The 115,343-nt window shown below is 51.7% G+C and carries 94 protein-coding genes, 11 tRNA genes and 1 rRNA gene (1 of these 106 running past the window's edge); 16 read left to right on the top strand and 90 right to left on the bottom strand.

Features of this window, described 5'->3' with window-relative positions:
* Nucleotides 1-169, top strand: the 3' portion of a protein-coding gene (locus tag BN3277_RS03030) for an aldo-keto reductase family protein (protein ID WP_059040830.1). The gene continues 134 nt to the left of window position 1, outside the view; 169 of the gene's 303 nt are visible here — the last part of the coding sequence; the start codon falls outside the window, past its left edge; its stop codon occupies nt 167-169.
* Nucleotides 170-225: 56 nt separating this feature from the next.
* Here the strand turns inward: BN3277_RS03030 and BN3277_RS03025 are convergent, their stop codons facing one another.
* A complete protein-coding gene (locus BN3277_RS03025; protein WP_232436309.1) occupies nt 226-1,680 on the bottom strand; it encodes a SulP family inorganic anion transporter in 1,455 nt (484 codons plus the stop codon).
* A 249-nt stretch (nt 1,681-1,929) separates the two neighbouring features.
* Complete coding sequence (locus tag BN3277_RS03020) at nt 1,930-2,862, bottom strand: manganese-dependent inorganic pyrophosphatase (RefSeq protein WP_059040829.1); 933 nt, start codon at nt 2,860-2,862, stop codon at nt 1,930-1,932.
* Nucleotides 2,863-3,133: 271 nt separating this feature from the next.
* Here BN3277_RS03020 and BN3277_RS03015 point away from each other — a divergent pair, with 271 nt between their 5' ends.
* On the top strand, nt 3,134-3,820 hold the full coding sequence (locus BN3277_RS03015) for a response regulator transcription factor (protein ID WP_059040828.1): 687 nt from the start codon (nt 3,134-3,136) through the stop codon (nt 3,818-3,820).
* Complete coding sequence (locus BN3277_RS03010) at nt 3,817-5,442, top strand: sensor histidine kinase (protein WP_082691286.1); 1,626 nt, start codon at nt 3,817-3,819, stop codon at nt 5,440-5,442. Before BN3277_RS03015 ends, BN3277_RS03010 begins: the two co-directional genes overlap by 4 nt.
* Nucleotides 5,443-5,744: 302 nt before the next feature.
* On the opposite strand, the gene BN3277_RS03005 is transcribed toward BN3277_RS03010, so the two are convergent.
* The 5 genes from BN3277_RS03005 to BN3277_RS02985 all read right to left on the bottom strand — a co-directional run bounded on the left by BN3277_RS03005 (nt 5,745) and on the right by BN3277_RS02985 (nt 11,004).
* Nucleotides 5,745-6,215, bottom strand: a complete 471-nt coding sequence (locus BN3277_RS03005; protein ID WP_059040827.1) for a GNAT family N-acetyltransferase — start codon at nt 6,213-6,215, stop codon at nt 5,745-5,747.
* A 130-nt stretch (nt 6,216-6,345) separates the two neighbouring features.
* Nucleotides 6,346-7,632 carry a GTPase HflX gene (gene hflX / locus BN3277_RS03000; protein WP_059040826.1) on the bottom strand — a complete coding sequence of 429 codons (1,287 nt, stop codon included), beginning with the start codon at nt 7,630-7,632 and terminating at the stop codon, nt 6,346-6,348.
* A 305-nt stretch (nt 7,633-7,937) separates the two neighbouring features.
* Nucleotides 7,938-8,651: an ABC transporter ATP-binding protein gene (locus BN3277_RS02995; RefSeq protein ID WP_059040825.1), complete on the bottom strand. Its 714-nt coding sequence runs from the start codon at nt 8,649-8,651 to the stop codon at nt 7,938-7,940.
* Nucleotides 8,651-9,913, bottom strand: coding sequence for an FtsX-like permease family protein (locus BN3277_RS02990; protein ID WP_059040824.1), 1,263 nt, complete (start codon nt 9,911-9,913; stop codon nt 8,651-8,653). The genes BN3277_RS02995 and BN3277_RS02990 overlap by 1 nt, the downstream gene beginning before the upstream one ends.
* A 5-nt stretch (nt 9,914-9,918) precedes the next feature.
* Complete coding sequence (locus BN3277_RS02985; protein WP_059040823.1) at nt 9,919-11,004, bottom strand: FtsX-like permease family protein; 1,086 nt, start codon at nt 11,002-11,004, stop codon at nt 9,919-9,921.
* A 666-nt stretch (nt 11,005-11,670) separates the two neighbouring features.
* On the opposite strand from BN3277_RS02985, the gene BN3277_RS02980 reads away from it, so the two are divergent.
* A complete protein-coding gene (locus BN3277_RS02980; RefSeq protein ID WP_059040822.1) occupies nt 11,671-12,111 on the top strand; it encodes a DUF2500 domain-containing protein in 441 nt (146 codons plus the stop codon).
* 74 nt (nt 12,112-12,185) lie between these two features.
* Here the strand turns inward: BN3277_RS02980 and BN3277_RS02975 are convergent, their stop codons facing one another.
* On the bottom strand, nt 12,186-13,049 hold the full coding sequence (locus BN3277_RS02975) for a helix-turn-helix domain-containing protein (RefSeq protein ID WP_059040821.1): 864 nt from the start codon (nt 13,047-13,049) through the stop codon (nt 12,186-12,188).
* 125 nt (nt 13,050-13,174) lie between these two features.
* Here BN3277_RS02975 and BN3277_RS02970 point away from each other — a divergent pair, with 125 nt between their 5' ends.
* The gene (locus BN3277_RS02970) at nt 13,175-15,514 is read left to right on the top strand and encodes a beta-galactosidase (protein ID WP_059040820.1); all 2,340 of its coding nucleotides are present in this window, start codon (nt 13,175-13,177) and stop codon (nt 15,512-15,514) included.
* A gap of 95 nt (nt 15,515-15,609) precedes the next feature.
* On the opposite strand, the gene BN3277_RS02965 is transcribed toward BN3277_RS02970, so the two are convergent.
* The gene (locus BN3277_RS02965) at nt 15,610-16,494 is read right to left on the bottom strand and encodes an SDR family oxidoreductase (protein ID WP_059040819.1); all 885 of its coding nucleotides are present in this window, start codon (nt 16,492-16,494) and stop codon (nt 15,610-15,612) included.
* Between the two features lie 131 nt (nt 16,495-16,625).
* Between BN3277_RS02965 and BN3277_RS02960 the strand changes: the two genes are divergently transcribed.
* Nucleotides 16,626-17,588 (top strand): helix-turn-helix transcriptional regulator, encoded by a 963-nt coding sequence (locus tag BN3277_RS02960; RefSeq protein ID WP_059040818.1) that lies wholly within the window; start codon nt 16,626-16,628, stop codon nt 17,586-17,588.
* Nucleotides 17,589-17,882: 294 nt separating this feature from the next.
* Here the strand turns inward: BN3277_RS02960 and BN3277_RS02955 are convergent, their stop codons facing one another.
* The 22 genes from BN3277_RS02955 to BN3277_RS02850 all read right to left on the bottom strand — a co-directional run bounded on the left by BN3277_RS02955 (nt 17,883) and on the right by BN3277_RS02850 (nt 39,084).
* Nucleotides 17,883-18,743: an MBL fold metallo-hydrolase gene (locus BN3277_RS02955; RefSeq protein ID WP_059040817.1), complete on the bottom strand. Its 861-nt coding sequence runs from the start codon at nt 18,741-18,743 to the stop codon at nt 17,883-17,885.
* Nucleotides 18,744-18,766: 23 nt separating this feature from the next.
* A complete protein-coding gene (locus tag BN3277_RS02950) occupies nt 18,767-20,521 on the bottom strand; it encodes a glycoside hydrolase family 2 protein (RefSeq protein ID WP_059040816.1) in 1,755 nt (584 codons plus the stop codon).
* A gap of 221 nt (nt 20,522-20,742) precedes the next feature.
* Nucleotides 20,743-21,693, bottom strand: coding sequence for an ArsR/SmtB family transcription factor (locus BN3277_RS02945; protein ID WP_059040815.1), 951 nt, complete (start codon nt 21,691-21,693; stop codon nt 20,743-20,745).
* A gap of 91 nt (nt 21,694-21,784) precedes the next feature.
* Nucleotides 21,785-23,200, bottom strand: coding sequence for a family 43 glycosylhydrolase (locus tag BN3277_RS02940; RefSeq protein ID WP_059040814.1), 1,416 nt, complete (start codon nt 23,198-23,200; stop codon nt 21,785-21,787).
* 7 nt (nt 23,201-23,207) lie between these two features.
* Nucleotides 23,208-24,140: a carbohydrate ABC transporter permease gene (locus tag BN3277_RS02935; RefSeq protein ID WP_059040813.1), complete on the bottom strand. Its 933-nt coding sequence runs from the start codon at nt 24,138-24,140 to the stop codon at nt 23,208-23,210.
* Nucleotides 24,141-24,154: 14 nt separating this feature from the next.
* Nucleotides 24,155-25,126, bottom strand: coding sequence for an ABC transporter permease (locus BN3277_RS02930; protein WP_059040812.1), 972 nt, complete (start codon nt 25,124-25,126; stop codon nt 24,155-24,157).
* Nucleotides 25,127-25,239: 113 nt separating this feature from the next.
* On the bottom strand, nt 25,240-26,988 hold the full coding sequence (locus tag BN3277_RS02925; protein WP_059040811.1) for an extracellular solute-binding protein: 1,749 nt from the start codon (nt 26,986-26,988) through the stop codon (nt 25,240-25,242).
* A gap of 282 nt (nt 26,989-27,270) precedes the next feature.
* Nucleotides 27,271-28,248, bottom strand: a complete 978-nt coding sequence (locus BN3277_RS02920; protein ID WP_059040810.1) for a glycoside hydrolase family 43 protein — start codon at nt 28,246-28,248, stop codon at nt 27,271-27,273.
* A gap of 188 nt (nt 28,249-28,436) precedes the next feature.
* On the bottom strand, nt 28,437-28,652 hold the full coding sequence (locus tag BN3277_RS02915; protein ID WP_059040809.1) for a hypothetical protein: 216 nt from the start codon (nt 28,650-28,652) through the stop codon (nt 28,437-28,439).
* Complete coding sequence (locus BN3277_RS02910) at nt 28,642-29,082, bottom strand: hypothetical protein (protein ID WP_059040808.1); 441 nt, start codon at nt 29,080-29,082, stop codon at nt 28,642-28,644. The genes BN3277_RS02915 and BN3277_RS02910 overlap by 11 nt, the downstream gene beginning before the upstream one ends.
* Nucleotides 29,075-30,118 carry a discoidin/SUN/FTP domain-containing protein gene (locus BN3277_RS02905; RefSeq protein WP_059040807.1) on the bottom strand — a complete coding sequence of 348 codons (1,044 nt, stop codon included), beginning with the start codon at nt 30,116-30,118 and terminating at the stop codon, nt 29,075-29,077. The genes BN3277_RS02910 and BN3277_RS02905 overlap by 8 nt, the downstream gene beginning before the upstream one ends.
* A 24-nt stretch (nt 30,119-30,142) precedes the next feature.
* Nucleotides 30,143-30,763 (bottom strand): putative phage tail protein, encoded by a 621-nt coding sequence (locus tag BN3277_RS02900; protein ID WP_232436308.1) that lies wholly within the window; start codon nt 30,761-30,763, stop codon nt 30,143-30,145.
* On the bottom strand, nt 30,756-31,817 hold the full coding sequence (locus BN3277_RS02895) for a baseplate J/gp47 family protein (protein WP_059040805.1): 1,062 nt from the start codon (nt 31,815-31,817) through the stop codon (nt 30,756-30,758). Before BN3277_RS02895 ends, BN3277_RS02900 begins: the two co-directional genes overlap by 8 nt.
* A 2-nt stretch (nt 31,818-31,819) precedes the next feature.
* Nucleotides 31,820-32,233 carry a DUF2634 domain-containing protein gene (locus tag BN3277_RS02890; protein ID WP_059040804.1) on the bottom strand — a complete coding sequence of 138 codons (414 nt, stop codon included), beginning with the start codon at nt 32,231-32,233 and terminating at the stop codon, nt 31,820-31,822.
* The gene (locus BN3277_RS02885) at nt 32,233-32,685 is read right to left on the bottom strand and encodes a DUF2577 family protein (protein WP_059040803.1); all 453 of its coding nucleotides are present in this window, start codon (nt 32,683-32,685) and stop codon (nt 32,233-32,235) included. Before BN3277_RS02885 ends, BN3277_RS02890 begins: the two co-directional genes overlap by 1 nt.
* The gene (locus BN3277_RS02880; protein ID WP_059040802.1) at nt 32,685-33,698 is read right to left on the bottom strand and encodes an XkdQ/YqbQ family protein; all 1,014 of its coding nucleotides are present in this window, start codon (nt 33,696-33,698) and stop codon (nt 32,685-32,687) included. The genes BN3277_RS02885 and BN3277_RS02880 overlap by 1 nt, the downstream gene beginning before the upstream one ends.
* Nucleotides 33,695-34,354: a LysM peptidoglycan-binding domain-containing protein gene (locus BN3277_RS02875; protein ID WP_059040801.1), complete on the bottom strand. Its 660-nt coding sequence runs from the start codon at nt 34,352-34,354 to the stop codon at nt 33,695-33,697. Before BN3277_RS02875 ends, BN3277_RS02880 begins: the two co-directional genes overlap by 4 nt.
* Nucleotides 34,355-36,349 (bottom strand): phage tail tape measure protein, encoded by a 1,995-nt coding sequence (locus tag BN3277_RS02870; protein ID WP_059040800.1) that lies wholly within the window; start codon nt 36,347-36,349, stop codon nt 34,355-34,357.
* Nucleotides 36,350-36,562: 213 nt separating this feature from the next.
* Nucleotides 36,563-36,961, bottom strand: coding sequence for a phage tail assembly chaperone (locus BN3277_RS02865; RefSeq protein ID WP_059040799.1), 399 nt, complete (start codon nt 36,959-36,961; stop codon nt 36,563-36,565).
* Between the two features lie 121 nt (nt 36,962-37,082).
* On the bottom strand, nt 37,083-37,517 hold the full coding sequence (locus BN3277_RS02860) for a phage tail tube protein (protein ID WP_059040798.1): 435 nt from the start codon (nt 37,515-37,517) through the stop codon (nt 37,083-37,085).
* Nucleotides 37,518-37,553: 36 nt separating this feature from the next.
* On the bottom strand, nt 37,554-38,612 hold the full coding sequence (locus tag BN3277_RS02855) for a phage tail sheath subtilisin-like domain-containing protein (RefSeq protein WP_059040797.1): 1,059 nt from the start codon (nt 38,610-38,612) through the stop codon (nt 37,554-37,556).
* 16 nt (nt 38,613-38,628) lie between these two features.
* Nucleotides 38,629-39,084: a hypothetical protein gene (locus BN3277_RS02850; protein WP_059040796.1), complete on the bottom strand. Its 456-nt coding sequence runs from the start codon at nt 39,082-39,084 to the stop codon at nt 38,629-38,631.
* 263 nt (nt 39,085-39,347) lie between these two features.
* Between BN3277_RS02850 and BN3277_RS02845 the strand changes: the two genes are divergently transcribed.
* Nucleotides 39,348-39,935, top strand: coding sequence for a response regulator transcription factor (locus BN3277_RS02845; protein ID WP_059040795.1), 588 nt, complete (start codon nt 39,348-39,350; stop codon nt 39,933-39,935).
* Here BN3277_RS02845 and BN3277_RS02840 read toward each other — a convergent pair.
* The 15 genes from BN3277_RS02840 to BN3277_RS02775 all read right to left on the bottom strand — a co-directional run bounded on the left by BN3277_RS02840 (nt 39,922) and on the right by BN3277_RS02775 (nt 59,557).
* Entirely contained in the window at nt 39,922-41,391 is a 1,470-nt protein-coding gene (locus BN3277_RS02840; protein ID WP_059040794.1) for a sensor histidine kinase, read from the bottom strand. The two genes, BN3277_RS02845 and BN3277_RS02840, sit on opposite strands and share 14 nt — an antisense overlap.
* 230 nt (nt 41,392-41,621) lie before the next feature.
* On the bottom strand, nt 41,622-43,706 hold the full coding sequence (locus BN3277_RS02835; protein WP_059040793.1) for a beta-galactosidase: 2,085 nt from the start codon (nt 43,704-43,706) through the stop codon (nt 41,622-41,624).
* 518 nt (nt 43,707-44,224) lie between these two features.
* Nucleotides 44,225-45,817, bottom strand: a complete 1,593-nt coding sequence (locus BN3277_RS02830; RefSeq protein ID WP_059040792.1) for an ABC transporter substrate-binding protein — start codon at nt 45,815-45,817, stop codon at nt 44,225-44,227.
* Between the two features lie 121 nt (nt 45,818-45,938).
* Nucleotides 45,939-46,853: a carbohydrate ABC transporter permease gene (locus tag BN3277_RS02825; RefSeq protein ID WP_059040887.1), complete on the bottom strand. Its 915-nt coding sequence runs from the start codon at nt 46,851-46,853 to the stop codon at nt 45,939-45,941.
* An 81-nt stretch (nt 46,854-46,934) separates the two neighbouring features.
* Nucleotides 46,935-47,855: an ABC transporter permease gene (locus BN3277_RS02820; RefSeq protein ID WP_059040791.1), complete on the bottom strand. Its 921-nt coding sequence runs from the start codon at nt 47,853-47,855 to the stop codon at nt 46,935-46,937.
* 532 nt (nt 47,856-48,387) lie between these two features.
* Nucleotides 48,388-49,962, bottom strand: coding sequence for a response regulator (locus tag BN3277_RS02815; protein ID WP_059040790.1), 1,575 nt, complete (start codon nt 49,960-49,962; stop codon nt 48,388-48,390).
* 136 nt (nt 49,963-50,098) lie between these two features.
* Nucleotides 50,099-51,814: a sensor histidine kinase gene (locus BN3277_RS02810; protein WP_059040789.1), complete on the bottom strand. Its 1,716-nt coding sequence runs from the start codon at nt 51,812-51,814 to the stop codon at nt 50,099-50,101.
* 157 nt (nt 51,815-51,971) lie between these two features.
* A complete protein-coding gene (locus BN3277_RS25695) occupies nt 51,972-52,145 on the bottom strand; it encodes a hypothetical protein (RefSeq protein ID WP_178018730.1) in 174 nt (57 codons plus the stop codon).
* Nucleotides 52,146-52,241: 96 nt separating this feature from the next.
* Nucleotides 52,242-52,883 (bottom strand): glycerol-3-phosphate acyltransferase, encoded by a 642-nt coding sequence (locus tag BN3277_RS02805; protein WP_059040788.1) that lies wholly within the window; start codon nt 52,881-52,883, stop codon nt 52,242-52,244.
* The gene (locus tag BN3277_RS02800) at nt 52,880-53,974 is read right to left on the bottom strand and encodes a glycosyltransferase (protein ID WP_059040787.1); all 1,095 of its coding nucleotides are present in this window, start codon (nt 53,972-53,974) and stop codon (nt 52,880-52,882) included. The genes BN3277_RS02805 and BN3277_RS02800 overlap by 4 nt, the downstream gene beginning before the upstream one ends.
* A gap of 182 nt (nt 53,975-54,156) precedes the next feature.
* On the bottom strand, nt 54,157-55,107 hold the full coding sequence (locus tag BN3277_RS02795) for an MTP-1 family protein (RefSeq protein WP_059040786.1): 951 nt from the start codon (nt 55,105-55,107) through the stop codon (nt 54,157-54,159).
* A 16-nt stretch (nt 55,108-55,123) separates the two neighbouring features.
* Nucleotides 55,124-56,218 carry a glycoside hydrolase family 130 protein gene (locus BN3277_RS02790; protein ID WP_059040785.1) on the bottom strand — a complete coding sequence of 365 codons (1,095 nt, stop codon included), beginning with the start codon at nt 56,216-56,218 and terminating at the stop codon, nt 55,124-55,126.
* 33 nt (nt 56,219-56,251) lie between these two features.
* Complete coding sequence (locus BN3277_RS02785; RefSeq protein WP_059040784.1) at nt 56,252-57,130, bottom strand: carbohydrate ABC transporter permease; 879 nt, start codon at nt 57,128-57,130, stop codon at nt 56,252-56,254.
* A 15-nt stretch (nt 57,131-57,145) separates the two neighbouring features.
* Nucleotides 57,146-58,132 (bottom strand): carbohydrate ABC transporter permease, encoded by a 987-nt coding sequence (locus tag BN3277_RS02780; protein ID WP_059040783.1) that lies wholly within the window; start codon nt 58,130-58,132, stop codon nt 57,146-57,148.
* Between the two features lie 96 nt (nt 58,133-58,228).
* Entirely contained in the window at nt 58,229-59,557 is a 1,329-nt protein-coding gene (locus BN3277_RS02775; protein WP_059040782.1) for an ABC transporter substrate-binding protein, read from the bottom strand.
* 243 nt (nt 59,558-59,800) lie between these two features.
* Here BN3277_RS02775 and BN3277_RS02770 point away from each other — a divergent pair, with 243 nt between their 5' ends.
* Nucleotides 59,801-60,823 (top strand): LacI family DNA-binding transcriptional regulator, encoded by a 1,023-nt coding sequence (locus BN3277_RS02770; RefSeq protein ID WP_059040781.1) that lies wholly within the window; start codon nt 59,801-59,803, stop codon nt 60,821-60,823.
* Nucleotides 60,824-60,868: 45 nt separating this feature from the next.
* Here BN3277_RS02770 and BN3277_RS02765 read toward each other — a convergent pair whose 3' ends face one another.
* A complete protein-coding gene (locus tag BN3277_RS02765; RefSeq protein ID WP_059040780.1) occupies nt 60,869-61,552 on the bottom strand; it encodes a DUF554 domain-containing protein in 684 nt (227 codons plus the stop codon).
* Between the two features lie 67 nt (nt 61,553-61,619).
* Nucleotides 61,620-62,513: a putative RNA methyltransferase gene (locus BN3277_RS24830; protein ID WP_157688675.1), complete on the bottom strand. Its 894-nt coding sequence runs from the start codon at nt 62,511-62,513 to the stop codon at nt 61,620-61,622.
* Between the two features lie 49 nt (nt 62,514-62,562).
* On the opposite strand from BN3277_RS24830, the gene BN3277_RS25435 reads away from it, so the two are divergent.
* The 4 genes from BN3277_RS25435 (at nt 62,563) to BN3277_RS02740 (ending at nt 65,316) form a co-directional block, all read left to right on the top strand.
* Nucleotides 62,563-62,796, top strand: coding sequence for a hypothetical protein (locus BN3277_RS25435; RefSeq protein WP_157688673.1), 234 nt, complete (start codon nt 62,563-62,565; stop codon nt 62,794-62,796).
* Between the two features lie 152 nt (nt 62,797-62,948).
* Nucleotides 62,949-63,278, top strand: a complete 330-nt coding sequence (locus BN3277_RS02750; protein ID WP_059040777.1) for an ArsR/SmtB family transcription factor — start codon at nt 62,949-62,951, stop codon at nt 63,276-63,278.
* Nucleotides 63,279-63,377: 99 nt separating this feature from the next.
* Nucleotides 63,378-64,490 carry an NADH:flavin oxidoreductase gene (locus tag BN3277_RS02745; RefSeq protein WP_059040776.1) on the top strand — a complete coding sequence of 371 codons (1,113 nt, stop codon included), beginning with the start codon at nt 63,378-63,380 and terminating at the stop codon, nt 64,488-64,490.
* Between the two features lie 247 nt (nt 64,491-64,737).
* Nucleotides 64,738-65,316: a TetR/AcrR family transcriptional regulator gene (locus BN3277_RS02740; protein ID WP_059040775.1), complete on the top strand. Its 579-nt coding sequence runs from the start codon at nt 64,738-64,740 to the stop codon at nt 65,314-65,316.
* A 75-nt stretch (nt 65,317-65,391) separates the two neighbouring features.
* On the opposite strand, the gene BN3277_RS02735 is transcribed toward BN3277_RS02740, so the two are convergent.
* The 13 genes from BN3277_RS02735 to BN3277_RS02675 all read right to left on the bottom strand — a co-directional run bounded on the left by BN3277_RS02735 (nt 65,392) and on the right by BN3277_RS02675 (nt 87,042).
* Nucleotides 65,392-66,474: a Gfo/Idh/MocA family protein gene (locus BN3277_RS02735; RefSeq protein ID WP_059040774.1), complete on the bottom strand. Its 1,083-nt coding sequence runs from the start codon at nt 66,472-66,474 to the stop codon at nt 65,392-65,394.
* A gap of 21 nt (nt 66,475-66,495) precedes the next feature.
* Nucleotides 66,496-67,647 carry a Gfo/Idh/MocA family protein gene (locus tag BN3277_RS02730; protein ID WP_059040773.1) on the bottom strand — a complete coding sequence of 384 codons (1,152 nt, stop codon included), beginning with the start codon at nt 67,645-67,647 and terminating at the stop codon, nt 66,496-66,498.
* A 15-nt stretch (nt 67,648-67,662) separates the two neighbouring features.
* On the bottom strand, nt 67,663-69,285 hold the full coding sequence (locus tag BN3277_RS02725) for an extracellular solute-binding protein (RefSeq protein ID WP_059040772.1): 1,623 nt from the start codon (nt 69,283-69,285) through the stop codon (nt 67,663-67,665).
* Between the two features lie 114 nt (nt 69,286-69,399).
* Complete coding sequence (locus BN3277_RS02720) at nt 69,400-70,272, bottom strand: carbohydrate ABC transporter permease (protein ID WP_059040771.1); 873 nt, start codon at nt 70,270-70,272, stop codon at nt 69,400-69,402.
* 17 nt (nt 70,273-70,289) lie between these two features.
* Nucleotides 70,290-71,237: an ABC transporter permease gene (locus BN3277_RS02715; RefSeq protein WP_059040770.1), complete on the bottom strand. Its 948-nt coding sequence runs from the start codon at nt 71,235-71,237 to the stop codon at nt 70,290-70,292.
* A gap of 301 nt (nt 71,238-71,538) precedes the next feature.
* A complete protein-coding gene (locus BN3277_RS02710) occupies nt 71,539-72,144 on the bottom strand; it encodes an SGNH/GDSL hydrolase family protein (protein WP_059040769.1) in 606 nt (201 codons plus the stop codon).
* Nucleotides 72,145-72,273: 129 nt separating this feature from the next.
* A complete protein-coding gene (locus BN3277_RS02705; protein WP_187380025.1) occupies nt 72,274-78,540 on the bottom strand; it encodes an S-layer homology domain-containing protein in 6,267 nt (2,088 codons plus the stop codon).
* Nucleotides 78,541-78,874: 334 nt separating this feature from the next.
* The gene (locus tag BN3277_RS02700; protein WP_059040767.1) at nt 78,875-80,221 is read right to left on the bottom strand and encodes an ABC transporter substrate-binding protein; all 1,347 of its coding nucleotides are present in this window, start codon (nt 80,219-80,221) and stop codon (nt 78,875-78,877) included.
* Nucleotides 80,222-80,391: 170 nt separating this feature from the next.
* On the bottom strand, nt 80,392-81,747 hold the full coding sequence (locus tag BN3277_RS02695; RefSeq protein ID WP_059040766.1) for an FAD-dependent oxidoreductase: 1,356 nt from the start codon (nt 81,745-81,747) through the stop codon (nt 80,392-80,394).
* Between the two features lie 12 nt (nt 81,748-81,759).
* Nucleotides 81,760-83,367 carry a helix-turn-helix domain-containing protein gene (locus tag BN3277_RS02690; RefSeq protein WP_059040765.1) on the bottom strand — a complete coding sequence of 536 codons (1,608 nt, stop codon included), beginning with the start codon at nt 83,365-83,367 and terminating at the stop codon, nt 81,760-81,762.
* 50 nt (nt 83,368-83,417) lie between these two features.
* Nucleotides 83,418-84,869 carry a cache domain-containing sensor histidine kinase gene (locus BN3277_RS02685; RefSeq protein WP_187380024.1) on the bottom strand — a complete coding sequence of 484 codons (1,452 nt, stop codon included), beginning with the start codon at nt 84,867-84,869 and terminating at the stop codon, nt 83,418-83,420.
* Nucleotides 84,870-85,242: 373 nt separating this feature from the next.
* Entirely contained in the window at nt 85,243-86,076 is an 834-nt protein-coding gene (locus BN3277_RS02680) for a carbohydrate ABC transporter permease (protein WP_059040763.1), read from the bottom strand.
* A gap of 21 nt (nt 86,077-86,097) precedes the next feature.
* Nucleotides 86,098-87,042, bottom strand: coding sequence for a carbohydrate ABC transporter permease (locus BN3277_RS02675; protein ID WP_232436307.1), 945 nt, complete (start codon nt 87,040-87,042; stop codon nt 86,098-86,100).
* 197 nt (nt 87,043-87,239) lie between these two features.
* Between BN3277_RS02675 and BN3277_RS02670 the strand changes: the two genes are divergently transcribed.
* Both BN3277_RS02670 and BN3277_RS02665 read left to right on the top strand, forming a co-directional pair.
* Complete coding sequence (locus BN3277_RS02670; protein WP_059040762.1) at nt 87,240-88,271, top strand: LacI family DNA-binding transcriptional regulator; 1,032 nt, start codon at nt 87,240-87,242, stop codon at nt 88,269-88,271.
* An 81-nt stretch (nt 88,272-88,352) separates the two neighbouring features.
* Nucleotides 88,353-90,662 carry a GH36-type glycosyl hydrolase domain-containing protein gene (locus BN3277_RS02665; RefSeq protein WP_059040761.1) on the top strand — a complete coding sequence of 770 codons (2,310 nt, stop codon included), beginning with the start codon at nt 88,353-88,355 and terminating at the stop codon, nt 90,660-90,662.
* 260 nt (nt 90,663-90,922) lie between these two features.
* Here BN3277_RS02665 and BN3277_RS02660 read toward each other — a convergent pair whose 3' ends face one another.
* The 7 genes from BN3277_RS02660 to BN3277_RS02630 form a co-directional block, all read right to left on the bottom strand.
* Complete coding sequence (locus tag BN3277_RS02660; protein ID WP_059040760.1) at nt 90,923-92,521, bottom strand: extracellular solute-binding protein; 1,599 nt, start codon at nt 92,519-92,521, stop codon at nt 90,923-90,925.
* Between the two features lie 35 nt (nt 92,522-92,556).
* Nucleotides 92,557-94,791: a helix-turn-helix domain-containing protein gene (locus tag BN3277_RS02655; protein ID WP_059040759.1), complete on the bottom strand. Its 2,235-nt coding sequence runs from the start codon at nt 94,789-94,791 to the stop codon at nt 92,557-92,559.
* 192 nt (nt 94,792-94,983) lie between these two features.
* On the bottom strand, nt 94,984-95,697 hold the full coding sequence (locus tag BN3277_RS02650; RefSeq protein WP_059040758.1) for an ABC transporter permease: 714 nt from the start codon (nt 95,695-95,697) through the stop codon (nt 94,984-94,986).
* Nucleotides 95,694-96,623, bottom strand: coding sequence for an ABC transporter ATP-binding protein (locus BN3277_RS02645; protein ID WP_059040757.1), 930 nt, complete (start codon nt 96,621-96,623; stop codon nt 95,694-95,696). The genes BN3277_RS02650 and BN3277_RS02645 overlap by 4 nt, the downstream gene beginning before the upstream one ends.
* A 73-nt stretch (nt 96,624-96,696) precedes the next feature.
* Nucleotides 96,697-97,329 carry a TetR/AcrR family transcriptional regulator gene (locus BN3277_RS02640; protein WP_059040756.1) on the bottom strand — a complete coding sequence of 211 codons (633 nt, stop codon included), beginning with the start codon at nt 97,327-97,329 and terminating at the stop codon, nt 96,697-96,699.
* Nucleotides 97,330-97,467: 138 nt separating this feature from the next.
* Nucleotides 97,468-97,863, bottom strand: a complete 396-nt coding sequence (locus BN3277_RS02635; RefSeq protein ID WP_059040755.1) for a VOC family protein — start codon at nt 97,861-97,863, stop codon at nt 97,468-97,470.
* Nucleotides 97,864-97,962: 99 nt separating this feature from the next.
* Nucleotides 97,963-98,421 (bottom strand): MerR family transcriptional regulator, encoded by a 459-nt coding sequence (locus tag BN3277_RS02630; protein ID WP_059040754.1) that lies wholly within the window; start codon nt 98,419-98,421, stop codon nt 97,963-97,965.
* Between the two features lie 176 nt (nt 98,422-98,597).
* Between BN3277_RS02630 and BN3277_RS02625 the strand changes: the two genes are divergently transcribed.
* The gene (locus BN3277_RS02625) at nt 98,598-99,452 is read left to right on the top strand and encodes an aldo/keto reductase (RefSeq protein WP_059040753.1); all 855 of its coding nucleotides are present in this window, start codon (nt 98,598-98,600) and stop codon (nt 99,450-99,452) included.
* A 63-nt stretch (nt 99,453-99,515) separates the two neighbouring features.
* On the opposite strand, the gene BN3277_RS02620 is transcribed toward BN3277_RS02625, so the two are convergent.
* Entirely contained in the window at nt 99,516-99,884 is a 369-nt protein-coding gene (locus BN3277_RS02620) for a helix-turn-helix domain-containing protein (RefSeq protein ID WP_059040752.1), read from the bottom strand.
* Nucleotides 99,885-100,011: 127 nt separating this feature from the next.
* On the opposite strand from BN3277_RS02620, the gene BN3277_RS02615 reads away from it, so the two are divergent.
* Nucleotides 100,012-100,668: a nitroreductase family protein gene (locus BN3277_RS02615; RefSeq protein WP_059040751.1), complete on the top strand. Its 657-nt coding sequence runs from the start codon at nt 100,012-100,014 to the stop codon at nt 100,666-100,668.
* A gap of 267 nt (nt 100,669-100,935) precedes the next feature.
* Here the strand turns inward: BN3277_RS02615 and BN3277_RS25690 are convergent, their stop codons facing one another.
* From BN3277_RS25690 to rrf, 21 genes are all read right to left on the bottom strand, one after another.
* Entirely contained in the window at nt 100,936-102,291 is a 1,356-nt protein-coding gene (locus BN3277_RS25690; RefSeq protein WP_059040750.1) for a PIN-like domain-containing protein, read from the bottom strand.
* A 463-nt stretch (nt 102,292-102,754) separates the two neighbouring features.
* The gene (glmS, locus tag BN3277_RS02605) at nt 102,755-104,587 is read right to left on the bottom strand and encodes a glutamine--fructose-6-phosphate transaminase (isomerizing) (protein ID WP_059040749.1); all 1,833 of its coding nucleotides are present in this window, start codon (nt 104,585-104,587) and stop codon (nt 102,755-102,757) included.
* Nucleotides 104,588-104,768: 181 nt separating this feature from the next.
* Nucleotides 104,769-104,984 carry a hypothetical protein gene (locus BN3277_RS02600; RefSeq protein ID WP_148500958.1) on the bottom strand — a complete coding sequence of 72 codons (216 nt, stop codon included), beginning with the start codon at nt 104,982-104,984 and terminating at the stop codon, nt 104,769-104,771.
* Between the two features lie 521 nt (nt 104,985-105,505).
* A complete protein-coding gene (glmM, locus tag BN3277_RS02595; protein ID WP_059040747.1) occupies nt 105,506-106,846 on the bottom strand; it encodes a phosphoglucosamine mutase in 1,341 nt (446 codons plus the stop codon).
* A 101-nt stretch (nt 106,847-106,947) separates the two neighbouring features.
* On the bottom strand, nt 106,948-108,318 hold the full coding sequence (locus tag BN3277_RS02590) for a CdaR family protein (protein ID WP_059040746.1): 1,371 nt from the start codon (nt 108,316-108,318) through the stop codon (nt 106,948-106,950).
* Entirely contained in the window at nt 108,311-109,141 is an 831-nt protein-coding gene (gene cdaA / locus BN3277_RS02585; protein WP_059040745.1) for a diadenylate cyclase CdaA, read from the bottom strand. Before cdaA ends, BN3277_RS02590 begins: the two co-directional genes overlap by 8 nt.
* A 250-nt stretch (nt 109,142-109,391) precedes the next feature.
* Nucleotides 109,392-110,012, bottom strand: coding sequence for a zf-HC2 domain-containing protein (locus BN3277_RS02580; protein ID WP_059040744.1), 621 nt, complete (start codon nt 110,010-110,012; stop codon nt 109,392-109,394).
* 133 nt (nt 110,013-110,145) lie between these two features.
* Nucleotides 110,146-110,721: an RNA polymerase sigma factor SigW gene (gene sigW / locus BN3277_RS02575; protein ID WP_187380023.1), complete on the bottom strand. Its 576-nt coding sequence runs from the start codon at nt 110,719-110,721 to the stop codon at nt 110,146-110,148.
* 249 nt (nt 110,722-110,970) lie between these two features.
* Nucleotides 110,971-113,766 carry a phosphoenolpyruvate carboxylase gene (gene ppc / locus BN3277_RS02570; protein ID WP_059040743.1) on the bottom strand — a complete coding sequence of 932 codons (2,796 nt, stop codon included), beginning with the start codon at nt 113,764-113,766 and terminating at the stop codon, nt 110,971-110,973.
* Nucleotides 113,767-114,102: 336 nt separating this feature from the next.
* Nucleotides 114,103-114,176, bottom strand: a tRNA-Gly gene (locus BN3277_RS02565).
* Between the two features lie 12 nt (nt 114,177-114,188).
* Nucleotides 114,189-114,265 (bottom strand) — tRNA-Pro (locus BN3277_RS02560).
* Between the two features lie 30 nt (nt 114,266-114,295).
* Nucleotides 114,296-114,372: transfer RNA gene (locus tag BN3277_RS02555), tRNA-Arg, on the bottom strand.
* 11 nt (nt 114,373-114,383) lie between these two features.
* Nucleotides 114,384-114,458: transfer RNA gene (locus BN3277_RS02550), tRNA-Gly, on the bottom strand.
* A gap of 5 nt (nt 114,459-114,463) precedes the next feature.
* Nucleotides 114,464-114,547 (bottom strand) — tRNA-Leu (locus BN3277_RS02545).
* Between the two features lie 10 nt (nt 114,548-114,557).
* A tRNA-Lys gene (locus BN3277_RS02540) sits at nt 114,558-114,633 on the bottom strand.
* Between the two features lie 14 nt (nt 114,634-114,647).
* Nucleotides 114,648-114,722 (bottom strand) — tRNA-Gln (locus tag BN3277_RS02535).
* 6 nt (nt 114,723-114,728) lie between these two features.
* Nucleotides 114,729-114,804 (bottom strand) — tRNA-Val (locus BN3277_RS02530).
* Nucleotides 114,805-114,832: 28 nt separating this feature from the next.
* Nucleotides 114,833-114,907, bottom strand: a tRNA-Glu gene (locus BN3277_RS02525).
* An 11-nt stretch (nt 114,908-114,918) separates the two neighbouring features.
* Nucleotides 114,919-114,991, bottom strand: a tRNA-Thr gene (locus tag BN3277_RS02520).
* 3 nt (nt 114,992-114,994) lie between these two features.
* Nucleotides 114,995-115,070, bottom strand: a tRNA-Asn gene (locus BN3277_RS02515).
* Between the two features lie 5 nt (nt 115,071-115,075).
* Nucleotides 115,076-115,192: ribosomal RNA gene (gene rrf / locus BN3277_RS02510) — 5S ribosomal RNA — on the bottom strand.
* Between the last annotated feature and the right edge of the window lie 151 nt (nt 115,193-115,343).

Below are 115,343 nucleotides of genomic sequence, written 5' to 3'. Positions count from 1 at the left end.
CTCCGATTTGGAGCGGCTCAAAGCCTGGTGCGAGGCCCACGGCCTTCCTGCCCGATATATTCATAACCGCTCGCCGTTCCCCCATTTCGACCTGATTGGGCCGAAGCAGCGGGAAGTGCTTCAGGAGGAGGGGCTCTGGGAGCAGTTAGAGCGATTCCACCTCCTATAATAAAAGGCTGTTCACCGGGTTCATTCCCGGCGAACAGCCTTTTTGATTTAGATCGATTAATGCCCTGCGGGGGTCGACACGCCCACCCTTTCGATCAGGGTCGAGCTTTCCTCGTTTAATCCAACGATGCGAATCTCCTTCCCAAGCTGACGATACTTGAGCAGCAGCTTCGAGATGGCATTTACCGCCGATTGATCCCACACATGGGACTTCGAGAAATCAACCGCCACCTTCTCCGGATCACCAGTTGCATCAAACTCCTGCAAAAAATGACTCACCGTCCCGAAGAACAACTGACCGGTGACGATATAGGTTTTGATGCCCGCCTCCTCGCGGATCGAGGTCCGGATGCGGGCCATTTTCCAGGCAAAAGAAAGCGCGCTGAGTAAAACGCCGATGCCAACGCCGATGGACAGGTTATCCGTCGCTACGACGGCCACCACCGTCACCACCATGACAAGGGCGTCCGCCACGGGGACCTTACGCAGCGATTTCAAGGAACCCCAATCAAAGGTGCCGATCGATACCATAAACATGACGCCAACCAGCGCCGCCATCGGGATCCGCTGCACTACATCCCCCAGCACGATCACCAGGAACAGGAGGCCGACGCCGGAGACCAACGTCGACAGCCTTGTGCGTCCCCCGGACTTCATGTTGATCATCGACTGGCCGATCATAGCGCAACCCGCCATCCCCCCAAAAAATCCGGTCACGATGTTGGCTAATCCCTGGCCTTTCATCTCCCGATTTTTGTCGCTTGGCGTATCCGTGATCTCATCGATTAGCGTGGCCGTCATCAGCGATTCCAGCAGTCCAACAAAGGCCAGCGATAACGACACCGGGAAGATCGTCTTCAGCATGTCCCAGGACACTGCCACCTCCGGCAGGTGGAACTTCGGCAGCGCGGACGTGATCGCGCCCATGTCGCCGACCGTTCTCACGTCCAGCTTCAACGTGATCGTCAGGATCGAGACTGCAATAATGGCAACCAGCGCGGAAGGTACGACCTTGGTTAAGCGCGGGAACAGGTAGATGATCGCCAGCGTTAACGCTACCAACGCGTACATCAGCCAGCCTTGCCCATCGAAATGGGTGAGCTGCGCCATAAAGATCAGAATCGCCAACGCGTTCACAAACCCGGTCATCACCGGGTGCGGCAAAAAGGTGATAAACCGGCCCAGCTTCAAGTATCCCATGAGGATTTGCAGAAGCCCGGCCAACAAAGTGGCTGCAAACAGGTACTCGATTCCGTTGTCGCGGACCAGCCCGCCCATCAGCAAAGCCATGGCACCGGTAGCCGCCGAGATCATGCCCGGCCGTCCGCCAGCGAACGCGATCACCACGGCGATGCAAAATGAGGCATACAAGCCCACCATCGGGCTCACGCCGGCGAGAATTGAAAACGCGATGGCCTCGGGGATCAACGCGAAGGCTACCGTTAATCCGGACAACACGTCGCTCCGGGTATGGGAAAACCAAGTTTCCCGGATATTTATCTGATTACGCAAGTCGTTATCCTCCTTGTTGTAGGTGTTTTTTTTCATATAAACCAAGGCCGGTGCAGCGCTCAACGTTCTCGATTATATTAAAGACCGGTAGGGGGCTCAAACCCCCAAACCTTGATTTAAGCGCTTAAACAGGAGGTATGCTCGGCCACTCTGCCCGCAGCCCGGGAATACTTTAAATTTAAAAAAGCCTTGCCGAAGCAAGCGGCCATATACCGCTTCCCTCAGACAAGGCTCCTGGGAATTCAGAATTTATCTTTTATTAAAGATGTCCGTCAATACGGGTACGATTTGCGATTTACGGGAGACGACACCTTTCAGCACCGCTTTGTTGTCGGCCAGCTTCACGTTGTAGGCTTGCTCGACGGCATCGGCAGCTTTACCCAGCGCCAAACCAACAGAATCGTTGTTCAGGATGTCAGTCACAACGAACAGGAACAAATCGAGGCCTTTGCTGGCGATAATGCCGTTCAACGCAGCTTCGATTTCCGCTTGACGGGACAGAACGTCGTTAACGTCTACAGCGTTTACTTGAGCGATTTCCACCTTCGAGCCGCCCATGTCAAATTCTTTGGCGTCAAGGGTAATCAACTGCTCGATCGTCTTATCGCTGAGGTCCGCTCCGGCTTTCAGCATGTCCAACCCGTATTCCTCGGCATTGACGCCGGCGATTTCGGCCAACTCCCGTGCCGCGGCCACGTCTTGCTCGGTGCAGGTCGGCGATTTGAAGAGCAGCGAATCGGAAATAATGGCGGATAACATTAACCCGGCGATGTTGGCCGGTACGGAGATGCCGTTTTCTTTGTACATTTTATTTAGGATCGTGGCGGTGCAGCCTACCGGCTCTGCCCGGTAATACAGCGGCCCGCTCGTTTCGAAGTTGGCGATCCGGTGATGGTCGATGACCTCAGCCACGCGCACTTGATCGATATCGTTGGCGCTTTGTTGACGCTCGTTATGGTCGACCAGGATCACTTCTTTAGCTTCGCCGGCTACCGTTTCAACGAGGCGAGGCGCTTCGAAGCCAAACCGTTCCAACGCAAACGCCGTTTCCCCGTTGACGCTGCCCAACCGCACGGCCTCAACGTTCCAGCCCAGCTTGGACTTCAGGTCCGCGTAAGCGATCGCCGAACAAATCGTATCCGTATCGGGATTTTTATGACCGAAAATCAATACTTTTTCCATCTCATTACTCCCCTTTAACATGACTTCTGTCAAAAGTATAGCTTATTAGCGGAGGAGCAATCAAGAGCCGCCGTGCTGGGGGGCGATTCCTCGATTTACTTCCCCGGACAAACCGGGTACGATCAAAACAGAACTGCAAGGCCCCAGCCCCTTCCCGGTTTGGTGCTCAGTTGGCCTTCAGTCGGCATTCAGCCAATATTCAGCATCATCACGCATAATGGAAGCATTACAGCTAAGACATGCATATAGATCGGCGCAAGGGGGATTTGGGATGAAGCAAGTCAAAGGGGCCAAAGTACTACTGGTGGATGATGAACCGCATATCGTGCAATTCCTTGAGCTCGGGCTGCAGAATGAAGGATTTGAGGTCCGCACGGCCGGTGACGGAATGACGGCAGTCGCCATCGCGGCTGAGTTTCAGCCGCACGTCATCGTGCTGGACGTAATGATGCCGGGGATGGACGGCTGGGAAGTCTGCCGGTTGCTGCGAAAAAGCGGCGAGAACGTAGCCATTATCATGCTGACGGCAAAGGACGAGGTCGAAGACCGGGTCAAGGGGCTGACGATCGGCGCGGACGATTACGTTGTGAAGCCGTTTAGCTTCGAGGAACTGCTGGCCCGAATCGGCGCCCGCCTGCGCAATCAGTTTCCGGCTCTATTCGGCGAGGTGGTGATCGGCCCGTTTCGCCTGGACGACCGTCGCAAGGAAATCTCCTATTCGGATCAGGCGCTGGAATTGTCCCCTACCGAATATGAGCTGTTAAAATACTTGATTCTGAACCATGGGATCGTCCTGAGCAAAACGACGATTTTGGATAAAGTCTGGGGGTACGACTTCGGCGGCGAGGAGAATATCGTAGAGGTTTACATCCGCTCGCTGCGCGAAAAATTAAATGACCGGGAGCACCGGTTAATCCGGACGCTGCGCGGCGCGGGCTACCGCGTCGACTTGCCATGAAGCCCGCTGCCGGCGGAAGCCGGACCAAAGCGGGCGAGAAGCGGATCGCGGCCGCCGGGAAGCGGGTGATCGGAGGACTGCGAAGCCTGCTCTCCCCGAGCTCACTGCGCTTTCAACTGCTCTCCCGGTCCCTCCTGATGCTGGCTGTACTCTTGATCCTAATCGGCGTGTTCCAGTACGTCATTATGAAGGACTTCTTATATAAGAACCAAGCCGAAACGATGATCTCGCAAATGCGCGGCCCGCTTCGCGACGTGTTCAACCGGGCTGGTCAGCCAGCTGAACGCTGGGGCCTGCCGAAGCCGGAGCCAGATGCCGCTGCTGATGAGGGCACCGCGATGAACGGGAGCGGACTCGGCGGTGGGGACGCGGGCGGAGAACCAACTGCCGGACGCCCCCCGCAATTGTTTATCCCCGGCGCCTCGCTGGCGATTGTCAACGATAACGGGTTCATCGATTTGAACGCCGAATCCGGTGCGCCTGCACCGCGGCTGTCTAATGCGGAATACGCGGATTTAATCCAGGAGGACCAGCCGATGCACCCGGGACCGGACGGTTACCGCGTGATTGAGGATGAGAATGGGGATGAACAGCTGGTCGTGTTCCGTTCGGTTGGATTGCCGGGCGAACAAGGCGAACGCGCTTGGCTCGTGCAGATGGGCACCTATACGGCCCCGCTGCGCGAGGTGGTCATGCGCCAGTTGCTGACCTTCGTAGGCCTCTCTCTTCTAGCGCTAGCCGGCAGTTTGGCGTTGTATCTGCCGATTTTGCGCCGGGCGTTAACGCCGCTCAATCAAATGGTGAGCACGGTGGAGGATACGAATGCCGGTAATCTCGGCAACCGGTTCACGGCCGCGTCCGGCCAGTCGGAGATCGACCGGCTGGGCGTATCTTTTAACGGAATGATGGAGCGGCTGGAGGAATCGTTTGAAGCCGAGCGCGAAGCCAAGGAGCAGATGCGCCGGTTCGTGGCCGATGCGTCCCATGAGCTGCGGACGCCGCTCACCTCGATTCACGGCTTCTTGGAGGTGCTGCTGCGGGGCGCCGCCAACCGGCCGGAGCAGCTGCACACCGCGCTGAACAGCATGCTGGGCGAATCGCAGCGGATGAAGAAGCTGGTCGAAGACCTGCTGACACTGGCCAAGCTTGACCGCACCCCGGTCGTGCAGCGGACCCTGGTGCGCCTGGACGAAGTGATCGCGGAGATGGAGCCGCATCTGCGGATGCTGGCCGGAGAGCGCGAGGTCCGGTTCGACCTGCAGCCTGGGCTGGCCGCGATGTGCGACTGCGACAAGATCAAACAGGTGGTGCTGAACCTGTTCCACAACGCGGTGCAGCACACCGACCCGCAGCGGGGGACGATCGCCGTGCGCTTGTCCGCTCAGCTGGGCCGGGCTGAGCTGGAGGTTCGGGACAACGGCCCGGGGATCGCTCCCGAGCATTTGCCGCATGTGTTCGAGCGGTTTTACCGCATCGATGCCTCCCGCACGCGCAAACAAGGCGGAGCCGGGCTCGGCCTGTCGATCTCGCAATCGATCGTCGAAGCCCACGGCGGCAGCATCGAGGTCCACAGCAAGCCGGGCCAAGGCGCGGCCTTTCTGGTGACGCTGCCGGCGATCTAGCCGGCGCGGGTGCGGTCCCGGTGCGGTCCAGAGCCCCGCACCGGGAAACGGAGCAGGGCGAGGGCTTGCACCGAACAACTGCGGGAGAACCTACGCTAACGGACCGTAATGACGCTATTGGTCCATTTCCCGGGTATTTCCCAGAGTAACGGACTCCAGAGCCCTTATTGGCCTTTAAAAGGGGGCCGACCACCGCCATGGGCCAAAATAAGGTCATCTGAGTCCGTTACCTTGGGCTCAGCGTGTTAATAATGCCTATAACGTCGCTGGAGTCCGTTACAATATACAAAAGGGATGCTGCATTATCGCAGCATCCCTTTGTATATTCCGGGCACCGAGCCCTCGATCACAACCGCGCCGGTCGCCTTGGCATAGAAGTCCTTCGGGCCCGCTCCGCCGATCACGCCATAGCCGTAGCCGTCCATCCGCATCAGGTAGAGCGTATACAGCAGCAGCTGTTTGCCGATCCCCCGACCGCGTTCCTGCTCATCCACGCCGGTGGGTCCGAAGAACCCTTTCATCGTCGTATCATAGCAGGCAAACCCCACTAGCTTGTCGTTTTCTGTGGCGATGATACAGGTAATCGGCGCGCGGGCGAACCCCACTTCGCATTCGCTTACCCAGCGCATATCAAAGTGCTCGCCCACCCATTTCGAGACCACGTGCTTCTCCGGGGCAAGGGCCCGGCGGATCGTAATCCCGGTACGCGCCTCGTACTGCTCAAGCGGTTCAAACGGGGGCAGATCGTATAATTTCACTAACATATCGGACATGCGGATCGCTCTCCTTTGTTAGAAAGACGTGTTTTGAGGGCTATTATACGTCTTCCTATCCTATCCGACAACCGTTTTTCGATCGAACCCTCACCAAGCCGTCGAATCAGACTTACCGCCTCATCTCCCATCACTCTGCCGCTTCGATCACATACTCCTGGTATCTACCGTAATCGCTCTGCCGGCACTCCAGAACAAGCTTTGTTCCCTCTTCCTCATAATGCGTCTCCAACACGTTAGCGTGCTCGTTCAGGTAGGAGACCAGCGATCCTTTATCATACGGAATCAACATCGAACATTTGACGTAGTCCTTAAAAACCCGCCGGCGAATTTCATCCACCAGCTCGGTCAGGCCGATGCGGGGTTTCGCCGCGAGGTAGATGATATCCCCCTGTACGTCCGGGATCGACTGTTCCGTCCGATCGGATTTGTTATAGGCATAGATCGCTGGGATATCGGTAATGCCGATTTCTTTGAGCGTTTGGTGCGTGATTTCGATCATTCGTGCGAATTCCGGATTGGAATAATCCACGACATGGATCAGCAAATCGGCTTCCGAGACCTCTTCCAAGGTGGATCGGAACGCCTTGACCAGATGATGCGGCAGCTTGCTCACGAAACCCACCGTATCCGTCAGGAGGAACGACTTGTTATCCTCCAGCGGGATATTGCGGACAGACGTCTCCAGTGTGGCGAACAGCATATCCTTCTCCAGCACCTGCTTCTCCTGCCCAGGGCTATACGTCTCGAGCAGCGCGTTCATGATCGTCGATTTACCTGCGTTGGTGTAGCCGACGAGCGAAACGACAGGCACGTCGTTCTTCTTCCGTTGCTTGCGTTGGGTTTGACGGTGGGCGACCAGCGTTTCCAGCTCGCGGCTGAGCGCGGTGATCTTCTCCTCGATCCGCCGGCGGTCAAGCTCCAGCTTCGTTTCCCCGGCACCGCGGTTTTTCGTGCCGACCCCGCCGCTTTGGCGGCCCAGCGATTCCCGCAACCCGATCAGACGCGGCAGCATGTACTTCAGCCGGGCCACCTCCACTTGGAGCTGGGCCTCGCGGGTTTTCGCCCGTTCCGCGAAAATATCCAGAATCAGCAACGTCCGGTCAATGACCTTACAGTCCAGATCGGACTCCAGGTTGCGCAACTGCGACGGGGACAACTCATCATTAAAGATCACGAGGTTGCCGCCGTGAGCCTCCATGAGGGCTCGGACCTCAGTAATTTTTCCGGTCCCGATATAATGCGACGGGGTAACCTTCGGCAGGTTTTGCGTGAGTACGCCTACGACTTCAATATCGCACGCCTCCGCCAAATTCGCTAACTCTTCCATCGAATACTCGAAATCCGTCTGATGATTCAAATTTACGCCAACCAAGATGGCTTTTTGCTCTACTTGCTGTTGCAGTTGTTCTGTCATACCGAGTTCCTCCCTTATAGGAAAAAAATAAACACAGGCACGGCACCTGTGTTTACGCAAACGGTTCCCAAACAGCCCGAAAACCGCAAACAAGGATGACGATCCCCGTCGCGTGTCCCGGCCAAATCAGGCATATTCTATTCTAAAGTTCCATGTGATTCCCTTTATCATAGCACACCTATCCCGTTCGCCCTGCACAGGTGCAGAGCCTTTGGCAGTATTCAATTAGCCGCGCAAAGTGGTAAAACGGAATTTGATATTAATCACAGGGAACCCTCCGTTCTTTTCATAGTGATTCCAGTTTATCACAATTCGTATTCGTTCACAATCGAAGAGGCAAGATTAGGCCGGTCCGTATGGATGATCCCGTCCACGAGTTCAATGATACGGTGGCATTTTTTTGCAAGCTCCATATCGTGAGTGACGATGATCACCGTCTTGCCTTCTCTGTTGATTTCCTGTAATAACTCCATAATATCTTCTCCAGTTTTTCGGTCTAAATTACCGGTAGGCTCATCAGCTAATATCAATGCGGGCTCTGCTGCCAAAGCTCTTGCAATGGCAACCCTTTGTTGCTGTCCCCCGGATAATTCATCGGGCTTTTTATGCACATGCTCCGCTAATCCCACTTTTTGCAGATAATATTTGGCCTTCGCCACTCTCTCGTTATTTCTTAACTTACGGTAGGTGAGTGGAAGCAACACATTATCCTGTGCCGTGTAATCCTTCAGTAAGGCAAAATTTTGAAAGACGAAACCGATCATCTGATTTCTTGTAATGTGAGCCTTATGCTTTCTAATCTGATGCACGGATTGACCATTTAGATAATATTCACCTGAGGAGGGAGAATCCATCAACCCCAGAATATTTAACAGGGTGCTCTTACCCGAACCTGACGGCCCCATGATGGCCACCAATTCACCTTGACGGATTGTCAGGTTAATACCGCTTAAGGCTGGAGTCTCATTGGATTTATGACGATACGCTTTCTTGAGTTCACGTAATTTGATCACCTCCATTATTCCATCCCCCCAATTAGTGATTTTATTTCTTGTTTTCGAATAAATGGATAAATGACAAAGCTAGATATTACGATTATGATCATTAAAACGATAAAAATCAGCAAAAAAATCGGAGCGTTGAAACGAAAACTCAATACGCTAGCCATATCATATTGGCTTGATCGTTGCAGCAACCGCTGAAACTTTAGAACAAAATAAAACAACGATAAACCCGTGCCGACAAGAGCGATGATGGTATTTTCAAGAACGATTTGCCCCCAAATCCCTCGCACGCTCTCGCCTACGGCCAACTTGATTCCAAACTCTCTTTTTCGAATTAGGATCGAGATGATTGTCGCGAGCGCTATACTTATTACAGAGAATAAGATAAAACAACCGGCTAAGATGAGTTGAGGAATCTGGGCATAAATACTTGACCTAATATTTGTTCTAACGTCCTCTTCCAGGCTATGAAGACTTATATCTATTTTACTATTTGGTAATCGTAGGATTTCAATCAACTGATCAAGATTTGCATCCTCCCGCAACTTCAATACCGTTCCGAGGAATAGCCTGGAATACATGTAGTCGAACTCGCTATATTGATCTATAGGCATTGGGATCAACATGGCCTTATCTAAATTCAAATACACGTTGGTTGTATTGTTATTTACGATATAACGATCAGGCAAAAAGCCGTTTATTCTGTATTGATCGTTAATGAGATCGCCTATTTTATAATACTTTTTGAAATAAGACCCCACGAGTACATTCACTTGTTGCTGACCTGTTCTCTCGAAGTCTTGCGGCAACAAGCCTTGTCCTTCTCCAAGCCTCAAGTCCATAAGAGAATAATAATTCTTGTCGATAACAATTGACTGAATATAAGGATCGTCGAGTCCACTATTCCTCTTCGACATTCCTTCCAATAACCGAGTGTCTATCAAACTACTTTGATCATCAAGTAAAACAATACTTTCATAGTAAGTACCATATGCGAGAACATCTGGGCTCTGGTCAAGCTTTCGATACAATGCCTCTATTTGTTCCTTATCGTATTTACTTCTTTCGGACTCAGCTATCCCGAAATTCTTACCAGGAACAACTAGATAAGTGCTATCCAGATCTAACAGGGAGTCATGGAGCAGATAGTAGAAGTTATAAAATATATTTCCTGAACTTGTTACTGTAGATAAACCATATGTGAATTGAATCAATAGAAGCAGGGACAGGAACCATCTATTTCGCAACGCTCTAACAGCAGCTTTTAGTCTGATCATATTCGTTACTCCTTTAAAGCCTTAGCAGGTTCAATTCTTAATATATGCAGAACCGGTATAATCGAAGTTATTAACGCAATTGTAATGATAATCAGGCTCGCAAGGATAAAATTACTTGAATTAATGCTCACGATATAACTTGTATAATGAAAAATCCCGGCACTTGATTTCCTCAAAAACCACTGAATGAAGAGCGAACAAAGTATTGCGATAATCGCACAAACGAATAACTGAGTGATAATATACACAAATAAATTAAAGTCGCTTGCTCCTAAAGCTTTCCTCAAAGCAATGTCTTTTCTTTTTAGATAAATCCACAGATAGCTTACAATGATACAATTAATTAGAGCGATAACACAAAGCTGATAGGGGTAACTTAATACTTCCTTCACCATGCCCCTTGTTTTTTTGGCTTGTTCATAAGCACTGGATTCATCTTTGATGTTTGCCTTTGCTTCATTATCAAGTTTTTTAATCTTAGAAATAAATGAATTTATTTCTTCTGTTGGAGTTTGATTTGATCTTACAAACAACTGTAAAGATTTGCTCCTTTCAATGTTACTTTTAATTGGAGCTGGTAATTTGTTGAAATTAATATATGCTTTTAAATTGTATGCATCGCTTGAGCCTCTTCCTGCAATTCCTACGACATTATATTCATTACCCAATAAATTGATTGTCCCGGCATGATTGGATACTATTTTTCCAACGATTATCTCATTGGATTCCGACTCCATCATCGTCCCATTAAATATTGGGGGGGACCATAACTTATTATTTAAGAGCCCTGTAATTATCATCAAGCCATGTTCCGGATCATTAACCGTGAAATCATTGGTAATTACACTTGAGTTACGAAAATTCACTTTTGCGATTTTCTGTAGTTTATCGAGATTTATCTCATTTAGGTTCGTTAATTCCAAAGAATAATAATATCGAAAATGACCATTTAAGGAATCATAAAAGATTTCATCGAAAAAGGACTGGGTTGAAAGAGCAATTTGTATCGGTAATATCGTGAAGAGAAATCCAACAAAAAGCATAATGAATATTTTTCTGCTAATAAAAATATCTTGTATGATCTGTCGCATTTTTCCTCCAAAATAACCAAAACATGAATAGGGCAGATTTTGCCCTATTCACATTCTGGGTTTTATTATTTCTAAGATGTTTTATCTTTCAAAAATGGTCTTACTGAAATCGAATGCTTTTAGTAATTGGGGTACCACTATCTGTCGTGATCCATTCGTGATATGAAGTACCACTGCTCACTGGACTACTAGAAGTGAAAGAAAGACTAACTCTATCCGTCGAAGCTGCTGGATTCCTGGGTACAAATCTGTAGTCGCCGTTACTAAGACTAGCTGCAACAGTAATTTGGTAATTATAAGGCTCATTTGCTTGAGCAGTGTATGCATGTACATCTGCAATTGCCCCAACTCCTGTCCAATCTGCCCAAGAGTCCCAGGTGATTGAAGCGGATGCCACCGAAGAAATAGCACCTACTACACAAGCCTTTTCATTTTTTGTGGCCACACCCATATCTTACCTTCTACTCTAATTACATTCCATATATTTACTTAAAATTTACATATTTTACAAACCACTTACACGCTAAGATGATTCACAAGAACACACGGCAATCCGCTCTTCAGAGTAACTGAAACAATATTTCCCTTTTCGCGTATATAAGAAAGAACAACGGACGGCAACCAGCCAAACTTGCGTTGGGAGTCAGAACAAAGGAGGCGGAACCCATGGGAGGCTTCGATCCCTCTCCGTTTGGCGGAGGCGGTTTCGGGGGCGGCGGTGACATCATGTTTACGATCGTTCCCGTTTTTATGGTCATCTTTATTGTTATTTTCATCGTACTGATGATTTCCAGTGGGGCCCGTTACGCCAAAAACGCCCGTGCCCCGCGGGACACGAGATATGCGCGAATCGTATCGAAACGGATGGACGTGCGGCACAGTTCCAATCACATGAATGAGAACAACGCGATGCATAGCTCGTCCTCCCGGACGTATTATTACATCACGTTAGAGTTCGATAACGGCAGCCGTCAGGAATATTTGGACGTAAAAAATCTGTACGGCCTTGTCGCCGAAGGGGACGTTGGCTATGCAGCGGTCCAGGGCGACTGGATCGTGGCGTTCGAGCGCGATACGGCGCAGCGTCCAAGTAGCGATACGTATTAATTGAAGGCAAAAAAAGGTGTCCCAAGTGTGATCTTGGGGCACCTTCTTTTTACCTTATTTCGCATCACGCTAGTTCAACCCTCAGCTTCATCCTGAAATCCGTCCCGCTTGCGCTTGCGGTATTTGGACGGGGTCTCTCCGTAAACCTGGCAGAACATTCGCGTAAAATGATCGGGGCTGTCAAAGCCGACGTCACCGGCAATCTCCGCCACCTGCCGCGTGGTGAAAGCCAGCAGTTGGGCCGCCTTTTCCAGGCGGATCTTGTTGACGGTGCCGATGATCGTGTCCCCGACCTGCTCTTTAAACAAATGCGACAGCCGGGAAGGCGACATGCAGCAGCGTTTGGCTAGCTCCGGAATGCTGACCCGCTCGCGGAAGGATTCCCGTAAATATCCGACGACATCAGCGATTCTTGGATCCAGTGCGGCTTCGCCCCGGTCCTTGACAACCTCCGTACGGAGCAGCAGCAACGCTTCCTCTAACGCCAACTCCGCCAAGCGGTGGTGGAGCTCGGAGCTCCCGCCGGAACTGCTGTACTGCTCCATCCGCTGAAGCGCTTCGGCGAAGCCGTTGCGACCAGGGCCGTTGTCAACATGGAAGCGGATGAACCCTTCGGATTGTTGCGGAAAGTTCAGCCATGGCCGAAAAGAAGGGTCCGGGATAAAATGAACCCAAATAAACTCCCACTCCGCTCCTGCCGTACCATATTGGTGAGGCAATCCGGGCAACAGGATCACGGCGTCCCCCGGCCGGCAAGGCATCGCTTCTCCGGCGGCTTGAACTCGTCCCTCCCCGGTCAGCGTATACATCAACAGCCAGCCGACCGGATCGGGCGGCCGGTGAATGGTATACCCCGCGGTTTCCGCATAATGTCCGGCAATCAAAATTCCGTAGGGGCGCTCCTCGTTGATAGCATAATCCATCGGTTTTTTAGCCATATCCTCTCTTCCTTCATCCAGCAATAAACATCTAAAATGAATATAACCGATAAGGACATCCACATCTAGATACAACACGATCCATCGGATCTAATATTCATATCCTTCAGGAGGCATGTCTCCCTATGAACAATGAAACCACGGTCTTAAAACTCAACATCGCCCAAGCTAATAAAACGATCCGTCCCGGCAAGCTTGCCTCGCACGCGGGAAGCAACCCAAAAGGAGAATCCTTCGGATTTACCAACTTCTACATGACCCGCAACGGGGAGCCTTTGATTCCGGTCGTCGGCGAGTTTCATTTCTCCCGCTTCTCTTATTTGCATTGGGAGGAAGAACTGCTGAAGATGAAAGCCGGCGGCGTTCATCTTGTTGCAACTTACGTGTTTTGGAATTTTCACGAAGAGGAGGAGGGCGTGTTCGATTGGAGCGGCAATCGCAATCTCCGGCATTTCATTGACCTTTGTGCGAAACACGAGCTGCCGCTGATTTTACGGATCGGCCCGTTCTGCCACGGTGAAGTCCGCAACGGCGGCATCCCCGATTGGGTGTTCCGTTATCCGCTGGAGGTTCGCTCCAATGATGCGCGCTATTTGTCGCTGGCCCGACGTTTGTATCGGGAGATCGCCCGGCAAATTCAAGGCACCTATCATCAGGAAGGTGGCCCGGTAATCGCCGTACAGTTGGAAAACGAGTATATGCACGCTGGCGCACCGCTGGATGCTTGGGGATACGGCCCCGGTCAATTCGTAACTGCCGGAATCGACGGCTCCGCACACTTGGACGAGTTGCGCCGGATTGCCGAGGAGGTTGGCATTCGTCCGCTGTTTTTTACCGCAACCGCTTGGGGCGGTGCGGCTGTGCCTGAGGAGGGCACGTTACCGATGCTGGCCGGATACGCTTATACGCCGTGGATTCCCAACCAGCCGCCAAGCCGCGAGTTCGTGTTCCAGGATCTGCACGTTACGCCTGCCGAGCCGGTCAATCACGACAGCTTAGAGTATCCGGTAGCTTATTGCGAAATCGCCGGTGGCATGCAGGTCAGCTACAAGGCCCGGCCTTACGTGCCAGCGGAGAGCATCGAGGCGATGACGCTGGTGAAGCTGGGCAGCGGCAGCAATCTGCTGGGCTATTACATGTACCACGGCGGCTCCAATCCGATCGGTCAAAAATCGTTCCTAAACGAATCCGGTTTGCCCAAAGTCACCTATGATTACCAATCGCCCTTAGGCGAGTTTGGCCGGGTTGGCGATTCGTACGACCGCATTCGGGCGATCTCGCTGTTCCTCCAATCGTTTGGCAAGCTTCTGGCTCCGATGGGCACCGTGCTGCCCACAGGTCAGGAGCAGATCGCGCCTGAGGATCCCCACAGCGTTCGTTGGTGTGTTCGGCAAAAAGACGGCTCCGGGTTTGTATTCCTGAACAATTTTCAGGATCATATCGACCTGCCGGATCGCCGCCTGCGCATTGAACTGGATACGCCTCAGGGAAAGGTTTCCTTCCCGCAGCGCGGTGAAATCACGCTTCAGAGCGGGCTAAGCGCAATCCTGCCGTTTAATCTGGAGCTGGACGGGTTGTGGATTGCGAGCGCCACCGCGCAGCTATTCACCCGCCTTGAAGCTGGGGGCGAAACGCTGCTGGTGTTCTATGCCCATGACGGAATGGACCCCGAGATCGTGCTTCGCAAAACCTCGGTCTCTGCAGTAGAAGCGGACGGCAACAACGGCTCCGTTGAGGAAAACGAAGCGAACTGGATCGTTCGCCCGGCGGCCGGCCAGCAGCATCAGATTCTCGTTAAAACGGCGAAGGGGAGAACGGTGCGTCTCGTCACCCTAACTCGAGCCGAGGCATTACACACGTATCGGTTCGACGGGTTGTGGGGCCAAGATACGCTGGTCCTAAGCTCAAGCCATTTAGCGATGAAGGACGGGCAGCTCATCTGCACTTCGCCAGGCCAAAACCGTGTGACCTTGTCACTCTTCCCAAGCCCATCGGCCAAATTGCGGAGCAGCATAGGGGTGCTGCAAGACACAGCGGAACGCAACGAGGGTGTGTTCCAGACGTATACTCTTGATTTTGCTGCTTTTTCGCCCGAGCTGACACTCACCTCTCCCTCGGACCGTTCCGCATTGGTAACCGTCCCCGCCGACTGGCCGGAATCCGTGTCGGACGTCTGGCTGCGGATCGAGTATGACGGCGATGTAGCCGCCGCTTACCTCGGCGACCGGCTTCTGACGGATCATATTCATTACGGACAACCTTGGGAAATCGGGTTAAAGCAGGTGCGGCACGAGTTGGAGAACCATCCGCTGCACCTCTCGATTACGCCGCTGCGCCAAGGCACGGTGCATAGTTTCGTGAACCAGGCCTATGTGGAGCGATTTGAAGGGGTGGAAATCGCCAAAATCCACGATATCCAGGTCATTCCCCATTACTGCGCGCGTTTGTGGCCTCAGGTAGATTAAAGCAAACCCCAAGAAGCGCTTGTGCAGGAGAAATCCCTTTGCACAAGCGCTCCTTGGCGTTGGATCGACTCCAATAAGTGCATCCAGCCGAAGGTTTAGTTCACCGGGAGTCCCCGTTCACGTGCAAAATTCCCCCAGTGCGGCTTACGTCCGTCGATATCGATAAACCCGTATTCGTCGGACAAATCCCAACTGGTCAACGCGCGGCCGGCTTTGTCGCGAACGTTTGGGTCGGCGGCCAGAGCAGCCACCGCTTGCCCAACGAAATACGGCGTTTCGGATTCGGCGTATAACGGTTCCTTCTTGATCGCGTCCTGCCAATTGGCTTCCTGGACGCCAAAGTAATCCAGCATCTGCTCGGAGCGCAAAAATCCCGGTGTCACGGCCAATGCCGTCACATTGTACGCCTTTAATTCCTCGGCCATCGCAGCGGCCAGGTGGATCGGCGATATTTTGGCTAAACTGTAATAGACATTGCCCCGGTAATTATAGGTTGAACCGTCGGTAATTTCGATGACCAGGCCTTCCTTCCGCTTGATCATCATCGGTACCCCGTAGTAGCTCGTAATGAGATGGGTCCGGACAGCGCGCTCTTGCATGAGTAACCCATCGGCCAACGGCTGCTCCCAGAAGGGCGTGTCCCAATGGGTGAGGTTCTCACCGCCCCAAATATCGTTCACCAGAATATCCAGGCGTCCGTTCTGTTCCTGCTCTACCCGCTCGAACAAGGCTTTAACCTGCTCCGGCGACGTATGATCCGTGCGAACAGCGATCCCAACTCCGCCGCGGGCGGTCACTATCTCGGCCGTCTCGTCAATCGTCTCCGTCCGGCCGATATCCGACGCTCCTCCCCGAACGCTCCGTCCAGTGCAATAAACGGTCGCCCCCGCCGCCCCCAGCATTACGGCGATCCCCCGGCCCGCTCCACGCGTTGCTCCGGCGACGACAGCCACTTTTCCCTTTAATGGTTTCTTGTCCATGGTTTGTTCGCTTCCTTTCCAACTCGAATTTGCACGTGCTCCTGTAGAATATCAAAGTATATATGACATCTATTGTCTTATATTCATGATATAATCATTCCACGAAAACCAAAAAGGTAAAGGGGCTTCTTATGCGTGCGGACCGTTTGCTAAATCTGCTGTTATTGCTGCAAAACCGGGGAAAAATGAGCTCTCGCCAGCTGGCGGAGTTGCTGGAGGTGTCGGAGCGGACGATCTCCCGGGACATCGAAGCGTTAAGCGCTGCGGGCATCCCTGTGTATGCGGAGCGCGGCTCCCGCGGCGGTTGGGTGCTGGCGGACAGCTACCGGACGAACCTGACCGGCATGCGGCCGGAGGAAGTTATCTCCCTGCTGTTGACGAACCATAACGAGTTACTGAAGGATCTTGGGATTCAAGGGGATTTTCAGGCCGCTTATCAGAAACTGTTGGCTGCGGCTCCCGCATCAATCCGGCAGGACGCCGAGCTGATCCGCGAACGGATTCATATCGACGGGGCCAGTTGGCATGCTTCGGAGGAGGCATTTCCTTGGCTGTCCACCGTGCAGGAGGCGGTATGGGCCCAGCGGAAGCTGCGCATCCGCTACCGTAAGGAAGAAGACGTCGTCGAGCGGATCGTACGGCCCTTGGGGCTCATCGCCAAGCGCAACGTATGGTACGTAGCGGCGGAGCAGGAGCCGGACGGCGAGCTTCGTACGTTCCGCATCTCCCGGCTGGAAGAAGCCAGCCTATTAGAGGAGACGTTCGTGCGACCGGTCGGATTTGACTTGGCAGCGTATTGGGAGCAATCGACCTCCCGCTTCAAATCCGAGCTGCCCCGTTATCTCGCCCGGGTGCGGACGACCGAAGCCGGGCTGAACCGTCTGCGCAGAGAGCGATTCACCAAGGTGCTTCATGCGGAAGGGCCGGACACTCAAGGGCAGTTTCTAGCCGAGGTCGATCTACAGACGTTGGACTGGGCATGCGGCGTAATCCTGGGAGGCGGCCGGGAGGTGGAGGTGCTGGAGCCGCTGGAGCTCCGGGTGCGAGTGATGGCTGAGGTCCAGGCAGTTCTCACGTTGTACAAGCGCCGTTAGGGGAGCCCCCGCTGTCGGGCGCTTTGCAGGATTATCCCGTTTGATCAGATCGGCCCAGAACCAGGTTCGGGTTTGGCACCGGGTCCTCGTGCAGAGATCCAATCCAGCTCCGGGGTTCGGTCCGGGTTCGCGCTTGTCACCTTAACGAAAGGGATAATGGTGCAAAGAGGCCACGTGGAGGACACCATGTAGGGGGGAAGGCCACATACAGGGAGCCAAAGCAGAGGGCCTAGCCACATCAACCCCAAATAAAAAAGCCGGCCAGAACAAAAAATTTCTGGTCGGCTTTTTTGATTAATCCCGCAGGAACGCACGCGGAGAAACATATACGAATCGCTCGCCCCTGGCCATGACGTGGGCTTTTTGCTCGGGAAATTGCTCATACACATAATCCACGAAATGACCCGGCTTCTCAGCATTCACTGCAAACAGGTCGTAATGCAGCGGGATCACCGTGTCCACGCCAATCTCGCGGGCGAAGTGCGCCGCTTCCCGGTAATCCATGTTGCCCACGATTCCGCGTTGCTGTCGGAAATAGTCTCTCCCGTTAATCGGCAGCAACGCGATGTCCGGCTTCAGGGCGCTAACCTGCTCCATCAATTCCGGAAAAACAACCGTATCTCCGGCATGATAAAGCGTTACGCCGTTTAACTCCAGGACGTACCCGACATACCGAGGGCAGCCGTCCGCATCCCGTTCCAGCTGTTCGTGGGCCGCCGCAATCGGCGTCAACCGCAGCTTGGCGAAGAGCTCCAGCGGCCGACGGTCGTCCGCGGTGATCCGCACGGACTCCGGTATGCCCATCTCCTGCAAGGCCGGCTGGCAGCTAGCCGGCGCGAGGATCGGGGCCCCCGGGCAACTCCGATGTAACCAAGGCAGCGTCCGCGCATCCATATGGTCATCGTGTTCATGCGTAATTAGGCAGAGCTGAACGCCTTGAATCTCTTCCGGCAAGATCGGCGCCGGAAATGTACGCCGCCAATCGCCATCGTCCAGGTCGCCTGATAGATAGGGATCTACGTAAATGGTAATCCCGTCCCCTTTTACAACTACGCTTTCCTGGCCGAGATACCAAAGAGCCAAGGTACCGTAAGGGACTTCCGTCCGGGCGATCTCGCGGATCAATTCAGCGCTTGTTCGACTTGGTTCTGTCATTGGGTTAGGGCACTCCTTGATCTTTAGGATCCCGCTACAATCGCACGTATGGTTTCCAGCGGCAGCTTCGGCTTACGGTCATAGGTCAGCAGGCCGTTGATTTCCTGTTCCACGTCCGTAAGTTGGGTATAGCAGAAGCCCTGAACCACTGGAGATTGCAGCATCGGTACGATAACATTCTTCAACCGCAGCGCAAAATCCTCCTCATTCTCCGCACCCGAGTACCCCCAGCCTTCCCATTCATTCACCTTAAAGGAAATCCCGCCGAATTCCGTGACTAGAATCGGCTGTCCCTCGTAAGGGAATCCAGGCACGAGGATCATCCGGTTGCCGGGCTTCACCGTCAAAGCGGATTCGACCGCGGCATACCGCTCCTCCAACGCTTCCTTCCGCCACTCGTAATCATGGATGGTGACCAAATCGGTGGTAACCAGCTCCCATCCGTCATTGGAAATCACCGGCCGCGTCGGGTCCAACGATTTGGTGAGGTGATACAGCGATAACGCGTGGTATTGCTGCTGCTTGTCGACGATAATATTGGTCACGCCCCAGCTTTCGTTAAGCGGAACCCAAGCCACGATACAAGGATGGTTGAAATCCCGTTCCACGGCCTGCATCCATTCGCGCGTCATCCGGCCAACGTAAGACTCGGTAAACTCATAGGCATTGGCCATTTCTCCCCATACCAGCAGGCCCAGCTTGTCGGCCCAGTACAAATAGCGAGGGTCTTCAATTTTTTGATGCTTACGTACGCCGTTAAAGCCCATTTCTTTCGTAAGCTCCACATCGCGGCGCAAATCGTCATCGCTAGGTGCCGTTAACAGCCCTTCCGGAAAATAACCCTGGTCCAGCACCAGCTTCATATAATAGGAACGATTATTAAAGTGCAGTTTACCGGCTTCCACTGAGATTTTACGCATTCCGAAATAACTTTGGACCGTATCCACCGCCGTACCGTCGACCAGCAGCGTAAGCTCCAGGTCGTACAGGTTCGGTCGCTCCGGCGTCCACCAACGCCCCAGGCCATGATCGTTAAAGTCATCCAGGTGAATCACCCGGCGTCCCGATGCTTGACTCAAGGAGTAGCAATCCTCGGTAACGAACTCGCCATGAAAAGTGATGACGGCTTTCAGGCTGACTTCGGCGGAAGCATGATGCCCGGACAAGAACACTTCAAGTCCGATGTCATTCTTATCGATATCCGGGATCAGTCGAATCCGATCGATCCGCGTCTCAGGCACCGGCTCAAGCCAAACGCTTTGCCAAATTCCGGTTGTTCGTGTATAGAAGATCCCTGCCGACTGGTCTTCCCAGTACTGCTTGCCCCGCGGCACGGAGACATCGCGACTGTAATCCGTCGCCTTCACGACAACGGTGTTCTCGCCTTCGGCAAGCACATCCGTAATGTCTGCCGTAAACGGGGTATGCCCGCCTTCATGCATCGCCACCAGCCGGCCGTTCACCCAAACCTTGGCCTCGTAATCGACGGCTCCGAAATGCAGCAGCAAGCGTCCGGACGGGCCCGTTTCCGGGACATCAAAGGTTCTTCGATACCAGACCTGGTCATGCGCCGCCGGGTCACCAATGCCGCTGAGTTGGCTCTGATAACAGAACGGAACGTTGATTTTCCAGCTGAACTCATGCCCTGCGTACCAAGCCTCCTTTTCCCCGATGCCTTGGTCATCAAATTCAAACTCCCATTCTCCATTCAGGCTCATCCACGCGTCGCGGACAAACTGAGGACGAGGGTATTCATTACGCAAATGTGGGTTTGTCATTGTTCCGCTCCTTTTCGATCCATAATAGATATTTTTGTTTTAATACATAATTCTTGTATCATTTAAGCTAAATATATCCTCATAGCCCCATTTTGTCAACGCTTTCAACTCATTTTATCAGGAATATTCAATGTTTTTGTTTTCCGAACTTTTTGTAATGAAACTTCCGGAAAATACAAAAAACCACCGATCCCTAGAGAATCGATGGTTTAGGAAACAACTTATGAATTGGATTGCGTATCGTCATCCAACGTGTAAGCGACCTGGAGGACCAGATCCTGGTCGTAATCGCCAAACTGCTTCCCGAATAGATTAACGCCACCCTTATGAATCGCATCCGGCTTGACGCCAATCCGCACTCGCAAGCTTGGCCTTTGGTCGAGCTGCAGGTTTTTGATGGTGATGTCAGAGACCTTCTGCATATCCAATGTCGTGCGTTCGTGGTCAACTCGCCACGTTTTTAACAAGCCGTATTGCGTCGTCCAGTCTTCCCACCAGGATGGATTTAAAGCGCCGCGCCGATCCCCGAAATCCCCGGGACTCGTCCACATGCCAATCTCGACGCCGTTCACCCAAACAGAGATGTCCGAAGGCCAATCATTGTCGTAATTCGGCGCTTCCGAGCACATTTCCATCGACAGCTCCAGCGACTGGATTCGCGCATTCTGCGGAACTTCCAGCGGAAACTGGTACTCCACATACCCTTTGCGAAACCACAAAAGCTGCGCCGCGACATGCTTAGGATGGTAGAAGCTGGCTGGCTCGTCCTCCCGAACCAGCATCCCTTCGCTGGATGCCATCCCGCACGTCGGATGAACCTCACAATCACTGTAATGGCCGATCGGCATTTCAACCTCATAAAACTTCATCCCGTCCTTGGACGTCCGGATGCTTGTATTCAGCGAGATGAGGATATCATCATAATTACGGCTGCATACCTTCATCGCTCCGCGAACGGCCGGTAGCAATTCCGTATTGATCAGCTTAGCCGCTTCCAGCACCTTGACGTTGTTCGCCACCGTCGACACCGGCAGCTCCAAGGTCTCGGCCAGTTCAATGATATTCATACTCCGCGTGTTAAGCAGGCGAAGAATGTCCACGCGCGAACGCGTAGAGAGAGCATGAGCCACCTGAACCAGCTTATCCGGTTCGTGTATACCAACTTCCAGCATAGGAACCTCCGTATCCGTATTCCCAAAAAAAGATCTTACTTTCTTGACTGTACTACAATAAGCTGTAATAAATCAATATTCATAAGTTTTATCATTGCTGCAGGGCTCTCAACGGCAGGAGGTCAAAGAAATCCAGCCCAAATTTCCCGCGATCCCGGGCAAACCGCAGCTTGTTCTCCCCGTCCTTCAGCTGAATTCGGGCGGTGGACAACCCCCAGTTATCCCACCCCTTAGGCAGGACGGAGAGCGTTACGGACGATTCCGAGTTGACGCTTAACTCAACGTAAGAGACTTCTCCGGCAGCGCTCCCGTTCGCAGTTCTAGCCAACAGAATATATTCTCCCGCTGCAGCTTGAATGGAAAACTCGGCATAGCTTTCCTCCTGTTCAAACCGCCCTGCGTATTTCCCTCCGGAACTTGAAGTGTTCGCCAACACGGACACGCCAGCCCCAAACATCCCCTTCTCCGCTTCATAACGAGAGCGGCTCGCTTCCCCAGAAGGCAAGGCCAGCGGGAGGTTCGGGTCCGCAGGCACACCAAGGTTCGGGGTATTATCCTCATTCCACGTAAAAGATTGAGCCCGCACTTCCCGATTCCAGCCGGCATCCTTGTATTTCGCCACATGATAAACAATCCAATCCTCCGTCCCGTCGGGAGACGTGGTGAAGGAATGATGCCCCGGTCCATACAGTCCATTGCCGGAGGCGAAGATCGGCTCCGCCCTCTTTTGCCATGAAGCCGGATTCAGCAGGTCGCTGGTCACATCCGCCGTTATCAATCCCAAGCAATAATCGTTGGTCCAGCTGCCGCTCGCCGAATAGACCAGGTTAATGGTTCCGTTTCGAACCGCCACCTGCGGACCTTCGTTCACATGCGGCGAGTGGTTGGTTTCCCAGGCATAGGTCGGCCGGGCAATTTCCACGCGCTCTGAATCGATCGTCCAAGGATTGCTCATTCGGGCAATGTATAAATTTTGACTGACATTCACGTCCCCTTCCCAGCCGGACCAAATGAAATACAGCTGATCGTCCAACGGCAGTACGGTGCCGTCAATCGCCCATCGGTTGGTTGAATCGGTGATTTGCCCTTTTTGCTTCCACACGCCTTGAGTAGGATCGGCCGAGGTATTCTCCATCACGTACATGCGATGGTTCACGTTGTCTCCGTCATCCATGGCGTAGTAGATATACCAAGCCCCATGGATATAATGAAGCTCCGGAGCCCAGATACCATGGCCGCCTGTCGGGATAACCCTCCGGGGAGCCGCATCCACGCCCGTCAGGCTGGCGGATTTCCAAACCGTAACGTCGACGCCGGTCGTTTTCGTGAAGTAATAATACCCGTCGGTATGCTTATACACCCATGGGTCAGCCCCGTCTTGCATCAGGATATTATAAAAATCCTTCCTTTCCTCGCCTCCGGCACCGGAATCGGTACATCCCATCTGTGAAATCAGCAATAAGCAAATGGCGGGCAGCAGCATTTTTCCAAATCTCTTCCTCTCCATCTTAGGGTCACCCTTTGATTGATCCGACGTAAACGCCTTTAACAAAATATTTCTGCAAGAACGGATACACGACTAAGATCGGTACCGTGGATACAACAATCGCGCAATACTTCACGAGTTCCCGGAAAGCGGTTGAGCTCTGAGCACTGTCGATAACGACGCCACCCGCACTGCCGATCGTTGTGGCCGTGGAATCATTGGCAACTAGGATTTCCTTCATTAAAAGCTGCAGCGGGAACAGCTCCCGATCCTTCAGCAGCACCATCGCGTTAAACCAGGAGTTCCAGTTTCCCACCAAATAGTACAGGAAAATAACCGCCAACGTCGCCTTGGACAACGGCAGGATCACCCGAATCAATATCGCCGCCTGACTAGCGCCATCAATTGTAGCTGCTTCCTCCAGCTCGGCCGGCAGCGCCTGAAAGCTTGTTCTTAGAATGATGATATTCCAGGTGCTTAAAGCCGTTGGCAGAATCATCGCCCACAGGTTGTTGTATAAATGGATATCTTTCATCAGGAGGAACCACGGAATCAACCCGCCGCCAAAAAACATCGTAATCGTGATCAGGATCATGATGAAATTTTTAAAGTAGAGATCTTTCCGCGAGAGAACAAACGCCCCCATAATCGTCATGACCATATTCACCAACGTGCCTAGTCCTACGTAAATGATCGTATTTTTGTACCCAACCAACAAGCTGTTGTCCTTAAAGACCAACTTATATCCATCAAGCGTAAATCCAAGCGGTTTCAGCAAAATCCCGCTATGTGCCATCAGGGCTGTCGGGTTGCTAACGGAAGCGAGCAAAATATGCAGCAAAGGATAAAAGCAGATTAACGTGATGGCGGTCAGCAAAATATAGTTCATGGCGTCAAACACGCGATCCCCGGTTGTCTTGGGCTTCCAGTGCCGGCGCTTCAGCTTTCTGCGGCTGGACATGGCCATTCCCCTTTCTACCATAAGCTCACTTCCGAAGTACGCCGAGCGACTCGGTTCGTCGCCCATAGCAGCGCAAAGTTAATTACGGCGCTAAACAAGCCAACCGCCGTCGAGAAGCTGAGGCTGGCTTCCCTCAAGCCCCTGCGGTAGACGTAAGAAGCGATAACATCCGCCGTATCGTAAGTAAGCGGGTTGTAGAGCAAAATAATCTTCTCGTATCCGGATGCCATCAGTCCGCCAATCGCAAAAATAAACAGAATGACGATAATCGGAGTGATTTGCGGCAGTGTGATATACCACATTTTTTTGATCCTGCCGATGCCGTCAATCTCTGCAGCCTCATACAAAGCGGGATCGATCCCACTCATCGCGGCCAGATAGATAATGCTGTCCCAGCCGATGTTCTGCCAGATGCCGGAGAAGGTATAAATCGGCCTGAAAAAGGCGGAATACCCGAGAAGCGAGGTGTAGTCCTTGCCGGTGATCCACTGGACAACCTGCGTGACGACTCCTTCGTCCGCCGTGAAGATATGAATAATCCCGCAGACGACCACCAAGGAAATAAAGTGAGGCATATAGGTGATCGTTTGAACGGACTTTTTGAATTTCCCGTCTCGTATTTCATTTAGCATTAACGCCAGAATAATCGGCGCAGTAAAACCAAACACGATGCCCCAAACATTAAGGAGAAGCGTATTCTTGATCACTCTCCAAAAGTATGGTCCCTGAAAGAAATCCACGAAATGCTTGAAGCCCACCCAATCGCTTTCAGCAAATCCGAGCAGCGGCTTATAATCCTTAAAGGCGATAAGAACCCCCCACATCGGACCGTAACAAAAGACGAGAAACCATGCGACGACCGGAATCGCCAGCAAGTAGACGAACCAGTTCTTCTTCAGATCTTTTTTGATCGTCTTTCTCGTATTGTTGAGTTTTGGGGCCTTAGCGGCCGGATCAATGCTTCTTGATGTACGGACGACTTCCATGAACGAATCACCTACTCTTCTTCTGAATTCTCTGAAACAATAACGAGGGGCCCAAGCTTCCCAGCCCGGTCACCCTCGTTATGTTCCAATCTCTATCTCAGGCCATCCTGCGATTATCTGCTGTTATAGCGATCCAATGCCGCCTGATGAATGCTCAGAAATTCGTCCAGCCCCATCTTCTTGGCTTCTTCCAGGAACTTGTCGTACGCGTCTACCTGCAGCTCGCCTTTGATGATTTTAGCGAAATATTCCCCGCGCAACGTGGACAATTGGTTGCCCAGCTCCGCTTCCCGCGAGGCTTCCTCTTTCGTGAACGAAATCGGAGGCACCGCCGCGCTCGTATCCATGTTCTCGGTCCATTCTTCCCGAATATCCCCGGAGTAGCTTCCTTTCGCTACGATCAACGGGTTGGAGTTATGCTCGTCACGGATATCCGGCCAGATGTGTCTGCGATATTTATCCAGCGCAACCGCAACCGGCTGTCCATCCGGATCGTTGTAAATGTAGCTGTTTTCCGGGTAATACGGCTTGCCGTTTTCATCGATGAGGTGGACCGTGCCGTATTCGCCGTAGTTATAGATCTCCCAGCCTTTCTTCGTATAAGCAAAATCGAGCCAAGCCATCGCCGCTTCCACATTCTTGGCCTGGGTCGTAATGGCCGCTTCGGTCCCCGTCCGCTTGAAGTTCTTGTACGTCGTGGCGGCTTTATCCCCTTTGTTCAGGACCGGGTTCAGCGCCCCTACGAAGTCGATATTGTTCTGTTCCTTCCAGTAGCTCCACATCGTATCGGGCGAATCCATCATCACGGCGGTCTTCTCGGAAATGGCGCTGGCCATTCGTTGGTTAAAGTCAGCCGTCGCCCAATCCTTGTTCAGCAGCCCTTCCTTGTTCCATTGCTGCATCGTCGCCAGGTATTCCTTCGCTTTGGGTTGAGCCGGTCCCCAGGCTACCTTGCCGTTGCTGTCCAAGAAAGTCCAATCCCATACGCCATAGGCTCCGTTTAGGATCCCGGTAAAAATCTGACCGTAGTTCGATCCATAGTTCAGAGGTTCGCTGTACCCCACTTCCTTGGCTTTGGTCAGGAAGGCATGCCACTCATCAATTGTTTCAGGAACCGGAAGCCCCGTTTTATCCAGCGCCTCCTGCTTGATCAGCATCCCGAACCACATCCACTCCGAATAGGGAGCAATTCCGTAAAAACCAAGCAGCTTGCCGCTATCGGTGACCGTTGTTTTTCTTCGGGTCTCATCGGAATTCCGCCAAGCGGTATAGTTCGGCGCATTCTTCTCCATCAAATCGGTGAGATCCAAATACGCTCCATCGTTCACACCCGCCTCGAAGCCCCCGGGATACCGGCCAGGCTCGATGATGATGTCCGGCAAATCGCCGGAAGAGATCATCAAGGTGAACGCATCCGCTTCTTGCCCCACCGGCGGGGTGATGAAGTTGACCTTAATTCCCGTCAGCTTCTCCACTTGCTTCTGGATCGCGTGATTGTTCATATCCGGGATGTTGCGGTTGGCGGGCATCCAGACGTCCAGCGTCACATCCCCTTTGAACGGATAAGCGGAGTAGTCGTTCGGAATTTTTTCGTCAAAAATATCGCCCAGATAAGTATCGTTTAAGGTCGCATTCACCTCATTGATCTGCTCCGGGGTTGGCGCCGTATTACCGCGAATGTCCGTACTGATGTCTGTAAACGAGGTTTCATGGTTTGGCTGCTCGTCGGAAACATTCTCCTGCTTGTTGCTATTATTTGGGGACGCGTTGTTTGAACCGCCCCCGCTGCACGCCGTAATCATCGAGACCGCAAGAATAAAAACGAAAACAAAACCAAAAATACGTTTCGATTTGTTGTTCATAGAATCCTCCCGTATATTAATCTCAAACCTCAACAACCCCCGACATCACCGTTCATCCCCGTTTCAACACATCGCCCCTTTCGGATCGGCCTAACCCCCTCCATCATCCAGCCCGTTATCACGAAGTAATATTATTGTTTTGTTACAGTTTTTTTGTATCTTTGCGTTGATTATAATCTTCGTTCGACGCGATGTCAACGCTTTCATTTGCGTATTTATCGATTTTATTAAAGAAGTAAACTGATGGTTCGAATCAAAGCTTTTGTTTCAAAAAAACTGTAATTAATCGCATTCCCTCTCTTCCCCAGCAGGTAGCGAAATCGGCACGCCAATGCCGGTGGGTATCCCGAAGTCCGGCATCCCGTTCGCTTGCCAGCCAAAGCTTTGGATTCTTGTACTGCGGGGTGAACCCGTCGAGCGTTGTTGATCCGCTTCGGGATAATCATAAGCATGGTAAACGATCCAGTCCTCAGAGCCGTCTGGAGAAACGGTAAAGCTGTTGTGCCCCGGCGCGTAGACCCCATTTGCTGGATGCTTGGCAAAGACGGGCCCGTCCTCTTTGATCCATGCCTTTGCATCAAGCAAGTCCGCGGTGTCCGGGATCCTCGTCATTCCGAGACAGTAATCGTCCGACCAAGTGGCACTTGCCGAAAACACGAGAAAGATCCAGCCGTTGCGCCGCAACAACACAGGCCCTTCGTTAATCGCCATTCCGCCCTGCTTCTCCCACGATTCCGTCGGAGCCGTAATCAGAACATTTGGACCTGTCAGCGTCCATGGATTGGTCATGCGGACGGCGTAAACCGCAGAACCATAGTCGGGAAAATAGCCGTAACCGGAATAAAAGAAATACAGCTCCCCCTGATGCTGGAGTACCGTTCCGTCCAGTCCCGGAAATTCCGTATTCATCACGCCTTTAAACCGCCACTCGCCGTTTATCGGATCCTCGCCCTCAAGTTCAAGCACGCAGACGCGTCTTGTCTCGTCCCCGCCGCCGTCGTTGGCTGTGTAGTAGATGTACCAGGATCCATCGATGCAATGTAGTTCCGGCGCCCACAGGTTGTGGGAAAAAGGGCCATTCGGCTCGGGGATCCATACCGTCTTTGGCGTTACGCTCCCTAGTCCGGTCAGCGTTTGGCTGTGCCAAAGGGCGATGCGGTCTCCCAACGTAACCGACATATAGTAGCTTCCATCGGGATGCCGAACAATCCACGGATCGGCACCATTTGACAAAATCGGATTCAAAAACGTGTTATTCACTTGATTTCCCCTCCTAAATTCGTACTACATCTGAAGGACTACTAAAATATTTGTTTTATTACAAACATCTTATTTAGTTTTCATCACCATAATCTCTTATCTAGCGAATGTCAACGTTTTCATTTTGGGTAGGGGGGGAGAACATAGAAAGCCATCCGCTCCCCATTGGGGTAGAGATGGCTTAATGATTACTTTTGGGACCGCTGGATTGCCGTCAGCAGCAACGCCTGCTGCTCCAGGACATCGTTTAACATTTCGTACAGGGTGTCCAGGGTGACTTCCGTTGATTTGAGGTTTTGCTGCTTGCGAGAAGCGAATTGATGTTGGAGCTCCTCCACCTTTACGCGAAGCGGATCGGCCGGAATATGGAAATGCGGCTTGGCAGCCGGCTTCTTAGTTGCCATCTACGACCACCACCTTTAAATCACCATTGCGGTCGAGACCCGCTGTTTTCAAGGCATAAACCCCTGGCTCCTCGCTGCTGATCGTCACTTCCGCAACGCCTTTCGCCGTCTTCACCGTTTGCCGTATTCCGTTTAATTCAACGGCCACTTCCTCGTTAAACTCCTTTTGCACCTGTCCCTGACAATCGATTACAGTGATTTTTACCGTCACCGTATCTTCACCGTCCGCCTGAATTTGGGTCTTATCCGCCTCCATACGGACGAAATTCCCCGTAAATCGGCCTTCTGCGTATCGTGTGAACAGTAAGTTCCCCCCCTGATATTGCTCCTGGCTAATCGGGATGAGGTCCGGGGATTCGATTTCTCCGGCTAATTCGCTCACCGCGAACACCCGACCCTCTTCGTCAATCTGCGCATAATAATTAGGCAAACTCAATCACCTCCCAGGAAATCTCCGCGTAGGCCTCGTAAAATCCCTCATAAAAGTTAAAACGCAATTTATTCCCGTCGATCAGCCTCGCGCAAACCGAACCGTCCATCAAAGGGGAAGATTGAAACCAATGAGATAACCCGGAGGTGGTGATGTTGACGAATGTCTTTTGCGGATTTACCGCGGAGATCGTCACCTCTCTCACTGTGGACCCCGTTCCATTCGGATAAAAATAGGAAATGCTCGCCGAACCTCGCTGAACATTTTTGATCCCCACGTCTTTCCACCCCCATCCCTCAGAATATTGCAGCGATCCTTTATAGATTCGAAAGTCAGGACTCTCATGAACTTCTCGACTATAGACACCGAACCCCGAGACGTGGACGATATCCGTCTGAGCCCCGGGATCCGTCAGCGTCAGCCGTATATACGATCCCGTAAATAACTGATCGAACGGATGGTATCGGGGAGGCTCATCCGTGCCGCTATGGGAATACGTGTATATTCTAGTCCAATTTGTAATGTCATTGCCGATTTCAACGAAGAAGTTTCGCGGCGGGGCAACCCAGTTGTTTTCGAAGCTGATTCCTTCGATCTCGGGATACCCGGTCGTAAGATTCACGGTCATAGATTGAGGAAAAGAAACGGATCTCCGGTCGACCATCCAATAATTGTCGCCGTATTGTCGATAAGGTGCATTGGGAACCCCAACGACTACTCCACCCGTAACGGAAAACGGCTTGTATTTGGCGACGTTCCCGCTGAGCCGACCGGACTTCAAATGCCTGCGGCAAAGCGTCGCACGCGCAACCCGATCCCCGGTTACGGCGGATAAAGCGATCCGGTCCGACGTAATCGCCCCGACAGCAATCCCTTCGGTACCGATTTGCGGCGCATCCCCGGCTTTACCGGTATGCCGATGGCCACCGGTCGCGCGAAATAAGGCATCAATCGCTTCGATATTCTCGTTCTGAGCCGTCCTCCTGACGGTATCAGAAGGCTCAAATGTAGTTAAACCGCTAGGCAGTTTTGGCATAAATACTCCCCTTTCATCGTAACCTCATGTTCGTGTAGCTCCAGGCTTCCAGATTTCCAACTCATCCCAGGACATATCAAGCGCATCGAGTTCCTCCCAGGATAAACCGGCAGAATCCAGCTCTTCCCATCGTAAATAGGTAAATTGGAAGACCAATTGAAGATGGGCGGGGACGATTTCACGAAGCGCGTTTTGCATATCCGGCAAATTCGGCGGAACCCCACGCTTGCCGATAAACGTAATCACCACTTCGTAATGGTTGAAATTTTCCTGTACCTGGATTTCTCCGTTCTCAAACGAATCCGCCACCTCTTTGATCACGGCCAGCGTTACGGTCCCGGCTCCCCGAATCTTCGACTTAATCACCGAACGTCGCTGCTCCAGAGGTTTATCTTCGTCACTTGGAATGCCGCAAATGCCTTCCCAAGCGGATAACCCCCAAGTCGCCCGATCGATAAAAAACTGATCCAACACCTCCCGAATCTCGGCGTTCAGATCCATCAACTCCCGGGCTTCGCGCGTCATCAAATTCCCGACGATGCCCAGCTTTCCGCTGGCTTCCTTCGGCATATAGTAATCAGGTAAATAATCCATCATATCATTCTGGATATTTCGAGCCATGACGACTTTGCTTGGACTAGACAACGAAATTCACCGTCCCCGCCACAGCAACCTGCTCTTCGCCGATATTCAGGTTCTGATTGGCTACCCCGTTAAGGGTCAGGTTCTTGAAATCCGTCACAGCTTCGATATCGAGAAGCAAGCCGAATATCCGATTATACGGGACGACCGGGCTTTGGAAGGCCAAGTCGGCCAGGAATGCTTTTAACTTCTCACTGAACAACGCCTTGACGTTCGCCAATACCGCTCCTGAAGCCAGCGTCACATTCGCCGTAACATTGATCTTCAACTCCTGGGCAGGCGTTACGGTGACGGAAGCTCCTACCGGCCGCCGTTCCTCTACAGCCTGTCTGACGGCCTCCACGATGGAAGGAACCGGGGCGATTTTATCTTCCGACAGCACGGATAACTTAACGGTTCCGCCGCCGTTCCAAACGGGGAATACCTTCACGTCGCCAACCCCTCGCACTTCGAGCGCCCATTGGCGGTAATGCCAGGCATTACCGCTGGTCGCAGGCCGGCGCACCCGGTCGTAATAACGAACCAACAGCGATTCATCGGATTCGGTCTCTGCGCCGTTCACAAATTCCTCGGGGTTGGTTACCGATACGATCCCGGATAGATTTCCCAGCACCAGCTTAATTCGGCCTTTATCGACATTCCCCCGTTTCCCTCCGGCAGCCGCCACGGCTTTTACCGTCGCTTTCTTCTGCTTGATGATCCCTGGTCCCGTCGTGAAAAAAGTAACCGCCTCTTCTTCATCCGTCGATACGGCGGTTTCCTCCCGGGTGACTGTGTCATCATCCCCCCTAAACACCAGCCTCCCTTCTGCCTTCACGCTTGGACGCCGGGTCAAGCCAAGTTCTCCGGCGCGGAGGTCTAGGTACTCGGAAGGCTGTTCTGGGCCGGCAAAGCCAAACTTCAGCACATGGTCCAACTCAATGTAGGCATGCGCCAATTCGATCGCAGCAGGGGACAGCAAATCGAAAGTGATAGAGCCCTGCCGGGTATCGATCTCCTTCGGCGAGGCGTCCCGCATCCGCTGCAAAATCGCTTCTTTGGTCTGATGTTCAAACACGTTTATATCCGCACCTCCTGCTGTACTGTCCCTTCTGTGGTATGAACCGTAAAGGTCACGAACAGCTTATCGTTCTCCCGTACGATGAGAAATTGGTCGACCGCAGTAACCCGATCATCTTCTCGAAGCGCTTCGGTAATAACCCTCGTGATTTCACTTTTGAGCAACTGCTGGGAAATATCTTGGCCCAGCAAGCTTTCGATTTCACAGCCGTATTGACTGTTATAGATCAGATACCGGTACCGCGCCGTTTGGATCGCCTTGCGGATAAATTGACGTACGGCTTCCGTTCCGTCTATGATCCGCTCGACTACCAGGCCCGTTTCGAAATCGAGTGCATAAGTCCGGGATGGGAGCGTTGCCGGTTTGGCTTCTGCATAACGCTCCTCTCTTCTTTGCAGCGGAGACAACGCCATCAGTACATCACCGCCCGATCCAAAATAAGATAGGTTTGCCCCTGATGAATGCCGGCTACGATCACGCGATCATCTTTCTTCAGTTCATCTGTGAATTCAAGTTCGGCTTCCTGTACCGTCAAATTTGCGGAGGACATGCCGAAGGAAGTGAATTCTGTGATCTCACCACTCCCGCTTGGGGTTGTCAAAATAGCTACCCACGAGAGGGATGTGGAAGACACTTCCGTCTTTCCCTCGCTCTTTAAATTTACTTTCCGCGTATATTTCGTTAACGACTGAGCCACGATCAGATCGTCCTTCTCCAGCTCCACATTCATATGATCCACTTTAATCTTCAACTCAGGCGGCGGCGCTGTCACTGTCGCCAACTCCAAGGTGATGTCCGAGTTGTAGCCGATGGCTCGGATTAATTGCACAAGCTGGCTCGCTCCCGAGCCTTCGATGCGTTCCATTATCCGGCCCCCTTCTTCTCTTCCTTGTATTCCAGTTTGGGAATGTCGTCCGTCGCCGACAAGGTTAACGACATGGTATGGCGGCCGAGCTCAAACCGATGTTCGTCGGCCGACACGTAATAACCGCCAAGAATGCCCGTCACCGATTCCTTAACGTACACGCACGAACCGGAAATCACGTCGGCGATCCCCAAGCAATCGATACGCGCTTGATCCTCGATGGTCGCCAAATCTTGAAGCAGCTGCTTCGCACGTTGCTCCATCTGGGAGGAGGTCATCGCCTGATCCGGCTTCTCCAAATGCTGCATCACGCCAAATTTCCGAATCAATTCCGAATCCTTGGCGCTGGCTGACAGCTCCTTCTTTTTCCCGTCCTCGCCGATAACCTTGATTTGGGTACGCGTTTCTTCGATGGATTGTGAGTAGCTGGCTCCAAGCAGGTTAACGCCGTTCTCCAGCACCCACTTCCCCTTTTGCTCTTTGCGTGCCAACAGCTGCAGCTTACCTTCCCTCGAGGTGATCCAGAACCGCTGGCCGGTTTGCTTTTCACTTTCAGTCAAGGCCATGACCATCATTTCGAACAAGGTCTTGTCGCGCAAGACCAGCTTCGGGATGACATAACCCGTATCCTGAATTTCCCCTATCGGGATGGAGAACTCGTTACATAAGCGTTTCACCACCGCAGAGGCCGTTTGCCCGCGAAAGATTTTTGTATCCTTGCTCTTGGTCAGGTAAATGTTTTCATCGTAAGCCGTTAAAGACATCTGGCCCTTGGAGTCGATCTCATCCGCAAATAGGACGCCTCGAAACAGCTCTTGATCGTCCAGGAGAAGTCGCAGTTCTCCGCCTTTCTGGAGGTTCATCAACAATTCGCGAAGATCGCCGGTGTTGGACAACTCAACGACCAGCTTGCGTGCGGCTTGTTTGATATCGCCGGACCAGTTGACGGACTTGACGATCGGATCCAAAAAAACGTCTTTCTCCTCATCCTTATAGGTCACGCTCCAGCTCATGAAGGAATCACCAGCTTCTGACCGGGGATGATCCGATTCGGATCCTTGCCGATTACCGCTTGATTCGCCGTGTATACTTCCCTCCACCGGTCGCCGTTGCCGAGCGTTCGCTGTGCGATTTTCCACAACGTATCCCCGGGGATGACGATGTAGGCGGCCGGAGGTGTCTTCGTGTCAGGGCGATATTCTCCCGTAATCACCATCGCTTTCCCTGACCCGGTCGTCTCCACTTGACGGAACTGCATTTCCTTATACTCCTTCAACTCCAGCTCGAAAAAAACGTCACCCGGGTTCCCCGCGCGTTCGCTGTATTGGAAAGAACGGAGAGTCACCAGCCCTTTGAGCTTCGTGCCTGTAATGTCGAGTCGAATGGGACGTCGGCTTCGCATCCAAGACTCGATCTTCTCCACGGTTGCCCAGGGATCCGGCAGATTCTCATATTCGCAATATCCGGGATGATAGTCACGCGGAAAAAAAGAAGCAAACGAGTACTCCTTTAACGCCGCCTCTCCGATGACCGTGTATTCTCCTAACTGCGTAACCTGGATGTCCTCATAACCATGCGAGCTTTTTACCGATACCTGTTCCGGATTCACCGGTAACCACAACCATTCCTTCTCATCGATGGTCTTTAACCAAAATTCAAGTGATGCCATTTACGCCATCAACCCTCCCGCCGCTTTGATCTCGCGGGCCAGCGCTCTAGCGATCGCGTCGATATCGGATTCCTGGCGGACGTGAAACGTATTGCCTGTAATCGATATGGCGGCTCCCCCGCCTGCCCCGTTTGAGAATTCCCGGTTCTCGGCAGCCGTCATAATGCGCTCTCCCTTGTGTAGCCGGGCCATCATTCCGTCATAGGGCACATAAGACATGCCATGATAGCGGCTCGTCGGAGGACCTCCGTTTGATGTTGCTGCATTACCACCGGCCCCCTCATTCTCGTCACCGCTGAAAATATCGAACACGCTGAGGAAGGAGCTGATTTTATCCTTCACTTTGTTAACCTGCTCCACGATCCAATCCATGTGGTACTTGAAGGCGTATGCCAACCCAGCAACGGCCACCCCTACCAGCAGGACGGCGGCAATAATCGGAAGGAATGGTGCAACAGCCGCCCATCCCGCTACCGCAGAAGCCCATAAGGCCGGCGCAAAAACGCCAAGCAGCAAAGCGGCTATGGAGCCGATCGTAGCCAGTACGATATCCCCGTCCCGGGTTAAGACTTCAACGACGGAGGCTAGGGCTTCACCAAGGGGCAGCAAGGCTTCCCCTAACGGGGCTAACGCCACGGTGATCCGATTCTGCAGCATACTCCACTTGTCACCGAAGCTTTGGACCTCGCCCGCCTGGTTTCGAATCGCGTTTCCTGCCGTATTCATCGCCGCAACTACGCCGCCAAATTCAACCTGCCCGTTCTTCAGGGCGGATACCAGATCGCCGCTGACGCTGTGACCAAAGTACTGAGCAGCCACAGCTGCGGCCTCCGACTCGGTCGCCGCCGCTTTAATCTTAGCGGTAATAGCGGCAAGGCCTTCCCCTTTTATGTCCTTTCGGAGCGCATCCTGGATTGGGGTTAATCCGGAAGATTGCCATTTGGCCATCAAGGCCATCGACTGCTCAAAACTAAGCCCCATTTGCTGCAAGGGGATGCCAAGCGAGCCCATATTTTTGAGTAAATCCCCCATACCTGCCCCACTAACACGGCTTGCAGCGAAAAATTGGTCCATCATCAAAGTTCCTTCGCCGGCCTTCTTGCCCCAAACACTCATGACCGAAGCCGCTGCGTTGGCCGCTTCGGCACTGTTCGCTCCACTTAATCGCGAAGCATCCAACACCGTTTTGGACATTTCGGTTAACGTCGTTCCCGTAAGCTTGGCTTTGCCGCTCAATGTCCCCATCACACCAGCGATCTCATTTAGGTTTTGCGGCACCTGTCCGCCAAGCTCTCGCAGAGACGCGACCATCCCTTTCATTTGGCCAGGGCCGGCCATTGAAGCGGCACGCAGGGTCCCCACTGCCGTGCTGAATTCCTTGGCAGCCGCAAGCGACCGATCCTGCAGTTGACCGAGTAGGCTGCCTGCCGTGCTAGCCGCGGATGAGAGCATCTTCTTCCGGTCTTCCGGCAGGTTCTGAATCGCGGTGTTGCCTGCGATATTTTGCAGCCGTTTGATTCCTTTTAACTTCGGCGGAGTGTTGGGTCCAACCGGGAACCCGAGCTGCGCAGCCAGAGCATCGTCCGCCTTCTTCTTGGCCGAAGCGGCTCTCTTGTCCTGAACCTTCTGCCACACCCCGGCAATTGGCTTGCCCAGCGCCTTCGCCCCTTTGGATACACTTTCCGCCTTGGCCTTAACTGCCCAAGACAAATCCAGCATAAAGTTGTCGACGGCCGGCTTCATCGCGGCCAGCTTTTTCCGCATAACCCCAGCGGTTGCACCCGCTGCGAGTTGTAATGAAACGAATTGTTTGGCCACTTTAGCCCCGGTGCTCTGCGTCGCTTCCAGCTCTTTCCCGATGCGGGCAAACCCGCTGACCTGCTCAAGCTGGGACGTTGTTTTTTGCAGCTGGCTCATCATTTTGTTGAGCTTATTCAAGTCATTTAACATCGCCTTCGAAAAGTCGGGAATACTCCCGCCTGCCGATGAGCTCAACCTCCTCGCCTCCCCTGTTCAGCCTTTACGGCTTCAGCCTGCGGGCGGCTCTCTCCTGCTCCTTGCGCGCCTTCTCCTCCTCTTCCAATTGCAGCATCATCGAGGCGTACATAAACCTCTTTACGTTCTCGTCTTTGTTGTACACCTCATCCGGCGGCAAGTGATGGCGTTGGAAGATCAGATGCAGCAGGAAGGCTTCTCCGCCCGCTTTGATCAGTTTTTTATTTCATCTTCATCACTGTCGAAGCCGCTGATTTCCAAAATTTCTGCGGACAGCTTGGCGATCTCACCGGCCAACAACAACCCGAGGATCGCTTCGGTTGGGGTCCCGTATTTCTCAACCAGCTCCTTGGCCGACCAATCCGGGATCAGGCATGCCTTCTGGATAACCAGGGCACCGAACTGTTCATCGTCCAGCACCTTTTCCCGCTTAGGCCCTTTTCCGGTGAAGTGGGTGCACTGCTCCTGGATTCGGTGTATCGTTTTGCCGTCCAACGCCTGAATTTGAAAATCCACGCCAAGCCGTTTCATCGGAACGTCCCTTTTCGGTTTACTGTCCGCCCCAAGCAAAGCCTGGAGTACGTGATTTTGTCGGTTATCCGTAATCGCCATCGATCTTCATCTCCTTAAAAAATGGTGTATTCCCCAATGGATGGGGGGCAAGTACGTAAAAGGTTCCTACGATTGCCCTCGCCTGCATCGCATTCATGTTTTCAACTGATCACCTCGCCCGTTATTCCGCAACGAGTTTATCCAACAATTCGTAGCCGGTAAAATTAAAGGGAAGCTCTTCCTCCACGATGGAGCCCACTTCGAAATGCATCAACGGGATTTTATCGAAAGTAACGCCCTTCAATCGAACTCTGTACGCTCCATAGGACTCCGGATCCTCCAGCTTCAAGATCAACTCCGTCGTAAAGGCACCTTGTTTGTCATCGGCGATTTGTCCGATAAGCTCGACGAACTCGGAGGTCACTTTATACCCGGTAATCGTCCCGGAGCCGCTGAGTCCGGTTACTTTATGCGCCGTCCAGCGCGTACCGGAACGTTTGATTTCCTCCTTGGTAATTTCCACGTTGGCTTCCGCTGATTTGACGTTGGTCAGCCAGCGACCATCGTAATACACATATCCGAAAGTTCCATTGATCACTCGGGTTGAATCCAGCACTGATACCCCTCCTAATGAGATTTATTCCTCTTCTTCCTACACCTTAATGGTTAGGAAAATCCGCTCCATGCTGTCGATCTCCGTAAAGGCGATCCGTAAATACACGGTGTCGCCTTCCGATTGCCGATCCGGGTCCAGCGTAACTGCGATATCCGTCAACACATTGTTCAGCTCCAGCCGCTCCAAATAAGCTTTGACGGCCGAAATGAGCGCGGCCTGCCCGTCAGCATTGTTATCCAGCTTGCCGATATACGCATCGGCGGCTGCCTTCGTAATATCGGTGGAAATCGCTTGACGCGCCCGCATGGCTCGAACCTTCTTCCCACTCGTGACCAGGCCTTGTTCCACCTTAACCTTCTCCCCGTCATGAACCAGAACAAGCGAGCCCTTCTGCAGGGCGGTATTGATCTCCGTATTCCGCAGCCGTTTGGCCACGTCGCTTGCATACACCGGAGCATACGTAATCGATTTGTTGATTCCGGTTCCCGCAATTAATCCGGCGATGTAAGGAGCGTAAAGCGCGGAGCTGTATACCGTCCCTTCGATGTTGACGCCGCTGATTAAATTCACCGCGTAATCGTCAGCCAGATCCACGCTGCGTTGGTTGCCCTTCACAGGATCCAGATCGTCTTCGGCCTTGCCGCCGAACACCGTCAGGAAGTGCTTGCCTTCATCGTCGCGGCTGTCCGCGCACCATTTTAACGTGGCCTTTTGTTCGCTGGCTGGGACTTCTCCCGGAAAAACAAACACGTTAAAATGCCGGGTGCTAAATACGTCGCGAATCGCGGCATAATCAGCAGCGACTGGATCCCCTCCGCCGCTCGGTACTGGCACCGTATAAACAAGCACCTCTTTCGCTCCTCCCAAAAGAGCAAGGCGGATTGGCTCCACAAACGCGTCGCCGAACCATTTGGCGGCCTCGGATTCTTTTTCCACGGTAAAAAATTGACCGGCACCCGCTCCCTCATACTGAAACAACGGCAATGCCACGGTTCCCCGAGCTCCCCCTTTGATTTGCGCCGCGGCCGCCTCCACGAAATTAATGTATAAACCAGGCCGTACCGGCAAGCTGGTTGTATCCCATGTTCCACCCATGACTTCATGCCACCTTTCAGTTGTTTGTCGTGCGAAATTCCATATGTTTGATTTTGTCCTGCGATCGGAACATCACCGGTTCGCGCGATTGTAGCTGCAGTGTACTCTGGCATTTGTGCAAACCGTTCTCTATCCGTTCAGCGGAGGTGATCGTAAACGACTCCACCCGGATCGGCTTCATGCCGGCACCTGCTCCTTCATCCGAGCCTGTACTTTCGTTCATCACATATCGGCTGAGCGACTCCATATCGTATAACGCGGCTTCCACTGCGCCTGCATAGTAACCGATCGTATATTGGCGCTCGAGCAGCGTATGGCTTCTCGAATCGCTCCTTCGGACTTCCTGCTTCAGCATGACCACAAAATCCCCGGCGACTGGTTCAACAGGCTCCTGGAACCAATGAACCATAGAATCGGGGAACCTTTTCGTGATCAACTCCGTTAAACCGCCTACCTCCTCGGCCAATAACACGTTAAAGTCCCTCCCTTAGGCCGAAGCCCTCTTACCTTTTCCAGCGAATTGTTATTGTTATAAACCCCATCCCCCGTTTCTTCGCGAAGTGATCCATTCAACGAACCATTCCGGCCGCATTTCGGATTATAGGGGGTTCCCAGACACGCCGAATAGGATGAAATTTCTTCACCTGGGGGTGAAGAGAAATCATCCTATTGCGGGCATCGGATCGTTTGTTATACTGGACTTACTTGTAAACTTCTGTAAGAGGAGGCTGGGAAATGGAGCCGATCCGTGTCATGCTGGTGGAAGACGATCCGTTCTGGAGGGATCATATCAGTGCGGATTTAAGCGATGAGCCAGACATTGAGGTGGTTGCCGTGACGGCCACGAAGGAAGAAGCGCTCGAAGCCGCGAGTCGGCGGAAGATCGACGTGGTGCTGATGGACATCAACTTGACAGGCAACCAGCTGGATGGCCTTGAAGCGGCGGAGCGAATATTGTGGCTTCCCTTGCAGGATTCGGTAAAGGTCATTATGTTAACTTCAATCACCGAAGCGGAAGTGATCCTAAAATCGTTTCGTCTCGGTGCCATCAATTACATTAACAAAGCGAGTTATCAGGATATTTTGCAGGCGATTCGCGAAGCCCAAACCGGGCGGTCCTCGATCCATTCAGACGCCGCAGGGATTATGCGCAGCGAAATGCAACTGATGGAGCTAACGCCAACGGAACGCGAGGTGTTCGACCTGCGCAAGACCGGTCTCAGTAAACGGGAGATTTCCGAGCGTCTGCATAAATCGACGAATACGATCAAATCCCAGCTGCGCAGCATCAAAAATAAATTAACGCAATTTAAGATGGATTAGCCCGATCGGCCCAGGCCCTCAATTTGCTGGCCGCCTTCAGTCTGCGGGACGGATTTGTTGGCCGATAGCGAACCAACGGGAAGTGAAGAATGAACGTGGTCCCCTTTCCGGGTTCGCTGGTAACGGTCAGCTTGCCTCCATGCTTGCTGAGAACACTGGAGCAATAGGATAAGCCCAGCCCATAGTTTAAGGCGTTCTTCTTCGTCGTAAAAAAGGGCTCAAAGATCTTGGACATGTACTCATGCGGGATCCCGTTCCCCGTATCGCTAACCTCAATCCGGAAATCCCGGCGCGTTACAGCGGAACGGAGAGTGATCGCACCGCCGGAGGGCATGGCATCCAAGGCGTTGCGAATCAGATTCGATAACGTCTCGCTGACGTGTACCGCATCGCAGATCAACCGTCCATCGGCTTCATACTCGGAGGACAGGGTTACCGGACGATTCTCCACCAGCGTTGCTGCTGAGCGGATCACGGAGTCGATCAGCGACCCCACCTCGAGTTCCCCCTCATCTAGGACAATATCCTCCGCTTTATCTTTTATGCGATTCACCATGTGCAGCAAATGACGGGTTAATCCATGAACCTGCTCAATCGTATGGGCGGCTTTCCCGGTATGTCCCGATTGCAGCAACGCGCTGCATTTTTCCGCCAAGTAGTCGATTTTCTGGATCTCATTTTTGATCGTATGGTTCAGAATCGATACCCCCATCGTCAGCGTGCGGATGGAATAGTCCAAACGCTCCCGTTCGATGCGCAGCTTAATACCCAGAAACCCGTATCGCACCGTGTAGAACAGAATAACTGCCACCGCGCCTAAGATCACGATCACATTGCCATGCCACATGCCATTGCTATCGAGTTCAAGACTCCACCACCCCAGCTTCAGGGATTCGAATCCAAGGTAATCACTGGTATATGCCCAACACATAATGAGCGGAAACACCAGAGTTCTTCTCCGGACCCGCCGCAGCTGCGGATCCCTTTCACGGGCATATGCACGGTAATAGAAGTAGCAGCCCAGAAGAACGTAGATCCCGTCCCAATATCGAAAACGCTCCACCTCGAACGAATTCCATGGTTCAAGTCGCAAATGCGTGACAAGCAAGGCCATCGCGCCGACAAAACCCAGGAAAGACAGCCCCTGTTTTAACCGGGTTCTCATCGATTCGTTTAGCCATAGGCCGCCCATAAAGAACGCAAAGGGAAGGAGATAGAAATGGATGTTCATGGCCACCACAGTGGACAAGTAAAGCATGCGACTGACACTTTCAGGCAGCCACTCGGCCCCCTTAAACACGGGCATAATGGTGAGGTGCATTGCAAAAGCGTAACTGGCGGCTCCGCCAAGCAGCATCGTTAAGGCAATCCAAAGATTACTTCTTCTGCGGTGAAACAGAAAAATGAGGCCCAATGACCAAAGCGACACAAACATCAGAATATACAAAAATTTCATGCACCCAAAACTCCTTCACCCCGAATACAAATTTACTATTATTTTATATTCTTCTACGGATTCCCTATGAAATTAATTAATTCCTGCTATCCTTTGGGTTATTTTTTGTTGGCGTAGAGCATGTCCATAAGGCAAAAAAAAGACTCACTTCTACTCTACAAACAAGCAGAAGTGAATCTCTTCATTCCAGAAACTACACATCCATGCCATGGATAAAGGGCTTCATCGGTTTATGCCTCACGTTTCAAAATCGCGATCCCGTTGACCGGCAGCTCGATCGTGCTGCCCACCGCCCGGCCGGTTTCAGCATCGGTGTAGCTGCGGCGGTCGAGCTCGACGCGAGCGGCGCGGCCGGAGAAGTTCTGCACGAAGACGAATTCGTGCTGACCGTCCGTCCGCAGCTGTGCGGTGACGCCGGCCGGTAAGTCGGCCTCCAACGCGCGGCGAACGCCGGCTTCCTGCACTAGCTTACCGTAGAGCGTTTCGTAGAAGGCCGGATCGCTGACCCGGGCGGCCAAATAATACGCTTTGCCTTGGCCCAGCTCGTTTACCGTCAAGGCCGGCTTCCCTGCGTAAAAATCGTCACGGTAAACGCCTATCACCTTGGAGCCTTCGGCATGAATATGCTCGCACAGCTCATGAATCTCATACGTCCCGCTGAAGCCCAGCGGATTCCCGTCTTCCAGAATCAACGCGTTGCGGTCATGGTCATGCAGGCCGTCGATTTCCTCGGCCCAAACGCCCACCGCCTTGCGCAGCGGTCCCGGGAAACCGGTGAGGTGGCACAGATCGTTCTCGTCGACGATGCCCGACCAATACGTGACGAACAGGGTACCGCCGTCCTTCACGAACTGCTCCATCTTGGCTCCGGTTTCCTCGCGTAACAGGTAAGCCATCGGTACGACCAGCAGCTTGTAGCCGTTAAAATCGTCAAATGAGCCGATAATGTCCGTCGGTACGCCCAGCTCCCACAACGCGTGGTATTGCTGCATGACGGTCTCTTCGTAATGGATGCCTTTGTTGCGCGGCCCCTGCGCATCATTGATCGCCCAACGGTTATCCCAATCAAACAGGATCGCCGCTTCGGCCGGAACGGTCGTCCCCACAACCTCCGTCAAGCCGGACAACGTGCGGCCAAGCGCGGCAACATCCTCGAACACGCGCGTATGCTCATGCCCGACATGGTCGATGACCGCGCCGTGGAATTTTTCGCTGGAGCCGCGGCTTTTGCGCCATTGGAAATATTGTACCGTGTCGGAGCCGTGGGCCACCGCCTGCAGCGAGGACAGCTTGTGCATGCCCGGGCGCTTCAGCTTGCTGACCGGCTGCCAGTTGGTGAGCGACGGCGTACTTTCCATCAGCATAAACGGTTTTTGCTTCAGCGAGCGGAACAAATCATGGTTAAAGGCAAACCAGGACCCCACGCCGGCGTCGGAATCCGCCTCATGCCACATCGGGTAGGCATCCCAGGAAATGACGTCCACGACCTTGGCAAACTCGCGGTAATCCAGCCCGTAGAACAAGTCCATCATGTTCACCGTACACGGCAGTTCTGGGTTGATTTGCTTAAGCGGCTGGATCTCATGCTTGTAGAAATCAATCGTCTGGTCGGACACGAACCGGCGCCAGTCCAAATTCTGTCCATGCACCATCATCTCGCCGTGTGGCGCCGGAGATTCCACCTGCGACCAGGACGTGTACGTGTGGCTCCAGAAGTTGGTCCACCAGGCGCGGTTCAGCGCATCCAGTGATCCGTACTTCCGCTTCAGCCAGGCGCGGAAGGCGTCCTGGCAGTAGTCGCAATGGCACTCTCCGCCGTATTCGTTGGACACATGCCAGCCGATCACTGCCGGATGGCTGGAGTAGCGCTCCGCCAGTTGGGTGTTCATTTGCGTTACTTTTTCCCGATAGACCGGGGAGGTAAAGCAGTGATTATGACGCATGCCGTGCAGGTTGCGCACCCGGTTCTTCTCAACGCGCAGCACCTCCGGATACTTCTCCGACATCCAGGCCGGCCGAGCTCCGCTTGGCGTTGCTAACCAGGCGTAAATGCCGTTCACGGCAAACGTGTCTAGCACGCGGTCCAGCCACTCGAAGCGGTAAACTCCCTCTTCTGGCTCCAGCGAAGCCCAGGAGAAGATGCCGATCGCCATCACATTGCAGTGGGCCAGCTTCATCAGCCGAATATCTTCGGCCAGCACCTGCGGATCGTGTAGCCATTGGTCGGGATTATAGTCGGCACCGTGCATGAAGACTGGCAATTTGTCGCTGATAGGCGGGTATTTCATCGGTTTTGGTGTTGAGTTTCTACTCATCAGAATATCTCCTCTCCGTTTCTGATCTGTATGACTTTAGTGGAACTACGTCTTTCGGGGGGCACTGCATCTCCCAGGGGAACTGCATCTCACAGGGGAACTACATCTCCCAAGGGAACTATACCTCCTGAGCGGAACTGTATTTCTCGGGCTGAAGGTCTCTCCCGGGCCGAACCTTATCTCCCGAAATGCAAAAGTGCAGTTGATATCGAGCAAGTGCCCTACTTACATCCGCTTAACTGCAAAAGTGCAGTTGATTTCCGGTCAAATGCCCCAATTGCGGCTGCTCAACTGCAAAAGTGCAGTTTATTTCCGGGCAAACAGCCCTTTTAACCTCAAACGTCACCTACCAGCTGTACAATTGCATTTCACACGCTGATATCAGGGGATTTTCTCAAATTCAAATGTACTTTTACAGTTCGACACTCTCCCCAACGGTCCTTCCTCCAAACATCCTTCGACGTTGCCATGAATGAAAAAGAGGGGACCGGCGTCCCCTCCTTTCACCCCCCGCCTGCTTATTGGGCTTGTGCGGCAAGGAATGCGTCGATTTGGCTCTGCAGCTCTTGTTGAATTTTATCCAGACCGGCCGCTTGCAGCTGTTTGTTCAGGTCGGCTTGACCTTTCTCCAGGTCTTTAATCAGGCCGTATTCCAGCGGAATTGCGTAACGCAGCATGACGTTGCCAACGTTCGCCACTTCGTTCTTCACTTTGGAATCGTCAAACACGAAGGTTTCCAACGGGAAGTGGTACACTTTCGACTGCCAGTCGGCCAGCATTTGGTTGCCTTCTTCCGGATAGGAAGAGTCGGTACGGTTCAGCAGCGAGTTCCAGCCCCATACGGAGTAGCCCGACAGGTTGTAGTTGTTGAAGCTTGGGCCTGGGCTGTACTTGTCGTCGCCAATCGGCTCATAGTGCTTGCCGGCGATGCCGTACATCGTCAAGTCGTGGATTTCCTTGTCGTTTTGCAGCAAGTCGATCAGCATCAGCGAACGTTCCACGTTTTTGGAAGTCGCATGAATCGCCATCCCGTTTTGTGTGGAAATGGCCCCGATTTTCTTCTTATCCGGCGTCAAGTCAGCTACGGTGACTTCCATTTCCGGCTTGTCGCGGCGGATTTCGCCAACGTTGCTCGAGATCGTCCCCAGGTTTTGCGCATAAGAGGAGGTTTTCCCGGCTTTGATGTCTTGGAAGACGTCGTTTTTGTTGCTTACGATGTTCTTGGACCAGCCATTGTTGTCGGCCAAATCCTTATAATACTTAACCAGTTCGGTGAATTCCGGCGTATCGTAGACGTTAAACACTTTCCCCGATGCATCGTCCAATTTGTAGGCCAGCGGGAAGTTGTAATCCACCAGGTTCCATTCGTTTTGCTGCTCCAGCAAAATTTGATCCAGCTCATGCCATTTCCAGCCATCGGCCGGTTTCGCTCCAAAAGGATTGATCCCTTTCTCACCCGCCCCAATCGCTTTCAAATAAGCGGCATAGGTTTCCGGGCTGTTGACCGGCTCGAGGTTATATTTCTTGCGCAGGTCTTCGCGAACCAAGACAACCTTGTCGGTCACTTCCTGGTTGTTGTTTGGCACCATATACTGCTTGCCGTTCACCTTGGATTGATCCCAAGAGGCTTGCGGCATGGCTTCCCAAGTCATTGGAGCGTATTTCTGCAGCATCTCGTCGGTCAGCTCCAGGAACCCTCCTTTGAGCACCTGGTCATTGTAAAAAGCCCAGTTCGCGGTGTAAGCGATGTCAAAGTCCTCATTGGCGGCAAATTTCAGCGGATATTTCTGGGTCCAGTCGGCCCAATCCAGAAACTCGGTTTCAACTGTTGCGTTGATTTTCTCTTTCAACAGCTTGTTGAGCTCGCCGTATACTTCATCATAATCCGCCGGTTTGCTGCCGATCATCAGCAGCTTCAGCGTCACTTCCTGGGACGTATCGACGGTCCCTTCCGTTGCTGCGGTATTGGTCTCCGCATTGGTAGGAGCCGCCGTGTTCGGAGTGTTGCTGCTGCTCGCGTTATTGTTCCCGCCGCCGCCGCAAGCGGACAGCAAGGTCGTTAACGCCAGTACCATAACCACAAGAAACGTTGCTTTCTTTTTCAGTTTCATGACGGATGTTCCCCCTAAAATTATGATAGATGAAAGCTTTGAATGAATGAGAGGTCAAAAGGTTCAGGTTATGATGATCCTTTTTAAACCTCCTCTATGTGATAACCGGGTTGCCCCGAGGTCATCCTTTCACAGCCCCAATCGTTAAGCCTTGCACAAAGTAACGTTGGATGAATGGATACGCGATCATGATCGGGCCGGTGGCCACGACCGTCATGGCCATCTTCAGGCTCTCCGTCGGGATATCCGAGGAGACAACGGCTCCCGCCGCCATCATCGCCTTACGCATGCCGTCCATGTTGCCAAGCAGGCGGTACAGGTAGTACTGCAGCGGCATCAGGTCGGAATTGGAGATAAACAACAGCGCGTTATACCAGTCGTTCCAGTAGCCTAGGGCGATAAATAACCCGATGGTGGCGAGCGCCGGCTTCGATAGCGGAATGACGAAACGCAGATAGATTTGGAAGTCGCCTGCCCCGTCGATTTTGGCCGACTCGATGATCGCTTCCGGGATGCTGCTCATAAATGATTTCATCACGATGATGTAAAACACGTTCATCAGCATCGGCAAAATCAGCACGATCAGCGTATCCTTCAGATCGAGATAGTTCACGATCAGCAGGTACCAAGGTACAAGCCCTCCGCTGAACAGCGTGGTGAAGAAGAAGAAGAACGAGAAGTGGCTGCGCCATTTAAAATCCTTACGCGCCAGCACATAAGCTGTCATCGAGGTGAGGAACAACCCGAACAGCGTGCCCAGCAAAGTGACGGAAATCGTAATGCCGTACGCCTTCAGCATTTCCTGCGGATACTTGAACAGGATGCCGTAGGCTTCCATGGAGAAAGCCGTCGGGATGAGCTGGAACCCGTTTTCAATAATTTTGCTCTCCTCCGTTAAGGAGGAGGAAATCACCAGGATAAAGGGGAAGAGACAAAAGACCGCCAGCAAAGTCAAAGCAATGTAGCCGATGATCTGCAGCAGCAGACGGTCGATCGATTTGTGTTTTAAGGCTTCCGGCTTCGCAGCCGGTTGCATGTTGGGAGCCATCATACTCATAAGCGTTAACCTCCACTCGTTTCAATCGTGTTGATTCCTCCGGATGCCGTTGCACGCCACTTAGAACAAAGCCCGGTCCTTGTCGTATTTGCGTACGGCATAGTTCGCCAGCATAATGGTCGCGAAACCCAGAATGGACTGGTAGAATCCCGCCGCGGCGGACATCCCGATCTCGTTCGAGGTCGTGAGCATCCGGAACACGAAGGTGTCGATGACATCGGTCGAGGAGAATAGCAAGCCGTTATTGCCAACCATGTTATAGAACATTCCGAAATCCCCGCGGAAAATATTCCCGATGGCCAGCAGCACTAAAATGATGACCGTCGGATAGAGGTTCGGAATCGTGATTTTGCGAATCCGTTGGAAAACATTGGCGCCGTCGATTTCGGCGGCTTCATACATCTCGGTATCAATGCTGGTGATGGCTGCCAGGTACATGATCGTCCCGTAGCCCAGCGTTTTCCACGCCGACACCACGATGAGGATGACTGGCCAATAGGCGGCCGTATTGTAAATATCAAGAGATTCCAAGCCGATCGCGTTCAGAAGCACGTTGATCGTACCGTAATCATAATTAAACAGGTTATAGGCGATCGCGCCAACGACAACCCAGGATATGAAGTAAGGTAAGAACATCACCGTTTGCGTAATTTTACGGAACCATTTGCCGGCGACCTCAAATAGCAGGATTGCTGCAAAAATCTGCACCGCATTGTTCACCACGATAAACGCAATGTTATACAAAGCCGTATTGCGAGTCACCCGCCAGGCGTCCCCGGAGTCGAAGAAAAACCGGAAATTGTCCAGCCCGTTCCAGGGGCTTCCGAACACCCCGCCCGTGTAGTTGTATTGTTTGAATGCCAGGACGATCCCCGCCATCGGCACGTAGGCAAATAGCAGGAAGAACAAGACGGCCGGCGTCAGCATCAGCAGCAGGACTTTATACTTCTTCACGTCGTTCCAAAATCCGCTACGTTTCATGTTTCGAACTCCCCTCTTGGTTGTCTCTATATCCCTCAGTATAGAGGAGAGCGCTTACTTGCGGGATTCAGCGAAACAACAAAAACTAATACAAATTCCACGATGACCCAAGATTAGACGCTGGTAATAGAAAGGACCCCGCCTACCGCTAAACAACGGAGAGACGAGGTCGGTGAAGTTGGGAGGACCCTCCCTGATTACTGGTCGCTGGATACTGGACACTGGTCACTAGACACCGGATAATAGTCAATGATTACTGGAACTGCTCACCGGACACCGGACAATGCTAACTTGCCACTGTTTGCTGGTAACCCCGAGCTGTAACGGACCTCAGCGACCTTATTTGCTCATTTCCCGTCCATTTCCCGAGCTAACGGACCCCAGAGTCCCTATTCGGCCCCCAAGCCAGCATTTGATAAAGAAAACCCGGAATAAGGCCTCCTCGGTCCGTTAAAAGTAGAGCGCGACCTGATCCAGGTCCGTAACGCCTCTCCTGTCCGTTAGCCCGCCGAGAATGCAATGACAACGCGGTTCAGATTTTGTGGGTTTTCCGGTACTCCCCGGGCGTCATCCCGGTCGCCAGCTTGAACTGCCGATTGAAGTAAATAATGTTCTTGTAGCCCATCCGCTCGGCGATCTCGTAGATTTTCAGCGTAGGGTCGGTCAGCAGCTCGCAGACGCGTTTGGTCTTGAGCTCGTTTAGGAAGTCGGTGAAATGACGGCCCGTTTCTTCTTTAAACAAATAGCCGAGATAGTTTGGCGTAAAATCGAAGTGAGCGGCGACATCCTTTAACGTCATTTTTTGCTCGAGATTGTTTTCGACATACACCATGATCTCCTGAATCAACTTGCGTTTCTGCTTCTGCTTCTTCACGTACAACAGCTCGGACAATTCGAAGAACCGCTTCCGCAGCCAGGACGTAATATCATGGATCGTCTCGAATTGGAACAGCAGCACGGGTTGGTGTGAATCCCATTTCAGCAGCTCGTACAGGTTCTCGTTAATTTCGCGCAGATCGGCATGCAGTTGGGTGGTGATGCGGATGATTAAATCGTAAACATCGTTTTTTTGCGCCAGCGGGGAACCTTGGTAGAACAGCTCCAGCAAGCAGTCGTCGATCGTGACGAGGTCATATTGCAAAATCGCCTTCAGCATCCGTTCAAGGATCTCGTCCGTCCGGGCCCCGGCAAACCGACTCTCGCCCGGGTGTACACGGCTCTCGCGGATCAGCCGGTCCTTCCCGACCAGCCACTTGGCGCTGAGCGCCGCCTGAGCTTGACGATAAGAGGCCCGCAGCTCCTCTTCATCCCGCGCGAAGCCTCCGACCCCCACCGTCACGGAGAACGGGGAGATGCCCCGCACCGCCCGAATTAACTCCTCCAGCAGTTCTAGAAACGCCGTTTCCGGTACGGACGCCAGCAGAACAAACCGCGTCGGTTGACTGACGATAAACGTACCGAGCTTCATTTCCGCCGCAAAGTGCCGAATGAACGCCATCACCTTCTGAATTTGCTTGCGCCGCTCCTCCTCCGGCATATCGCCGGTCTTCCACTCCAGGTCGTCGATCTCGATGAGCGCCGCCGCCGTTCCCGTTTTGAAGAGCGCCTGTAAAAAGCCGCGGATATGCCCCTCCACCTGCTCCGGAGAGATCTCGTTTAGCCAGCGCAGCAGCAACTCCTCGTTCACGAGCGTAAGCGCCTCCGTAAACGTACGGTCCTGATCCCGCTCCCGTTCAATTGCGGCGCACAGCTCGCCGAGCATTTTATATAGCTCCTGATCTTCCACGGGCTTCAGCAAATAAGCCGAAGCGCTGAGTTTAATCGCCTCTTTGGCGTACTCAAAATCCTCGTGCCCGCTGATGAACGCGATTTTTACATTGGGATGAATCTCCTTGGCCTTGCGGGCAAACTCGATTCCCGACATAATCGGCATGCGGATATCGGACAGGATCAGGTCGATCCGCTCCTGCTCCATCGCTTTGAGCGCGTTAAAGCCGTTATTGGCGGTCGCCGCCACCCGGAGGTTCAGCCCGCTTCCCAGCACCCTGCGGCGCAGCCACTCGAGATCGACCGCCTCGTCATCGACAAGTAATACGTTGATATTCATGGCCGTCATTCCTTCTGGTTAGTTTTGCTCCTTAATTCGAGCATACTTGTCGTTCTTTGCCCTGAACATAGCGGTTTGCAATGAAAACCTATACAAAATCACCGATCGGATCTCTCGAATCCACCGAATCCTCCGATTATTCCAGGGACGGAAGCTCACCGGGGTTCGCCGGAAGGACGATTTGGACCGTCGTCCCGCCGCCGTAAATGCTGGCGATGCGAATCCCGTACTTGTCGCCGTAGCGGAGCTTGATCCGCTCATTGACGTTCTTCACCCCGTACCCGCCGGATGGGGTTGGACCGATCAGCAGCCGCTGCACCGTCTCCGACCGCATTCCGATGCCGTTATCGATCACTTTCAACTCCATGTTATCGCCCTGCCGTTTCCCGGTAATAACGATCGCAATCGATTCGCCAAACCAGGCATGCTTAAATGTATTTTCCACAAAAGGCTGTAAAATCAGCTTCATCACCTGCACCTGCAGCAGCTCGGGATCCACATCCATGTAGACGGAAAAAGCGCCGGCGTACTTCACCCGCTGGATGTCCAGGTAAGTCTCCACCTGCATCAGCTCGTTCTCTAGCGGCGTAAATACGTTGCCTTGATTCAGGGTCAATCGGTAAAACCGCGATAACCCCTGGACCATATCCGTCACCTTAGCCGTTTCGCCGAGGTTGGCCAGGCTGCTGATCGTCGACAGCGTATTGTATAAGAAATGCGGGTTGATCTGCGCCTGAAGCGCCTCCAGCTCCGCTTGTTTCTTCTGGATCCCCTGCACATACACGCTATTGATCAGCCCCTGAATATTCGCGGCCATCACGTTAAAGGCATCGGCGATATGCACAAATTCGTCGTTGCCCGAGAAGCGAATCCGCTTCTGGAAGTTCCCTTCCTGAAACGAGCGGACGAGCCAGACGATCCGTTTCATCTTGCGGCCGGACAATCGGGCCACGATGTAGCCGATAAACGCCATGCCGATGAAGCTGATCCCGCATACGGTAAAAATTACACGCTGCAGCCTCCCGGCATCCTTGGTCAGGTACGCTTCAGGAACCAGCGCTTCAATGACGAAATCAGAGCCGGGAATCGGTTCATGCAAGCTCAAATAGTCGTCATGCTGGGCCCCCATTTCGGCGTTGCCCCGCTGATAGAGCAAGGCACCGTCCGAAGCCGTGTCAATCAGGCGCACCGTAATTCCTTGTTCAACGGGGAAGGTGGAGAAGTCGCCGAATAAATCGTCCAGGGAAGCGGTAATGCGGACGTACCCGATCACGGTCATGTTGCCGCTGTACGACACCAGACGGCGGATGTGCGAAATATTTCCGAGCCGCTGGTCGGTATCGATCTGCAGCCAGATGTTGTCCCGTTCCGAATCCTTGAACTCCTTATACCAGGCGCTGTCCTTAATGTCTTCGAACGGCAGGATGTAATAATCGCTGTCCATGATCGGCTCTTCCAAATTATCGCCCGACACGATGTTCAGCTCGCTGTTCAGCGTGTACAACATCAGCCGGATATCGTTGCCGAACAGCTTGAGCGGCGCGGTGATTTCCGGGACGATCTCGTCAAGCATCACTAAATAAATGTCATAGGGCTCACCCTTGGCCTGCAGTGCCCGCTGAAACGCCAGGTCGCTGAATAGGGTGTCTGACATGCGCTGGACTTCGTCCATCTGATAGCGGATATTGTTCCGGGCCTGCTCCATGCCGGTGCGGATGTTGGTTTCGGCCATCTCTGTCCGGGACTGAATCAGCATCGTATACGAGACATAGCCGATGATCGCGTCCGTTAGCAGAACCAGCAGCAGATAGGGAACCAGCATTTTGTAGGTGAAGGGAATGTATTTTTTCATCGGTCCCAGGCTTCCTCATGAATGAAATTAAATCGCTTACACGATTTCACATCTCCATCATATCGGCCCTTGTCCGGAAAATAAACAGCAAAAAAAGAAAACCAACCCGGTCGACGGCCTCCTCTTGGCCAACCCGAATTGGTTTATGGGGTGTTTCTTACAATACTTCCGCGTTCTTTACGGCATGTTCCCAGCTGGGAAAATAAAACAAAGCGTTGCGCATCAACTCCGGATCGTTCTGCTTAACCTGCTTCTTGCTAAGCGAAACGCCTTCACTCTGCAACCGTTTGATGCGGCGGACAACTTCATCCGCTCCAAGAGTAGCATCCATACAGCTTTGCTCCTTCCGTATCAAGTTGCTACTAGGTTTTCTATGTTTTATCCAATATATACCCTAATTTCTAATTAATTTCCATTCACTTCACAATCACAACGTAACGCCATCGCCGGAACGGGGGAGCTTACCACTCTTTCCCGTCAGGAAGACTCGAATCGCCTGCCGATTGGCATACGCCAAGACCATCAGGTTCACCAGCCACACGCCCCATATGGCGGGAGGATCGCCGGCAGCCAGAAGGTAAATCGATAACAACACCATGCCAATCACGACCTGAAAGCCGTCGGCCTCCCGAGACGCGTATTTCCCCTTCTTATAAAAGGTAAATCCGGCGAGTAATGCCGCTAAGATTACCGCATAAACCAAAGCCGCCTCAAATCGGGTTAACGCGCTCCAAACGCCGAAAGTTACCGCAATGGCCTTACCTCCCTTGAATTTCAGGAAAGGCGAAAAGGCGTGGCCCAGAATCGGCGCGGCGGCGACGATCGTCATCCCGTAATCCCGTCCCAGCGTTCCCGATTCGATCAAAATTGCCAGCGGCACATATCCCTTCAGGAAATCCAATGCGATGCCTGCCAGCCCCCAGCGGTAACCGGCGGCGCGCCACAAATTAAATGCCCCCGGATTGCCGTCCCCGACGCGTTTCAAATCTTTCCGGGCCAACTTGCCCAGCCAATAGGAAAACATCAACGCCCCGCAGAGAAACTCCGCAACCGCCAGCCATAGAATCATCGGTCTCCCCTGCTTCCTACCTGCACATCCCGGCCTTTCCAGGTGACCGATCCGCGGAACGCCACCTGATAGGCCGAGTATAGCAGCACCAGCAGAAAGAATAGCGTAGACACCACGTGAAGCAAGGGCATGAATTTACCGAATTTCCCGACATATCGCACGAGAAAATAAAGCTGCGCCGCAAATGCCAAATAACCAAGCAGGAGCGGATAGGCCCAAGGCGTGCCCCAAAGGAACAGCGCCCCTTCGGAGACGATCAGCCCGATCAGCCAGGCGGCCACGAATAGCGTGGTTGCCGGTCGCAGCTTGGCCGTGCTCAGCACCGCGCCTTTGCCGAACCCCTCCAGCTCGCTGCGAATCCCGTTCGGATACATGCGGAAGGAGACGAGGCCGCTGCCGAGGAAATTGCTAACGGGGATCCCCGCCGCCCGGAACTTGGCGCCAAGGTTCAAATCGTCCAGCAGCTCCGAACGGATGCTGTCATGCCCTTGGACCGCCTCGTAATCGCGGCGCGTCGTCACGATGCAGGAGCCGTATAACCCCTTGTGCGGGCTGTTTTGCTCAAACGGCGATGTAAATGCGAATACGCCCAGGACGTTGGTAATCAACGCCAGGCGTTCATAGAACTTCTCCGTGACATGAAAAGGCACCGCCGACACGACGCCGCCCGCTTTGGCCCGGGCCTGCAGCAGCGACTCCAGTGCCCGGGGGGCCAAGCGGATGTCGGCATCCAGGAAGGCGATCACATCGCCGTTTGATTGCTGGTATCCGTTCCAAACCGCCCACGTTTTCCCCGTCCAGCCGGGAGGCAGGGCTTCATTCCGAATCACTTTAACCCCGTAACTCGCAGCAACCTCATAGGTCTCATCCTCGGAAAAATCGTCCACCACGATAATCTCATAGGGTGGATAGGTTTGCTCCTGCAGTGAACCCAGCAGCTGCGGCAGATTGCCCGCTTCGTTCCTCGCCGGAATGATCACCGACACCTTCTCGCCTCGGGGAGAAGGCGTTACTCGTTCGGGAAGCACAACCCTGCGAAACAATATCCATCCCGCAATCCATCCGATTGCCAATACGATCCAAACTCCCATCGCTGCCCCACCTCTCCGCTTACCGCAAATAAAGTGAAATCACGTATATGAGTATTCTATGTTCGTAATAGCGTAGATGTACAAGAAAGTAGAAGAGACTACCGCTAGTGTAGTCGACAATTCCGGATTTTTCAACGGGAAAACCAAAGCCCCTCTCATCTCTGAGAGGGGCTTTGAATCCATCAATCCTCAAGCTTCGCAAATGGATCATCAATGTTCAAAACCTGCGCTTCGGCATCGCTGATACCCGCATACAGCTTGGCTTTGCCGCCGCCTTGGCGGACAAGCCCGCCGCTGAACACGACGTCGGCAAGATCCGGCCGCTTGGACGGGCCCGGCAGAAAATCGGAGCGCTCAGCGATAATCTCCATATCGGAGTATTGACCGGTCGCCGGATCGTAACCGAAGGCCATCGGATAATAATGGCGATCGCCCTGAGCATCGAAACGGGCGATATGACCCAGTACACCCAGCTTCCCGTTGGCCAACAGGTGGATTTCGTTGCAACCGCCCCATTCCTCGTCCAGGAATTGATCCAGCAGTGGCGCTTCCTGCACAGCCTCGATTGAAAGCTCCTCAAGCCGACTGACTTGGGCGAACCCGATTTTCCCCCGGCCGCCTTTACCCCCCTGGGGGCGAGTGAAAATCCCCACACTGCCGTCGGACAATTCAACGAGCCGCAAATCCTTCATTTGATCCGGGCCTTGAAAAAACGGCGTTAACCCGTTTAAACTCGTCCCCTTATAGAACACCGTTCGCCAGTTGAGATCCCCTACTCTTTGCGGATGAGGAAACGTCTGAACTCCGCCAAACACCAGCTCTCCGCCAATTCTTGTGAAGAACGGGTCCTGCAGCGCAAACACCGGCGCCTTCTCACGGCGCACCCAACGGTCGCCCCGGTGGACGAAAAACCAAATTTCCGATTCCTCACTGTCCCGGCGCTCGACACGACCGGCAATTACCGGTTCTCCGTCATCCTCGAAGGGAGCTGAAATATTATAAACATCCCGCTCACCCACACCCTCAAACACCAGCTTGACGGCTTCGCTGGCTTTGTTTGATTTTGGCTTGCTGCGATAGTTTTCTACCAGCTTCTCGCACGACAGGACGCCGTTATTCTGCAATTCTGCCATCGTGATCTCCCTTCCGTTAGGCGATTGGCTTCAAGGCTTCCAACAGCTGCGGGAGGCGGAAACTCGCGCAGGCTATCGAGTCGTCCGACGCCCCGTAATACATCATCACTTGCTCTCCTCTTAAGACCGCTCCGCAGGCAAAGATCACACTGTGGAAAAATCCGCTCGTCTCATATTCGGCTTCTGGCACGATGAGCGGCTCCTCCATGCGGGCGAGGATGCGCCCCGGATCCTGCAGGTCCAGCAGAGCGGCCCCCATGCAATAGCGATGCGACCGGTCCGCGCCATGATACAGAATCAGCCAACCGGCCTCGGTTTGAATCGGCACGCAGCCGGCGCCGATACGGGCCCCGTCCCATTTGCCTTCGCGCAGCCCCATCAGGAAGCGATGATTTCCCCAGTGCTCCAGGTCCGGCGATTCCGCCAGCCAGATTTCCGGCTGGCCAATACCCTCCGGCACAGGGCGGTGAAGCATATAATATTTCCCGTCAATCTCCGCAGGAAATAATGCGACATCTTTATTGGTCGGGGCTAGAATCAACCCTTCCCGGCGGAACGAAGCGAAGTCGGCAGTCGTCAATCGACCGACGGCCACGCCCTTCTCCGAAACCGCACTATAAGCAATATGATAACGATCCCCCAATCGGGTGATCCGCGGATCTTCAATTCCCCAGCGCTCGAGCGGGTCGGTCGGCCAGATGCTTGGCTTCTCCTCGACTGTAAATGTGAGTCCGTCCTGACTGCGCGCCACCCGGAAATGGGAAATCGTGGTTAAATAGACGGTCCCTCCCTCCCGATCCCGAATGACCCGGGGATCGGAGAAGTCGAGATTCGGGTCGTCCTTGTCGACCTTCTCGATTTGTACGGCCGGCTCCGAAACTGAATTTGGTACCTTCACGTCTAGCACCGGAACTAGCACATGGCGTGGATCGTTCTGGCGAGGGCATTCCGCCACCCGCAGCAGCAGGATCACTTCCCCTTGGTATTCGGCTACGCCAGCGTTAAATACGCCGAGCACCTCCCAGTCCGGGAAAGATGGCTTAACGTCCTTCGGTGTAATTAACGGATTGTTCACGGCGCGTTCGATCTCTATTTTCTGCAACATCGTCATCTAGTAGTTCCTCCTATCCAAAGTTCGGACTGATTAGTCTTTGATGCCCGTAAACGTAATCCCTTCGATGAAATAGCGCTGGGCCATAAAAAACAGCAGGATGACCGGGAGCGCCACCAGCGTGGACATCGCCATCAGGTAATTCCACTGCGGGGCTTCGTTCACGCCTCCCATAAAGAAGTACATCCCAACGTTGAGGGTATACAGCTTCATATCCGACAGGTAAATCAGCGGACCCAGGAAGTCGTTCCAATACCCCCGGAAAGCGAAGATCGCCACGGCCAGCAACGCCGGTTTCACTTGCGGTAACATGATATAGACAAACGTCTGAAAGAAGTTCGAGCCATCGATTTCAGCCGCGTCATCCAATTCCCGCGGCAAGGTCATGAAAAACTGACGCAGCAGGAATATATAAAACGGTCCCCAGGCCGTCCAGGCTCGCAGAACAAGCGGATCAAACTGTCCGACCAGTCCGAACTTCTGCCAGATCAGGAACGTTGGAATCAGCGTAACGTGGAACGGCAGCATCATCGTGGCCAACAAGACCAGGAAGATCAGGCCGCTCCCGGGAAAGCGAAACCGGGCAAACCCATAGGCAACAACCGTGGCGCTGGCCAGCTCCGCAATAATGCCCAGTACCACGATAAATAGGGTATTAAACAAGTAGCGGTTAAACGGCATGGCTGTCCACGCCTCGACGAAGTTATTCCATTGCGGCGGACTCGGAATCCATTGCGGCGGCCAAGCGAAGATATCTCCATCCGTCTGCAGAGCCGTCGACACCATCCAGAAGAACGGCACAAGGATGACGGCGGCTAAAAATATGACGATCACGTAAATGATGGCTTTGTTCAACCGTTTTAACGTTCTGCCGGCGAGAGCTTGAGGACTGGCCGAAGAAGCATTTTCCATATGTGACACCTCCTATTAGCGCCGTTCCGATTCGTAGTGAACCCACGCCGGGCTAGAACGGAATACAAGCAGCGTCAACACCAGGATGATGATAAACAACACCCAGGCGATCGCCGACGCCTCGCCCATATGCAACTGCGTGAATCCGCGTTCGTACACCAACTGGTTCATGAATTTGCCGGCGGCCGAGGTTGGACGGACGAACATCGCAATCGTAAAAATTTGCAGAGCTCCGATCATCCCCATGATGACCTGTAACAGAATGACCGGTGAAATTTGCGGAATCGTGATATGCCGGAACTTGGCGAAGCGGCCGGCTCCATCGATTTCAGCCGCTTCGTACAAGGAACTTGGAACGCCTTGTAAGCCGGCCAGGAATACGACTGTATTCGTTCCAAATATCCCCCATAAGCTCATGATGACAAACGCGCCAATAACATAATGCGGATCGCCGAACCAATTCGGTTTGTCGATCCCAAACAGCGACAGCGCCGGCGATAAAACATAGTTGATGATGCCCGACTCGCTGTTAAACATCCATCTCCACAGCAGCGCCACCGCTACCTCAGGCATCACCGCCGGGAGGAAATAGATCGTCCGGTACGTGCCGATCCCCTTGATTTTATTATTCAGCAGCATGGCCACCAGCAAAGCTCCAATCACGCCGATCGGCAGCGATAAGGCTGCGTAAAGCAAGGTGATCCGGATGGAAGGCCAGAACTCGATATCGTTCGTAAATAGCTTGATATAGTTGCCGAATCCTACCCATTCCGTTCTGCCGAAGATCGAGGACTCGGTAAAGCTCAAGTATAAGGAATCGAACAAAGGATAGATGGTAAAAATCAGGAAACCTACAATCCACGGGGAAACGAGCGCCAAGCCGATCGCCTGCTTCTTTTTCCACCCCAGCTTGGAGGCAACGAAGTATAGCACGCTCGCAATAGCAAGCAGAATGACAGGCACCAGCAACCATCGGACAAAGGTTGCGAGATGGCTTTCCATGCGGTTTCCTCCTTTCTGCACAGGTTGGACCAGTGGCTGGATGAAGAAAAGGAAGGAGGCTGGCGCCTCCCCGTCCTTCTCCATCACTAGCCTTCATTATTTAATCGCATTCTCCAGCAACGGTTTGACTTCCGGAATCAGCTTCGCCGGATCCGTACCCGCATTGATGATCGGGTCCATAAGTTGCGTCCAGTAAAGGTTATCCCATTCCGGATACTTCTCGGAATAGCGGTAAGGTCGGGCATATTGCATCGATGCGATGATCGCCTCCAGGGAGTGCGACTTTTTCGGATGAAGCTCCTGTAATGTAGCCAGATCTGCCAGCGATTTGCGCGGCGGCATGATCTTCCAGTGATGGATCGCATCGCTCAGATCAACCAAGGCTTCAAAAGCGGCATCGGCCTTTTTCGTCTTAGCGTTGATGCCCATACCAAGAATATCACCAAACGTGGCGTGGATTCCGGTTGGTCCGGCAGGAACCATAAAGGCTTGCACGTTTTCAATCGTGGAATCCAGATCATCGGCAGCCCCGCCCATGAACATCGCTACTTGCCCGTCGCGAAACATCTTGTCAAACCCGCGGTCCCGCACGATTTGCTGCGAAGGCGTCAGCGGTCCCTTTACCAGGTCGGCGTAGAAGTTCAGCGCTTCTGTGGCTTCCGGCGAATCGATCGGCGATTGGCCGTCTTCGGTGAGAACGTCCCCGCCGTTTTGCCAAACGAACATTTGGGATGGCGGCCAGCCGTTTAGCGTAAAGCCCCATTGAACTACCGACTTCTCGTCAAATCCCTCTTCGCCGGGATGCTTACCGTTCTTGTCCTTGGTCAGCTTTGTCATCGCGTCGGTGAACTGCTCCCAGGTCCAGGTTTCGTCCGGATAGGCTAACCCCGCTTCATCAAACAATCCTTTATTCGCGTAGAGCATGACCGGTTGCTGCAGCCAAGGCAACCCGTAAACCTTCCCGTCATGGGTGAACGGCTGAAGTGACGCCTCGTAATAGTCCTCCGTATTCGCCGCCGGTTTGTCGGAAGATGCCAACCGATCCGTAATGTCCAGCATCGCGCCTTCTGCCGAGAACTGCGCCGCGCGCTGTGCGCTGATCCAGAACAAATCCGGTCCCGAATCCCCAGTCAGCTGCGTAATCAACCGCGTATCGTATTCGGCAGGATTGGAATCCTGCACGATCGTATAGGTTGTCGATTTCTTGTTCAACTCGTCGAGGAGCTGCTGAAGCTCCTTGGCTTCATCCGCGCCGGCCCATGTCGTCAGCTTGACTTCGACCTTTCTGGCCGGTTCGGCGCTTTGTCCATCCTTCTCATTCTGTCCGCCTTGGCTGGCGCCTCCGCCGTTATTGCCGGAGCAGGCCGACAACAGCAGGGAAACCGCAAGGACCAAGATCATGGCCATAGAAAATTGCTTTTTCAAATGAATGACCCCCTACTTGATAGAATTACAAAATAGAATAAACACCATTTTGTAACGTTACAATTTAGATTACATGTTTAATTATCCATCCAATTGTTAGCGCTGTCAAGATGTGATTCATTTCTTTTTAAGCGTATTTAACAGCCATATACCGCTAATTATTTACAATGCAATAAAATTCGTGTATATTTATTTTTGTAACGTTACAAATCAGAGAGCGGTACACTCAGAGGAGATAAGAAGATGAGTAAAAAAGTCGTTATGCAGGATATCGCCGACCGCTTAAATCTATCTAAGAACTCCGTCTCCCAGGCGTTATCCGGTAAAGACGGGGTCAGCGAAGAAACCCGGCGCCTGATTCTCGAGACCGCGGAAGCCATGGGCTACCGTTACGCGAAGAAGCCGTCTGCAAGCCGCCAAGGCTCAGTGAAAACGATTGGTCTCATTGCATCGGATTTTGCCTTTTCGATGAAGTTTTTTGGAGAAATCTATCTCGCCGTTGAGCGAGAAGCCAAGAATCATGGCATCAATCTGCTCATTCAGTCCATCACTCCCGAGATGAAAGAGCAACTGATCCTGCCTTCTTTTATTAAGGATAACCAGGTCGACGGCCTCCTGATTCTATCGCATATCAGCACGGCTTATATCAGCAATGTAATTGCACGGGGCATTCCAACCGTCCTGATTGACCATCATCATCCCCTGCTTCAAGCAGACGCGGTACTGACCAATAACCGATTTAGTGCCTATATCGCCGTGAAGCATCTGCTGGATCTCGGGCATCGGGATATCGGCATCTTGGGAAATGTTGCGATTTCTCCAAGCTATCAGGAACGTTGGGAGGGGTATATGCTCGCCTTGCGGGAGCACGGCATCGAACCTAGGGAAGGACGTATACTCGTGCATACGGTGGAGGAAGAGGGGATCATCACTGAAACGATGAATCGTGTAGAGGAACAGCCCAGCGCCTGGTTTTGCCTAAATGATGGATTTGCGTACTACGTCAGCTCAGCGCTGCGGGGGCTGGGATACAAGATCCCTGACGAGATCTCCGTATGCGGCTTTGATAATAGCCATTATTCGCAAATGGCCTCACCCAAAATCACCACTATGGAGGTCGATCTGGCTTTGTTCGCGCACAAAGCCTTCGAGCAGTTGCTGTGGCGGATCGACAACCCCGACGAGGCTTATCAGGAAATTTTACTGCCCACCCATTTCATTGAGCGTGAATCTACTGCGGCCTCTACGTCACCTCGCAAATCGTAAAAAAAAGTCGATCAGGAACCTCTCCTGATCGACTTTTTTATGCCTTTAAAATCCAAATAACCCCTTCAGCAAAAACCAGATCACCGGTACCAATAGCGCCGGGAGCATGTTTAAGGTCTTCGCATCAATGATCTTCAGAATCGATAACCCCGAGCTGGCAATCAGCACGCCGCCAACGATCGAAATCTCGGTCAGCAACGGGGCCGTCAGAAACGGCGCCAAATAGTCGGCGCTCATATAGATCGCCCCCTGCCACAGAAATAGCACGACCGCGGTTAACGCAATGCCGATGCCGTAAGTGGATGCCAGCACCATCGAAGTCACGAGATCCAAGGTAGCATTCATGTAAAGGTAGGTGTGGTTGCCGTGGATAGCACTTTCGATCGGTCCCAGGATCGACAACGTGCCGATACAAAACAGCAGGATCCCCGTGGATAACCCTTGGCCCAAATTCGAGGTTGAGAAACGCCCCACCAGCTTTTGGAAACCTCCATCGATATCCAGCGCCGTCCCGATCAGGCTCCCCGCCGCTAAGCTGATAATAAACAGCACGGGAAAAGAACTATCCTTCATATGCGTCACCGCGGCGTTAATCCCCAACAGCGTTGCGGCTAAACCAATCGCGGTAAACAGCGCGGTCTGATATTTTTCCTTCAGCCCTTTTTTGAAGATGCTGCCTAGCACGCTGCCCGCCAAAATGGCCGCGGTGTTCACCAATGTCCCGATCATCATTCCTGCTCCCATCCGTTCCAAGATCTTTAGTCTAGTAAATGATAGCGTAATGCTGACCCGCCGTCTAGCCAAGCTGGGGGTGCCGGCCCAGCAGCAGAGCCAAGTCTATGGTGATCTCCGCGCTGCCCTGACTCGTAAATGCCTCGACCTTCGCTTGCTCCGCAGACCAGGCGAGCGGGCTCATGCGCACCAAATCACGGAGTTCATCAGCGCCCAGCCGCTGCTGGTATTTCAGATGCATCACTTCCACTTTGGAAAAATGCCGGCGGAACAACGCTACGATTTTCGCATTGGAATAATCCCTTTTATTGCTGTCGCCATGCAGCAGCTCCCGCAGCTCCCCTAAGTAATCTGCACCCGGAACAACTTTAATAAGAATTCCTTCCGGGGACAGAATTCGCTTAAACTCTTGATAATTGGCGGGGGACAGCAGGTTGAGGAGCACTTGAGCCGATTCGTCCTGCAGCGGCGCATGGGCCAAATCCGAAACCACCCATAGTCCGTCCGCATAATGACGCGAAGCCATTCGGATGCCTTCTTTGGACAAATCGATCCCAAGTCCAAGCCAATCCGACGGACCCAACTCGCGCAAAATCCCCCGCAAATGCGAGCCCTCTCCGCAGCCCATGTCGACAACTAGGCCACCAGATGCACGTTCTCCCTCACGAACCGTTCCTCGGTTTGCGATTATTTTAGCGATTGTCTCGTGTAATGAGGCATATAATCGGCTGTCCGTAATCATGTTCCGCCTTGCGGTAAATAGCTCTTTATCGTAATGCCCCTGGACCGGACGAGTCGTCAAGTTGAAATAACCTTGTTTCGCTCGATCAAAGGCGTGTCCCTCGGGACAGGTTAAGTTTGGCGGGTTAGTCCCGTCAAATCTCCCTCCACAGACCGGACATTTCAAAACGGAAATATATAACTTCGCGCGTTCTGCGCTGCTAAGTGGTTGATTCATGCTTTCCCTTCCTTTCCTGCGCCTTACAGAGCAAAGGGAAGAAAAGCCCATGATCATAGAAGCCCGGTCTAACCAGCGCAAATCAGGCCTAGAGGGCGCAAAAAAAGAAAGGCAGCAGGGCCGCCTTTCTTCAATCATCTATTCACAATATCCGATGAAGAGTTATGAAAATGGGCAGACTGATCCCGTTTACCCTGTTCTGGCGAACAGAGCCTTTGAACATATGAAATTACTTGTTCAAAGCGGAATAACGCAGTCTAATGTAATGCACCATTTTCCCTAACCCTCCTTATACTTGTTCAAGAATACATGATCATTATAATCGAGTTCCGGAGGATTTCCAAGAAGCGCTTGGCTTTGGCCTATCTCCTCTTTCTCGATCCGTGAAGTTTTTGATATACTGGGAACAAATCAACCCAAACGGAGGGGCAATCGATGAAAGATCAAGACATGCTGGCCGTGCTTAAGGCCCTTTCGAACGAGACTCGGCTGAACATTCTATGCTGGCTAAGGGAACCGGAGAAACTGGAATACGATCTGCCAGAGGTGATCAAACAAGAGTTTCCGGGCAGCGTATGCGTCGGCTCGATTCAGGAAAAATCCGGATTGGCACAATCCGTCATCTCTTCTTATTTATCCACCATGCAAAAAAGCGGACTGTTAGAATCCCGCCGTTACGGGCAATATACGTATTACCGGTTAAATGATACCGGGATCGACGCTTTCTTGGAGCAGTTTGCCGCCAAGCTGAAAACGAGAAAATAATTAGGGAAATTTTTCAATTCCTCTTGCCTATTTATAAGTTAATCTATATATTTAGATATATGTATTGAGGTTGAATAACTACGAAGAGGAGAGATTCCTATGTCCATAGCCAAAACGGCAGACGTCTTGTTTAAACCTTTTGAAGGCGGCGGGCTGAAGCTTGCCAATCGGGTGGTTATGGCACCCATGACCCGCGCCTTTTCGCCCAACGGCATCCCCGGCCCCGATGTAGCCGGATATTACCGCCGCAGAGCGGAAAATGGTGTTGGACTGATTATTACCGAGGGCACGGTTATTAACCACCCCGCTGCCGCTGCAAGTCCAAACGTACCGCATTTCTACGGGGAAGAGGCGTTGGCAGGATGGCAGAAGGTCGTCAATGAAGTGCATGAAGCTGGTGGTAAAATCGCGCCGCAAATCTGGCATACCGGTACGGCCCGGCAACGGGAGACTTTCCCCGAATCGAACGCCGATCCCATCGGTCCGTCCGGCCTCAACTTATCCGGCAAGCAAGTCTCCGAACCGCTGACAAAGCAGGAGATCCGGGAACTGGTTCAGGCATATGCTCAATCTGCCGCAGATGCGAAACGTCTCGGCTTTGATGCCGTTGAAATTCATGGTGCGCATGGCTATTTGATTGACCAGTTTTTCTGGGAGGTCACGAATAAGCGGACCGATGAGTACGGCGGTGATCTTGTCGGGCGCACTCGGTTTGCTGTAGAAGTTATTGAAGCGATCCGTGCTGCGGTTGGCCCGGATTTCCCGATCATCTTCCGTTATTCGCAGTGGAAGGATGGCCACTACAACGCCAAGCTTGCCGCTACCCCTGAGGAATTGGAACGCTTCCTGGCTCCGCTGAGTGCCGCAGGCGTTAATATTTTCCATGCCTCCACTCGTCGCTTCTGGGAGCCGGAGTTCGAGGGTTCGGAGTTGAACCTGGCTGGCTGGACGCGCAAGCTGACCGGTAAACCTACGATTACCGTGGGGTCTGTTGGTTTGAACTCCGAGTTCACCAGCTTGTTCGCTTCGGGCCAAGGAGGAGAAACGACAGGCATTGAGCAACTGGTTGAGCGCCTGGAACGCGGCGAGTTCGACCTCGTTGCCGTCGGTCGCGCGCTGTTGACCGACCCGGCTTGGGCGGCCAAGATCCGCGACGGCCGCCTGGATGAGCTGCAGCCATTCACCAAAGAAGACCTTTCCAAGCTGAGCTAAGTGAAAAAGACCTTTTCGGTTCACGCCGAATAGGTCTTTTTTTTAGCGGTTTTTGCGGGCGATGTCTATCCCAAACCAGGCCACCTGATCATAAGGGATAATCATGAAAAGGGGCCGGACAGCAAGGTATTTAACCGCCCACCGCCCATAGATTTGGATCAGCTGTTAAATATCTGTTAGGAACGGTGCATCTTTCTTTTACCGTTTGTTCTCCTATGCTAAAATGAGGCTGAAAGGGTGACAGGTTATGGCGCGAAGCAAGGAATTTGATGAAAGAGAAGTCCTCCTTAAGGCAATGCATCTTTTCTGGGAACAAGGGTATGAGAAGACTTCGCTTCAAGATCTGGTAGAGCATATGGGGGTTCATCGCCGAAGCTTGTACGACACGTTTGGCGACAAGCACACGCTCTTTATCAAGACGATGGAGCAATATGCGAAAATTACGGATGCCACCATCAAAGCCGAAGCCCAGCGCGGTCGTACGGCGAAAGAATCCATCCGTCTAATCTTTGATTATCTGATTGAAACCAACGGCGAGCGGCCGATCGGCTGCTTCTTTGTGAACTCGGCGACCGAGTTAGCTTATCGGGACCCGGTTGTGAGCGAATTAACGAGCGAGGGCTTTAACAAGGAAGAGCAACTACTCGTAGAGCTCCTCCAAAAAGGGCAGCAAGCGGGAGAAATTTCGGCTGACATCGATCCCCGCCTCCTTGCGGCTAGTTTGCATACGACGATGATTGGGATCCGGGTCCTCCGACGCACTTCTACCGATAAAACAAAGCTGCACCAAATTGCCGATGTCTCGATGGACATGCTCGATAAGTAACACGGCATGTTTGACCAAGCCAAAGCCCGCAAACCCATCGTTTGCGGGCTTTGCGATTAGCTGGCCGAATCCGTATCAGGCCGGTTCGATTCGGATCGCTTGTACCTGTGCCTCGATGCATAAAGCCGCCGCTTTAAAGGCATGCTCCTGCGTCATCGCATTTTCAGTTCCGTTCAGGATATCCAAGAGGAATGCACCGAAATAGGGGTACCCTACTTTCCCGGAGCAATCATAATGGAATTCGCCTTCCTGATTCACCAAATACAGATGATTGCCAGACGTTTCCCGGGCGATATCGATGTACTTGCGGATTTCGATATAACCTTCCGTCCCCAGAATAAGGGTACGGCCATCTCCCCAGGTACCCAGTCCGTCTGGAGTCAGCCAATCCACCCGGAAATAGAAGGTTGCCCCGTTGTCCGCCACCAGCGTGGCATCACCAAAGTCCTCGAATCGGGGGTAGTCCTTGAACTTGTAGTTGGTGACTTTGCTGTGCAGGACCTTCGCGTCCTTAGCGCCGGCATAGTGCAGGAATTGCTCGATCTGATGGGATCCGATATCACATAAGATCCCGCCGTAACAGTCGGGGTCAAAGAACCATTCCGGCCGGGATTGGGGGTTAGCGCGATGCGGCCCCGTGCCGATCACTTGAACGACCCGGCCGATCGCCCCTTCCTCGATTAACTGTCCGGCAAACACGGCACTCTCCACATGCAGCCGTTCCCCGTAATAAATCCCCCATTTGAGACCGGTCTCGTCCGTTGCCCGGCGCGCCCGATCAACCTGCTCCAACGTGGTAAAGGCCGGTTTATCCGCAAAATAATGCTTGCCGTGCTCCATCGCCCGAAGCCCTAACGCGCATCGCTCGGAAGGAATGCAGGCCCCGGCGATCAGCTTGATCCGCGGGTCCCCCAGGATCTCCTCCTCGGACGCGGCCGCCTTCGCTTGCGGGAAGGCCTCGATAAATCGCTTTACCTTCTCTGGATCGGGATCATATACCGCAGCCAACTCCGCCCCCGCCTCGATTAACCCGTTGCACATCCCGTAGATATGCCCATGGTCCAAACCGATCGCCGCGAAGAGAAACTCGCCTTCGCGAACTACCGGTTGGGGTTTTCCTTTTGGCGCGTAATTCATGCCATCCATTGTCTCCGTCATGGCGTCTGCCCCTCTCATGAATTAGCTGTTGCCGCCTGAGGTGATCGTATTCTCGCTGAAGTTCTCGATGCTGGTCTTCTTCTCGTAGAAGTACGTAGCATTCTGCAAAATCCCTTGCCGTGTATAAAAAGGACTCTCCGGCCCCAGCGGCAGCTTCACCGGCAACCCGGTGCTGGACGACTGATAAATCGCCGTAATCAGCTCCAACGTTCGTCTGCCTTGGACACCATCCACCAGTACGGGCGTGCCCTGCTCGATCGCGTTCAACACGTCCTGGATTTGGCCGCGATGGCCTTCATACGGAAGCTCGGGCTGCTCGTCGTAGACCTGCTGAATCTTAGCTTCCAGCGCAACATCCTGCTCAGGGAATCCGTTGGACTTCGAAACGGAAGCCGCCACTTTCCATGGCGCCGACACGCGGGCATGCTTGCCCTGGAAGATCAACTGCTGCTCCTGGCCGTGATGCACAACCGAACTGGTGAGCTGGGCCAACGCCCCGTTGTCGTATCGGGCGATGGCGATGGAGATGTCCTCCACCTCGGCATTGTCATGAGAGGTGTTGCTCATCACCGCCGTGATCTCAGCCGGCATGCCGTTCATCCATTGAAAGATATCAATATGGTGCACCGCATGGTTAAGCGTGCAGCCTCCGCCCTCCTTCTCCCAGGTTCCTCGCCACCACAAATCATAGTAACAATGTCCTCTCCACCAGTAAGAGTCCACTTGCGTATGCACGATCGGCCCCATCAGCTTCGTGACTAACACCCGCTTTAGCTTCATCATCGGGGTCGTAAATCGGTTTTGCGCCACGACGGATAATCGCTTCCCGCTGCGCTCGGCCGCTTCATTCATTCGATCGCATTCCTCCAGCGAGGAAGCCATCGGCTTCTCCACGATCACGTGCTTCCCTGCGTTCAAAAAAGCGATCGCCGTCTCCGCATGGGTATACGGCGGCGTGCACACCGATACCAGATCGATGTCACTGCGCTGGAGCAATTCCGTATAGTCAGCATAAATCTCTGCATCCAGTTGAAATTGCTCTGCTTTTTGCCGCGCCTTCTCCGGGTAAATATCGCAGATCGCTACGATCTGGCACTGCTCCGGAAACTGCAAATACGCTTGAATATGGGCCGGGGATATCGCCCCGGCACCAATCACCGCTACATGTATCAATCGGCTTCCCTCCTGTTACTGCTTATAAAACTCGTCGTAGGCGGCCTGTTTCCCTTCCATGACGGCCTTGCCGCCCATCGCCATATATTCCTCGACCTTCTGGTCATAGACCTTGTCGAATTGATCCGGTTTAGCCGTGACGATCTTGGCCAGCATTTCTTTTTCGAAATCCTCCAGGATCTTGGCGTATTTGATCTCGGCGTCCACCGCAATATCCACGCGAGGCAGGGTATACCCCTCGTTGGTTCCGACTTGAATGCTCTTGACCGTGAAATCCTTGAAGTCCGGGTCGAAGGCATTGGCTGCAATGTTCTTGTTCGGATCCTCCGTTGAAATGTATTTACCGTTCAGGATAATGCAGTAATCGTAGTAGTTGTACAGCAGATTCTGAGCCTCCGGTGTATTCAGCAGCAACGGCAGCCCGTCTTCACTCATTTCGTACGATACGCCTTCCTCTCCGTTTTGGAGCACCAAAATATTGCTCGGGTCGGCCATCCAGTTCAAGTATTTGATGGCGGCCTCCGCGTTCTTGCTCGATGCCGGGATCATCAGGTAAGCGCCGGTCGGTTCATATATCGGCTTCGGATGCTTCCCGTCAGGCGTGGAGAACGGATCGATCGCCTCCAGCACGGCATCCGGATTATTCGCCTTCAGGTTGGCGTAGTAACCGTTATATACCGGTTCATTGGTATTCGGCGTGCCTGCCCCGGCAACGCTGTTCACAACCTGCTGGGGAAATACCTGGCTAAAATCATCGCTGAGTGCAAAATCCGGGTCGATCAAGCCTTCGTTGTACATCTGGTTCAACAACCGGTAGCCGTCCTTGCTTCCCGGCTGCAGCCAGCGGGGCACCGAGTAGAGAGCCTTATCCGTAATTTCGTCCCATTTCCAGAAGGAATTAACCAATGGCATCATATGAAATACATCGATATAGCTGTAAGGGATCACCTTGCCTCCCGTTTTGCCGGGATCCTTCTCCTTAAAGGCACGCATGGCATCCACGAACTCCTCCGTTGTTTGCGGCAGCGGAAGATTAAGTTGATCCAGCCAATCCTTGCGGATGAAGGTGGTGGTTTGGGCTTGAATCACGCGCAGCGCAGGAAGGGTGTATTGCTTCCCATCAAATACGCCGTAGGGAAGGGAAGGCTCCAGCACTTTCTTGAGATTAGGTCCGTATTGGTCGAGGAGGGGTCCCAGGTCGGTTAAGCCTCCGCTTTTTACATAGTTTTGTACGGTGGGCTTGTTATACGTGAATACAATGTCCGGAGCGGAACCGGAGGCCATCAGGACGTTCAGCTTATCCACCTCTTCAGCGCGTGGTACCGTCACGAATTCAACGTCGATGTTGTTGGGGTCGCCGAAATTTTTCTGAATAAACTGGGTCATGAAATTATCCGTAATGGGCGGCTGTCCCGCCGGTGTATTGTTCCGGTCGAACAGCTCTACCTTTAATGTAATTCGTTCTCCCTTAGGTTCGGATTCCTTCGTATTATTCGTTGCCGCGGTATTCCCGCCGCTGTTCCCCTCTCCGCTGGATTGGCCGCTGTTCCCTCCGCCGCCGCAGCCCGCCAACGCCAAGCTGGCCGCCATAACCAACGCCACTAGAGCGAACATCGAAGAGCGAATTGGTTTGCGCATGATGATGCCTCCCTTTTCATTTAGTGTTTGTATATAGTGAACTTCGGCGTAGCCGTCTGAATCGATGGCCCGCCGAAGAGCAGCTATCGAAAAAGCAAACTGCCTCCTGCCCGGCTACCCTTTGACAGCCCCCTGCAGCATGCCGGAGATGAAATACTTCTGCAGCCAGGGATATACCAGCAGAATCGGCACGGTGGCAAACATGATGCTGGCGGACTGAATGCTTTGAGGAATCGGAGTCGCCGCGTTAAAACCTTCTTGTGCCGTGGCATCGTTCACCTGGCTGTTGATGACCATCTGATAAAGCTTGAGCTGAAGCGGGTACAGATTTTTATCGTTGATGTAAAACAAAGCGTCTTGAAACATGTTCCAGCGATCCACGGCCGAATACAGCCCAATGGTCGCGAGGATTGGCAACTGAAGCGGGAGCACAACCCGCAGCAGAAACCGGAAATGGCCGCAGCCGTCTATCCAGGCCGAGTCCTCCAGCTCATTAGGAACGCCTGAGAAGGAAGTCCTCATAATGATCAGCAGGAACGCATTGACCATCAGGGGCAAAATGAGTGATAGCGGTGAATCAAGCAAGCCCAACTCTTTGATGAGCAGATAGTTGGGAATGATCCCGGGGTTAAAAAACATCGTGACGACGATCAAGCCAAACATCACGTTTCGGCCCGTAAAGTTTCGTCGGCTTAACGCATACGCGGACATAATGGTCATCACCAAAGCGACCGCGGTATAGACGACGACCAGAATCACCGTCAGCGCCAGGGAACGCATCATGGAGCTGTCTTCGAATACCGCGGAATACGAGTGGAAGTTCCAGTCAACCGGCCATAGGAATACTTCCCCCGACATAATGGCCCGGTTGCCGCTGAAGGATAAGGCAAAAATATGGATCATCGGCACGACGCAAAACAATGCAAACAAGCCGATGAGCACGATGACGACGGTATCGATCACTTTATCAACCGGATTCCGGATCACGCGAGCTCCCTCCTTGGCTAGAAGATGCCTTGCTGGTTTACTTTTCTAGAAATGAGTTCGGCCGTGAGCAACAGAATCAGCCCAATGACCGACTGGAACAATCCAACGGCGGTCGCCAGCGCAAATTGCGCCGATTGAATCCCAACCGTGTACACATAGGTGCTGATCACCTGAGCAACATCCATGACGTAACCGTTCTGCAGGGCATATGGCTGCTCGAAGCTGATATTCGCCATATGGCCGATCTGAATAATAAACAGCACCACAATCGTTGGCTTGATCCCGGGCAGCGTGATATGCCAGATACGTCGCAGCCGGCTAGCCCCATCCACCTCGGCAGCTTCATACAGCTCCTTATTGATGCTAGTAAGCGCTGCCAAGTAGAGGATCGTTCCCCAGCCCGCATAGTGCCATACCCCGGCTCCCGTGTAGGTAAGAATCCAAAGTACCGTGTCTTCGAGGAACGGAATCGGTCGACCGCCGAGGCTTTTGATAAATTCATTTACGCTGCCTGTATTGGTGGCCAACAATTGGATGACCATCCCGCCGACGATCACCCAGGAAATAAAGTGGGGTAAATACAGCAGGGTTTGGCTTAGCCGTTTGTACCATCTGACGCGCAGCTCATTCAGCATGATCGCCAGGATGATCGGTATCGGGAAGGTCAGCAAGGCGAAAACATTCAGCATCAAGGTGTTGCGCAGCGCCTTATAAAACTGCGGCATCCCAAAAATCTCCCGAAACACGTCCCAGCCCACCCACTCGCTGGCCCAGATCCCCTGAAAAATGTTGTAGTCCTTAAAAGCAACCACGACGCCTGCCATAGGAATGTACTTAAAAACGATAAAGAACGTCATCGGCAAAAGCATAAGAAGATACAAAGGCCACTGCCGCTTCAAGCCGGCCATGCCATTTCGCCGTTTGACGGGGAGCGAAGCGCCTGCCCGCCTTGCCTCGGTTTGCATCGGCGTCATCCTTTCTGCTGATCGACTTTGGTTTGATCGAGTTGGAGCTTACTATACAACAGATGCTTTCCATGCGAAATTCTCAATAATTTTGCGCCTCCCACCTTTTTTTCGCGTACTTTTCACCTTTTTTATGGGACTCGCATTTTATTGTCAGGGGGATCGGACAGGGGATTTTCACAAAAAAAGAAGATGCCTCGAAGGGAGTCCTCCCTCAAGACATCTTCTTCAATCAATTCCTAATGGGGATCTTTATAGACCCCGCACTCAATGTCAACGGATCAAGTGTATCAATAGCTGTTTACAGCCTCTCCAAAAAAGCAACAGCCATCGAGGCGATTCGTTTATGCCCCTGCAAATTCGGATGTAGACCGTCCTCTGTGAAAAACGAAAGCGTCAGCTTGTTCAATCCGCTCTCCGCGTATAAATCCAATACAGGCAGCGCATAGTGCCGGCCCAGGTCCCGCACCGCGTTCGCATAATCGTCCAGACGATGCCCCGCCTTATTGGGACGTTCAGTGTCATATCCGTCCTTATCGCGCTGCAGCGGGGTCCATAAATTCAAGCGGGCAGCAGGGTTCTCCGACAGGATATGTTCAATCAGCGTCACATAGGCACCGATGAAGGTTAGCAGGTTCTTACTGTCCCGGTCGCCGAGCGGCTTGTTCAACCGGTAATCATTCGTACCGGCAAAGATGGTAACACAGTCCGGCACCGGGTGAATCCCGCGTCCGACATTCACGGTCGCCCCTTCATCCGTATCTCCGCCTGCCGCCATGGGGCAACCGCTGCGCCCATAATTATGCACAGCATCAAACCCTAAGACTGTACTTACCAGCGGCTGGTAACCATTAGCTGCCGTGATGCTGTCTCCCAACGTTCCCCAGCTTCTTCCATGCCATTTCATTATGCTCTCTCTCCTGTTCTCTCAGATTAATTGCTCTTGTTATGAGTTTCATCCATTCAAGAAAAACTAACCTGTGGAGTATAAATCACACAGGTTAGTTTCCATGTTTGAATAAGGCCCGATTGTCACTTAGCCCATATTATTCAGCATCGCTAAGGTCATTGTGATAGCTTCCGCCCTCGTTGAGGGGTCATTCGGGTTGAATCTGCCATTTCCGTCCCCTTTGATAAGTCCCTTTTCCACAGCCGTTGCCACATAAGGTCTTGCCCAGACCGGCACTTGTCCGGCATCGTCAAATGCGATGTTTGCGCCGGAGGTGACTTCCAGCCCTAATGAACGAACAATGATGACAACTAACTCCGTGCGTGTGATTTCCTTATTGGCCCGGAAGGTGCCGTCCTCGTATCCGGACACGATACCTGCTTTGGCAATAGCTTGGATAAATGGTTGAGCCCAAATTGGAACGGCATTTTTGTCAGCAAAGCTCAGTTCGGAATCATTAATCTCCAGCTTCAATGCCCTTGCTAACATGGCTGCAATTTCGGCACGTGTTACGTTAGCATTCGGCCTAAATGATCCATCCCCATATCCTGTTACAAAACCAAGCTCCACAGATTGCTCAATGGACGCCTTCGCCCAGTGTCCCTCAATATCCGTAAGCGTCACTTCAGGCGGGGCCGGCTCCGCGGGCGCAGGTGGTTCGGTCGGTTCGGCCGGTTCGGTCGGTTCGGCCGGGTCCGTTATTTCCGGTTCCTCTTCCTGTTCCGGCTGCGATGGACTCACTGGAACAGGATTTGGCTTTGGCTTCGAGCCGCCATCAGAGGAGGCTTCGGCTTGGGTCGTTACGACCACGCTCGGTCCATCCGCACTCCAATTGCCTGCCGTATCGCCCGCTTCCGTCTTAAACGTATATCTCGTTTTTGGGGTTAAGCCTCTGACGGTGTAGCTGTAAACGTCACCCGTAACGGTGACGATCTCCGATCCATTTAAGAATACTTTATAGTTTGATACTGCAATGTTATCCGTAGCTGAGGTCCAGGATAACGTCAAACTTGTCTTGCCGACATGGGTTGCTCTTATCGCTTTATCAGCCGGCCATGCCGGCACCGTTTCATCTGTCGGTGTTTCTGCCGGCACTTTGGCAGCCTCAAAATCCGAAATGGCTCGATACAACTCCATAGTGGCAACGTCTACGGCCTCTTGGGTTGCGGCCTGATTCATTATTTCCATCGCGATGGCCATCGCCGCTTTCAAGGCATCGACCGCCGCTTCCGGATACTCCCCAGGTTGATCGCCGATCTCGGCTCCGTCCACTTTGGATTGGGCCGTAACTAACGCGGTATGCAGATTCGAGAAATCCACTGCCGGCGGATCCACCGGATCAACGGAAGTATCCAGAATCGCGATTGTCAGCTCCGCTTCATGGCCCGTGTCAAACGATACTGAGAGACTTATATCGCCAGTTTCTTGCATGGCCAGGTATTCTTTCTTGAGCGTAATCAAGTTCCCGGTTAACGAATAATAGACATCTTCCGTAACCGAAACGCCGTCATGCTTAATCGCAACCACTTCAGAAGCCGAGTTCCATGTCACATCGATCAGGACATCCGTTTGCTTCTCAGGATTCTTGTCGAAGCTGGCGCTGCTTGGGCTAATTGACGGTTCCGCCGGGGCTGCTGCATTAGAAACATACTCGGAAACATTGCCGTCCCCGTCTACGGTGCGAATGCGATAAGTATCGCTCGAAAGACCGCCTTCGTCAAAATAGCGGGTTCCCTTCGACACCTTATCGTAAGGCGCTCCGTTCTTCTCAATCTCATAATAGGAAATCCAATTGTCGTCCGAGCCTGCTTCCCAGACGATTTCCATACCGTTATGATCCATATATACCGCGCTGCTGACAGAAATTAACTCTGGCGCAAGAGGCGCTGTATGATCCTGCCCCGAGCCCGGTCTTCCTTCGAGATTCAAGAAGATCACTTCGCCCGTCTTTAACGGGGTCAGAGGAATCCCCTCGCTCATCCACTGGGCTCCTGTTCTCGTGGCAGTACCCATACCGCCTTCCAGCGTAGATACCGTATATGCCTGTTCTTCATTCAGCCCTTTCGGGTACACTGTTACATTCGATCCTTCGAGCGAAGCATCAAAGCGTACGGTTATATAGCTCTTGCTTTCGTCTTGGCTGACTTTCTGCACAAAATAATACGGTTCATTCGTATCCGCCACAGGGCGATATACCTTTACATAGCGGCCCATGACACCCTGCGTCTTCAAATATCGATAAAAATCGGCGTCCTGCCGGATCGGCTCCAGATCTTCCGTCGAATCCGCCGCTCCCGCTACCGTCATTTGATAGCTGAGCAAAGCCCGGTTGGCTTTCGTATACGAACCTAAATCTCCTCTGCCATAGTTAGTGACAAGCTTGTCAATCGGGTACAGCAAGGATGTATAGTAGCCGTCACTAGGTCCGACAGCGCCTTCTTGCGGAATGATAAATTCACTGTAAGCCGCGCTGCCCGGATGAAGCAAGTCCGATCCGTTGCTGCTGATTTGCAGCCCTTTGTCAGGATAGTCGCGCTTGTAGTTTTCCACAACCTTTAACACGCCTTGCGCTCTCGAAAAACCATCCTTGTACAAATTATGGTCCGTCTTTAAGGCAAATCCTCCGAGTTCAGCCTGCAGGGAGCTGATCTTACTTTGAATATACTGGATAACCTCCGGCTTAGAAGTGTCCAGCCCTGCTTTACTTTGATCCATACCTGCTTTGTATTCAATGAACCAGTCCGGATGCTGTTGCTTCAGCTGTGAATCCTGTTCCGCGCCCCAAGGCGGCAACCAAAGCCCCAGGGATTGACCGCTCATGTCGGCATATTGTTGGTATTGATCGATCGGCATCTCCGCTTTCCAACCCCAATCCCCCACATGGGTCTGCCAACCCTCTTCGAGCCAGACCAGATCACCGCCGATATAACGGTTATTGCTGATTCTTTCGAATACCGAATCCGGGTCCGCGCCAGCTCCGTTGTATTGGATCATGTTTAAGTACGCCTCGTTGGTGTCCGACCATTTGTACTTGTACTGATAATCCGTGATGGCGTTGCCCATATCGTCGATGTCCCCCAAGAATACGCCTACTCTGGAAACAGGTGTAGAGAACGTCGCGTCAGGGGCAGCGGTAAATGTCCAGTTTTCTGTATCCAGTTTGTTGTAAACTGCTACCTGGACAAAGGTCATACCGGAGTTATTCCCGACTTTGGTCGTCCATTTCCCCGAGTAATCCCAAGTGAAGAACAGACCGTCCTGATCGTCCCTGTATTGCATGGCGAAAAACGGATGATTGATCTCAGTGTCCGAACTTTCAATTGTAGTCAACGAGGTTTTATTCACCGGTTGCTTAACTAGAACCTGCTCGGTAACCCCGTCGGTCTTGTTGACATTGACATGATAAAGGTCCACCTTGTCCGCAGCATCCGACATTACACGGTACCGGACAAGACGCGGTTCTGCGAAAATAGCCTCTGCTTGCTTCAGGTTTGTATAATCCGTCCATTCTTCGATCACCCCGGTATCCGGCAGCATTCGATAGTGTCTGGTGACCCTCATCGATTTGCCTGTAACAGAGACGCTAAGAATCAATTCGCCTTGATCGCCTTTCGTGACGGAATGAGTTTCATACGTCCATACTCTGTCATTTCCGGTTACGATAGGTGCACTGGTATTGCCGGGAATGACGGGTTTAATCGCAAATTCATCGGAAACGGTCTGCGTATGCGTGGAGTATTCTTTGCCTCCGCCAGGCGCCAGCTTATTCACCAGGCTCGTCATGAGAAACTTGCTGTTCTGAATTCGCACGACCTTCTCAATCTGATCTGTTCCCATCGTCCAAATTTTCTCGTTCCCCAAATCCTCAAAGCGGACGTAGGCGTCTCCCGATGTCGTACCGGACTTGTCGACGATGTTAACAATCAGCAACTGCTTGTAGCCTTGATCAAATTCGACCGTTACTTCCAAGCTGCCCACTTCTTGCAATGCCAGTAATTCCTTCTTAATCGTCAGAGTTGCTTGTCCGTCATGCGTTTGCCCGACCACATACGCATCGGACCCGATCGTAGCGCCATTCAGCTTGATATCCGTCACTTGCGTGGCATTGTTCCAGGTAATTTCGGAAATTACATCGGCTTGACGGTTGGGCGCTTTGTCAAACTCCGCCACACCCGGCTTGATCGACGGCGCATTCTGCACAGCCTCAACTTGACCGGATACGTTGTTGTCTCCATCCACGGTGCGAATACTGTATTGATCGTTTAGTGTACCGTTGACATCAAAATAATACGTACCTTTCGATACTTTATCGTACGCTTCGCCGTTCTTAAAAACTTCATAGTAGGAAATCCAGTTATTATCCGAACCTTCGTCCCAGGTGAGCTCCACTCCACTGCGGTCCATGTATCTTGCATTGCTGGCGGACACATTCACGGGAGACGCAGGTTCAATTTGGTCATTGCCGGAACCCGGTCTGTTTTCAAGGTTCAGGAAGATCACTTCGCCAACTTGCAAGGGGGTTAAAGGTATCCCTTCACTCATCCACTCCGCACCGGACTTAGTTGCGGTCGCCATGCCGCTTTCCAGTGTAGATATCGTATAAGTGGACGCGGGATCCAAACCTTTCGGAGTTAAGGTCACGTTAACGCCTGCATAGCTATTGTCGAAACGCACGGTGATATAGCCTTTATCCCCGTCTTTATTCATCTTTTGCACAAAATAATACCGGTCGGCCTCCAAAGTATGCGACGGGCGGTACACCTTCACATATCGACCCATCACGCCTTGATCCTTCAAATAGCGGTACAGATCCATGTCCTGCCGGATCGGTTCCAATTCTTCCATCGTACCATTGGTTTTGCCGGCTACCGTCATGGCATAGCTGAGCATGGCCCGATTCGACTTGCTGTATGAACCAATATCCCCTCTGCCTCTGCTCGTCAAAATCTTGTCGATCGGATACAGCATCGACGCATAATAACCGTCGCTGTAAGCCGGCGTACCGTCCTGAAGCAGGATGAGCTCGCTTAGTGCCGCGCTGCCGGGATTAAGTACACCCGCGCCGTCGCTGCAAATATGCAGGCCTTGATCCGGGTGATCCAGCTTGAAATTTTTCATTACCTGCATAACGCCTTGCGCCCGGGAGAACCCGTCTTTATACTGATTGAAATCCGTTTTCAGCATAAATCCGTCAAGGGCCGTCTGTACCTCATTCACTTTGCTGCGGATATAGTCCACAACCTCGGGTTTGGACGTGTCAAGCCCGGTTTTCCTTGCATCCATCCCTGTCGTATATTCGATATACCAGTCCGGATGATCGTTCATAAGCTGGGCTTGCTGCTCCGCACCCCATGGCGGCATCCAAAGCCCCAGAACTTGACTGTTTCTGGCGATGTATTCCTGATACTTCTCGATCGGCATGCCTTCTTTCCATTCCCAATCGCCAAGATTGGTTTGCCAGCCATCATCGATCCATATCATGTCGCCGCCAATATAACGGTTGCTGTTTACCTTCTGAAAGATCAGCTCCGGATCGGAGCCATATCCGCCGAAGCGGATGAGATTCATGAATTCTTCATTCGTTGCATCCCATTTATATTTATACTGATAGTCCGTGATGGCATTCCCCATGTCATCCGTATCTCCGACGAACACCCCTACTCTAGACAATGGCATGGAAACGGTTTCATCCGGTTTTAAAGAAAAAGTCCATTTTTCCCCGTCCGATTGGTTGTACGCAGCTGTCTGGATGAAGGTCATCCCGGAGTTATTGCCAACCTTTGTTTGCCACTTCCCTGTGTAATCCCAGGTGAAGAATACGCCCTCTTGCGTATCCTTATACTGAAGCGCTACAAAAGGATGGCTAATATCCGCCCCCGAACCGTCGATCGTTGATAATCCATTCATATTCACCGGGTTTTGCGTAAGCGTATGCTTTGGGCTGCTGCTCACTTTGTCGCCGATCATGCGGTACACGATCACATTGTCTGCCGTAGCGTCGGGCATGATACTGCCTCGAACAAAACTCGGTTCGGCGTATGTCGCCGCCGTCTCTTCCAGATTGGTGAAATTCGTCCATTCCTCAATGACACCGGTATCCGGCAGGATCTGATAGTTTCTCGTTACCCGCATCGTTGGGCTCGTCAGCGACACACTGAGAATCAATTCTTGCTGTGAGCCTAACTCGGTCGAATAGTTCTCCAGGCTCCATATATCATCGCTGCCGCTAAGCACAAGTCCGTTCGGATCGCCTTCGATGACCGCTTTGATGGCGAACTCGTCCGATCCATCGTTAGGATTCACATATTCTTTCCCGGCCCCGCCCTCTGCCAGCTTGTTGACCAAGCTTATCATCTGAAACCTTCCATCCTTGAGCCTGATCACCTTCTCGATCTGACTGGTACCTATCGTCCATACCTTCCCGGATTCGTTTTCATCGTAGCGAACATAAGCATCCCCGGAAGATGTGGGATTATCCCCAGCTATTAAAGCTGAGGATAATCTTTCACCTGCGTCCATCGAATCTTCACCCGCCGCATGGGCGGTTGCTAACTGAGGCATCAAGCTTGAAAACAGCATAACGGCGATCAGGAACCATCTATTAATAACTTTGATTTTGCATTTTGATAATTGCAAATCAACCTACTCCCTTTTCAGAGACTTCATTTCTCTTACTTAATAACGTTCATCACTTTTTAATCAGCTTTTCGCCTTCGGATATCATGAACTGCTGTGCTTCTTCGAACGTTGTATGGTTCAACATGTATTGGCTAAATCCATTCTCTACGATGGTCTTTAACTCACTGCCATACGGAACCGCGATGCCTGCAGAATTCATTTTTACGCGTGGGTCGAACAACGTGTTGGACAACGATTCAAGGTCGATCAGATCTTGCTTATCGCCGTAAAACTGTTCGAGAAGCTGGCTCCCGTCCGCTTTTTTCCAACCCGGGATGTCTTGCAGATATTGTGCGCCTTCTGTGGTCATCCATCTTGCAAAGGTGTAGGCGGCTTCTTTATGCTTCGAATTCTCCCCAACGCCAAGGAAACTGCCCGATACATTCGTTAAGCCCATCTCTGCATCTTCCGAAGAGCGCGGAACAGGCGCATAAACCATTTGGAAATCATGCGGGAAGCGATCCAGCAACGTTCCGGCATTTACAACGAATGTAGCGGTAGCCAGCATGCTCGCTTTGCCTGCGAAAAATTGCTGCAAGACATGATAGTCCGATGCGAGCACATCCGCATATGGCTCAACACTCTTGTCTTCTTCTTCCATGGCTCTGCGAAGTTCGAAGAAGTATTTAAAGGACGGATCGTCAAAATTTAAGGTCTGATCCTCTTTTAACTGCGGATGAGGCAATTCAGTGTAAGCGATGATGTTCGGGTATTCTCCCCACGTGTGAAAATAGGTTCCATAATGTTCCGGAGTCGTCAGCTTTTTAGCGTATTCCCGGTAATCATCCCATGTCCAGCCCATCTCCGGAAGCGGCAGTCCCGCTTCTTCCAGATGGTCCTTGTTGAAAACGACCATCCATTGCGAGGAGTTGGCGATAACTCCGTAGGTTTTTCCATCATACGTAGGATTGAGTACGTATTCTTCCTGCGGATCGACCTGCTCATTGGCATAGAATTCGTCGAGCGGAGCAACTACGCCACGAGCAGCCCTTTCAATGAGTTGCTCAAAGTTACCGGTGTGAAAAACATCGACAGCTTCGCCGCCTGCCATCAGTACGTCGAGTTTATTCAAGAATTCAATTGTGTCGTTGTTTTGCACAAGATCGACATACTCGACTTGAATATTCGGATGACTTTCATTGAAGGCGTTTACAGCTTTTACATAAGGTTCTTCTTCCCGCTTCGTTTTGTAGGTGTAGAACTTGATCGTTACGGGTTCATCCGATTCGCCGGACGTCTCGTTCACGCTCCCCTTGTTGGCGGCTTGGTTGTCCGCGGATTCCGACTTGTTGCTTGAACAGCCGATCATGGTAAAGATCAGGCAAAACACAACAAGGTATGACAGGCCCTTTTTCATGATTATTTCCTCCACATCATTGAGTTGTTTGCAAGTTCATTATAAATAATTAGGCTTGATAACCCTGTGTAACTACGTGTGTTTCTGGCGTGTATATTTTTGACTCTCTAACCTGATTCCTGAGATAAAAAGAGAGCTGAACGCATCCCATGCCTTCAGCTCTCCTAGCATTACTGTGCCCTGTTGATCGCTTCTCCAAGCCAAGCACCCTGCTTAACAAGCTGTTGTTGCAACTGCTTGATATCGATGCTCCGCGTGCGATGGAGACCATTCGTGCAGAGCAGCGCTCCTGCCGTCCCGGCAGCTTCTCCCATCGCAAAGCAATTCGGCATCACCCGTGTCGCCCCCTGCGTCGCTCTATCGGTAGAGATGGATTTGCCCGCCACAATCACATTCTCGATCCCCACCGGAAGCAAAGAACGATACGGAATGCCGTGGGATTCTCCCGGCGGCAGATGAACCATCGTCATGCCGCTTTGCGCATTCGCCATGTGCAGATCGATGAAATAGGCGTTGCGCGCGATATCGTCCGGGAACGAGCGGCAGCTTTGAAAATCATCGGAGGTCAAAACGTAATCTCCGACGATTCTTCGCGTCTCGCGAATGCCAACTTGCTCGCCTGTCAGCGATAAGAACGCATGCTCGAAACCGGCGATATTTTTGCGCAGCCAATCCGTAATATGATCAACCAGCGCGCGGCCCGCGATGGCCCCGTGCGTCAAGTCTTCCGCTTTGGATCCATCGATGCCGAAGATATGTCCAAAATTAAATCCGGCTGTCTGATCGTTTAGCCAGGATATTCCGGCCCAATCCCGCACGACATTCAGTTGCCCTTCGCTTTTGGCTTTATTGATGGCATGCTTCAAATCGACGCCGTACTCATCGACATGGGCGAGGAAGCGATTCCGATCCAGATTGTGAAGCACAAAACACATCGTTCCGGGCTGCATTTCTCCTTCATCGCCCCCCTGGGCAAGTGGTCCGCCGGCATGGTACACCAGATCTGCATCGCTTGTGGCATCAATGAATATTTTGGCCTTTACCGCTTGCGTGCCGGTTTTATTGTGAATGATCACTGCGTCGACAACCCCATCATGGTGGACGACATCGCCAATAAAAGTGTGATACAGCAGCGAAACTCCAGCCTCTTGCATCTTCTCGTCCAGCAGCAGCTTTAACACTTCCGCATGAATCGGCACCCAGTCAAGCTCATCTTTCCATTCTTCCTGAAAGCCGTATTCCATTCGCGCTTTCATATCTTGCAGAATTTCCAAACCAATTCCCCTAATGACCGGCTTCACATGGTCCGTATACGGGCAAAATGCCGGAACATTCGCCACTGTCGCCATGCCTCCCAGGTACCCGCGCTGCTCGATCAATAACACGGATGCGCCGTTTCTTGCAGCGGCAAGCGCCGCTCCGACTCCGGCAGGTCCGCCGCCGCACACGAGCACATCCACCTCCCGAAAAACGGGGATTTGCCGTTCCGGCAAACGAACGGATTCTCTTTGTCCTTCGATGCCCATTCTTATTACCTCCTAGTCTAATAACCTCTCGTAATTCTTCTTTTGTTTGTAATCGCTCGGCGACGTCCCGACATATTTCTTAAATACTTTAGAAAAGTAGGCGCGATCCGAATAGCCAAGCGAATACGCCACATTTTCCATCGTCTCATTCGGGTTATTCAGCAGGTTTTTGGCCAACTCCATCTTGTACAGATGCACGTAATCGGTAAAATTTTTGCCGTAACGTTTCTTGAAAAACCTGGAGAAATAGCTGGGATTTAAATGCAAATAATCGGCAATGTTCACATTCGTCACTGTTTCGCAAACATGATCATCGATATACTGATTGATCTTTTCCAGTTCCGGATCGTTGACTTTGCCGGGTTCCGAATTTAGCGCAAGCTGAAGATGCCTTTTTAACGCAGACTTGGCGAGCTGCTCCGTTTCTTCAATGTGAGCGCTATTCCTGAGCAAAGGATAGAAGTTCTCCACCACCGGAATATGGGTTTCTAATACGGCGGAGCGAACCGCCGTTTCGAAAGTTTCCTTCACCAAGGAAGGCAGCAAGCGGTGTTCCGTCGCTTTCTTGCGAATGTTGCTGAGCGCCAAGTCGATCAACTGCGGATTCTCCTTCTTGAAGGCTTGCTGCACAACATCCAGTTCCTTGTCGAATTCCCCCGGCTCTATCGATCTAAAAGAGACATCCCCGTTAGAAGCTTGAACCGATTCATGGCGGAAATAGTAAGCTTGCTCCATAGTGCGGGAGATTTGCCGATACGAGACGCCGAGGGAATCGAATTCAACGGTTTCCGAACTATAGTAGACCCACAGCTTCATTTTCAAATATCGTTCCACGCTCATGGTTACATCCTGGATGAAAGACAGAAACGCATCCTGCTGAGCCCGCTCCTCCCCGGAAAGCAGGACTACATTGCAAAGCAAGTAAACACCTTCGTTGCGATAGAGAAAAGGAGTGATTTTCTCTTTGTCCGTAAGGGTCTCCTCCACAATGTTGTAAACCGCATACTGCAGCAAAGCGTAGTCCTTAATCTCGTAGATATCCAGCATCGACCTGCCATCCAGATAGAGCAATGCCAGCCGAAAGCCGGGATGCGTCAACTGAACGCCTAACCGTTCCCCAAACTTCCGTGTATCCAACAGGCTGTTTCCCTTAAAAACCGCGTCTAGAAATTGTTCCTTGAGAATAACCTTATTGCGCTGAATATCCTGTTTAAGAGCCAAACGCTCTTGGGACGTCTCCCTGGCCTTAATCCATTTGAGCGCTTTTTCTATGCTGTCTGCCAGCTTTTGGCCCGTTAGCTCATCTTTGATCAGGTAATCGTTCGCCTCCAGCTGGAAAGCTTGTTTCAAATAATGAATTTCTTCAAAGCACGTTAAGAATATAATTCGTACATCCGGTTTCATTTCGCGAAAGGTCCAAGCGAGTTGAATCCCATCAATGATCGGCAATCCAATATCCGTCACGACGATGTCCGGCTGTGTTTCCTGAAAGATGCTGAGGGCGATTTCGCTGGAGAAGCACTTGCCGACGATCTCGATTTTCGTTGCTGACCAATCGATCAATTTTTCCAAATATTGCAGCATCGGCACATCATCGTCAATAATTAGTACTTTGTACACGGCCGTACCCCCTTCTTGGTTTTCATACTGCTATGATCACCTGCGAAGGCCTAATAACGAGGAATTTCAAGCATAAATGTCATTCCTCCGTCATCATTAGATTGTACCTTCAACCCAGCTTCTTTCCCATATGCCAGCTTCAGCCTGCGGGAAACATTGATTAAACCGACGCCGTGATTGGCGGAATGGTCGCTCTCCTGCTGCAAGCTTAATTTCGCGATCAATGCCTGACGGTTATCCTCCGTCATTCCCCTTCCGTTATCTGCAATGGTAATCATGAGCTTTTGCCCCGTCCATTTTGCCTCCAATCGAATTTGCGCATGTTCGGGATGCATGGCAAATCCATGGATGACCGCGTTCTCAATAATCGGTTGAAGCAGCAGCCGAGGTATTTGGAAATCAGCAGTCTCTTGAGCCAAGCTCCAACTGAAATCAATGTCCATCTTATTCCTTACATTCATGATTTTCAGATAACTTTCCAGAAGCTTGCATTCCTCTTCCAGTGTCGCCGGCTCATGGGCGCGCACATACGAACGCAACAGCGAGATTAAGGAAGCAATGATCTGGCTGTGGACAGTATCGCCCGCCATCACCAGTTCAACTTTAATACTGTTCAACGTGTTCAACAAAAAATGGGGACGGATTTGAGAAAACAATGCCTGCATCTCAATTTCTCTTTTTTCCTCTTGCTCAGCCTCAACTTGTTCGATCAACCGGTTAATATCATCCAGCATCTGATTGAATACATGGCCCAGAAGCGCCATCTCATCTTTGCCCTGCACCTGCATGCGGACATTTCGGTCACCGCCTACATAACGCCTGGCCGTATTCCGCAAGTGATAGATCGGTGTCGTAATTCGTCGCGCCAAGTACACGGAGAATACCAGAAAGATGATAAAAAAAGCGCCGATAGACAAAAACGAAAACAAAAACTCCTGGGAAACCAGCATCTCTTCGTGAGAAACCGGAGTATCATAAACAATCTTCCATCCCAAGTTGTTAATCACTTTCTCGGTATGAATCGATTTATTTGAATCAAAGTCTGTTGTTGGACTGCCGACGATGATATTCCCATTGTAGTCAAGCAACTTCATTGTACCGCCATCGGCTGATTGAAAAAACTTCTCGAAGTAGGTTTCGGGTATACCGACGAACAAAGTCGCTAAATGCGTCTGGGTTACGGGATCCTTGATTCTTCGAGCGGCATAATAATAAACCTTGGCATCGTCCTTCCATAGAAACCACTGCAGATAGGTGGTTTCATCCGGCTGAATACGGGCCGCGCTTTGAAATGGTTCATCCGAAAATAAAGAAAACATCGGCTGATTGAGATTGCCCATAATAATTCGATCATTCGCATTCAGCATAAACATGCGAAGATCCGCGTCGATCGTCTGAGTCATCAACACGCTCGACATTTCGTTTAACCGCCGAAAGTGACGAAACTTCTCATAGTCGGAGAAGCCGGTCGAATCACTTAATACCCGCAAGCTCTCAAGCATTTCCGTATCCTTGAGCTCCGAAAAGTACAACGAGGTAAAGAGGATGCTCTCCACCGTCTTATTAAGATGCTCAACGATGGTATCGACGGTATTCAAACTCGCCTCTCTGACGTTTCTAGCCACGTTGTCACGAATCGACGTATAGGAATTGTACGTAATGATCGCAAACGGCAAAATAATAAAAATGATGAAAGAAAGTTGTATCCGTTGATAGAGAGAAATCTGATTCAGTCTTTTACGCAGCATGCTCCTCACAACCCTCTTCGTTCTAAGCCTTCCGAATTAACCGTAATACAAATTTCTACTGTTTTCTACTATTTTCGACTACTTTCTCGGAATGTCAACTTGAAATAACTGTGAGGAGCAAGCATCATCAGCCTTTCACCCCGCCAAGCGCAATCCCTTCAATGACCTGCTTCTGCAGGAACAAGAAGACGATAATGAGCGGCACGATCGCAGACAAAGAAGCCATCATCATAACAGAGATGTTTGTCGCGAACTCTTCCTTGAAGAACTGGATGCCCAAAGGAATCGGGAATTTTTCCTTGGACAACAAGAAAATCAGCGGTGTCTGATAATCATTCCATGTCCAGATGAACTTGATGATCCCAACGGTAGCTATAATCGGCTTGCAAAGAGGGAGCATGACCTTCCAGTAAATCTTGAAATATCCGGCTCCGTCCAGTTGGGCCGCCTCCAGCATATCGTCATGAATTCCCATCATGTATTGCCTGAACAGGAATGTGAAGTAGGTCGAAAACATTAGCAGCAAAACAATGGCGGTATGTGTATTGTAGAGTCCAAACCATTTAATGAGCAGGTACCGGGGCACCAATGTAGATTGCTCGGGAATCATCATGAAGGACATCAACAAACCGAATAAAAGATGCTTGCCTTTAAAATCGATTTTCGAAAAGGCGTACCCCGCCATCGAGGAAACAATCAATGTTGCCAACGTTGCAATAGCCGCGATTTTTATCGAGTTTACGTAAAACATATGGAAGGGAACCTTGCCCATCCAAACTTCCTTAAAGTTGTTGACAAAATTCCAGGTTTCGGGAATCCACTGAATCGGAAATGTCCATACATCCTTCTCAATCTTGCTGGCTGCAGAGAGCATCCATATTAAGGGAAGAAGGAAACACAGGGATAATAATCCGAGTACCACGGTTGTGAGTAACTTTCCCCATTTGTTCTTTAAACTCATGTTCGCCGTTTCCTCCATTCATTAATAGTGGGTTTTCTTGCTTTGGAAAATCCAGGTTACGGATGTCACCAGCACAATCATTAAGAAGAGCACCAACGACATGGCCGAAGCATAACCCATGTTGAATCTCTGGAAGCCTTCCAGATAGATCTGATACACAATAACAGTACTTGCATAATTCGGTCCGCCATCGGTCAAGAACTTGATGATGTCGAACACCTTGAACGAGGTAATAATACTGGTAATCGTCAAGAAGAACGTGGTCGGCCCGAGCAGCGGAATCGTAATATACCAGAACTGCTTCAAGCCGTTAGCTCCATCAATATTGGCCGATTCATACATTTCATTCGAAATTCCTGCCAACCCTGAAATGAAAATGATGATTTGGTAACCAATATTCTGCCAAATATAAATAATCATGATCGCAACGATCGCAAAGGTCGTATCTACGAGCCACTTCGGCGGGTCCGAGAGACCAATCTGCATGAGCATCTGATTGATCGGCCCCTTCGAGGGGTGGAACAAAGCAGACCAGATCGCTGCAATTGCAACCGTGGAGCAGATATAGGGGATGAAGAAGGCGATCTTGAAATAAGATCTCATATATACCCGGGATTGGATCAATACGGACATAATCAATGAAATGATGAGCCCTCCCGGAACAACGATGGCTGTAAACGTCACATTGTTCCGCAAGGCCTTCAAAAATTGGCTGTCCGAGAACAAGGCTCTGAAGTTATCCAGCCCAATGAATTCAATATCGGACAACCCCCCTACCAAATTCCACTTCGTAAAGCTCAAAAATAAACTGAACAATAGCGGAAATATGGACACCAGCAGCATTCCGACCACTTCCGGGGTAACAAACAACCAGCCGGCCAAATTTTCTCTTCGTTTTCGGTTCCAAAACTTCTTTGGAGGAGAAGCAGACGAAGCCGCTGTTTCTAATTCTATCGTTCCTCTCACATCAAACTCTCCTTTCATAATCTGTCCCCCTCATTATAGAGCAGGAGATTTTAGTTGACGGTTGAGAATTCATACCTATCGATGTGTAATATTTTTACCTTTGAATTTCTGGGAATATCGCTATTGTGTTTTACTGAGGAGTAGGATAAGATACATTTGGGGAACGTTCCCTAAATATCATAAACGGATGGAAAGGAGTGTTGATCATCGCAAGCATACTGGATATTGCCAAGCTCGCCGGTGTCTCCAAAACAACCGTATCCAAAGTACTGAACCACCAATATGGCGTACATGCGGAGACTCGAAAAAAAGTATGGCAAGCGGCATCAGAGCTGCATTATACGCCAAATATCGCAGCCAGGGCTCTTGTCACCAGTAAGACCGGCGTCATCGGAGTCGTATATGATTCCTTTAAATCGCCGATTTACACCGAGCTTGCCGGGCAACTGGAGACCTGGGCACGTAAAGAAGGTGTTCATCTGGTATTTTGCAGCTGTAATCAACAACAGGCCTCCAAGCTTCATTACATCCAGTACTTTATGGGCGGTGCCGCTGATGGCGTGATTCTATTTGGCAGCGCAGAGGACGATTATCCTGTGATCGAACGGTTGATGGCCGTGAATTATCCGTTTGTTGTGATTGAAAATCGTTATGAACAGCTGCAGGTTCCGAATGTACTAGTGGATAATGTCGGCGGTGCCGAGCAGGCTGTCCGTTATTTGCAGGAGCTGGGACATCGTCATATTGCCCATGTTACAGGGAATTTACGGCATCAGGTTGCGGTTGACCGGTGCAACGGGTTCAAGAAGGCGATGCAGGAGCTGGGCCTTGAACCGGCTTCCGATGACTTCATCCGCACGGATGGATCGATTGGCTGCGGCCTTGTTGCGGCGCGGACATTGCTTGAAAGAGAAACTCGTCCCACCGCCTTGTTCGTCTTCAACGATCTCATCGCTTACGAAATGATGGACGAGCTGCACCGTGCGGGATTACGCATTCCGGAGGATATGTCGGTCATCGGCTTCGACCATTTAGTAGGATTGCTTAGCTTTAAACCAGGAATTCATCATCTGACGTCCATGGGGCAGCCGCTAAGGGAAATGGCTAGAGCCGCGATCGAGATGATTTTATCGCTCGTATCGGGACAAATGCCGGAACCGATGTCTCAACAATTCAAACCCGTACTTCAAGAAGGTAATACATGCAGAATTTTGGAATCGAAGTCTTAGTATTGATCAAGCGCTTTCGCGTGTGATCTCTTTTTTTATCGATATTGGGGAACGTTCCCTATTTTAAGGAGGAGCTTACATATGACTAACTTTGGCCATTTTTCGGCTGACGGTTCTGAATTCATTTTCACCACTCCGCGCACGCCTAGACCGATGCTGAATTATTTATGGAATTCCTATATCTTGTCCGGCGTGAACCAGCTTGGCGGCGGAGCAGGCGCCTATGGGGACCGCGCTTCGGCTTATATTGATCAGGAAGGCCGAGGGCGGGCCGTCATTATCAAGAACGGCAACCGTTACTTTTACCTTCGGGATGAAGAGAGCGGGGAGTTCTGGAATCCAGGCTGGTACCCGGTCAACCGGGAACTTGACTCATACGAATGTATACACGGACTTGGGTATTCGAAAATTTCAGGATCCTATCAACAAATTTCTGCCGAAACCAGAGTCTTCATCAATCAGGATGATCCTGCGGAAATTTGGACGATAACTTTGAAGAACCACTCCGGACGCGAGCGCAAGATAAAGGTGTTCTCCTTCGTTGAGTTCTCGTTAAGCGGATATAAAGTTTACAGCAATTACTATTCCAACCTGTTCTCCGAGTTCGACGACCGTCACAATTTGCTAATGGCCTATAATACGACTCAGGATCGTACGCATGAATGGTTCAATGGGTTTATTGCCTCAAGCGAACCGATCACGGGGTTTGATTCATCGCGGAAAGCATTCGTAGGCACTTATGGGCACTTAGACGCACCTCAAGCAGTTCGATCCGGAGGTTGCTGCAACTCACTGGCATCCAATGAGGATATGGTTGGTGTCCTTGAGAATACCATCACGCTGCAGCCGGGAGAAACCCGCAGCTTTCACGTGCTGATCGGTGCGACCGACACAATGGATCGCGCTCGTTCCATGGCCGCCAAGCTGTTCACCCCCGGTTCGATCGAGCGGGAATTCGAATCCGTAGTAAAGTCCAGACAAGACATCATGAACACAATTCGGATCGAAACCCCGGATGAGAAGGTGAACCATCTCATCAACGCCTGGATCAAACAGCAGGTGCAGTTATGCGCAGAAGCTGGACGGGATACGGGCAAGGGATTCCGCGATCAGTTGCAGGACGCCTGGGCCATCGCTTCGTTCAATCCCGCCCTGGCGAAGGATAAGATTCTGGAAACGCTGCGCTACCAGTACTCCGATGGCCGATGTGTCAGAGGTTGGCTGCCACTTGATCCCCATATATACTCCGATGGCCCGACCTGGATCGCACCGACCGTTAACGCTTATCTAAAAGAAACGGGAGATAATGCCTTCTTGAACATCAAGGTTCCTTATCTGGATGATGGCGAAGCCACGGTGTGGGAGCATATTCTTACTGCGGTTCGTTACTCTTCCGAGGATACCGGCGAGCGCAAGCTCGTTCGCGCGCATGACGGCGACTGGAACGATTCGCTTAACGGAATCGGCATTGACGGTAAAGGAGAAAGTGTCTGGACATCCATCGCTCTGTATTATGCGTTGAATCAAACTGCGGAAATCGCAACGGAAATCGTGAAAGACGAGGCCATCGTTCAGGAGATGAAGGAACGGGCCGAACGCATCAAACATGCCGTCAATGACGCGGGATGGGATGGAGAATGGTATCTCGCGGGATACAATGACGCCGGGGAGAAAGTCGGCACTCATACGGAGAAAGAGGGCAGCATTTATCTCAACAGTCAAACCTGGGCCCTCATGTCCGGTATCGCACTGGAAGAACGCATTCAACAATGTCTGACAGCCATTGACGAGAAGCTGGATTCACCCTATGGACCCTTAACCCTATCTCCTACGTATACAAGCTACAAACCGGAAATCGGCCGCCTTACCGGCTTCGTTCCGGGCATATGGGAGAACGGCGCGCCATATTGCCATGGGGGATCCTTTAAGATCGTGGCCGATTGTTGCCTTGGCAGAGGTAACGAAGCCTATCGAACGATGTTAAAAATTATGCCTAACAGCGAGGCTAATCCTTCCGAGCATTCTGGCTGTGAACCGTACGCATTGACCAATATGTACTTTGGTCCTGACAACCCCCGGGCCGGCCAAACCATGTTTGCGTGGGTGACGGGAACAGCCGGCTGGATCTTCCGTTCGGCAACCCAATATATGCTTGGGTTCCATCCTGGCTATTCGACCTTTACCATCCATCCGGTCATTCCGGCAGATTGGAAGGAATGTCGAATCCAGCGGAATTTCCGCGGCGATATTTATGATGTGCATGTCTTAAATCCTCAAAGTGTACAATCAGGTATCAAAAATATCACGATGGACGGTCGACCGGTGGAAGGGACTTCTCTACCCATCATCGGTGATGGCAAGACGCACCAGATTGTTGTCGAATTGGGCTGAAGGCATGAAGAATAGGAGCGTTATTCCAACCTAACTTGCATATTCTTTTGATCATATTTTGCGGCAACTCATGTATTTAATAGAGGCTCCGTCGAGGAGGCGGAGCCTCTCCTTATGTCACGTTGTGACTGAAATTCGGATAAAAGAAAAGGGCAAGCTAAAAAAGTAACAAGGACAAGGCCTGATTTCAGAGGTAGCTATGTTTAATAATAAAACAGTTATCAGGTGATAAATATATGTAGAACCACTTTCTTCATTTCCTACCGATGATCTCGATAGGCTTCATGTTTTTCCTCCCGAACCTGCTGTCCTCCCATCATTAAATACTCCGCCACTTCCTCGTCGTATACGGCATCGAATTTCTCCGGAGACGCCGTAATGACTTTCACGAAGACCTCGTCGTTCTTCTCATTCAAGATGGCGGCATACTGAATATCGGAAGGCAGGATCGCATGAATGCGTGGAGTCTCGATACCGTCGTTCATGCCGTATTCTACGCTCTTACGCGTAAACTCCTCGAATCGCGGGTTGGACGCATTGGCTTTCAGATTCAACCGTTCGTCCTTGCTGCTGACATATTTCCCATTCAGGATGATGCAATAGTCAAAATAATTAAATAACAAACGGTCCGCATCCTCGCTCTCCAGGGTGACCGGCACGCCATTCTCCATCTGGTACGTCACCCCCTGTATGCCGTTCTGCAGCGTGATGATGTTCTCCGGCTGCGCCATCCAATTCAAGTATTTGATGGCTGCCTCCGCGTTTTTGCTCGCTTTCGGAACCATGATGTACATGCCCGTATCTTCCAGGATCGGCTTGGGCTTCTTGCCGTTGACGTTCGTAAATGGATCGATTGGCGTCAAGATGGCGTCCGGATCATTCCTTAACAATTCGGCGAGATATCCCATATATACCGGCTCATTCGTATTCGGTGTTGCAGCTCCGACTCGGCCGTTTATCAGGTCTTTCTGAGATTGCTGGGCGAACCGGTCCAAGTGGAAATCCGGATCGATCAGCCCCTCATGGTACAGACGATTCAGAAACCGGAACGCTTCTTTGTTCCCGGGCATCGTCCACCCCGGCTCGGCATACAAGTCTTCCATGGTGATCTGGCCCCAATCCCAATACGCGTACTGGAGCGGGGCCGTATGATAGTAATCGATTTGACCGAAGGGATAGATGGTTTCTCCGTCCTTCCGCAGCCGATTTTCCTTAAAGGCTTGTAGCGCCCGGTAGAACTCCTCCGTCGTCTCCGGTAAAGGCAAGCCGGCTTCCCGAAGCCAATCCTCCCGGATCAAAGTGGTGCTTCGAGCCGTCAATACCCGCTTAGCCGGGATCGCAAACTGGGTTCCCTCGAGCCGCCCGTAACTCAAAATTTCCTCCCCCAGAAGCTGCTTCAGCCGGGAGCCGTATTGATCCAACAAAGGCGACAAATCGGTTAATTTGCCTTGCGTGTAGAAATTGTAGACCGTAGGCAAGTCGTAAGTGAACACAATATCCGGCGCTTGATTCGCCGCCATCAACACCTGCAAGCGCCTGACCTCCTCCGCACGGGGGACTGTAACGAATTCGATCTTGATCCGTTCTGGATCTCCGAAATGCTCCTGAATGTACTGCGTCATCGCGTTATCGGTAATGGTCGGCGCGCCAATCGGCTTGTTGCTTCGTTCAAACAGTTCGATTCGAAGTGTGCCCCAGCCGTCATCGGCCGCCGCGAATCCGTCCGCTTCGAAGGAACGGATCGGGTCCGACGCCAACCCCAGCCGATCCGTATCCTCAAATCCGCTGCAACCCGCCGCTAATAAGCTCAGGATGACGATGACCGCCAGCCTCGATAACCACGACCTCGCAAGCCGCATAAAACTTCCTCCTCCCACGTTAGGTTGACTAAGCTCTAAATCGTACGATACATGTTGCGGTACTCTCCCGGCGGGATGTCCTGAAATTTCTTGAAGGCGCGGTAGAAGGAGTTCACATTCTGGTACCCGATGTTCTCCGCAACCGATTGAATCGAATCCTCGGTTTCCAACAAGAGCTGTTTGGCGTGCTGCATCCGAACCTTCAAGACGTAATCCACGAATTTTTCTCCCATTTCCTCTTTGAAAATAAGACTTAGCGCGCTGGGCTGGAGGTTCAGATAATCGCTGACTTGGACCAGGGAGAGGCCGGGATCGGTATAATGCGCATCGATGTAATGTTTAGCCTGCATCGCTAAACTATGATGTCTGCGGGCTTGACGATCCTCTTCCACGCACGCCTCGAACTGGTTCATGAGGCTCATGAACTGTTCCTGAAATTCTCCTAACGTTTCCGCCGTCTCCGTCATCCCCGCGAAACGCTCCTGAAAGTCGCCTTTCCAGCGTTCCTGGATCGAGGAGGATAAAACCAGAACCGCCTTATCCATTCGTTTGAGAAACGCCTGGGCAAACTCCGCCATATCGCGCTTGCGAAACCGCATTTTGCCAAGCTCGTTGAAAATCTGCGATAATTTCTCCCGCCATTCGGTATCATTCATGCGGAAAGACTGGGCGGCATAATCCAAGGCTTGCAGATAAGCGTATCGGTCCAGATTGATAATAGCCGCGCTTTTGCGATTATCTATAATCGAATGGATGCCGAAGAGGGTTTTGAGCTCCACGTTCTCCTGCGCGTTTCGATAGGAATCCGCGATGGTTTCGATCGACTTGGAGTCCGCCCCGATTCCGATCGAAATCGTCAGCTCCAAATGCTGATGAATCCATTTCTTGAATTCCTCCGCAAATTCCGCCGCTGCTAGATTGCTGCGCGGTTCGGACGCCGTATGATGCACCACGAAAGCGATGCGATGCGGCTCCATCCAGGCATGCCATACAAAGGAATGATGGCTCTGTCCCAAATCGCGGAAGGCGCTTTCGATAATAAACTTAAGCAAGTACTGGTCCTTGACCTTATATTTATCCGTAAACCAAGCATACCGGTCCAACTCTGCCACCATCACACCTAATCGGTCATAGGGAACGGACAGATTAAACTCAGCCAACCGCTGCTGGAATTCTTCATCGGACAGAACGAGATGCCCGGCCAACAAATCGTGAAAAAGCCGCTGCTGCCGCAATAAACTGTCTTCCTTATGAAGGTTCTCGTAATCCAGCGACCGCTTCAACAGATGGTCCAACGCCATTTCAATAAACGTGAACTCATTGTTCGCCCCTTTGATGCCCAGCTCCTCGCTTTTCCGATTCGAGAACTGACTGACCTTTTCCATGATCGATTGAATGGGCTTGTAATGGATGTGGGTCACGATCGTGAACCCAAGTAAGGCCAGCAGAATCAGGACAACCCAAATGACCATCCACGCGTTCGAGAAGAGGGAGAGCCAATTATAGCCCTGATCATGCACCCCCTCCGAGACATAAGTCCAGCCGGTATAATCGGACTGGACCCGGATCGTATCCTCGGCATGTGCCGAATCCGAATTCGAGGCAGGAAGAACCGCCGCAGCGGAGGGAGTGTCGATCAGGAGAACTAGGTTGTAATCGCTTTCATTTAACGAGTTTAGATACTCCAGGAAAGAGCGTTGATACACGTTAACCACAAGGGCCCCCCGCATTTCGTCTCCGGTATAAGCAAACTTCACCAAGGAGACCACCTGCTGTGCCTCCTCCCCTTGGGGCAAATAAGCAAAAGATCGGGGATTAAACCAGCCGGCGGATTCCTTGTTGCCGTAGTGAGCCGTCAAGAAGTCCATATCGCCAAACGCTCGCAGCGAATAGGATCCCAGATCTGAAATGATCCGCTGTTCGGCTTCATTATATAAGTAGAGGGTATTGGCAAAAGGCAAAGCCAAGCTTAATTCGATCAGCTTCTTCTGCAGCAGGAAGTCGTCCAGCGCATCCTCGGGGCCGTTCGTGAAGTAGTCCTGGATCTCGCCATCGATCAACAATTTGCTGACAACGTTGCGCTCAATCAGCATCAGATTCGCATCTGCGTTAAATACAATTCGGTCCAGGATCGCTTTGTTGGTCTCCAGGTATTTTCGCTCGGATGCGTTGTTGAGGGCCAGGAAAATCATAAAGATCATAGAGGAAATGATGACGAAGAGAATCGGAGCATAGGAAAGAATCGTACGGTAATACCAGTTCATTCTCATCTACAACTCTCCCAAACCGTTTCGTTCATTATAAAAGATCCCAATGATGTTGTTAATTCACAATTTATTCGGGACTCTCCTTTTTTATTTAAGTTTTTAGATATTTCGCCAAATGAAGGAGAGGATAAGGCCGCCCGGTCCCTTTCCCGTGATGATCCGGCCTCCTCCCGTCTTTTACACCTATTATAACGTCTATTTCTGATCCGCCCAACGCCACCATGTCCACGTCCCGATGTAACCCGCTAGGCCGATAACGATAGGGATGAGATAGCTGGCTGCCGCCAGCGGGAACACTTCTCCGCCGGCGCTCTGCGCCAGCTGGAGAGCCGGGATCGACCAGGGCAGATAAGTGCCCAGAGGCGTCGGACCCGTAATTAAGGCGACCATCAACGTACAGAACGCAAACGCCATCGCCGCCAGGTAGCCGCGCGAGAGGCAGGCTATCCCAACGACTGGGCCGCACAGCAAGAGGTGAAGCCCGGAAATAATCAGCAGTTGGAGCAATTGCTGCAACATTACTTCCATCGAAAAGCCGGGCATCCCCAAGATAAAGCCCAGCAAAAGCGCAAAGGTGAAGGTGATCAGAACGATCATTAGACACCCGATGATTGCTGAGAGCGACTTGGCGGCAACGATTTTGCCCCGGGAGACAGGAAGAGCCAGCAAGTCCTTGATCGTCCGGTCCGCATATTCGCGGCCAAACGTCCATCCCGCCACCGCACCAAAACCAACAATCCCAAAAACGCTTGCGAACATAAACACGACATTTTTCAAATACGTGGCCCAATCCCCTTCTCCAACGCGAATACCCGTGACAAACAGGAAGAACACCAGCGTTCCCCACAGCACATAAGAGCGAAAGAGCTTCGCATTTTCCGTCCGGATCGCCAGAAGCAACGTTCTCATTCTTCCGTCCCTCCTTTCGTACCAATCGTTTTTAGAAAATAAGCCTCTAAATCCTCTTCCTCTACCTTCAACAAAGCAAGCGGAAGTTGCGCGTCCGTCATTAGTTTGGCTACTCGCTCCGGCTGCTGAATAGCGCGATCATCCGACACCTCCAGCCAGCCGTTTTCGATCATCCGAACTGGGTATCCTTCGTTGATTAGGATGGTTTTCGCCGCCTCCGTTTTGTCGTAGACCCCGACATAAAGCCTCTTTTGCCGGAGTTGTTCAAATTCGTCTGCCGATAACTCCTGAAGAAGCGCACCGCGATGAATGATGCCGATTCGGGTGGCGATCTTCGAGATCTCCTCCAAAATGTGGCTGGAGATAAAAACGGTCACCCCTTCCCGCTCCGCCAGATTCCGGAGCAACTCACGGACCTCCACGATTCCGGCTGGGTCAAGCGCGTTGGTGGGTTCGTCCAGGATCAGAATGTCCGGTTGATGCAGCATCGCTTTGGCAAGTCCCAGCTTTTGCGCATTGCCCAGCGACAGATGCCGGGCCTGCGTATCTGCGTGGTCATTCAGGTTTAGTTTGTCCATGACGGCTTCCACCGCCTCCTGCTCCTGGAGTCCGCGCAATTTCGCGAACAGCTTCAAATTCTCCCGAACCGTAAAGCTGGGATAGGCAGCCGGCGTCTCCACCAAATACCCCACGCGTTTCCACAGCGCTTCTCCTCCCTTAGCTAATCTCTGGCCGAATAAATAGACCTCTCCCGACGTTGGTTTCATCATGCCGAGTAAACAGCGGATCGTTGTTGTTTTGCCCGCACCGTTCAGGCCCAAAAACCCGTAGATTTCCCCCTTCTTCACCGTAATTGAAACATCGTCTACAACGGTTCGGCTACCATAACGCTTGGTCAGATGGTTGGTGCGAATGATTTCTTCCATCGCGTATCCTCTCCTTCTATTTTGAATCTCTATAGTTTGATTGAACGTTCGTTGAGTTAAATGGTCAAAAAAATTATTTCGACCACAGTTGCATGTAAAAATCGGCGATCTGCTGCATTTCCTCCGGCCGGAGTTCTCCGCCATTCCAGCTTTCCCGGACAACGCGAACCACAATATGGGATAAAAATTGCGAAGCCGCCATCTCAAAATTCATGCTGCGAACATCTCCCTTGGCTGCCAGCTTCGATAGATAATCCGCCAGGGCTTCAAAGGGTTGTTTCGTCAGTCCATTTAAAGCCTCCTGCTGCTCTTGGTCAAGCAAATTGCGTTCGCGTATCAGGATTTGAAAATAGGGCTGGTCCTCCTTAAACCGCTGAGTAATCCCTTCAATTAACGGAAGCAGAACGTCCTCCAGCTCCGCCCCGCCTTGAAACAATTCATCAAAAAACTCCACGAATTTGGAGATTCTATCTTCCTGTGCGGTTTGCAGCACCGATTTCAGAATTTCCAGCTTCCCTCCGGGAAAATAATGATAGGTCAACGCCTCCGCCATGCCGATCTCTTTATTTAATTCGCGCATGGAGGTGGCGTGATATCCCTTCTCCGCAAACAGTCGTTTGGCGATATCCAGGATTTGCTGCCGGCGTTCAGCCGCCTGCTGATCCCGGCTGGTCATTCGGTTGGTTGTTTTACGCTCGGTGGGCATCGGTCGACCTTCTTTCTTTTTCACTAAACGATCGTTGAGTTAATCATAACCGCTGGATTCCCTGGAGTCAAATTCGACTAGGATACCTATGACATAAAAGAAAAAGACTGCCGAGATCCACATCTCGACAGCCTCAGCTTACTGCTTGGTGATCATCCACGTTACGCCAAATGGATCGATGACCTCGCCGTAATGCGCTCCCCATGGTTGAAGGGCAAACGGATATCTGCTCTCTCCCCCCTGGCTCAACTTGGCGTAAGCCGCCGTCGCTTCCTCCAGATCATCATAAACCAAGGACAGGCTGGTGCTGCGATGATAAGATACCGGCTCCATAGAATCTGCAAACATTATCGTGTTCGTCCCCGCTACATTCACAGCCAAATGCATCACTTTATCCTTCATCGCTTCCGGTGTTCCCGGCGTATCTCCATAAGTCGCAAGAAACTGAATTTCTCCGCCTAACGCCTCGATATAGAAATTGGCTTGGCGTCTCGCATCCTCCGACATTAAATACGCGTAAATTTGAGCTCCCATTTAAAATCAACAACCTTTCTCTCGGTAATTTGGTCCTTCTGTAAATGTAGACGAGGGAAATAGGCTGGATTCATCGGTGGCAATAATATAAATTTGATTTTACTTGTTGGAGGCCTTCTCTACCGCAGGCGAATAAAACACGTCACGATGCATATGCCGTATTCGATCCCAGTTGGCCGGATTGGTGGTGTCCGGAGAGCGATGCTCCAGAATGTCCTGATAGAGAACGGTTTTCTCTTCCAGATGGGCCACATGCCGTTTAGCTTCTTCAAGCTTGGCGAGCGCTGCCTCTTTATGTGCCATCATCAGTTCAAAGCGTTGCGGGATAGTCGAATCCCCTTCGAGACAGAGATCGACGTAGGTTTTGATCACTCCAATCGGCATCCCGGATTGCTTCAGGCATTTAATGCCGTGCAGCCAATTGATCGATTCTTCATCGAACAATCGAATGTTGTTCTGATCGCGCTGTAAGCTTGGCACAAGCCCCTTGTCCGTGTAAAAGCGAATCGCGTGCTCGGTAAGCCCCGTGATCTGGGCAGCCTCTTTGACTGTGTACATGGGTGATCCCCCCTTTAATAAAAAATGGATAAAGCCCATTTGCCTTCGTGTTACACGAAGGCACTAAGCTTAGTGTAATGCAAATCGGCGGAATCCGAAATCCCGCATTGTGATCTAATCCTTTCCGGGATTCGCCGCCGGTTGCTCCATACTTTATCCTAGTGGGAGGAATCACCATGCAAAAAACAGTCACCTTAAATAACGGGGTAAACATGCCGCTCCTCGGCTTTGGAGTCTACCAAATTCCCGATGCGAAGCAATGTGAGGACGTGGTATACGAGGCGCTAATGGCTGGTTACCGGCTGATCGACACCGCCTCTGGTTATCTGAACGAGGAAGCGGTCGGACGCGCGATCAAACGCAGCGGTATCCCTCGGGAGGAGTTGTTTATCACAACCAAGCTCTGGATTCAGGATGCCGGTTACGAAAGCGGCAAGCTGGCTTTTGCCAAATCCTTAAAAAAACTGCAGCTCGACTACCTCGATCTGTACCTGATTCATCAACCGTTTGGCGATTATTACGGCGCTTGGCGCGCGATGGAGGAGCTGTATCGGGAAGGCCACATCCGGGCGATTGGCGTCAGCAACTTCCTGCCCGACCGCCTCATGGACCTCATCGTGCATAACGAAATCGTCCCCGCCGTCAACCAGGTCGAGACCCACCCGTTCTATCAACAGGCCAAGAGCGCCGCATTTATGAAGGAGCAGGGAGTGCATCACCAATCCTGGGCGCCGTTCGCAGAGGGAAGGGGCAACCTGTTCAGCAACGAAGTCTTAGCTTCGATCGCGGACAAACATAACAAAACCATCGCTCAGGTCGTATTGCGCTGGTTGGTTCAGCAGGATATCGTGGCCATTCCCAAATCGGTCCGCAAGGAACGAATTATCGAAAACATCGACATCTTCGATTTTGAGTTAAGTGCAGACGATATCGAACGTATTACCTCCCTCGACACGGGGGAAACGCTCTTCCTGTCGTACCATGATCCGGAATTCGCCAAGAAGTTAGGAACTTGGAAAATTGATCTATAATATAGCAGTAAAGAAGCCACTCCCGAAATGGAGTGGCTTCTTTTGGGAGGGATGCGAATCGACTCAAGCATATTTTCCGAACCCCTCCTCACACGTAATATCCATTTCAATAAGCTCGTACAGACTTTTCTTGGAATCCTCCAACTTTTGTTGAGCATTTTCGATTTCGGATATTTTTTCTTTAATCGTACGCGTTTGTTCTTCTTTGGACATTCCATTTTTTGCGATCATCGATTTGATATCACGAATTGTAAAACCAACGGACAAACAATTTTTGACAACATTCAGATAACGGATAACTTCCGGATCATAGACCCGATAATTATTTTGATCTCTCAGGAGATATTCATCTGTAATAATGCCAATTTTCTCATAATAACGGATCGTTGATATGGGAAGGTCAATCCTTTTTGCGACTTCACTTATCTTCATATCAATCACCTCATTTTCCTATCTTGCTATTAAGTATACTTCATAGTTTACAATCCTCCTAGTGAGGATAAGCAACATGTAGTCCGATCTCACAAATGAAAAAGAGGATAAGAGGAGAGAATGATTCATGAGTGAAATCAACAGTATTCGCCATTTCCAAGAAACAAACGATTTTAATAAAATCGTGTTTGAGCGCCGTTCCGTTAAAGTTTATGACCCTGAAGTCAAAATCAGCCGGGAAGAAATGACCGAAATGTTGGCGGAAGCCTCCCGAGCTCCGTCGGCCATTAACATGCAGCCTTGGCGCTTCCTCGTCATCGACAGCGTAGAAGGAAAGGAAAAGCTTCTGCCGTTGGCCTCCTTCAACCAGACGCAAGCTCAGACCTCCTCGGCTGTTATCGCGGTATTTTACGATAAACACAACATTGACTATTTGGACGATATTATCGGCAGATCCGTTGAACTCGGATACATGCCGCAGGATATCGCCGATATGCAACTCCAACAATCGAAGGAGTACTATGCCGGCTTGGACGATCTCGGTTTGCACACTATGAATCTGATTGACTCAAGCCTTGTTTCGATGCAGCTGATGCTGGTGGCCCGTGCCCACGGGTATGACACGAACCCGATGGCTGGTTATGATAAGGAGCGGATCGCAGAAACCTTTGGTCTGGATAAGGAACGGTACCAACCGGTCATGATGATCTCCATCGGCAAAGCAGTTAAGGAGGGTTATCCTTCCTACCGTTTGCCTATTGAAACAATTACGACATGGGCGTAATCAGCAAAACACTCAATACAAAAAGGTTGCCTTGAATGAATAAGGCAACCTTTGTTTTGTTTGCATTTTCGCTCAACTATATACTTAACACTAGACGTCAGAATGACCTACTAGAAATCGCGGAACTGCCGGTAGGCCAGGTGGATAGCGCTTGTTCGGCAACAGCCTTTAGCATTTCTCGACTGAAGCCGGGACGAATCATCGAGGCATCTGGGCTGCCTCAGTAAAGCCCGGAAATAGTTGTTATATAAAGGGACCCTGAAAGCATTAGTTCTTGTCATCTTCGTATTCATACTCCATATCCTCATCATAATCATCGTCGTAGTCATCGTAGTCGTCGTATTCATCGAAATCTTGATCATCAAAATCACCCGACGCTCCTAAAAACTCTATGTCAATGATGTCAACACTTTCAGCTTCTCTTTTAAAAGCCACTCGATCTGAATCCTCAGACTGCCACTCTTTTTCAACAGTAATATTAATCCATACCCGCAGTTCTACTGAAGCAGTCCCAAGTTCGAAGTCCTCGTTTGCACAATGGGCATTGGCATCAAAATCAGCTGTAAGATCAATATGTGTATGAAAAACGATGTAACTATCATCATTCTCAATTATTTCATGATCATCAAGATTGAATTGATGCTCGGTCACACCTTCGAAAGAAACTGTATCAATACAAACTTCCAACACTGACTCCATTTCATCCTTGATCGTATCATCTTCGGCCAAGTATTTATTGATTTTATCGAGGAGTTGATCTGGGAACCACTGATCAAAGAACTCCCTAACCTCATCTTGGATGGATGAATAAGCTACTAATTCTCGGATATCTTCATTCAAATAAACAGAGCACTGCTCTAAAAAAGAAGTCAGAGAGATGATAATAATTCGATTTTGGGTTATTTCATAAAACTCTTTGAGTAAATCTTCTCGAGGCAATTGCTCTTTTTTGTCACTGAACCAATCTTCTTTCAGGTCCAATGTAATGAAGATGATATCACGAGATGATTTAATGGATTTTCTTTGAATTTGCTTCCAAACAAAGAAGTCACCATGAGCGTTTGCATTTCGTTTTTCTCTATCCATATAGCCTGGAGCGAGAGGTGTTTCATCAAATTCCTTTAATAGCTTTTGTTCTTCGGAATTCAAAAATGGCTCGCCAACATTTGAAAACAACTCTTTAAATATCGAATTGATTGGTATAATACGCCTGTGTTCAGAATGAAGTTTATCTGTGAATTGCTTGAGTTCAAGTAATTTTTCAGGACGAACCCCCCTTATCTCCAACTCCATGACTTTTTGCTTAAAATCCTCTTCATAACCATTGCTTTCCCATCTCTTAAACGCCTTCCGAATCTTTCCCCATTTTATTGGCTGGTTTTCTAACCTAACAATTATATCCGTATATTTATTAAAAGCCTCGGCGTGTTCAACATGCTTCGTAAACTCTAAATTTACTTGATGGGGAATCCATATGCTTTCAATTTTGAAATTCAAAACATCTTTAAATTCAATAGCCTTATCAATATTCCACTCATAAATTCGAAGCAAGCTGTTTGTATCAAAAACAAGTAAACTATTATTCCAAACGTCCTCAAAAGTTGCTAAGTATGGTTCTGTCATGTTTCCTCCCGCTTTCATATGATGTAAAAAGCTCCGTTCAATTATGAACTGGAGCATTTATTGGTACTTAATCATCTTTTAAGCAACCACACAGTATTTCGATATATTCTTGAGGCAGAGATACCTTAACTCTATAAACGACATTACCTAGATACCTCCTAATCATTCATATTATTCTTTGCTTACACCTCTAATCTAACACTCTACCTTTTCGCTTATGTATCTAACATGTCCCAATCAAGAATATCACCTGGGTAAACACCTTCGAAACGCCCCTGAGATAAGATTCGAGAAGAACCCCGCATTCTCCTACCTTCTCCCTCTCTCCCGCCCCTGAACTAAAAAGAAAAGCCGAGCAAATGTCAGGAAATCCTCCTGAATCTGCTCGACTCTTATATGAATTTAATTTGCTGGTAAATAACTTTATTTGCGTTGCACGACTACATCGCTTATTCCTCTATCCTTACTCCACCGTCACGCTCTTCGCCAAGTTCCGTGGCTTGTCGACGTCGTTGCCGCGAGCCAGGGCTGCGTAGTACGCGAGCAGTTGCAACGGTACAACGGACAAGGCCGGTGTCAGCAGCGGCAGCGTCTTCGGAATGGCCAGCGCTTGGTCAACGGACTTCAGCAGGTCAGGCACATGTTCCTCGTGCGTAATCGCCATCACGTCTGCACCGCGGGCCTTCACTTCCTTGATGTTGCTGACCGTTTTCTCCAGCACGGATTCCTGCGTCGCAAGCGCGATCACTGGAACGCCTTCCTCGATTAAGGCCAGCGTACCGTGCTTCAACTCACCAGCGGCGTACGCTTCGGAGTGAATGTAGGAAATCTCTTTCAGCTTCAGCGAGCCTTCTTGGACGACGGAATAGTCGAGGCCACGTCCGATAAAGAACAGATGCTCATGGCCGGAAATTTGCTCAGCATAAGCTTTCACCGTGTCGGCTTGAGCCAGCATGCTTTCCACCTGTTCCGGCAGCGACTGCATCGCGGCGATGACATGGGCTACGTCGTCTTCGCTTTGCGTACCACGCACTTGAGCCATGTACAGGCCAAGCAGGTAGAACGCAATCAGCTGCGACGTGTACGCCTTCGTCGAAGCCACGGCGATTTCCGGTCCGGCCAGCGTCGCAATCACATCGTCGGCGTCACGGGCGATCGAGCTGCCTACCACGTTGGTGATGGCCAGCACATGCGCGCCGTTCGCTTGCGCTTCACGCAGCGCCGCCAGCGTATCCGCCGTTTCACCGGATTGGCTGACAACGATTACGAGTGTATCCGGCGTAATCAACGGTGAGCGATAACGGTATTCCGAAGCGACGTCGTTCATCACCGGGATGCGCACCAGTTGCTCGATCGCGGTCCCGCCGACCAGCCCGGCATTATAAGCCGTACCGCAGGCAATGACATGGATCGAGGTCAAGCTGCGGATTTTTTCATCCGACAGCTTCAAGCCTGGAAGCACAACCTTACGCCCGCTTTCGTCGATTCGTCCGAGCATCGTATCGCGGTATGCCTTCGGCTGCTCGTGGATCTCCTTCAGCATGAAATGATCGAAACCGCCTTTTTCTGCAGTCACGGCGTCCCAATCGACACGAATCATTTCCCGAGAAATAAAATTCCCCTCGATCGTCATCAATTCGACAGCATCCTTTGTTAACACCGCCATCTCGCCATCGTTCAGAATATACACGTTCCGCGTATAATTCAACAAAGCCGGAATGTCGGAGCCGATAAAGTTCTCGCCATCGCCGAGGCCGATAATGAGCGGGCTGGCTTGACGAACGGCTACCAGCTTCTCAGGTTCATACTCTGTCAGGACCCCAAGCGCAAAAGCGCCGCGCATATAACGGATCGCTTTCTGAACGGCTTTCACGATATCGCCTTGATATTCGCGGGCCACCAGATGGGAAATCACCTCGGTATCCGTTTCCGAGACAAAAACATACCCTTGCTCGATCAGCTCTTCCTTCAAGTCCAGATAGTTTTCGACAATCCCGTTATGCACGACCGAAAACTTCTGGGTATGGTCGGTATGCGGATGGGAATTCACATCAGACGGTTTGCCATGCGTAGCCCAGCGGGTATGGCCAATCCCGGCCGATCCCTTAAGTGGTGCACCTTCCAGCTTCGACTCCAGATTCGCCAGACGTCCCAGCGATTTCGCGATTTTCAAGCCATCCGACGTAAACACCGCGATGCCCGCCGAGTCGTACCCGCGATATTCCAGCTTCTTCAACCCTTCAAGCAACACCGACTGCGTATCCCGATTCCCAATATATCCAACGATACCACACATAATATGTTATCCTCCGTTTCATTCTTACAAGATGGTTTTTGGCCGTAAGAAGCGGAACCCGGAAGAATATTCACGCGGTATACCTAGACAGAACTATTCAATTGTCAAAAAACCTATCGGTCGAATGCAGACTCTTCTGCAATTTCCAACCCTTTTTTCACGAATGCCCATGTTGCTCCGTCTACCGCGGAATCTTCCGCGCTGCTTGCTTACGTACATTCATGAAAGTCCGATGAATGTGTTGATCCATCTGCCCGCACGGTTTGTGGGAATGGTCGCCCCTTCCTTTTGCCGATGCGGTTACGGTGCGATGCAGCACCGGGAGGCCCCCGCCGAACATTCCGAACACCTCCACCTCGTCAACTTCGCTTTGCCGTACCTTAGGATTCGCTGACATCTCAAGATCCCTGCTGCCGCTGACAGGCTGGCCTTCCGCCCCTGCCCACTCGGCATCGTCTCCTGAGAGCGCTTGGTTCCCCGCTGCGATCCCAATGTACGCACACAATGAAGTTCTGGCGCTTAACTTTCAGATAACCTCACGACCCTCGCTTTCTTTGCTCGAATATGCTTAATTATATGCACCTTCACACGATTTGGCAATGATCATCTTGTCCCGTTTCACCAAACCGTGCTTTTTACCCTTCCGACCCAGAACAACACCCCTCCTTCCCCCGTTGAGCTATGACATCTAGGTTCCTCAGGGTACTTAGGGTCCATCTCACACCTCTTTGCACGATGATCCCTTTCGTTCAGAAATGCGGGACCGTCATTTCGGTTACGCATACCCTGATGCAACGGGATAATCGTCAAAAGGAGGCCAAAAGATACTGTAATCCTAAGCAAAAAACCGCCGAACAGGAAGTCACTCCCGTTCAGCGGTCCTTGAAGGTCCTATATTCAATCCCAAAAGTCGGGTCGTTACACCAGCTGTTTCTCCACGACCTCTACGATTTGCGCAACTAGTTGTTCCAACTGCGCCTTCTCCGGTCCTTCAGCCATAACGCGGATGAGGGATTCCGTTCCCGACGGCCGCACCAGCACACGTCCGTTATCGCCTAGCTCTTGCTCCACTTCGGCGATTGCTTCGGCAATCAAGGCGTTCCCGGCAAACTTGCTCTTATCCTGAACGCGAACGTTTACCAGCACCTGCGGATACTGCTTCATGACTTTTTTCAGTTCACTAAGCGGTTGGCCGGAGGCCAACAGCGTATCCACCAGCTGGATCGCCGTCAAGATGCCATCCCCGGTCGTATTATAGTCCAGGAAAATCACGTGCCCGGATTGCTCCCCGCCCAGGTTATAGCCGCCGCGCAGCATTTCCGCCATCACATAACGGTCGCCAACCGCGGTTTGCTGGGTAGCGAGCCCCAGTTTCTTCGTCGCCTTGTAGAAGCCAAAATTACTCATCACCGTCGAAACGACCGTGTTGTCTTTCAACTTGCCGGCTTTGTTCATCGCGTCGCCGCAGATGCACAGGATGTAGTCGCCGTCCACTTCTTCACCTAACTCGTCGATCGCGATCAATCGATCCGCATCGCCGTCAAAGGCAAGACCAAGATGGGCGCCCAAACGCACGACTTCCTCTTTCAAACGCTCCGGATGCGTGGATCCGCAATGATCGTTAATGTTCAGGCCATTTGGCTCAGCTGCCAGCGTGTACACTTCGGCTCCCAGTTCACGGAACAGCTTAGGGGCCAGCTCATAGGCGGCTCCGTTGGCACAATCCAGTACAACCTTCAGCCCTTTGAACGAGGAGCTGATCGTCGTTTTTAGATGATCGAGGTACTTCAGCTTCGACTCATTATCAACCGTTACCGTCCCCAAACCGCCGCCGATCGGCCGCGGCAATTCGTCGACGGCCTTGTCGAGCAGCTCTTCGATTTGCAGCTCCGTATCGTCCGACAATTTAAAGCCGTCGCTGCCAAAAAATTTGATGCCGTTATCCTCCACCGGATTGTGGGAAGCGGAGATCATCACGCCCGCGTCCGCTTGAAGCAAACGGGTTAAATAAGCCACTGCTGGCGTCGTAACAACCCCCAAACGAATGACATCCGCGCCGATCGACAGCATCCCCGCTACCAGCGCAGACTCCAGCATGACGCCCGAAATACGCGTATCCATACCGATGACTACCTTTGGCTTAGGCGCCTGGCCAGCCAGTACGTAACCCCCGCAGCGTCCGATCTGATAAGCCAGCTCCGCTGTCAATTCTTTATTCGCAATTCCTCTTACGCCATCCGTACCAAAATATTTCCCCATGATTTCACTCCTTCAACATTTTGCCAGCACCGTACCGTTCTCCTCGTCTCCCAGGTAGCGATTGTCCGGTCTATATTCTTGGTTGTCCGCTTATGTTCTAGTTATGTCCCGTTGCCTGAGTTGCCTTCCTGCGTCGCATTGCCTTCCCCCTCTGGATGGGATGGCGTTCCGTTTCCGGCCTGGTTTTGAGTGCCGTCCGCCGGATCCGTCGGCTCCACAGGCTCACCGGAGGCCGGATTTCCCTTCTCCGTCAGCTCGACGTCAACAGTCATTGAGAGACTTGGGTCCGCCAATTCCACCCCCTGCGGCAGCTTCACCTCGATCGGGACGGTATGCGTTCCCGCTCCCAGATGCGCCAGGTCCGCTGTCAGCTGAATACTCTCCGGTTGGAGAGCTTCCAACACCTCGCTGGGCCCGACAACCGTCAGGCTCAGCTTCGGATCGGTCGGCCGAACCCACTTTACGTCGTACAGAGATCCGGTATTTTTTAACGTGACGGGAATCCCGTCCAGCTGCTTTTGCCCGCCAGGCATAACATGGATTGTGATCGTGACAGAGCTCGGCTCGATTTTCTCAAAACCTTCCGGAGGAGTCAAGTCCACCGAGTATTTAGTCTCAGTCGAACCGTCAAAACGACTCAAGTCGACCGTCAGCGGATAGGAGGAAATACCCTCTAACGCTTCCTTGGAGCCATACAGAACGACCCCTTCCACATCGGTCTCCACACCGGTCAAGACATACCCGGAAGGCAGCTGCCCGGACTTACGTACCTCTAATGGCACGTTTTTGTATAGCTTATTGATCGGCACTTCCACATCCACGGAGCTAGGCGAAATTTTCGCATTTTCCATCGGTTGCCCTTGCATATCATATGCCGTCAGCTTGACGCTTTTGCCTTTGACCGATTCCTTTAGCCCCGTGACGTCCACCGTGCCTTCCACTTTGCTTAAATCGCTCACTTCGCTTGCCGGCAGAGTTACGTCCACAGTACCGCTCCCAGCTACAATTGGAGTCCCCAGCACCAATCCATCGGCCGGCTCCCCTTTTGTGACGATGGTCACGGGCATTGATCGGGTCTCCTTCGCCTCTATCGTCACCTTCACAATGGAAGGATCCATTGAGATGAGATCCACCCCAGGAGGAAGCTCATGGGTCAACGGGAGGGTAAACGTCCCGGGTCCCAGATTTTCAAGATCCAGTCTTGCCTTAAAATCGGAGAAGTTCGTGGTTAAATCAAGCCGCTTTCCCTTAACCTCCATGCGCACGGAACTTGGCTCAAGGTCATACAGAATATATTTGTCGTCGTCAAATCCGGTCACTTCGATTTTGACGTTGTCGATGTATCTCGACTGCGCTAGGGTTGTGGAGTCAACGGGGGTTCCGCTGTCCAGATGCACCATAGCCCATAAGATGATACTAAACACCAACGCGAGGACCTTGGCAAAATTGTTATGAGTCAGCCATTTATCCATTTTTGCCGGCCTCCTTCCGTCTGCGGAACGGGCTGCGTTTGTCTTTGACGTTGGCATTGGGCCCTATTTCCGCGTACAGCTTGGAAATCAGCGATTCCTCGTTGATGTCCCTCACGACCTGACCGTCAATCGCCAGCGAGATTTGCCCCGTTTCCTCGGAGACAACGATGGAGACCGCATCGCCCACTTCGCTGATTCCGATCGCCGCCCGGTGCCTTGTCCCCAGCTCCTTGCTGATGAACGGATTCTCCGACAACGGCAAATAGCAAGCCGCAGCGGAAATCCGGTGCCCCTGAACGATCACGGCACCATCATGCAGCGGGGTATTCGGGATAAAGATGTTGATTAACAGCTGCGAAGAAATAATGGACTGCATCGGAATCCCCGATTCGGTATATTCGTTTAATCCCGTATCGCGTTCAAAAACGATAAGGGCCCCTATCTTTCTACGTGATAAATAATTTACGGCCTTAATGATTTCGCCAATCTCTTTGCCGAACTCTTCTTCATCCGCACTATTCCGCCCAAACAGCTTGCCCCGTCCAAGCTGCTCCAACGCACGCCGAAGCTCCGGCTGAAAAATGATGAAGATCGCCAGAACCCCAAACGTAAACATCTGGTTCATCAGCCATTTGAGCGTGTACAAATCGAACCAGGTACTCACGGCCCAAATAAACACCAGAACCAATATCCCCTTGAGCAGTTGAACGGCCCGCGTTCCGCGTACAAGCAGAATCAGGTGATATATTATATAAGTAACGATGAGGATATCGATTACATCCTTGATGGTATCCTGCCAAGTCAGATTCACAAAATAGTTCATGCTGCGACCCCCGGAATGTTCCTTGCGGGCGTTTGGCCCGCCGACAAGGAAACGATATGTACAGCGTTCAAGCTTGTCTCTATAAGTTTCCCCTAATTACTAGGTTATAACGTTCACAAGTCAGATGCAAGCATCCAGTAAAAATAGGTTCATTTCGTATCCGTTGTAAATTTTTCCCTGCTGCCCGCAAATAAAAAAGCGCCGTATTCCCCAAGGGGAGGCGCCAATTTATTCATCATGGTCCTATCCGTCACCTATAGGCGACTTCCGTAAACGTATTGATGATCCTGTACCAGATCCAGTCCAGCGCTTGATCAATCTGCTTGACTTCGCCCGAAATATGCGCCGTGGAAGCTTGATAATAAGAGCCGTCAATCACGGTCAAGTTACCTTGAACTTCGCCGTAAATTTCAGCTTTGCCGTTCTCGATGGTCAGATTCCCGACGATTTTGGAATCGCGCGGTACGGTTACCGTATCGCCTTGAATAATGACCTGATCCAGGTCCGCTCCTTTGACAATGAGTTGATCGTCGCTATCCCAAAGCGATACCGCGCTAAACAGCATGACCAGCAAGAACATTGCGGCCGCCGTCAACGCCGGATGGCGTTTGATCCATTGGATCCATGCCTGTTGCTTGGGCTGACTCGGGATCTGGCTGATGATCCGGTTCACCAGTTCATCGGGAGCCGAGATGTTCGTGTGCTGCTTAATTGTCGCAAACAACATCAGTTCGGTTCGTTCCAATTCCCTGAATTCCTTTAGGCAATCCGGACACTGGTCTAGATGCAGCTTCAGCTGTTCGACATGGTCGCGGCTCAGTTCGCCGTCCAGGTAATCATGCATCATGGATGAGGCATGTTTGCATTCCATATCAGCCAATCCTTTCAGTAGTATCATCTATGCGAAAAGCGGAGGGCCGGCTAAGATCATAGTCGTCCTACCTTACAATACGTAACGGTTCAAAATACGTTTCAAAAATAAATCCTTTGCGACGCGTCCAAATTTATAACATTTTGTGTTCCAGCTTCTTGCGCAAAAATTCCCGTCCGCGGTGAACGCGCGTCTTGACTGTCGTCACCGGCATATCCAACACCTCGCTGATCTCCTGCAGCGACATTTCCTGCAGATAGCGGAGCACGATCACCGACTTATATTTGGCAGGTAAGCCGTCGATCGCTTGATGGATGGTTTGCTGTGTTTCCGACAGCAGGTATTCCGTTTCCGGCGTGCGTTCGTCCCCAGGGATCAACGTGTACCCATCCATGCCTTCTTGGTCATTCATTTCTGCATCCAAATAATAACTTGGCTTCCGCTTGCGCAGCCGATCAATGCACAAGTTGGTCGCGATCCGGTAAATCCACGTGGAGAACTTCTGTTTTTCGTCGTACCGGGTCCAATTTTTGTGCACCCTTAAGAACGTCTCCTGCACGACATCCTCCGCTTCGTGCCGGTTGGACAACATCCGGTATGCGAGATGATAAAGCTTATCTTTATATAGATCGACAAGTTCGGCGAAGGCTCCCTGATCTCCTTTACGGGCCAGCTTCACCAGTCTTGCATCGAAATGTTCCACCACCATATTTTCCCCCAAATCGGTTGGAAGGGCTCAGGTACCTGATATCCTTGAATACATATACCCTGCCTGTCCGGCTTTTCGTCCCTTTGGTCTAAGGTAAAAGGGTCTTCCAGTCGTCGGCACTTCATTCAAATGTTAAAGCAACTTTTTGCAAAATGCAATACATATCAGCAAAAGCTGAAAGCAAAAAAGCCGGACCTCCTCATGGAGAAGGCCCGGCTTGGCATCCCTGCCCGTCCACTTGCAGGCGTATCAGCCCGTGTTCCGAAGACCGGCGGCAATTCCGTTAATCGTTAGCAGCACTTCACGCAGCAGCTCGGCGTCATCAGATCCTTTGTCTCGCGCTGTGCGCAGCTCTGTCAGGAGCTGAACCTGCAAATAGCTGAGCGGATCCACATAAGGGTTACGCAAGCGGATGGACTCCTGCAGGCCAGGCACGTTATCGAGAATCTCGCTAATGCCGGCAATCTTCAAGACCATATCCCGCGTCAAATGGAATTCCTCTTCAATTTGGCTGAGGATCCGTTCCTTGACTTCATCATCCGAGCACATCTTCGCGTATTCCTTCGCGATCACCAAGTCCGCTTTGATCAGGGCAAATTGCAATGTATCCACGACCGTTCTAAAGAACGAGAAATTCTGATACATCTCCTGGAGCACCTTGAGGTTCTCTTCGTTGTTTTGGTAGTAGTTCAGCAGGCCGGTACCCGCCGCATACCATGCCGGGAATAAATACCGGCTTTGCGTCCAGGCAAATACCCATGGAATCGCCCGCAGGTCCTCAAACCGATCGCTGTTCTTCCGCTTGGAAGGACGTGAACCGATATTTAATTCGCCCACCTCAACCAATGGCGTCGATTCACGGAAGAACTTCAGGAAATCCGGTTCACGGAAAACAAGGTCCTGATATTTATGAAGCGAAGTCTCGGAAATCCTCGCCATAATCTCTTCCCAATGTTGCTCCTCCGGACTTGTTCCTTGATGGAGCTTCGCTTGAATCGCTGCGGTAATCAACGCCGAGGTCGCTTGCTCCAAGCTCCGGTACGCGATGCCTCGCAAGGAATACCGTGACGAAATCACTTCGCCTTGCTCGGTGATCTTGATTCCGCCCCCGATCGTTTCCGGCGGTTGTACGAGAATGCTGCGGTTCAGCGGCATGCCGCCGCGTCCAAGCGCACCTCCGCGTCCGTGGAAGAACTTCAGCTTAATGCCAAAATCATTGGCTGCCGCCGTAATTTGCTTCAATGCTACGCGCAGCTCCCAGTTAGCGGTAACCACGCCACCGTCTTTATTACTATCGGAATAGCCGAGCATAATCTCCTGAAGATCGTTCATTGCCGCCACCGACTGGCGATAGATCGGCATGCTGAACAATTGGCGCATGATACCCGGCGCAGCATGCAAATCGTCAATCGTTTCGAATAGAGGTACCGACTGCAGTGTGCTGACGACCGTGCCGTCAGCTTCTTTGCGGAACAAGCCTACCTCTTTCGAGAAGACCATCACCTCGAGAATATCGCTCGCTGCCTCCGTCATACTGATGAGATAGCTGGTGATACACTGCTGACCGTATTCTTTTTGCGCTAGAAAGACCGTGCGATAAACATCCAGACATTCCTTCGTATTCTCGCTATACTCCTGATAAGGAGAAGTTAAAGGCCGCGGGTCATTTAGCAAGCGTTCCAACAGTTGGATCTTCTCTTGCTCCTCTAACTCCGCGTAGTTGTCCACGATGTTCATTTTCGCCAAAATTTCCGTCATGGCATTCTCATGCTCTTTGCTGTGCTGGCGAATATCCAACGTTGCCGTATGGAAGCCAAACAACTCGGCTTGACGGATCAACTTCTTGATATGAGTATCGGCAACATAGTCGGCGTAGTGATGACGCAAGCTTCGGTCGATGATGTTCAGATCCTGGATAAACGCTTCAACGCTTGGGTAGCGCTCAGGCGTATCCTTCTTGCTATCATCCAACACATTGTGCAGCTTCTCCGTCATATATGTTAGCTTGATACGATAGGGCTCTTTATCGTTATTCCACTGCTGCGTCTTGCGCAGAGTAACCTGAAGGCGATCCCGTTGGATAGAGGCCATCAACTCATCGGTTACATCCACAATGCTGGTACTGAAGCTGAGGTGCTTGAATAACTCGGACAAAATCCGCTGATATTCGCGAACCGCCAGCTTGCGTTGCATCCGCAGGGTCTCCCAGGTGACATCCGAAGTTACCGAAGGATTCCCGTCCCGGTCGCCGCCGATCCAAGAGCCGAAACGCAAGTAGGTAGGTACGTGCCAGTAATGCTCCGGATAGTACTTGGTCAGGCAACGTTCCAGTTCTTGATACACTTCGGGCAGCACATGGAATAAAGTTTCGTGAAAATAATACATGCCGTTTCTGACTTCATCCAGAACAGTAGGCTTGCGATCGCGCAGTTCGTCGGTTTGCCAGAGGGTAATGACCTCGTTGAGCAGCTTCTCCCGCAACTGTTCCCGTTCCCGGAACGTGAGCGTCGGGTTATCGAGCTGCATAACATCGTCAGCAATCCGCTTGTGGATGTCCAGAATCGCGCGGCGCATCGCTTCCGTCGGGTGGGCCGTCATGACCAATTCCAAGGACATACCTTCTAGGATCTCTTGAGCCTCGGCATAATTAAATCCCTGCTCCTTGAGATCGCGGACAGCCGCCTCGATGGTGCCGGTCTGAACCGCCTCCCCGGCCGACCGCTCGTAATCGCGCTTAAGGCGAATTCGGTTGTTCTGCTCCGCAATATTCACCAATTGGAAGTAGATCGCAAAGGCACGGATCACCTGATGACGGATACCGGGTTCCAAAGAATTGATCATTTCCTTAAATTCTTCATGCAGTTCCGGTAAAAATACTGCCCGCAGGGATTTACTGGCTTCACGTATCTTCTCGACAATATCCAAGAGCTCATTGCCGCCCTGATGCACCAGGACCTCTCCTAGAATATTGCCCAAAAAACGAATGTCGCGCCGAAGCAGGTTATTCGAGTTGCCTTTTCCTGCGGTAACCGTTAACTCTGTCATGTTTCTCCCCCATTTCATCCCTAATGCAGCAAGCTAAATTCAGCATTATTTTCGTCTTTTGTCATTTCAGACTAAATGGTGTTCGTCAGGCGTTTCTTAACATCATACAATAAACTGCCCTGAAAATCTTCACTTAATTTGTAAGAAATTTATCCCGGAGAGCTTGAGTACAAGCCCCGGAGGGCATTTTTTTCAACTTCACTTACCCTAACACGGTAAAGCAGTAAAATGCAAGGGTATAAGCCAATGATAGAAAACTTTTATACCCGGGAAGGCAATTAGGTCAAAAATTATAACAAAAAACATCATCTTATCCGATGATGTTGCTGTTATGTATGGAGCGGGTGATGGGAATCGAACCCACGCTACCAGCTTGGAAGGCTGGAGTTCTACCATTGAACTACACCCGCACCTTAAAGAGATGGTCGGGATGACACGATTCGAACATGCGACCCCCTGGTCCCAAACCAGGTGCTCTACCAAGCTGAGCTACATCCCGTCATTAAGGTGATATGAAATTTGAAAAAAGTGGCGCGCCCTAAGAGATTCGAACTCCTGACCTTTTGATTCGTAGTCAAACGCTCTATCCAGCTGAGCTAAGGGCGCGTATGAAGTTATGGAGCGGACGACGGGAATCGAACCCGCGACCCTCGCCTTGGCAAGGCGATGCTCTACCGCTGAGCCACGTCCGCAAAGATGGTGCGCGTGGAGGGACTTGAACCCCCACGTCAAAGACGCTAGATCCTAAGTCTAGTGCGTCTGCCAATTCCGCCACACGCGCAAGGATAAACTGGTGAGCCATGAAGGACTCGAACCTTCGACACCCTGATTAAAAGTCAGGTGCTCTACCAACTGAGCTAATGGCTCTTACTAAGAAAAAGTGGCTGGGGATATAGGATTCGAACCTATGCATGACGGAGTCAAAGTCCGTTGCCTTACCGCTTGGCTAATCCCCAATACTATGGTGGAGGCTGAGGGGATCGAACCCCCGACCCTCTGCTTGTAAGGCAGATGCTCTCCCAGCTGAGCTAAGCCTCCACATCTGGGACCTACATATGAATGAAGATGGTGACCCGTAGGGGATTCGAACCCCTGTTACCTCCGTGAAAGGGAGGTGTCTTAACCCCTTGACCAACGGGCCTTATGTAGAGAAGCTCTCAACCGGGATCGAACCGGTGACCTCATCCTTACCATGGATGCACTCTACCTACTGAGCTATGAGAGCAAATGGCTCCCCGAACAGGACTCGAACCTGTGACAACTCGATTAACAGTCGAGTGCTCTACCGACTGAGCTATCAGGGAACGTTGCTTGGCGGCGTCCTACTCTCCCAGGACCCTTCGGTCCAAGTACCATCGGCGCTGGAGGGCTTAACGGTCGTGTTCGGGATGGGAACGTGTGGAACCCCTCCGCCATCGCCACCAAACGGTTCAAGCGTTTTGATCGCCTGAAAACTGGATACGAAACGAATTTGCGTGTTAGTCTCCTCAAGTGCTCGAATCGGCTTGTTCAGCCAGACGCCACTTTTTGGAGTTGTTTGGATAAGCCCTCGACCGATTAGTACCTGTCAGCTCCAT

Source organism: Paenibacillus rubinfantis (assembly GCF_001486505.1).
Classification (GTDB): Bacteria; Bacillota; Bacilli; order Paenibacillales; family Paenibacillaceae; genus Fontibacillus; species Fontibacillus rubinfantis.
This window is presented reverse-complemented; position numbering and strand designations above follow the sequence as displayed.

Bases quoted from the DNA above. Each gene is read 5' to 3' on its own strand.
- BN3277_RS03020 (WP_059040829.1), bottom strand. From the start codon at position 2,862: ATGGAAAAAGTATTGATTTTCGGTCATAAAAATCCCGATACGGATACG.
- BN3277_RS03015 (WP_059040828.1), top strand. From the start codon at position 3,134: ATGAAGCAAGTCAAAGGGGCCAAAGTACTACTGGTGGATGATGAACCG.
- BN3277_RS03010 (WP_082691286.1), top strand. From the start codon at position 3,817: ATGAAGCCCGCTGCCGGCGGAAGCCGGACCAAAGCGGGCGAGAAGCGG.
- BN3277_RS03005 (WP_059040827.1), bottom strand. From the start codon at position 6,215: ATGTCCGATATGTTAGTGAAATTATACGATCTGCCCCCGTTTGAACCG.
- hflX (WP_059040826.1), bottom strand. From the start codon at position 7,632: ATGACAGAACAACTGCAACAGCAAGTAGAGCAAAAAGCCATCTTGGTT.
- BN3277_RS02995 (WP_059040825.1), bottom strand. From the start codon at position 8,651: ATGGAGGTGATCAAATTACGTGAACTCAAGAAAGCGTATCGTCATAAA.
- BN3277_RS02990 (WP_059040824.1), bottom strand. From the start codon at position 9,913: ATGATCAGACTAAAAGCTGCTGTTAGAGCGTTGCGAAATAGATGGTTC.
- BN3277_RS02985 (WP_059040823.1), bottom strand. From the start codon at position 11,004: ATGCGACAGATCATACAAGATATTTTTATTAGCAGAAAAATATTCATT.
- BN3277_RS02980 (WP_059040822.1), top strand. From the start codon at position 11,671: ATGGGAGGCTTCGATCCCTCTCCGTTTGGCGGAGGCGGTTTCGGGGGC.
- BN3277_RS02975 (WP_059040821.1), bottom strand. From the start codon at position 13,049: ATGGCTAAAAAACCGATGGATTATGCTATCAACGAGGAGCGCCCCTAC.
- BN3277_RS02970 (WP_059040820.1), top strand. From the start codon at position 13,175: ATGAACAATGAAACCACGGTCTTAAAACTCAACATCGCCCAAGCTAAT.
- BN3277_RS02965 (WP_059040819.1), bottom strand. From the start codon at position 16,494: ATGGACAAGAAACCATTAAAGGGAAAAGTGGCTGTCGTCGCCGGAGCA.
- BN3277_RS02960 (WP_059040818.1), top strand. From the start codon at position 16,626: ATGCGTGCGGACCGTTTGCTAAATCTGCTGTTATTGCTGCAAAACCGG.
- BN3277_RS02955 (WP_059040817.1), bottom strand. From the start codon at position 18,743: ATGACAGAACCAAGTCGAACAAGCGCTGAATTGATCCGCGAGATCGCC.
- BN3277_RS02950 (WP_059040816.1), bottom strand. From the start codon at position 20,521: ATGACAAACCCACATTTGCGTAATGAATACCCTCGTCCTCAGTTTGTC.
- BN3277_RS02945 (WP_059040815.1), bottom strand. From the start codon at position 21,693: ATGCTGGAAGTTGGTATACACGAACCGGATAAGCTGGTTCAGGTGGCT.
- BN3277_RS02940 (WP_059040814.1), bottom strand. From the start codon at position 23,200: ATGGAGAGGAAGAGATTTGGAAAAATGCTGCTGCCCGCCATTTGCTTA.
- BN3277_RS02935 (WP_059040813.1), bottom strand. From the start codon at position 24,140: ATGTCCAGCCGCAGAAAGCTGAAGCGCCGGCACTGGAAGCCCAAGACA.
- BN3277_RS02930 (WP_059040812.1), bottom strand. From the start codon at position 25,126: ATGGAAGTCGTCCGTACATCAAGAAGCATTGATCCGGCCGCTAAGGCC.
- BN3277_RS02925 (WP_059040811.1), bottom strand. From the start codon at position 26,988: ATGAACAACAAATCGAAACGTATTTTTGGTTTTGTTTTCGTTTTTATT.
- BN3277_RS02915 (WP_059040809.1), bottom strand. From the start codon at position 28,652: ATGGCAACTAAGAAGCCGGCTGCCAAGCCGCATTTCCATATTCCGGCC.
- BN3277_RS02905 (WP_059040807.1), bottom strand. From the start codon at position 30,118: ATGCCAAAACTGCCTAGCGGTTTAACTACATTTGAGCCTTCTGATACC.
- BN3277_RS02890 (WP_059040804.1), bottom strand. From the start codon at position 32,233: ATGGCGTTGTCTCCGCTGCAAAGAAGAGAGGAGCGTTATGCAGAAGCC.
- BN3277_RS02885 (WP_059040803.1), bottom strand. From the start codon at position 32,685: ATGGAACGCATCGAAGGCTCGGGAGCGAGCCAGCTTGTGCAATTAATC.
- BN3277_RS02880 (WP_059040802.1), bottom strand. From the start codon at position 33,698: ATGAGCTGGAGCGTGACCTATAAGGATGAGGAGAAAGACGTTTTTTTG.
- BN3277_RS02875 (WP_059040801.1), bottom strand. From the start codon at position 34,354: ATGGCATCACTTGAATTTTGGTTAAAGACCATCGATGAGAAGGAATGG.
- BN3277_RS02865 (WP_059040799.1), bottom strand. From the start codon at position 36,961: ATGGCGATTACGGATAACCGACAAAATCACGTACTCCAGGCTTTGCTT.
- BN3277_RS02855 (WP_059040797.1), bottom strand. From the start codon at position 38,612: ATGGGTGGAACATGGGATACAACCAGCTTGCCGGTACGGCCTGGTTTA.
- BN3277_RS02845 (WP_059040795.1), top strand. From the start codon at position 39,348: ATGGAGCCGATCCGTGTCATGCTGGTGGAAGACGATCCGTTCTGGAGG.
- BN3277_RS02840 (WP_059040794.1), bottom strand. From the start codon at position 41,391: ATGAAATTTTTGTATATTCTGATGTTTGTGTCGCTTTGGTCATTGGGC.
- BN3277_RS02835 (WP_059040793.1), bottom strand. From the start codon at position 43,706: ATGAGTAGAAACTCAACACCAAAACCGATGAAATACCCGCCTATCAGC.
- BN3277_RS02830 (WP_059040792.1), bottom strand. From the start codon at position 45,817: ATGAAACTGAAAAAGAAAGCAACGTTTCTTGTGGTTATGGTACTGGCG.
- BN3277_RS02825 (WP_059040887.1), bottom strand. From the start codon at position 46,853: ATGCAACCGGCTGCGAAGCCGGAAGCCTTAAAACACAAATCGATCGAC.
- BN3277_RS02820 (WP_059040791.1), bottom strand. From the start codon at position 47,855: ATGAAACGTAGCGGATTTTGGAACGACGTGAAGAAGTATAAAGTCCTG.
- BN3277_RS02815 (WP_059040790.1), bottom strand. From the start codon at position 49,962: ATGAATATCAACGTATTACTTGTCGATGACGAGGCGGTCGATCTCGAG.
- BN3277_RS02810 (WP_059040789.1), bottom strand. From the start codon at position 51,814: ATGAAAAAATACATTCCCTTCACCTACAAAATGCTGGTTCCCTATCTG.
- BN3277_RS25695 (WP_178018730.1), bottom strand. From the start codon at position 52,145: ATGGATGCTACTCTTGGAGCGGATGAAGTTGTCCGCCGCATCAAACGG.
- BN3277_RS02805 (WP_059040788.1), bottom strand. From the start codon at position 52,883: ATGATTCTATGGCTGGCGGTTGCGGAGTTTCTCTGCGGGGCGTTGATG.
- BN3277_RS02800 (WP_059040787.1), bottom strand. From the start codon at position 53,974: ATGGGAGTTTGGATCGTATTGGCAATCGGATGGATTGCGGGATGGATA.
- BN3277_RS02795 (WP_059040786.1), bottom strand. From the start codon at position 55,107: ATGGCAGAATTGCAGAATAACGGCGTCCTGTCGTGCGAGAAGCTGGTA.
- BN3277_RS02790 (WP_059040785.1), bottom strand. From the start codon at position 56,218: ATGACGATGTTGCAGAAAATAGAGATCGAACGCGCCGTGAACAATCCG.
- BN3277_RS02785 (WP_059040784.1), bottom strand. From the start codon at position 57,130: ATGGAAAATGCTTCTTCGGCCAGTCCTCAAGCTCTCGCCGGCAGAACG.
- BN3277_RS02780 (WP_059040783.1), bottom strand. From the start codon at position 58,132: ATGGAAAGCCATCTCGCAACCTTTGTCCGATGGTTGCTGGTGCCTGTC.
- BN3277_RS02770 (WP_059040781.1), top strand. From the start codon at position 59,801: ATGAGTAAAAAAGTCGTTATGCAGGATATCGCCGACCGCTTAAATCTA.
- BN3277_RS02765 (WP_059040780.1), bottom strand. From the start codon at position 61,552: ATGATCGGGACATTGGTGAACACCGCGGCCATTTTGGCGGGCAGCGTG.
- BN3277_RS24830 (WP_157688675.1), bottom strand. From the start codon at position 62,513: ATGAATCAACCACTTAGCAGCGCAGAACGCGCGAAGTTATATATTTCC.
- BN3277_RS25435 (WP_157688673.1), top strand. From the start codon at position 62,563: ATGATCATAGAAGCCCGGTCTAACCAGCGCAAATCAGGCCTAGAGGGC.
- BN3277_RS02750 (WP_059040777.1), top strand. From the start codon at position 62,949: ATGAAAGATCAAGACATGCTGGCCGTGCTTAAGGCCCTTTCGAACGAG.
- BN3277_RS02745 (WP_059040776.1), top strand. From the start codon at position 63,378: ATGTCCATAGCCAAAACGGCAGACGTCTTGTTTAAACCTTTTGAAGGC.
- BN3277_RS02740 (WP_059040775.1), top strand. From the start codon at position 64,738: ATGGCGCGAAGCAAGGAATTTGATGAAAGAGAAGTCCTCCTTAAGGCA.
- BN3277_RS02735 (WP_059040774.1), bottom strand. From the start codon at position 66,474: ATGACGGAGACAATGGATGGCATGAATTACGCGCCAAAAGGAAAACCC.
- BN3277_RS02725 (WP_059040772.1), bottom strand. From the start codon at position 69,285: ATGCGCAAACCAATTCGCTCTTCGATGTTCGCTCTAGTGGCGTTGGTT.
- BN3277_RS02715 (WP_059040770.1), bottom strand. From the start codon at position 71,237: ATGCAAACCGAGGCAAGGCGGGCAGGCGCTTCGCTCCCCGTCAAACGG.
- BN3277_RS02710 (WP_059040769.1), bottom strand. From the start codon at position 72,144: ATGAAATGGCATGGAAGAAGCTGGGGAACGTTGGGAGACAGCATCACG.
- BN3277_RS02705 (WP_187380025.1), bottom strand. From the start codon at position 78,540: ATGATAAGCTTGGTCAACAAGCTGGCAGAGGGCGGGGCCGGGAAAGAA.
- BN3277_RS02700 (WP_059040767.1), bottom strand. From the start codon at position 80,221: ATGAAAAAGGGCCTGTCATACCTTGTTGTGTTTTGCCTGATCTTTACC.
- BN3277_RS02695 (WP_059040766.1), bottom strand. From the start codon at position 81,747: ATGGGCATCGAAGGACAAAGAGAATCCGTTCGTTTGCCGGAACGGCAA.
- BN3277_RS02685 (WP_187380024.1), bottom strand. From the start codon at position 84,869: ATGCTTGAGAGCTTGCGGGTATTAAGTGATTCGACCGGCTTCTCCGAC.
- BN3277_RS02680 (WP_059040763.1), bottom strand. From the start codon at position 86,076: ATGAGTTTAAAGAACAAATGGGGAAAGTTACTCACAACCGTGGTACTC.
- BN3277_RS02665 (WP_059040761.1), top strand. From the start codon at position 88,353: ATGACTAACTTTGGCCATTTTTCGGCTGACGGTTCTGAATTCATTTTC.
- BN3277_RS02660 (WP_059040760.1), bottom strand. From the start codon at position 92,521: ATGCGGCTTGCGAGGTCGTGGTTATCGAGGCTGGCGGTCATCGTCATC.
- BN3277_RS02655 (WP_059040759.1), bottom strand. From the start codon at position 94,791: ATGAGAATGAACTGGTATTACCGTACGATTCTTTCCTATGCTCCGATT.
- BN3277_RS02650 (WP_059040758.1), bottom strand. From the start codon at position 95,697: ATGAGAACGTTGCTTCTGGCGATCCGGACGGAAAATGCGAAGCTCTTT.
- BN3277_RS02645 (WP_059040757.1), bottom strand. From the start codon at position 96,623: ATGGAAGAAATCATTCGCACCAACCATCTGACCAAGCGTTATGGTAGC.
- BN3277_RS02640 (WP_059040756.1), bottom strand. From the start codon at position 97,329: ATGCCCACCGAGCGTAAAACAACCAACCGAATGACCAGCCGGGATCAG.
- BN3277_RS02635 (WP_059040755.1), bottom strand. From the start codon at position 97,863: ATGGGAGCTCAAATTTACGCGTATTTAATGTCGGAGGATGCGAGACGC.
- BN3277_RS02630 (WP_059040754.1), bottom strand. From the start codon at position 98,421: ATGTACACAGTCAAAGAGGCTGCCCAGATCACGGGGCTTACCGAGCAC.
- BN3277_RS02625 (WP_059040753.1), top strand. From the start codon at position 98,598: ATGCAAAAAACAGTCACCTTAAATAACGGGGTAAACATGCCGCTCCTC.
- BN3277_RS02620 (WP_059040752.1), bottom strand. From the start codon at position 99,884: ATGAAGATAAGTGAAGTCGCAAAAAGGATTGACCTTCCCATATCAACG.
- BN3277_RS02615 (WP_059040751.1), top strand. From the start codon at position 100,012: ATGAGTGAAATCAACAGTATTCGCCATTTCCAAGAAACAAACGATTTT.
- BN3277_RS25690 (WP_059040750.1), bottom strand. From the start codon at position 102,291: ATGACAGAACCATACTTAGCAACTTTTGAGGACGTTTGGAATAATAGT.
- glmS (WP_059040749.1), bottom strand. From the start codon at position 104,587: ATGTGTGGTATCGTTGGATATATTGGGAATCGGGATACGCAGTCGGTG.
- BN3277_RS02600 (WP_148500958.1), bottom strand. From the start codon at position 104,984: ATGTCAGCGAATCCTAAGGTACGGCAAAGCGAAGTTGACGAGGTGGAG.
- glmM (WP_059040747.1), bottom strand. From the start codon at position 106,846: ATGGGGAAATATTTTGGTACGGATGGCGTAAGAGGAATTGCGAATAAA.
- BN3277_RS02590 (WP_059040746.1), bottom strand. From the start codon at position 108,318: ATGGATAAATGGCTGACTCATAACAATTTTGCCAAGGTCCTCGCGTTG.
- cdaA (WP_059040745.1), bottom strand. From the start codon at position 109,141: ATGAACTATTTTGTGAATCTGACTTGGCAGGATACCATCAAGGATGTA.
- BN3277_RS02580 (WP_059040744.1), bottom strand. From the start codon at position 110,012: ATGGAATGCAAACATGCCTCATCCATGATGCATGATTACCTGGACGGC.
- sigW (WP_187380023.1), bottom strand. From the start codon at position 110,721: ATGGTGGTGGAACATTTCGATGCAAGACTGGTGAAGCTGGCCCGTAAA.
- ppc (WP_059040743.1), bottom strand. From the start codon at position 113,766: ATGACAGAGTTAACGGTTACCGCAGGAAAAGGCAACTCGAATAACCTG.